This window comes from Kitasatospora albolonga (assembly GCA_002082585.1).
Taxonomy (GTDB): Bacteria; Actinomycetota; Actinomycetes; order Streptomycetales; family Streptomycetaceae; genus Streptomyces; species Streptomyces stephensoniae.
The window spans coordinates 6944849-7060191 of sequence record CP020563.1; the positions used below are offsets into that span (position 1 = coordinate 6944849).

The following is a 115343-nucleotide window of genomic DNA, read 5'->3' on the forward strand; positions in this document are numbered from 1 at the left end:
CGAGCACCTGCACATCCGGGCGGAGCTGGTGCCGGGGCTCAGCGCCCAGGAGCTGGAGAGCGGCGACCTGTACGAGCATCTGCGCACCCGGCACGGCGTCCATGTCCGCGAGGCCGTCCAGGCGATCGAGCCGACCGTCGTCACCCGCGCCGAGGCCGGGCTGCTCGACGTCCCCGAGCTCTCCCCGGCCCTGCTCTTCGAACGGCTGACCTCGGACACCGAGGGCCGCCCGGTGGAGTACGTCCACTCGCTCTACCGGGGCGACCGCTACCGGATCGTCTCCCGCCTCGCCCTCGGCCCGGCCGCCGAGGTCGCCCCGGACCGGGAGGGCCACCACCCCGGCATCCCGCCGGGCGATTTCGCGCACGGCGACGCGATCGCCTCCTCCACCAGGGGGGACTTCCGGACGGGCGGCTGACCTCCGTGCGCGGTTACAGTCGTGCCCCGGCCGCGCGCCCGCACCCGCGGCGAGGACATCAGGGAGGCACAGTGCGCTTGAGGGTGGAATTCACCACCGAGCCCTTCGATCTCGACGAGGCACCCGCCCACGCGGTGGTGGCCCGCGAGGTCATCCAGGGCGCCGAACTCGACGCCGTCGACGTAGGCCCGTTCGGGAACACGGCGGAAGGGGGCGCGGACGAGGTGCTCACCGCCGTGGACTCCCTGCTGCGCCGGGCCCTGGCCTCCGGTGCCACCCGGGTCTCGCTCCAGGTGAACGTGATCGGGGAGGGGGCCCGGTGACCGAATCCGCCGATCACCCTCCGCTCACCGCCGACCACCCCTTCGTAACGGCCGTGAAGCCGCTCGTCGACGCGATGGGCGCCGAGCTGCTCGGCCCCGAGCAGGCCCAGCCCGACGATGTCGTACTCGCCTGGGAGGGCCGGGACGTCATAGCCGTACGGCTGCCCCAGCTCTCCGACTCGCTGGACCACATCCTCGCCGCGCTGGAGAGACGGCACGGGATGCCGCTCGCCGACCTGGACCGGAAGGCCAAGCAGTCCGTCGTCCGGACCCTGGAGGCACGCGGTGCCTTCTCCGTACGACACGGGGTGGAGACCGTGGCCGGCGCCCTGGGCGTCTCCAGATTCACCGTGTACAACTACCTGAACCGGGAACATACGACCAAGAGTGAGTAGTTGGTCGAACACGCAGGAAAGCCGCTGTCCGCATGCCGGGACGGCGGCTTTCTCCGTTCGCGAGATTTCAACAAAGTGTTGACGTCGTGTTGCGGAGGGCGTTAGCTATCCGCAGCCCGAACAACGCACAGCGAAAAACAGCCACGGAGGCTCCCGTGACGTCGAGCTCCACACCGGGCCTCACCCGGTTCAACACCCTGGCGGACGGCGAGGCCACCCCCGCACTGCACGAGGTCTGTGCCAGTGCGGCCTGGGGAGAGACCGTCCTCGCCGGTCGTCCGTACGCCACCGAGGAAGCCCTGCTCTCCGCGAGCGACGCCGCCATGGCCGAGCTCACCGCAGAGGACCTGGCCGAGGCGATGGCGGGCCACCCGCCGATCGGGCGCCCGATCCCCGGCGACCCGACCTCCGCCCGCGAGCAGCGGGGGATGGCCGGGGCCTCCGAGGAGCTCAGGACCGAGATGCTCGAACTGAACCTGGCCTACCAGGAGCGGTTCGGACATGTCTTCCTGATCTGCGCCACCGGCGCCACCGGTGAGCAGATGCGCGACGCGGTGAAATCCCGGATCGGGAACTCGCCGGAGCAGGAGCGGGAGATCGTGCGCACCGAACTGGGCAAGATCAACCGCATCCGGCTGACCCGTCTCGTACGGGAGACCCTCGCAGAGGGAGCTCCCGCACAGGACTCTTGAGATCTAGGAGAGTGACGGTCTTGAGTACCGACACGACCGCATCGGTGTCCACGCACATCCTGGACACCAGCATCGGCCGCCCCGCCGCGTCCGTCACCGTCTCGCTCGCCGCCCGCAGCGGCAGCGGCTCGCCGTATGTGACGCTCGGAGCCTCCGCGACCGATGCGGACGGGCGCTGCAAGGACCTGCCGGCGCTGCCGGAAGGCACCACCCACGTACGTCTCGACTTCGACACCGAGACGTACTTTTCCAAGAAGCAAGCCGAGGCGCAGCAGGACGCCCCCCGCGTAAGGGACAGCGGCGCGTTCTTCCCGGAAGTGACGATCGCCTTCGCGGTCGTGCCGGGCGAGCACTATCACGTACCGCTGCTGCTCAACCCGTTCGGCTACTCCGTTTACCGAGGGAGCTAGCACCGACATGCCCACGATTCTCGGCCAGAACCAGTACGGCAAAGCAGAGAACCGCGTCGTAAAGATCACGCGGGACGGCGACACCCACCACATCAAGGACCTCAACGTCTCGGTCGCCCTCTCCGGCGACATGGACGACGTCCACTACTCCGGCTCCAACGCCAACGTCCTGCCGACCGACACCACCAAGAACACGGTGTTCGCGTTCGCCAAGGAGCACGGGATCGAGTCCGCCGAGCAGTTCGGCATCCACCTCGCCCGCCACTTCGTCTCCTCGCAGGAGCCGATCCACCGGGCGCGGATCAGGATCGAGGAGTACGCCTGGGAGCGCATCGCGACCTCCGACGGCAACTCCAAGTTCATCGGCGCCGACGAGGTCAAGCACTCCTTCGCCCGCAAGGGCATGGAGACCCGCGTCTCCCAGATCACCTACGACGGCGAGAGCTGGGAGGTCATCTCGGGCCTCAAGGACCTCACCGTGATGAACTCGACCAACTCCGAGTTCTGGGGCTACGTCAAGGACAAGTACACGACGCTGAAGGAGGCGTACGACCGCATCCTGGCGACCGACGTCTCCGCCCGCTGGCGGTACAACTGGACCAGCGACGAACAGCGCATGCCGAACTGGGAGAAGTCCTACGAGCAGGCGCGCAAGCACATGCTCCACGCCTTCGCCGAGACGTACTCCCTCTCGCTCCAGCAGACCCTGTACCAGATGGGTTCGCGGATCATCAACAGCCGCAGCGAGATCGACGAGATCCGCTTCTCGCTGCCGAACAACCACCACTTCCTGGTGGACCTCGAACCGTTCGGCCTCAAGAACGACAATGAGGTCTACTTCGCGGCGGACCGTCCCTACGGTCTGATCGAGGCCACCGTGCTCCGGGACGGCGTCGAGCCGAAGATCCCGGTCGACATGACCAACCTCTGACGCGGCACTGAACCGGTCCCCGCCCGCCCGCAGTCGGGCGGGGACCGGTCATCCCGGAGGAAACACCCATGGCACAGCCTGCAACGGGGCCGGCCGAAGCCCCGAAACCCCTTACCGCAACGGCAGTTCACCCGTGCGACGAGAAGCTCCCCGCCGCGCGGCTCGTCCCCGCGGCCCTCCAGCACATCGCCGCCATGTACGCGGGCGTCGTCACCCCTCCGCTGATCATCGGCCAGGCCGTCGGCCTGGACGCCGCCGGAATGACCCGGCTCATCGCCGCGAGCCTCCTGATCGCCGGACTCGCCACCATCGTGCAGACGGTGGGGATCGGCACCTTCGCCGGAAACCGGCTCCCCTTCGTGAACGCGGCGTCCTCCGCCGGGATCGCCCCGATGCTCGCCATCGCCGAGACCAGCGCGCCCGGACACCAACTCCCCGCGATCTACGGGGCGGTGCTCGTCGCCGGAGCCTTCTGTCTGACCGTCGGGCCGTTCTTCGGGCGGCTGCTGCGCTTCTTCCCGCCGCTCGTCACGGGCGTGGTCATCACCCTCATCGGCGTCACCCTCATGCCCGTGCCGGTCGCCTGGGCACAGGGCGGCGACGCCACCGCCGCCGACTTCGGCGCCATGAAGTACCTGGCGCTGGCCGCCTTCACGCTCGTCGTCATCCTGCTCGTCCAGCGCTTCGGCCGCGGCTTCCTCAAGCAAGTCGCCCTGCTGGTCGGCATGTTCGTCGGCACGCTGGCCGCGATCCCGTTCGGACTCGCCGACTTCTCCGCGCTGAAGTCCGCGCCGCTCGCCGCCCTGCCGACCCCCTTCGCCTTCGGCGCGCCGGAGTTCCACCCGGCAGCGATCCTCTCGCTCTGCATCGTCATGCTCGTCCTGATGACCGAGTCCTCGGCCGGGATGCTCGCCCTCGGCGAGATCTGCGAACGCCGCACCGACGGCCGTACGATCACCCGCGGTCTCCGTACGGACGGCATCGCCACCCTGCTCGGCCCGGTCTTCGGCGGATTCCCCACCAGCGCCTTCGCCCAGAACGTCGGCGTCGTCTCGCTGACCCGCGTACGCAGCCGGTACGTCGTCGCGGCTGCGGGCGGCGCCCTGCTGGTCCTGGGCGCCTTCCCGGTGCTCGGCGCGGTCGTCTCGCTCGTCCCGATGCCCGTCCTCGGCGGCGCCGGGATCGTCCTCTTCGGCTCCATCGCGGTCAGCGGCATCCGTACGCTCTCCGAGGCCGGGCTCGACGACAGCTCCAACATCATCCTGGTCTCCGTGGCGCTCGGCGCGGGCATCATTCCGCTCGCCGCGCCCGCCTTCTACGCCGGATTCCCGGCCTGGGCGCAGACCGTCCTCGGCTCCGGGATCAGTGCGGGAGCACTGGTCGCGGTCGTGCTCAACCTGTTCTTCCACCATCTCGGCACCCACAGCCGCACCGCTGTGGCACTCAAATCCTCCTAGGGTCCTGCCGTGCCCACATCGCCACAGAGAGAAGAAGGAAGCGCCATGGCAGCTTCGGCAGACCCTCAGCGCATCGTCATCGAGAACTGTTCGATCGCCACCGTCGACGCCCACGACACGGAGTACGCCTCCGGGTACATCGTCGTGGCGGACAACCGCATCGAGTCCGTCGGCGCCGGGAAGGCACCGGAGGGGCTGACCGGGGTCGTCCGGCGCATCGACGCCACCGGGCACCTCGCCACCCCCGGCCTGGTCAACACCCACCACCACTTCTACCAGTGGATCACCCGGGGCCTGGCCACCGACCACAACCTCTTCAACTGGCTGGTCGCCCTCTACCCGACCTGGGCGCGCATCGACGAGCCGATGGCCCGCGCCGCCGCGCAGGGCTCGCTCGCCATGATGGCCCGCGGCGGCGTCACCACCGCGATGGACCACCACTACGTCTTCCCGAAGGGCTCCGGCGACCTGTCCGGCGCCATCATCGGGGCCGCCCGCGAGATGGGCGTACGGTTCACCCTCGCCCGGGGCTCCATGGACCGCAGCGAGAAGGACGGCGGCCTGCCCCCGGACTTCGCCGTCGAGACCCTCGAAGGCGCGCTCGCCGCCACCGAGGCCACCATCGACGCCCACCACGACGCCTCCTTCGACGCGATGACCCAGGTCGCCGTCGCCCCCTGCTCCCCGTTCTCGGTCTCCACCGAACTGATGCGCCAGGGAGCGGAGCTGGCCCGGCGCAAGAACGTACGCCTGCACACCCACGGCTCGGAGACCGTCGAGGAGGAGCAGTTCTGCAAGGAGCTGTTCGGGATGGGCCCGACCGACTACTTCGAGTCCACCGGCTGGCTCGGCGGCGATGTGTGGATGGCGCACTGCGTCCACATGAACGACTCCGACATCGCCGCCTTCGCCCGTACGGGAACCGGCGTCGCCCACTGCCCCTCCTCCAACGCCCGCCTCGCGGCAGGGATCGCCCGGGTCCCCGACATGCTCGCCGCCGGAGTCCCGGTCGGCCTCGGCGTGGACGGCACCGCCTCCAACGAGTCCGGCGAACTCCACACCGAGCTGCGCAACGCGCTCCTCATCAACCGCCTCGGCGCCCACCGCGAGGCCGCCCTGAACGCCCGTCAGGCCCTGCGCCTCGGGACCTTCGGCGGGGCCCAGGTCCTGGGCCGCGCCGACCAGATCGGCTCCCTGGAGGCAGGCAAGCTCGCCGACCTCGTCCTGTGGAAGCTGGACACCCTGGCCCACTCCTCGATCGCCGACCCGGTGACCGCGCTCATCTTCGGCGCGGCGGCCCCGGTGACCCTCTCCCTCGTCGACGGCAAGCCGGTCGTCGAGAGCAGCCGGCTCACCACGGTGGACGAGGACGCCATCGCCCGCACCACCCGCGACGAGGCCCGCCGCCTCGCGCAGATCGCCGCCGGGGCCTGATCCCGGCGGTATCCCCGAACCGCCGGGCAGCCACCGGGCCCGGCGGAACCCGAACCGCCGGGCGGCACCGAACCCCGGCGGTATCCCCGACCGGCCGGTCGAGGGGGACGGCCCGAGACCGGCCGCCGCGGACCCGAGCGGGGTCCGTGGCAGCCGGTCCGGCGGACGCGCACCCGATGGTGGGCGCCGCCGGACCGGTGATGAACGCTGCCCGCACCCCCCACCGTGTGCGCCTCCGCACCCCCTCTGCCCGACCTGCTCGACCTGCACCACCTGCCCGACCCGTATCACCTGCACCACCTGCATCACCTGAGAGAGCCGCACCACCGCACCACTTACGCACCACCTCCCTGACACCCGCGTCGCCGACGACGTGTAACCGACCGGAGGAACCGCCGTGGCCGCCAACAAGCCCAGGTTTCGCAAAGACGCAGACGCAGCCGCCCCCGGAGCGACGGACGACACCGTCGCGGAAACAGCATCGGACGGCCGGAAACATCCGGTCGACGAGACCCTCCCGCCCCTGAAGATGTTCACCAGCGGCCTCCAGCACGTGGCCGCGATGTACGCCGGGGTGGTCGCACCACCCCTGATCGTGGGGCCCGCCGTCGGCCTCACCGCCAAGGAGACCGCCTTCCTGATGGGGGCGAGCCTCTTCACCGCGGGCATCGCCACCCTGCTCCAGACCATCGGCTTCTGGAAGGTCGGCGCCCGGCTGCCCTTCGTCAACGGCGTCTCGTTCGCCGGGGTCGCCCCGATGATCGCGATCGGCAAGGACCGGGGACACGACGGGATCGCCGTGATCTTCGGCGCGATCATCGTCGCGAGCCTGCTCGGCTTCGTCCTCGCCCCGTACTTCTGCAAACTCGTCCGCTTCTTCCCTCCGGTCGTCACCGGCACCGTCATCACCCTGATAGGCGTCTCGCTCCTGCCGGTCGCCTTCAACTGGTCGCAGGGCGGCAACGCGGCGGCGGACGACTACGGTTCGATGACCAACATCACCATGGCCGCCGTGACCCTGGTGATCGTGCTGGCCCTGCGCAAGCTGCTGCGCGGCTTCCTCCAGCAGATCGCGATCCTGCTCGGCCTGGTCGTCGGCACGCTGATCGCCATCCCGGCGGGCATCACCGACTTCAGCGCCATCAAGAACGCCGACGTGGTCGGCTTCCCGACGCCGTTCGCCTTCGGCGGCCCGCAGTTCGAGATCGCCGCCATCATCTCCATGTGCATCGTGATGCTCGTCTGCATGACCGAGTCCACCGCCGACATGCTGGCCCTCGGCAAGATCGTCGGCCGCCCGGCCGACGAGAAGATCATCGAGGGCGGGCTGCGCGCCGACACCCTCGGCAGCGCCATCAGCCCGATCTTCAACGGCTTCATGTGCAGCGCCTTCGCCCAGAACGTCGGCCTGGTCGCCATGACGAAGATCCGCAGCCGCTTCGTCGTCGCGGCGGGCGGCGGCATCCTCATCGTGCTCGGCCTGGTCCCCGTCGCCGCCTCCGTCATCGCCCTCGTACCGCTGCCGGTGCTCGGCGGCGCGGGCATCGTCCTCTTCGGTACGGTCGCGGCCAGCGGCATCCAGACCCTGGCCACCGCCGCCCTGGAGAAGGGCGAGAACGCGCTGATCGTCGCGGCGGCCCTCGGTATCGGCCTGATCCCGATCGCGGCGCCGCAGTTCTACCACGGCTTCCCGGAGAGCCTGCTGGTCGTCCTCGACTCGGGCATCTCGACCGGCTGTGTGGTGGCCATCGTGCTGAATCTCGCCTTCAACCACGTCGGCCGCAGGCCGGACGCGGAGGACGAGGAGCAGGCGAACGGCGAACACGTGGTGCCGGCGGCCGCCGGGGTGGGCGTGCACTGACCTCCGCTCCCGCTCCCTGACAGCGGCCCGGTGGGACCCCGCACGGTCCCGCCGGGCCGGCGCGCGTTTCGGGGGCGTTCGGGGCGTTCGGTGTGCTCGGGGCGTTCGGGTGGCGTCCGGGACGTCCGGTGGCGGGGCCGGATCGGGACGGGTGGGCCCGGGCAGGGCCGGGGCCTGTGGCGCGGGCGGCCGTCCGGCGGCTGTAGCGTCAGGGGTATGGAAGATCAGTCGGTTGTGGATGTCGGCGATGTGCGCCTCGCGTACCGGGCCTGGGGCGATGCGTTCGGCTCGCCCGTCGTGCTGCTGCACGGTCTCGGCGGTTCCGCCGGGGACTGGGAGGCGGCCGGCACCCTGCTGGGCCAGGAGTGGCGGGTCTACGCCCTGGACCTGCGCGGCCACGGCGAGAGCGACTGGCCCGACGCGTACGACCTGGAGCTGATGGCCGAGGACGTCGTCGGCTTCCTCGACGAACTGGAGCTGGACCGGGTGGGCCTGGTCGGCCACGGCATGGGCGGCGCCGTCGCCCGGCTGCTGGCCCAGGAGCACTCCGACCGGGTGGAGCGGCTGGTGCTGGTGGAGACCCCGGCCCCGTTCCCCGGTGACCCGGGCCCGGCCGGGCGGCCCGAGGGCCCGGTGGACTACGACGAGAACGCGGTACCCGCCGTACGCGACCAGCTCGCCGACCCGGGGCCGGAGGCGGCCGGGGGCCTCGGTGAGATCGTCGCCCCGACGCTGATCATCACCGGCGGCCCGGAGAGCGCGATGGAGCAGCACCGCCAGGCCGACATGGCGTCCCTGATCCCGGACTGCCGGCTGATCACGGTCCCGGGCGGCCACCGCCCGCACGAGACCCGGGCCGACCAGGTGGCGGGGCACATCACGGAGTTCTTCACCAGCTGAGGGGCGGCCCGGCGGGGAGGGGCCGGTGCGGCGGCGGGCCGGAGCGCACGGGGTGTGAGCGGTTGGTGCCGGGGCGGGCCGGGCTTCGGGGCAGGTCAGGGGCGTTGTCAGCACCGGGGCTTCGGGCCAGGTCAGGGGCGTTGTCAGTGGCGGCTGCCATGATCGGCACCATGAACTTCGACCGCGCCCGGTTCCTCGCCGACCTCGACGCCCGGCCCTGGGCCTCCCGCACCCACGCCTACGGTAGCGCCGAGGACGTGCCCGACTGTCTGCGTGCCCTCGCCGGGGACGACGACGCGGCGGCCGAGGAGGCGCGGAACGAGCTGTACGGGAGCATCCTGCACCAGGGCTCGGTGTACGAGGCGTCGGCGGAGGCGGTGCCGTTCCTGGCCCGGATCGCCGCGGCGGGCATCCGTACGGCGGACGTGCTCCTGCTGATCGGCGGAATAGCCGAGGGCGGCGCGGACCCGTCTCCGGAAGGGGCAGGCGTTCCTCCGGAGCGGGAGAGCGACGAGGTCGCCTGCCGCCGGGCCGTCGTCGCGCAACTGCCGCTGCTCCTGGCCTCGGTGGGGCACGAGGACCGTGCCGTACGCCAGTCCGCGGCCTGGGCGGCGGGGGTGACGGGAGCGGCCGGGGCCGACGCCGCCGTGCCGGTGCTCCGTGAGCGGGCGGCCGTCGAGACGGACGCCCTGGTCCGCGCCGAACTCCTTTCGGCTCTGGCCCTGCTGGACCCCGAGGGCACCGCACCGGCCGCGACCGGGGCGCTCGGCCCGGACAGCCCGCCGGAGCTGCGGATCGCGGCCGTGCTGGCCTGCGTGGACATCGGACTGCCCTGGACCCGGGCCCACCACGATGCGGTGCTGGCCCTGCTTCCTCTGGACCGCCTCGTCTCGGACCGGCTCGACCTCTCCCGCAGGGAACCCCTGCACCACATCACCGCCACCCTGCTCCTCCGGGACACCGGGGCGGACCGGGAAGCGGTGTTCGCGCTGCTCGATGCCGCGCTGCGCGGCGATGATCCAGATACCCGCACCGAGGCGGTGTGGGCGGCCAGGGAGGCGTGCGAGCTCTCCCGCAGCGCGCCCGCGCGGCTGGTTCCCGCGCTGATATCGGCGGTCGCGGCCGACGAGGCCACGGCCGACGGGGCGGGTGACGCGTCCGGTGCGCTGTCGGCGTTCGGAAAGCTCGGTCCGTGCGGGGGTCCGGCCGCCGCCGACGTGCTGGCGGTACGCGCGTCGGGCGACGGCGACAGGGCGGACCGTGCCCTCGAAGCGCTGGTCGCCGTCGCTCCCGAACGGGCCGCGCCCCTGCTCGCCCGGGACCTGGAGCGGCGTCCCCGGGCACTCGGAGCGGCCTGCGGCGGGCCCGCCGGTTCCCTGCCGGTCGTGCCGTACGACCCCGAGCTGCTGGCGGCGGTCCGGAAGCGGCTCGCCGCCGTGGAGCCCGACGGCCGCGCTCCCTTCCAGCTGGCGGCGCTGCTCACGGAATGGGGGACGGACGCGGCCGACGCCGTTCCCGAACTGCTCGCCGCGCTACCGGCGTTCCCCGGCCTGCTGCCCAGCGTGCTGGCAGCCGTCCGCCCGCCCGGGCTCCACCCCGAGGTGGCGGACGCGTTGCGGGCGCACACCCGGACCGGCCCGGCGGACGACCGGATCGCGGCGGCCCAGGCGCTCCACCGGCTGACCGGGGACCACGGCCCGTTGCTGCCCCTGCTCGCCGAGCGGCTCACCGCGTGCGCCGGGGGGAGCGGGGACGGGATACGCGAGGCGGCGACGGCCGCCGCCGCGGTCGGGCCCGCCGCCCTGCCGATCGTTCCCGCGCTCCGTGGCGCGCTCAACGCCCCCGGCCCCCGGCGCACCTTTCCGCAGATGGACGCGGATATCGCCATCGCCACGGCCCTGCACCGCATCACAGGCGACGCGGCGGAGGCGGTCCCGGTGCTGGCCGGGATTCTCGGCGCCGACGACCTGCGCTGGGGACGCTGGACCCTGATCCGCGCGGCCCGCGCCGCAGAGGGCCTCGGCCCGGCGGCGCGGCCACTCGTCCCCGTACTGAAGGCGCTGCTCACCGACCCCGAACAGGTACCGGTGGCGGTGCTCGCCCTCCACGCCGTCGCCCGGGAAGAGGTCGACACCGGCCGCCTGGCCGGGCTCCTGCTGGACGCGGCAGAGGCGGGCGCCGCCCCGTTCGAGGCCGTGGACGCCGTGGAGGCGCTCGGCGTGGACACGCTGTCCGAGGAGCACCGGGCACGGCTCACAGAGCTGGGGGAGCGGGATCTGAGAGTGGTGACGTCCGGGGTGGAGGGCACGGTCGAGGCCGCCGACGAACGGCTGCGCGCCCGGGTGCGCGCGGTGGTCGGGGCCGACTGACCCCGCGCACCGGTTCCGGCGGCCCGCGGGACGCACTCGACCTCTGCCCTGTCCGAGTGGCGGGCATGGGGGAACCGCCACGCCGTGCCCTCTCAGCTCCCCGGCCGCCAGTCCGGGCGCCGACCGCTGAGGCCGATCACCCGGTCCAGCAGCGGCGCGTCGTCCGGCACCGGGACGGCCGGCCCGAAGAGGCCCGCGCTGTCCGCGCCGCCAGTGCCGCTCGCGTTGCTCGTGTCGCCAGTGCCGCCGGTGTCGTCCCCGGCCGGGGCGAGCAGGGCCGCGCAGGAGCGCAGTTCGGCCTCCCCGGCCTCGTACGGCTGCCCGGTCGCCCGGGCCAGGTCCCAGCCGTGGACGACAAGTTCGTTGAGCGCGACGGCCCCCGCCACCTCACCGGGCAGCTCCACCCCGCCCGCCCGCGTCAGGCCCGTCCAGGCGGCGGGGGAGCGCCAGGCCGCCGCCACCTCCTCCAGCCGCCGGGGCAGCACCTCGCGCCAGTCGTCGCCGAGAACCGGCAGGGAGGCGTCCGGGGAGAGGGCCGTGCTCGCCCCGAGATCCTTGCGGGCCGCGTCGCGGAAGGCGGCGGCCAGCCCGGCGAGATGGCCGAGCAACTCCCGTACGGCGTAGTCGGGACAGGGCGTGGGGCCGCCCAGCCGGTCGTCGTCGATCGCAGCGAGCAGCCCCGCGACCCGCCGGGCGGCCGGCTCCAGATCGAGGGCGGGAGCGGGCGGGGAGGCGGATGCGCTGTTGGCGTTCATACAGGGCAGACCGTTCCGCCGCCGAGAACTCATCGGCCCGGGTCGAGCTGCCCGGTCCGCCCGGTGCGCGGCGCACACCACCACATAGCGGAAGGTTCCTCTCCGTCCTCTTGTCGGCAACCCCCACGCCATGTCATACAGGTCTGGACCATTGCTGTCCGGATGGAAGGCACCACCGTGCAACGCCCCCACATATCCACCGCGTTGGCCTGTTCCGCCGCCCTGCTCCTCGCCCCCCTCCTCACTGCCTGCGGCGGTACCGCCGAAGCCGACACGCAGCCCCCCAGCACCCCGAAAGGCGTGACCGCGCAGGCCAGCAGCTCCACCTCGGTGCATGTCATGTGGGAGGCAGCCTCCGACAACAAGGCGGTCGCCGGTTACGAGGTCTACCGGGGGAAGGCCAAGGTCAAGAGCGTTCCGGCGACCAAGAACATGATCGACGTCGACGGGCTGAAGGCTTCCACGGACTACACCTTCACCGTCCGGTCCAAGGACGCCGCCGGGAACCTCTCCGAACCCAGCAAGGCCGTCCCGGTCACCACCCAGGCCACCCCCGCCAAGGACGACGAGCCCCCCACCGCCCCGACGAAGCTGACCGGCACCGCCGACGGAAGCCGGGCCGCCACCCTCAGCTGGGGCACGTCCACGGACGACGTCGGCGTCACCTCGTACGACATCTACCAGGAGGACTCCCGTATCCACAGCGTGCCGGCCACGGAGACGACGGCGAAGCTCACGGGGCTGCGCCCGGGGACCGTCTACACGTTCACCGTCCGGGCCCGGGACGCCTCCGACAAGTCCTCCCCCGACAGCAACGCGCTCGACCTCACCACCGAGTCCGCCCCCGGCGCCCCCGAGAACACCGCCCCCACCGGCCTGCGCGCCGAGATCGGCAAGGAAGGCGCCGACTTCACGGTCGACCTGTCCTGGGACCAGCCCGAGACGGGCGGGGTCATCCCCGCCTACCAGCTCCACCTGAACGGCAAGCTGACCACCACCATCGTCTGGGGCGGCACACCGCCGAAGGGCCGGGCCAGCTACCGGCTGACCCTCGCCGACCCGCCCGGCACCCGCTACTCGGTGAAGCTCCGGGCCAAGCTCCCGGACGGCAAGTGGGGCGACTTCTCGGCCCAGCCCACGATCGTCCTGAAGGACTGACGCCCGCCGTCGCCTTCCCCCGGTTATCCGCCCGGGCCCGTGCGGCAGGCCCACGACCTCCTCGTGGGCCTGCCGCACGGCACGTCCGAGGCTGTCGGGGCCGCCCGCCCTCGTACAACCCGTCCGGGGTCCCGCTCGCCGCACTCCCCGGGCCGGCCCGGGTCAATGCCTGACTGCTGGGTTCCGGCCTTCCGAAGCTCCGTCCAGTGCCTCGGCGGAGACAGCGTGTTCCGCTGCCCGCTGTTCTCCTGAAATGAGCTCACGGAGCTTGTCCCGGGTCTGAGCGTCCGTCGAATAGATCACCGTGCCGATCATTCCGCGGGTCAGAAGCACCTTGTACGTGTTGCGGATCAGCAGGTCGACCTCCTCGTCCGGGGTGGACCTCTTGAAGACCGGGTCCTCCGACTGGGCCCGGTCCGTCTCCCATCGGCCGTTCCGCCAGACGAGGTCCGGCCCGATGATGACGCCGCTCCAGTCGTACTCGAAGCCTTGCGCCGTGTACACGCAGCCGACCTGACCGAACCCGGCCGGATCGGTGGCCCAGAGCGCGGAGGGCGGCGCCCCGGCGACGCTCCGGTCACCGAACACGTTCCACGGCCTTTCCCAGTCCCCGATGACCACGTCGGCGGGGAGCGCCTGACCGGGGGGCGTCTCCTTGGTCCACTTCCAGCAGTACCCCGCGGACATCCGGGCGCCATAGCCGAGTGCGCGTTTGCCGTCCAGGAAACTCTCCATCTCCGCGGGAGTCTCGGCCACCATGAGCTGCATCCGGTCGTCCGGCTGCCAGTCGACGGGCCCGCCCGGATCGAGGCCCAGCAGGCGCAGTACCCAGCGGAGGTAGGCATCGCTGCCGCCGCACCGGAACTGGCTGTCCAGATGGATGACGGTGCAGGCCAGCCCCTTGGCCTCGGCGGCCTGCCTGATCTGGCTCACATTGCCCATCTCTCCCGGCCGCACTATCTGGTGCTCGTCGAGGAGGAAGACGGGGACGCGTGCGGCGTCGATCAGTTCATCGACCTGGGGCCGGTCGCTGCGGTGCGCGGCGGGGGTGTAGCGGTTCGCGGAGGTCTTCCGCATGCGGTGGGCCTCGTCGCAGATGATGACATCGAGGGCGTTGCGTTCAGCGGTCATGAAGCTGTTGAAATACTTGAAGAGGTCTTGGACCTCTCTCTTCCGCGCGCCCGCGACTTTCCTCATCGTCTTGGTGAACGACTGGGACCCCGTAGCGTGCAGAGCGGTGCGGCCCTGCCGGTAGAGCTCGCCCAGCAGCGAGAGAGCGATGACGCTCTTTCCCGTTCCGGGCCCACCGGCCACAACGATCACTTCCTTGCGGTCCGCCTGGGCAGCCCGCCTGACGGCCCCCATGACGGATTCGTAGGCGACGCGCTGTTCATCCAGAAGCACGAACTGTTCCCGGTCGCGGACCTCGTCGGCGGCCACGGCCATGAGCTGCTTCGACGGTCCGACCTTTCCGGCCAGCAATTCGTCCGCGGCGGCTGCTCCGTTGACCGGAGCGAGCCGCTGTTCCAGGAAGCGGATGAACTCTCCGCGGCGCTCCTCGCTGAAAAGGGAGCCCCTTTCGCTCAGCCCCACCTCGGTCAGGCCGGCGATGCCGAACTCCGTCGCGTTGTGGAGGTAGGCCACGCCGGACACCCGTTGGGGGTGGTTCGCCAGTGCTCCGTTGAAAGCGACGAGGTAGTCACAGTAGCCGCGTACCTGCTCGATCGGATTGAGTACCGGATTGCTGTACGCATCGACCCGGCACAGCGAGGGCTCACCCTCCTCCGGCGTGGCTTGGCTCCATTGCTTGAGCTCGACGACCACATAGGACGGTTCACCGGTCTTGGGGTGCACCCCGGCCAGCACGACATCCGCTCGTTTGCTCGTCAGGGGCAGACCGTATTCGAGGAGAGCGGTGACTTCGCCGAGACCGGCCTCCAGCAGCACGTTCATGAGAGCCGGAAGGCTCCGTTCCCAGGAGCGGGCCTCGGATACGCTCGGCCGGTAACCGTGCTCCTGGACGAACCGGTCGGCAAGCCGCAGGAAAAGGCCGCCGCTCAGGGCCTGAGCGGCAACCGCGGAGACGGAGTCACGAATCAAGGCAGGCTCCCGGGCAGCACGGTATGAGGTGTGCGGGTGGGGGCGTGTCCTCGTGAGGAAGTCCGGCGGGCCGCGAAGTCGACGGGCAGAACACTATCTCTTTCGGCATGGGGCAATCCTTGGGGGAACCCGCGCGTGGGAACCGTCTCCCGGCACCGGCGCAGGGGCGACCTACTTGCGGCGGAGCGGGAAGGTGAACAGCGTGCGCAGCACCATCACGTACTGCTTGAGGATTTTGGGGCGATCCGCCGAACTGGTGTCGGCCAGAGCGCGTTTGGCGATGTAGCAGGCCGTGGCACACGCCACGATGAAGCAGGCCGTCAATGAGGTGGGCACCGAGATGGCCACGACGGACCCGACGGAAGAGAACAGCACGAAGACATCCTTAGGGAGAGGATGCCGGAATATCCGAAGGAGTAACGTTTCTCCTGATTCCGGCCACAGCGTGTGAGGTGTGACTGTGGCTGGTCAGATGAGCTGAGGGGTGCTGAGTTCCCTCGAGGGCGGCAAGGTCGCGCGAGAGGAAAGTAGATGAGGGGGCGGCGTCTGCGACAGAGGGCAGGCGGCACAGGCCATGGGCGCGATCACGCGTATTTCCTTACGGTTTGGAGGGCATGGTCAACATTCGACAGCCCGGTGGGTTCCGTAATAGCCCACAAACGATAGCACACATCGTTAGGCCCTGGCCAGAGCCTAACGATGTGCGGCGTGACGGGCCGGGTCCGCTTTCGCGAGTTCGGCAAATGTGCTCGGTGGAATGCCCCGGCCCCCGGTGCTGTGCGGTAACCGGGGGCCGGGCGGTGCTTCGTTCACATGGGTCAGCGCAGCTGCTCGTACGCGGGCAGCGTCAGGAAGTCCGCATAGTCCTGGTCCAGGGAGACCTGGAGCAGGAGGTCGTGGGCCTGCTGCCACTTGCCCGCGGTGAAGGTCTCCTCGCCGATCTCCGCGCGGATCGCGGCCAGTTCCTCGGCGGCGACCTTGCGGGCCAGCTCCGCGGTGGCGTGCTCGCCGTTCTCGAAGACCACGTCCGCGTTGATCCACTGCCAGATCTGGGAGCGGGAGATCTCGGCGGTGGCCGCGTCCTCCATCAGGTTGAAGATGGCGACCGCGCCCAGGCCCCGCAGCCAGGCTTCGATGTAGCGGATGCCGACCGCGACGGCGTTGCGCAGGCCCTCGTACGTGGGCTTGGCGTCCAGGGTGTCGATGGCGATCAGGTCGCCCGCCGCCACCGAGACGTCCTCGCGGAGGCGGTCCTTCTGGTTGGGCTTCTCGCCGAGGACCGCGTCGAAGGAGGCCAGGGCGATCGGGACCAGGTCGGGGTGGGCGACCCAGGAGCCGTCGAAGCCGTCGTTCGCCTCGCGGTCCTTGTCGGCCTTGACCTTCTCGAAGGCCACCTTGTTGACCTCGGCGTCGCGGCGCGAGGGGATGAAGGCCGCCATGCCGCCGATCGCGTGCGCGCCGCGCTTGTGGCAGGTGCGGACCAGGAGTTCGGTGTACGCCCGCATGAACGGGGCCGTCATCGTCACCGCGTTGCGGTCCGGCAGGACGAACTTGGCGCCGCCGTCACGGAAGTTCTTGACGATGGAGAACAGGTAGTCCCAGCGGCCGGCGTTCAGCCCGGAGGCGTGGTCGCGCAGCTCGTAGAGGATCTCCTCCATCTCGTACGCGGCGGTGATCGTCTCGATCAGGACCGTCGCGCGGACCGTGCCCTGCGGGATGCCGACGTAGTCCTGGGCGAAGACGAAGATGTCGTTCCAGAGGCGGGCCTCCAGGTGCGACTCCGTCTTCGGCAGGTAGAAGTAGGGGCCCTTGCCGAGGTCGATCAGACGCTGGGCGTTGTGGAAGAAGTAGAGGCCGAAGTCGACCAGCGCGCCGGGCACCGGGACGCCGTCCAGCTGGAGGTGGCGCTCGTCCAGGTGCCAGCCGCGCGGACGGGTGACGACGGTGGCGAGCTCGTCGGCGGGCTTCAGCGCGTACGACTTGCCCGACTTCGGGTCGGTGAAGTCGATGCGGCGCTCGTAGGCGTCGGTCAGGTTGAGCTGGCCGAGGATCACGTTCTCCCAGGTGGGAGCGGAGGCGTCCTCGAAGTCGGCGAGCCAGATGCGGGCGCCCGAGTTGAGCGCGTTGATCGTCATCTTGCGGTCGGTCGGACCGGTGATCTCCACCCGGCGGTCGTTCAGCGCGGCCGGGGCCGGGGCGACCTTCCAGGAGTCGTCCGCGCGGACCGCCGCCGTCTCGGGCAGGAAGTCCAGCGTGGAGGTACGGGCGATCTCGGCGCGGCGCTCGGTGCGCCGGGCGAGCAGCTCATTGCGGCGCGGCGTGAACTGCCGGTGCAGCTCGGCCACGAACGCGAGGGCCGCGTCGGTCAGGACCTCTTCCTGCCGGGGCAGGGGCTCGGCATCGACGATGGCCAGCGTGGACGGCGCTGGTGCGGACATGAGCTGTCACTCCTTCAGCGGGCGGCGGCGTCTCATGGCCGCCGGGTCGCCTGAGACGGCACGGCGTGCCATGGCTCCGAGATACGGCCGTGGGTGCCGTCTGAGGTTCAGAGGGCTTCTGACCAGTGGATAGTAGTTTCCTCATGGTGGAAGTTCAATGGTTTGTTGATGTCGAGATTCTCCGGGTCGACAGAAACGGGCCGATGGCGGCGCAGCGTGCCAGGGTGGCCACGGAGGGTTCGCGAAGGCTCGTGAGACCCCGCCGGGGCCACCCCGGCAGCCCGTCGAGGTCACTCCAGATGGCTCAGGTCCTGCGCCGTGTCGATGTCGTACGCCTCTGCCACATCCGAACACTCCACCAGCGTGATCGCATCGCGGTGCTCCCGCAGATACGCCCGCGCCCCCTGGTCGCCCACCGCCGTGGCCGCGATGCCCGCCCACCTGTCGGCCCCGAACAGCACCGGATGGCCGCGCTCCCCGTCGTACGAGGCCGCCACCAGGCTCGTCCGCGACCGGTACGCGCCCCGCACCCGCGCCACCGCCTCCGCGCCGATGCCCGGCTGGTCCACCAGCAGGACGAGCGCCGCGTCCGTGCCCGTACCGGTCAGGGCGGCCAGGCCCAGCCGGAGCGAGGAGCCCATGCCCTCCTCCCAGCCCGGATTGACGGTCACCGCCGAGCCCGCCAGATCGGCCCGGGCCCGCACCTCGTCGGCCGCCGCGCCCAGCACCACGTGGAGCGGGCCGCAGCCGCCGTTGCGCAGTGCCCGCAGCGCGTGTTCGACCAGGGGGCGGCCCCGGTGCTCCAGCAGGGCCTTGGGGCGACCGCCGAGCCGCCGGCCGCCGCCTGCGGCGAGCAGCACCCCCGCCACCTTGGGGTTCTTCGCTTGAGAAGCCATGAGCCCTGGATACCACCGAGCCGTTCGCACACGCGACATGCATGTCACTCTCAGGGGTCACCCTGATTTCTGTCCGTGGAGTGGCGCGTACTGCCTGTCATGGCGTTAACTTGCGGACGAACCCGGGTACTTGGCCACGGCCCGGAGTTCGGGGGGTCACACCGGCACAAGGACGTGCGAGGGGGAGTGCTGTGTTGCGAAGCGTGGGGCAGAAGCGGGTGACCGGCAGCGGCGAGGACCCGAGGGTGGCCGAGCTGCGCATAGCCGTCTCCCGGCTCCGCCGTGAACTGGCCTCGCTCTCCTACGAATTCTCCGACCGCCCCATCGCCGAGCAGGAGCTCGCGGCACTCGATGCCATGGCACGCGGCGGGGTCCCGGAGATCCCGCACATGCGCAGCTCCTTACTGCTGATCGCCGGGTCCGTCGGCTCGGTCAGCGCCCTCGCCGCCGCACTGCGCGACGTACGCAACGCGGTCGACCTCTTCGGGGAGCCGCCGCGCGGGTGAGTGCGCGCGGCGCCCGGTGGGCTCAGCGGCGGATCAGCCTGCGCGCCGTCGCCGCCGCGACCGCCGACGTACGGGAGTCCACGCCCAGCTTCGCGTAGATGTGCACCAGGTGGGACTTGACCGTGGCCTGGCTCAGGAACAGCCTCTTGCTGATCTGGAGGTTCGACAGGCCCTCGCCGACCAGTTGCAGCACCTCCAGCTCCCGCCGCGTCAGCGCCTCGGCCGGCGTACGCATCCGGTCCATCAGCCGGTGCGCCACCGAAGGGGCCAGCGCCGAGCGGCCCGCCGCCGCCGTACGCACCGCCGCCGCCAGCTCCTGCGGGGGTGCGTCCTTCAGCAGATAGCCGCTCGCGCCCGCCTCCACCGCCGCCAGGATGTCCGCGTCGGAGTCGTACGTGGTGAGGATCAGGACCCGGGGGCCGTCCGGTACGGCGGTGATCGCCGCCGTGGCCTCGGAGCCGTGCATCCCCGGGCCCGGGCCGAACTGGAGGTCCATCAGTACGACGTCGAAGCCTCCCGCCGCCGCCAGCGCCACGGCCTCCTCGGCGGTGGCCGCCTCGCCCGCGACCCGGAAGTCCGGCTCGGTGTCCAGGACCGCGCGCAGCCCCGCCCGGACGACCGGGTGGTCGTCGGCGAGCAGCAGCCGGATGGCGTTCTCCCCGTTCACGCGGCGCGCTCCCGCTCCTCGGCCGGGCCCGCCAGCGGCAGCGTGACCGCCAGCGCGGTGCCCTGGCCCGGCGCCGACTCCACGCTCAGCGTGCCGCCCAGCGTCGCCGCCCGCGACCGCATCGCGGGCAGCCCGAAACCGCCGTCGCCCCGCTCGTCCACCGGCGCCGCCGAGGGGACGAAGCCCCGGCCGTCGTCCACCACGTCCAGCGCCACGGAGGTGTCCATGAAGCTCAGCGTGATCTCCGCCCGGTCCGCCCCCGCGTGCCGCACCGTGTTGGCCAGCGCCGACTGGGCGGTCCGCAGCAGCGCCACCTCGTACGGGGTCGGCAGCTCCACCGGCGTACCGCTGACCGCGAACCGTACGGTGAGGTCCGGCCCGGTCGTCCGGGCGCAGAGCCGCTCCAGCGCCGCCGCCAGCGAACCGTGCTCCAGGTCCGGCGGGGTCAGGGCGCGTACGAAGGAACGGGCCTCGGCCAGATTGGTCTGGGCGGCCTCCCGGGCGGCGCGGACGTGCGCGGCGGCCGGGGCGTCCCCGGGCAGCGTGCGCTCGGCGGCGCGCAGCAGGAGCTGGATGCTGGACAGGCCCTGGGCGAGCGTGTCGTGGATCTCCCGGGCGAGGCGCTCGCGCTCGGCGAGGGTGCCCGCCGTACGTTCCGCCTCGGCCAGCTCCGCCCGGGTGGCCACCAGCTCCTCGATCAGCTCCCGGCGCCGCTCGCTCTCCCGGAACAGCGCGTCGTACCCGAGAACCGTGGCGATGGCGACGGCCGCGCCGAGCAGCGGGCCGATGAACGCGCCCGGGGCGATCTCCTGCCGGTGTACGACGAAGCCGGTGATCGCGGCCGCCGCGGTGACGACGACGGCCGGGATGCCCCAGCGGGCGGGCAGCAGGTGCAGCTGGAGGAAGTAGAGCGGGAAGGCCACCCACAGGGCGTCGGGGGAGAGGACGAGCAGCCCGAGCCAGAGGGCGCAGAGCCCGGCCAGCCAGATCGCCGCGGCCCTGGTCCCGGGCCGCACGGAGCCGCCAAGCGCCCGCACCCGGCTTCCGGGCTGCGCGGGGGTGGTGTGCGTCTCGGTCCCGGGGTCCGGCTGTACGGGGGTGGCGCGAGGCCCCGTCCCGCCTTCCCGCCGTACGGGCTCCGAGCGCGTCCCGGCCCGCACCCGTGCCCCCGGCCGTACGGAGGGGGCGCGAGTCCCCGCCACCGCCCCCGCCGCGTACACCCCCGCCGTCACCACCACGAGCGCCACCACCGCCCCCGCGTGCGGCGCGTCCTCGCTCAGCGCGCGGGCCGCCACCAGGGCCAGCAGGCCCGTCAGCAGCGCGTGCAGGCAGAGCCGCAGGGCAGCGGTGACGTGGGTGTGCGAACGCGAATCCATGGTGCCGCCAGCCTAGCGGCGGTCCCCGCCGAGCCGGTCAATCGAAAGGTTGATCTGCCAACCGCCCCCCGCGCGATGTTTCCCCTCCCCGGACCACCGACGATGGACCCATGTTCGTCGCATGGAGAGACCTTCGGTTCGCCAAGGGCCGGTTCGCGCTCATGGGGTCGGTCGTGGTCCTGATCACGCTGCTCGTGGGCCTGCTGTCCGGCCTGACCGCCGGGCTGGCCCGGGAGAACATCTCGGCCGTCACCGGGCTCGACGCCGACCACCTCGCGTTCGCCGCCCCGCGCGGGGACCAAGAGGTGTCCTTCACCAACTCGACCGTCCGCGAGGACGACTGGCGGGCCTGGGCCGAGCGCCCCGGGGTCGAGGCCGCGCAGCCGCTCGGCATCCGGACCCTGAACGCCACCGCCCCCGGCGACCGTACGGCCCCCGTCTCGGCCTTCGGCGTCGAGCCGGACGGCACCCTCGCACCGGCGGTACCGGAAGGCATCGGTCCGGGGCGCGTCGTGCTCTCCGAGAAGGCGGCCGAGGAGCTCGGTGCCGCCCCCGGGGACAAGATCGCGCTCGGCCGGGCGGAGCGCGAGGTCGCGGCTGTCGCCGGAGACGCCTCGTACAGCCACACGCCCGTCGTCTGGACCACGCTCGACGACTGGCAGCAGATCGGCCACGACGGCGCCGGACCCGCCGAACAGGCCACCGTGATCGCCCTGACCACCGGGCCCGGCGCCGATCTGGCGGCCGGGGACGAGGCGGCCGGGACCCGCACGCTCTCCCTCGACGACTCCCTCACCGCGATCGGCTCCTACCAGGCCGAGAACGGCTCCCTCCAACTGATGCGCGGCTTTCTCTTCGCCATCTCCGCCCTGGTCATCGGCGCCTTCTTCACCGTCTGGACCATCCAGCGCAGCGGTGACATCGCCGTACTGAAGGCGCTCGGCGCCTCGACCCCGTACCTCCTGCGCGACGCCCTCGGACAGGCTGTGGTGATGCTCGTCATCGGTACGGGGCTCGGCACCGCGCTCGCCGCCGGGGCCGGGATGCTGATCGGCGGGGGGCCGGTGCCGTTCGTGCTGGACGCGGCGACCGTCCTGGTGCCCGCGCTGATCATGATCGCCCTCGGCGCCCTCGGGGCTGCCCTGTCCATCCGGCGGATCACCGCCGTCGACCCGCTCACCGCACTCGGGAGTGCCCGATGACGCTCACCCTCACCGATGTGACCCTCACCTACCCGGACGGCGACGGGCGGCTCACCGCCCTGGACCGGGTCTCGCTGGAGGTCCCGGCGGGCACGCTCACCGCCGTCGTCGGGCCGTCGGGGTCGGGCAAGTCCAGCCTGCTCGCCGCCGCCGCGACCCTGGTCACCCCGGACTCCGGCGAGGTCGTCGTGGCCGGTACGCGGACGGGCCCGCTCACTCCGGCGGCGCGGGCGGCCCTGCGCCGGGAGCACATCGGGATCGTGTTCCAGCAGCCGAACCTGCTGCCCTCGCTCACCGCCGCCGAGCAGCTTCAGGTGATGGCCCACCTCGCGGGCGGGCGGAGCCGGGAGGCGCGTCGTCGGGCCCTGGAGCTGCTGGACGCGGTGGGGCTCGCGGAGAAGGCGGACCGGCGGCCGCACCAGCTGTCGGGCGGTCAGCGCCAGCGGATCAACATAGCCCGGGCCCTGATGAACGAGCCCGAGGTCCTGCTCGTCGACGAGCCGACCAGCGCGCTCGACCACGAGCGCGGCGCGGCCGTCCTGGACCTGCTGGTCACCCTGACCCGGGAGCGCGCCACCGCCACGGTGCTGGTCACACACGACCTGGCGCACCTGGACCGGATGGACCGCACGGTGACGATGGACGACGGGCGGCTGACCGTACCCGCCCGGATCTGAGCCGTCGGGCCCGCCTGGATCTGAGCCGCCAGACTCGCTCGGATCTGAGCCGTCAGCCGCCCGTCGGCCGTGTGGGAACGGCGGTCAGCTCGCCGTCCCGTTGCTCGCCAGCGCGTCCGACAGCTCCTTGGCCACCTGCTGGAGGATCGGCACGATCCGCTCCGTCGCGCTCTCCGTCACCCGGCCCGCCGGGCCCGAGATGGAGAGCGCGGCCGAGGTGGGGGAGTTGGGCACGGAGACCGCCAGGCAGCGGACCCCGATCTCCTGCTCGTTGTCGTCCACCGCGTACCCCGCCCGGCGCACCTGCTCCAGGGCGTCCAGGAACCCTTCCGGCGTGGTGATCGTCTTCTCGGTCGCGGCAGGCATGCCGGTCCGGGCGAGCAGTGCGCGGACCTCGTCGGCCGGGGTGTCGGCGAGGAGCGCCTTGCCCACGCCGGTCGAGTGCGGGAGGACCCGGCGGCCCACCTCGGTGAACATCCGCATCGAGTGCTTGGACGGCACCTGGGCCACGTACACGATCTCGTCGCCGTCCAGCAGCGCCATGTTCGCCGTCTCGCCGGTCTCCTCCACCAGCCGCTGGAGGTAGGGGCGGGCCCAGGTGCCGAGCAGCCGGGAGGCGGACTCGCCGAGGCGGATCAGGCGGGGGCCCAGTGCGTAGCGGCGGTTGGGCTGCTGGCGTACGTAACCGCAGACGACGAGCGTGCGCATCAGCCGGTGGATGGTCGGCAGGGGCAGACCGCTGCTCGCGGAGAGCTCGCTCAGCCCGACCTCGCCCCCGGCGTCGGCCATCCGCTCCAGCAGGTCGAAGGCGCGCTCGAGGGACTGCACCCCACCGCTGGAACCGGTGGGCTTGGAGTCGGCTGTGCTGGCGTGGGACGGCGGCACGTCAACGGTCCTTTCGAAGCGGAAGGCAAGGCAGCAGCCTACCGGGCGCTTCCCGATCGGCCCACAGCCGACCGGACGGCGTCCGTGCCGGTCAGGGGCTGTTTTGTCCGGGTGCCGACGGTGTGGCGGCGGTCGGTGCGGCGGCTCGGTGCCGCCTCTCCTGGCCCATGCTACGTTCCGCACTCCGAAATAGGTCTTCTACTTTGTGGAAACGTCCAGTCGGGTCCTCCGGGGTGGCCCGCCGGACCCCCTCGGAGCAAAGTGGGGTCTTGACGAGGGTGATTCCCGAGTGAAGACTCCAACGAAAGCTTCAACAGTTCGTTGAATTCCTGTCGTGGTCATGGTCGTGATCATCGCTGTCACGGCTGTTGTGATCATTCTTGGAGTGAAGGAGCACGGGTGTCCGGTCCGGACGTGAACCTGGTACTGCGCTCGACGCGCGTCGTCACCCCCGAGGGCACCCGCCCCGCGACGGTCGCCGTCGCGGGCGGCACCATCGACGCGGTCCTGCCGTACGACGCCGAGGTGCCCGCGGGCGCCCGCCTGGAGGACTTCGGCGACGACGTCCTCCTCCCCGGCCTCGTCGACACCCACGTCCATGTGAACGACCCCGGCCGCACCGAGTGGGAGGGCTTCTGGACCGCCACCCGCGCGGCGGCGGCCGGCGGGATCACCACGCTCCTGGACATGCCGCTCAACTCCCTCCCGCCGACCACCACCGTCGAGCACCTGCGGATCAAGCAGCAGGTCGCCGCCCCCAAGGCGCACGTCGACACGGGCTTCTGGGGCGGTGCGATCCCCTCCAACGTCAAGGATCTGCGCCCGCTGTACGAGGCCGGGGTCTTCGGCTTCAAGTGCTTCCTCTCGCCCTCCGGGGTGGAGGAGTTCCCCGAGCTGGACCAGGAGCAGCTGGCCCGGTCCATGGCGGAGATCGCCGGGTTCGGCGGGCTGCTCATCGTCCACGCCGAGGACCCGCACCACCTCGCCGAGGCCCCCCAGCGCTCCGGCCCCGCCTACGCCGACTTCCTCGCCTCCCGCCCGCGCGACGCCGAGAACACCGCGATCGAGGGGCTCATCGCCCACGCCAAGCGGCTGAACTCCCGCGTCCACGTGCTGCACCTTTCCTCCAGCGACGCCCTGCCGCTGATCGCCGCCGCCAAGCGCGAGGGCGTCCGCGTCACCGTCGAGTCCTGCCCGCACTTCCTCACCCTCACCGCCGAGGAGGTCCCGGACGGGGCAACCGAGTTCAAGTGCTGCCCGCCGATCCGCGAGGCCGCCAACCAGGACGCCCTGTGGGCCGGGCTCGCCGACGGCACGATCGACTGCATCGTCTCCGACCACTCCCCGTGCACCACGGACCTCAAGACCCCGGACTTCGCCTCGGCCTGGGGCGGGATCTCCTCCCTCCAGCTCGGCCTGCCCGCCATCTGGACCGAGGCCCGCAGGCGCGGCCACTCGCTGGACGACGTGGCCCGCTGGATGTCCGCCGCCCCCGCCGAGCTGGCCGGGCTGAACCGCAAGGGCGCCATCGAGGCCGGACGCGACGCCGACTTCGCCGTCCTCGCCCCCGAGGCCACCTTCACCGTCGACCCCGCCGAGCTGTTCCACCGCAACCAGGTCACCGCCTACGCCGGGAAGACCCTGCACGGCGTGGTCCGCTCCAGCTGGCTGCGCGGGGTCCGCATCGCCGCAGACGGCGTCCTCGCCGAGCCCGCCGGCCGCCTCCTGGAACGCGACCACTGACCGTGTCCGCGGGCCCCGTTTTCGTACGGGACCGCTGGCCGCGCCGATCGGCCACCACCGCCCACGCTGATCGGCCACCGGCCCGTACGGGACCACCGCCCGTGCCCGTACGAGACCGCTGACCGCCCCCGTACGAGACCACCGACCGTGCCCGAAAGGAACCCCTGACCATGACGGACGCCGCGATACCCCGCTTCACCGGTGACGCCCTCCCGTACGCGGGCGGCGACCCGTACGCCGACCACCGCACCGCCGACTTCCCCTTCACCCACCTCGTCGACCTGGCCGACCGCCGCCTCGGCGCCGGGGTCATCGCCGCCAACGACGAGTTCTTCGCCGAGCGCGAGAACCTGCTCAAGCCCGGGCCCGCCGTCTTCGACCCGGAGCACTTCGGCCACAAAGGCAAGATCATGGACGGCTGGGAGACCCGCCGCCGACGCGGGGTCAGCGCCGCCGAACCGCACCCCACGGCCGACGACCACGACTGGGCCCTCGTCCGCCTCGGCGCCCCCGGCGTCATCCGGGGCATCGTCCTGGACACCGCCCACTTCCGGGGCAACTACCCGCAGGCCGTCTCCGTCGAGGCGGTCTCCCTGCCCGGCTCCCCGTCCCCCGAGGAGCTGCTCGCCCCCGACGTGAAGTGGACGGTCCTCGTCCCGCGTACGGCGGTCGGCGGCCACGCGGCCAACGGCTTCGCCGTCGACGCCGAGCAGCGCTTCACCCACCTGCGGATCAACCAGCACCCGGACGGCGGGATCGCCCGGCTGCGCGTGTACGGAGAGGTCGCCCCGGACCCCGCGTGGCTCACCGCGCTCGGTACGTTCGACCTCGCCGCCCTGGAGAACGGCGGCCAGGTCGAGGACGCGTCCGACCGCTTCTACTCCCCGGCCACCAACACGATCCAGCCCGGTCGCTCGCGCAAGATGGACGACGGCTGGGAGACCCGCCGCCGACGTGACCGGGGCAACGACTGGATTCGCTACCGCCTCGCCGCCCGGTCCGAGATCCGGGCCGTCGAGATCGACACCGCCTACCTCAAGGGCAACTCGGCGGGCTGGGCAAGCCTCTCGGTACGGGACGGGGAGGACGGCGACTGGTCGGAGATCCTGCCCCGGACCCGGCTCCAGCCCGACACCGACCACCGCTTCGTCCTGGCCGGACCGGTGCGCGCCACCCACGTACGGATCGACATCTTCCCGGACGGCGGGATCTCACGGCTGAGGCTGTACGGGTCCCTCACCGAGGACGGCGCGGACGCCCTGGCGGCCCGCCACCGGGAGCTGGGCGGCTGACGGGGGACGGTCACCGGTGGGCCCGCCGCGATCGCTGGGGGATCGCGGCGGGCCCACCGGCCGTACGGCTGCCGCTCAGAACACGACCGGTCCGTACCGCTGCCGATCACAACACGACCGGCCCGTACGGCCGTCGCCCAGGTACACGACCGGTCCGTACGCCGCTCAGAACTCCTCGTGCGTGTCCGGGTCCCCGCCGAACCGCCGCTGCCGCCCCGACGCGATCGTGGTCAGCTCCTGGGCCGTCAGCTCGAACCCGAACAGGTCCAGGTTCTCCCGCTGCCGCCCCGGGTCCGCCGACTTCGGGATCGGCACCGCACCGACCTGCGTGTGCCACCGCAGCACCACCTGCCCCGGCGTCACCCCGTGGTCCTCGGCGATGGCCACCGTGGAGGGGTCCTCCAGCACCTCACGGCCCCGGGCCAGCGGGCTCCAGGACTCAGTGAGGACGCCCTTCGTCGCGTGCACCGCCCGCAGTTCCTCCTGGGGGAGCAGCGGATGCATCTCGATCTGGTTCACCGACGGCAGCACACCCGTCTCCCGCTCCAGCCGCTCCAGATGGGCGGCGGTGAAGTTGGAGACGCCGATGGAGCGGACGAGCCCGTCCTCGCGGAGCCGGATCATCGCCTTCCAGGTGTCGACGTACTTGTCGACGTGGGGGAGCGGCCAGTGGATCAGATACAGATCGACGTACTCGACGCCCAGGCGGGCCCGTGACTCCTCGAACGAGGCGAGCGTCTGCTCGTACCCCTGATGCCTGCCCGGCACCTTCGTGGTCAGCCGGATCTCCTCGCGCGGGATGCCGCTGCGGGCGATGGCCCGGCCGGTGCCGGTCTCGTTGCCGTAGTTGAGGGCCGTGTCGATGAGCCGGTAGCCGAGGTCCAGGGCGTCCGCGACGGCCTCCTCCGCCTCCGTGTCGTCCAGCGGGTAGGTGCCGAGGCCCACCGCAGGGAGTGTGGTGGAGTCGTTGAGCGTATGAACCGGTGTGTCGCCCATGGTCCGTGCTGTCCTTCCGGTCGGGCCTGCCTCGGTCACGTTTTTCCCCGGGGCATGCCTTCCCCCGGGTCGGTCACGTCTTCCCCCGGGCACGTCTGCCCCGCCCCGGCCAGCGTAGGCGCGCGGCCGGGACGGGGCAGTTCGGGCGGGGCCGGGGCTCCGGGTGCCGGAGGGCGGCTCAGGCCGCGTGGCCGCCGTCCATCACGATCTCCGTACCGGTGATGAAGCCCGCGTCCGCGCTCGCCAGGTACGCCACCAGGGAGGCCACCTCGTCAGCCGTACCGAAGCGGCCCAGCGCGGTGGCCGCCCGCTGCCCCTCCGCGAGCGGGCCGCCCGCCGGGTTGAGGTCGGTGTCCACCGGGCCGGGCTGGACCAGGTTGACCGTGATGCCGCGCGGCCCCAGCTCCCGGGCGAGGGGCTTGGTCAGGCCGACGAGGGCGGACTTGCTCATGCCGTAGAGCGTCGAGCCCGGCCCGCCCACGTACCGGCTCAGGGCGCTGCCGACCGAGATGACACGGCCACCGTCGGCCAGCCGGTCCGCCGCCGCCCGGCAGGCGAGGAAGACCGCCCGCACGTTCACCGCGAGGGTCCGCTCGACCTCGGAGTCCGGCAGCTCCGCGATCGGGCCGAGGACGCCGATGCCCGCGTTGTTGACCAGGATGTCGAGCCGGCCGAACGCGTCCGCCGCCTCGTGCACTGCCCGCCCCGCCGCCCCGGCGTCCGCCGCGTCGCCGCGCAGGGCGACCCCGCGCCGGCCCGTCCCCTCGATCTTCGCCACGACCGCGCGGGCCGCCTCCTCGTCCCGTACGTAGGTGATGGCGACGTCCGCCCCGGCCTCGGCGAGCCGCAGGGCGACGGCCGCGCCGATGCCACGGCTGCCTCCGGTGACCAGGGCGGCCCGGGGCGCGGGGGTGGTGATGGTGGTGGTGCTGGACATGGTTCGGTTCCTTGCCTTCGGGGGAGCGCCGCCGATCCGGCGACAGGAACCAGCAAAGTCGGCCGGGGGCCCGGGGACCGGCGGCAATCGGACACGTAGGCGACCGTCCCCTCGAGGGGAGAGGGCATTGCTGACCGAAGCCGCTACAGCACTGACCGAATCTGCTACGGCGCAGACCGGAGCCGCTACAGCACCGGCAGCCGTGCGCTCTCCGTCGCCGCCGCCCGCAGCCTGGCCAGGATCGCCCGTGCCGCCTTGCCGTACCCGAGGCTGTTGTTCTGGAGTACCGACTCCGCGTTGGCCAGCTCCAGGAAGGCGATCACCTCGAAGGCCAGCTGCCGTACGTCGGTGTCCCCGGCCAGTTCGCCCGCCGCCCGCGCCTCCTCGATCGTCTCCTCCACGAAGGTGACCCAGCCGGTCTGCGCGGAGGCCAGGGCGTCGTGCACCTTGCCGCCCCGGGCGTCGAACTCGGCGGTGGCGGCGTAGAAGAAGCAGCCGCCCCGGAAGACCCGGTCCCGGGAGTACGCGATCCACGCCTCGCACATCCGCCAGACCCGGCCGAGCCCGGGCGGGACCGCGCGGGCCGGGCGCAGCACATGGTCGACGTAGACCGCGACCGCCGCGCGCACCGTGGCGAGCTGGAGCTCCTCCTTCGATCCGAAGAGGGCGAACACCCCGCTCTTGCTGAGCTTCAGCTCGGCCGCCAGCCGCCCCAGGGAGAGCCCTTCCAGCCCCTCCACCGAGGCGATCTGCACCGCGCGCCCCAGGATCAGCTGCCGCGTCTGGTTGCCCCGCTCGACCCGCCCGTCCAGGCGTACTGCCGCCATGTGACCACTCCGTACCTCAGAGTTATCGAGGCGTCATTCTAGGGAGGGCCGAAGGCGCCGCCCGACCACCCGTCACCCGGCGCACCGGGCCGTGCCCGGGTGCGCCCCGCCCCTGACCACGGGCGATACCGGCTCACGGGCGGGGCGCGATCCGGCCCGTGAGACAGGTGTTCCTTTCCGCCGCGCCCGGCCAGTAGCGTGATCGTTCCGCGTGTGAGCCGGTGAGGTCTCCACCCCTCTTGTCCCGTCGTGGAGAACCAGGAGCAGCCAACAGGTGACCGCCGCCGTCGCGCCCGCGCCCGCCCTCGTACCGCAGTCCCGCAGGACCTGGCCGACCGATCTGCCCGTACTGGCGGTCGCCCTCGTCTGGGGCGCCAGCTATCTCGCCGCCAAGGGCATCACCACCACCCACACGGTCATCGCCGTCCTCGTCCTGCGCTTCGCGGTCGTGCTGCCCGTCCTGGTGGTCGCCGGATGGCGCAGGCTGCGGGCGCTCAACCGTGCGCAGTGGCGGGGCGCCGGGCTGCTGGGCCTGATGCTGAGCGGGATCTTCCTGCTGGAGACGTACGGGGTCGTCCACACCTCGGCCACCAACGCCGGTCTGATCATCAGCCTGACCATGATCTTCACGCCGCTCGCCGAAGCCGCCGTGACCCGTGTCCGGCCCCCGGCCTCCTTCGTCGCCGCGGCCGGGCTCTCCGTCACCGGGGTGGTCCTCCTGACCCAGGGCGGCGGGTTCACCACCCCCTCGACCGGTGACCTGCTGATGCTGCTCGCCGCCCTCGCCCGTACGGTCCACGTCCTGGCCATGGCCCGGATCAGGGCGGTGCGGTCGGCCGACCCGCTCTCCCTGACCACCGTCCAGCTCGGCAGCGCGGTCGCCGTCTTCGTGGTCCTCGCCGCGCTCCCGGGCACCGGCGCCTCACCCTGGAGCGCGGCGGCGGACTTCGGGCCCCGGGGGTGGGCGGGGCTGGTCTTCCTCTCCGTGTTCTGCACGCTGTTCGCGTTCTTCGTGCAGATGTGGGCCGTACGCCGTACCTCGCCGTCCCGGGTCAGCCTGCTGCTCGGTACGGAACCGCTGTGGGCCGCCGCCGTCGGCATCAGCCTGGGCGGCGAACGGCTCGGCGTCCTCGGGGTGGCCGGTGCCGTCCTCGTCCTGGCGGGCACCGCGTGGGGGCGGCGCAGCGCGGACCGGGGCGCCCGGTCCGGTGCGGTCAGGACCTCTTCCGGACCGCGTCCGGCGCGACCATGATCGCGAACCCCGTCACGATCAGCACGATGCTGACGAACAGCGCGCGGTCACCGAAGAAGTCGATGTGCCGGGCCAGCGTCCACAGCCGCAGCCATCCCGTCCACTCGTGGACCAGCCCTCCGATGCCCTGGAGCATGATGATGAGCCCGGCCGCCTCGATGAATTTCTTCATGTGCCGAGCCTGACGGCGGGCCCGCGCCCGCCGCGTCGGTCGCCCGGTCCGTTCGCCGCGACCAAAGTAGCGGGCCGGGCGACTTTGGTCGCTCCCTCGCCGCGTGGCACCCGCCCCGGCCGCCCGGCTGCGTAACTTTGTCGATATGACGCGTACCGAGTACCGCTGGCTGCTCCCCTCGGCGATGGCCGATCCCGAGCTGCCCGGCGACCGGGCCCGCAGACGGCGGACCGTACGCGACTGGGTCGTCGACATCACGGCCTTCCTCTGCGCGGCCTTCATCGGCATGATCGCCGTCTCCGTGATCGACGCCGACGAGTCCACGGCCGACGTGGTGGTGTTCGTGGACTCCGTGGCGGGTGCGGTGGCCTGCTGCGCGCTCTGGTTCCGGCGGCGCTGGCCCGTCGGGCTGGCCGTGGCCCTGACCGCCGTCGCCGTCGTGGAGCCCGTCGCCGTCGGCGCCCTGCTGGTCGCCCTGTTCAGCCTGGCCGTCCACCGCCCGCTCAAGCCGACGCTGATCGTCGGCGCGGCCGCGCTGGTCACGGTGCCCATCCAGCCGCTCGTGCGCCCCGACCCGCAGACCGGTTACGTGGCCTCCGTCCTCTTCGGGGTGCTGCTGGTGCTGCTGGTGCTGAGCTGGGGCCTGGGCGTACGGTCTCGGCGCCAGCTCGTCCTCTCGCTCCGCGAACGGGCCCGCCGTGCCGAGACCGAGGCCGGACTCCGCGCCGAACAGGCCCAGCGGCTGGCCCGCGAAGCCATCGCCCGCGAGATGCACGACGTCCTCGCCCACCGGCTCACCCTGCTCAGCGTCCACGCGGGCGCCCTCGAATTCCGGCCCGACGCCCCCACGGCCGAGATCGCCCGGGCCGCCGGGGTCATCCGGGACAGCGCCCACGAGGCGCTCCAGGACCTGCGGGAGATCATCGGCGTGCTGCGCGGCCCGGGCGAGACCGGCGAGGGCGAGCGGCCCCAGCCCACCCTCACCACCCTGGACGCGCTGATCGAGGAGTCCCGGCAGGCGGGCATGAAGGTCACCCTCGACCAGCGCGTCGCCGCCCCGGCCGACGCCCCCGCCGCGACCGGCCGCACGCTCTACCGCATCGCGCAGGAGGGCCTGACCAACGCCCGTAAACACGCACCCGGCACCGAGGTCACCGTCACCGTCACCGGCGGCCCCGGGGACGGGCTCACCGTCGAGGTGGCCAACCCGGCCCCCACCGAACCCTTCGAACGGGTACCCGGTTCCGGCCAGGGCCTCATCGGCCTCACCGAACGCGCCACGCTCGCCGGGGGCAGCCTGGAGCACGGCCCCACACCGGACGGCGGCTTCGTGGTCCGCGCCCGGCTGCCGTGGGCCTCGTGATGGGGTCCGCCCCGGTTGTTGGGGGTCGTGGGGTGGGGCGCGTTCCGGTTGTTGTGGTCGGTGGAGTGGGGCGCGCTCCGGGTGCCGGTGCCGGTGCCGGTGCCGGTGGAGTTGGGCGCGTTCCGGTTGTCGTGGCTGTGATCCGCCGTACGGGGCGGCGCGGTGTGAGGCGGTGCGCTATGCGGCGGTGCGTTCCGGTTGCCGTGGCCGTGATCCGCCGTACGAGGCGGCGCGCTACAGGGCGGTGCGTTCCGGTTGCCGTCGCCCCCGGCGTGAGGCAGGGGCGGCAGCCCGGCGGGGCCGACGCGGGGTGGTGTCGTACGGCGCCCGCCCCACGGGCACCCCGGGCCCGCTCGTTACGGTGGCCGTCATGAACACCCCGGCGCCCCCGCCCCCTCCGGAGCCCTCCGCCTCCCCGCCCCCGGCGGACCCGCCCGTCCGGCTGCTCGTCGTCGACGACGACCCGCTCGTGCGGGCCGGGCTCACCCTGATGCTCGGCGGAGCCGCGGGCATCGACATCGTGGGGGAGGGCGCGGACGGCGGTGAGGTCGCCGCCCTGGTCGAACGGCTGCGCCCCGACGTCGTCCTGATGGACATCCGGATGCCCGGCATGGACGGGCTCACCGCGACCGAGGAGCTGCGCCGCCGCCCCGGCGCGCCCGAAGTCGTCGTCCTCACCACCTTCCACGCCGACGAACAGGTCCTGCGGGCCATCCGCGCCGGGGCGGCCGGGTTCGTCCTGAAGGACACCCCGCCCGCCCTGATCGTGGACGCCGTCCGCCGGGTCGCCGCCGGGGACCCGGTGCTCTCGCCCGCCGTCACCCGGCAGCTCATGGCCCGTGCGGCGGGCGGGGCGCAGGACGAGCGCACGAGCCGGACCGCCCGGGCCCGCAGCCGGTTCGCGGAACTGGCGGAGCGGGAGAAGGAGGTGGCCGTGGCCGTCGGGCGCGGACACTCCAACGCGGAGATCGCGGGCTCGCTCTACCTCAGCGTCGCCACCGTCAAGACCCAGGTCTCACGGATTCTCGCCCGGCTCGGCCTCAACAACCGGGTCCAGATCGCCCTGTTGGTCCATGACGCCGGACTGCTCGACCCGGAAGGACCGGAAGGGGACGAGAACGGCGGCCTACGCTGAGGGAGCCGTCCGGCCTACGCTGAGTGGTCCGGACCGGAAGAGGGGGCTGACCACGATGGCTGTGCTCGATCTGCGGGATCTGCCGGATTTCACGGCGAACCCCTACCCGTACTACGCGAAGCTGCGCGCCGAGGGGCCGGTGCACATCGTGCGCACCGAGGAGATCGAGCGCATCTGGCTGATCGTCGGATACGAGGAGGCCCGCTCGGTCCTCGCCGACCAGCGGTTCGGCAAGGACTGGCGGACCACCGGGCGCTGGGCCGACGAGGTCAACCCGATCAGCTCCAACATGCTGGAGCTGGACGCCCCGCACCACACCAGGCTGCGCAGGCTCGTCGCCCGGGAGTTCACGCCCCGCCGCATCGAGGCGCTGCGCCCCCGGGTCGCCGAGATCACCGCGGAGCTCCTCGACGCGATGGTCCCGGCCGGCTCCGCCGATCTGGTGGACGCCCTCGCCTTCCCGCTGCCGATGACCGTCATCTGCGAGCTGCTCGGCGTCCCCGACATCGACCGGGACACCTTCCGTACGCTGTCGAACGGCATCGTCACCCCCACCCGGGCCCAGCGCGAGGCCGACCCGGTGGGCGCGATGAGCAGCTACCTCGTCCAACTCATCGAGAAAAAACGGAGTTCGCCCGGCGACGACCTGATGAGCGCCCTGATCAGGAGCCGCGACGAGGGCGGCGACGGGCTCTCCGGTGACGAACTGGTGGGCATGGCCTTCGTGTTGCTCGTCGCCGGACACGAGACCACCGTCAACCTGATCTCCAACGGGGTCCGGGCCCTCCTCGACCACCCGGACCAACTCGCCCTGCTGCGCGCCGACCCCGGGCTGCTGGACGGTGCCGTGGAGGAGATGCTGCGGTACGACGGACCGGTGGAGACCGCCACCTTCCGCTTCACCCGGGAGGAGGTCACCATCGGCCCCACCGTGATCCCGTACGACGAGCCGGTGCTCGTCGCCCTCGCCTCGGGCGACCGGGACCCGGAGCGGTTCGAGGACCCGGACACCTTCGACATCCGCCGTGGCCCCCAGGGCCATCTGGCCTTCGGTCACGGGGCGCACTACTGCCTGGGCGCCCCGCTCGCCCGCATGGAGGCCCGGATCGCGATCGGGGCCCTGCTGGAGCGCTGCCCGGAGCTCGCCCGCGACCCGGCGGGCGGTGACCCGGACTGGCTGCCCGGCCTGCTGATGCGCGGGGTGCGGCGACTGCCGGTGCGCTGGTGAGCCCGGGGTCCGCCTCGACACCTCCCCTGGCTCGACAACTCTCCCGGAAGGAATCCGCGTTGACCACCGAAGCGATCTCAGCGACCGACGGCACGGTCGATCTCGCCGCGCTCGGCGAGGAGTTCATCCGCGACCCGTATCCGGTCTACGCCGCGTTACGGGCCCGGGGCCCGGTCCACCGGGTCCGTATCCCCGAGGGCTCCCACGCCTGGCTCGTCGTCGGGTACGAGGCCGGGCGGGCGCTCCTCGCCGACCGGCGGCTCTCCAAACAGTGGGCCAACGCCTCACCGGCGCTCGGCGTCACCAAGGTCTCCGCGGGCACCTCGATGCTCACCAGCGACACCCCCGACCACACCCGGCTGCGCAAACTCGTCGCCCGGGAGTTCACCCCGCGCCGGATGGAGCAACTCGCCCCGCGCATCCAGGAGATGACCGACGAGCTGCTCGACCGGATGCTCGCCGCGCCGGACCGGCGGGCCGACCTCGTCGAGGCGCTCTCCTACCCGCTTCCCATGAACGTCATCTGCGAGCTGCTCGGCGTGCCGTTCCTGGACCGCACGGCTTTCCGCGAGTGGTCGGACCACGCGGTCTCCGCCGTGGACGTCTCGAAGCGGGCCTCCTCCACCGAGGCGATGGCCGCCTATCTGACCGGGCTGCTCCAGGACAAGCGGGCGCGGCCGGGCGACGACCTGATGAGCGCGCTCATCCACACCGCCGACGAGGACGGCGACCAGCTCTCCGCCGACGAACTCATGGGCATGGCCTGGCTGCTGCTCGTCGCCGGTCATGAGACCACCGTCAACCTCATCACCAACGGCGTGCACAACCTGCTCGCGCACCCCGAGCAACTGGCCCTGCTCCGCGCGGACTTCAGTCTCATCGACAGCGCGGTGGAGGAGATCCTCCGCTTCGAGGGGCCCGTCGAGACACCCACGTACCGCTTCACGACCGAACCGGTCGACATCGGCGGCACGGTGATCCCCGGCGGCGGCGAACTGGTCCTCGTCGCGATGTCGGACGCCAACCGGGACCCCGCCCGCTACCCCGAAGCGTCCCGCTTCGACATCACCCGGGACGCCCGGGGCCATATCGCCTTCGGCCACGGCATCCACTACTGCCTGGGCGCCCCACTGGCCCGCATCGAGGCGAGGATCGCCATCCGGTCGCTGCTGGAGCGCTGCCCGGAACTGCGGCTGACCGCCGACCCCGCCACGCTGCCCTGGCGCACCGGCATCCTGATGCGGGGGCCGCTGAGCCTGCCGGTGGGCTGGTAGGCGCTGACGGATCACGGCCGCTGCGACGGGCTGTGCCGGGCTGTACCGAGGTGGCCGGTCAGGCCAGTGGCAGCAAGGTGAGGGCCTGGATGCGCGACGCCGCGAAATCGCTACCGCAGCGGGGGCAGCCGTTGATCAGTCGGTGTGCTCCGATGTGCCGTCCGAAGACCGGGAGTCCGGTGTCGGGGCGGACGGCTCGAAAGCGTGCTGCGCAGGCGTCACAGGTCAGGGTGTGGATTTCCGCGAGGACGACTTCTTCCAGGGCATGCGGGTCCGGTGCGGCGTCCTCGGTGAGGTCGGGTGCCGGCCGGTTCGGGGGCCAGACCGCCACATAGGGAGCTTCCGGTCGCAGATGCGACCGGAGGAGTGCCGGGCGGAAGCGGTCCTCGAGATGTGCGAGGGCCTCGGTGGTGGGCCGCAGGGCCGCGGGGACGGGCTCAGCGGCGGCGAACACCTCGAGTTCGCCCCAGGGCAGTGCGAATCGCAGCATGGGTTGTCCTGCCTTCCGGGGCTGTCATTGTCGCCGAAGCCGTGGGCGGCGCCGGCCGCGGGGAGTCGTGGCGGTTCGCGCCGCCCGGAAGCGCCGCCCGGAACCCGTCTCGGAAGCACCGAAGGCCGGTCCCACAGCGGTTCGGTCAGCTCAGCCGCCTGGCCCCGGCTCAGCCACCCGCCGCCCCGGCCTCACCCGCCCGGGATCTCCGCCATCGCCACCGGGCGGCGTTCGCGGCGGGAGATCTCGCACGCCTCGGCGATCCGCAGCGCCTGGAGGGCCTCGCGCCCGTCGCACGGGTTGGCCAGCTCGCCCCGGGCGACCCGGAGGAAGGCGTCCAGCTCCGCCTCGTACGCCGGGGCGAACCGCTCCAAGAACCCGGGCCAGGGCTTCGGCGGGGCGCCTGGGCCCTCCGGTTCGGCCGAGGTCAGCGGCGTACGGTCGTCGAGGCCGACGGCGAGCTGGTCCAGCTCTCCGGCCAGCTCCATGCGGACGTCGTACCCGGCGCCGTTGCAGCGGGTCGCCGTGGCGGTGGCGAGGGTGCCGTCGTCCAGGGTGAGCAGGGCGGCGGCGGTGTCCACGTCGCCCGCCTCCCGGAACATCGGGGGCCCCGCGTCCGACCCGGTGGCGTACACCTCGCGCACCTCGTGGCCCGTCACCCACCGCAGGATGTCGAAGTCGTGGACCAGGCAGTCCCGGTAGAGCCCGCCGGAGAGCGGGAGGTAGTCGGCGGGCGGCGGGGCGGGGTCGGAGGTGACCGCCCGTACGGTGTGCAGCCGCCCGAGCCTGCCCTCCCGGACCGCCGCCCTGGCCTCGGCGTATCCGGCGTCGAAGCGCCGCATGAACCCCAGCTGGAGGACGCTGCCCGCCGCCTCGACCTCCGCGAGGGCGCCCAGTGTGCCGGGCAGATCCAGGGCGATCGGCTTCTCGCAGAACGCGGGCAGCCCGGCCCGGGCGGCGCGCGCGATGAGCGGGGCGTGGGAGGCGGTCGCCGAACAGATGACCAGCGCGTCGAGCGGACCACCGCCGTCGCCCGCCCGCCCGTCCGTGAACTCCGCGGACTCCTTGAACTCCTTGAGCTCCGTGAACATCGCGTCCACCGTCACGGCGGTCGCCCCGGCCCGGGCGGCGGCCACCGCGGCGCGCTCCGGATCGGCGTCCGCGACGAGCAGGGAGTCCACGGCGGGGTGACGGCTCAGCACCTCCGCGTGGAAAGTACCGATACGTCCCGTCCCGATCAGTCCGATGCGCATGGCCCCAAGGTGGCGTTCGCCCGGTCATCATGTCAAGCGTTTGTCCTGACAAATGGCGGACCGGGATGGCCGGGCGCAGGGCGGTGCAGCCGGTGCTCACGGCCCCGCCGCTCACCATGGTTTTGTCCGGACAATCGAACTAGGCTCGTCCCGTGACCGCACAAGGAGCCGACCAGCCCCTGCCGCTGAGCGTGGACCGCACCAGCCCGGTGCCGCTCTACTTCCAGCTGGCACAGCAGCTGGAGGCCGCCGTCGAACAGGGCCGGCTGGCCCCCGGCACCCTGCTCGGCAACGAGATCGAGCTCGCCCACCGCCTCGGCCTCTCCCGCCCCACCGTCCGCCAGGCCATCCAGTCGCTCGTCGACAAGGGGCTGATGGTCCGCCGCCGGGGCGTCGGCACCCAGGTCGTGCACAGCAAGGTCCGCCGCCCGCTGGAGCTCAGCTCGCTCTACGACGACCTGGAGGCGGCCGGGCAGCGCCCCGCCACCAGGGTCCTGCGCACCGCCACGGAACCGGCCACCCCCGAGATCGCAGCCGCGCTCGGTGTCGCCGAGGGCACCGAGGTCCACCTCGTCGAGCGGCTGCGCTACGCCCACGACGAGCCGATGGCCCTCCTGCGCAACCACCTCCCCCCGGACCTGCTGGACCTCCGGCCCGCGGAGCTGGAGTCCACCGGCCTCTACCGGACGATGCGTGCCTCGGGCATCACGCTGCACAGCGCCCGCCAGTCGGTCGGCGCACGGGCCGCCACGGCGGGGGAGGCCCGGGCCCTGGACGAGGAGCCGGGCGCGCCGCTGCTGACGATGGAGCGCACGACGTACGACGACACGGGGCGCGCGGTGGAGTTCGGCTCCCACGTCTACCGCGCCTCGCGGTACGCGTTCGAGTTCCAGCTCCTGTCCCGCTGATCCAGCCCGTCCGGCGTCCGAGGACGGAACCCTTGCGCCGGTGGGCCCGCAGGCAGATGATCCTGGGCACCGGGCTCCCCGGGCGAGCCCCTGCCGGGCGGCCGTCCGCCCCGCTCGGGGATACTGGGCAGTCGGCCCGGGGCCGTACACACCCGGCCCGGTCAAGCGGACAAGCGAGCAGCAGCAGAAGGGCACGGCGGTCGTGGCAAGGGTTCGGACAGGGGTACGCGCGCTGGGTGCCGTGCTGGCAGTGGTGCTGGCAGCCGCAGGATGCAGCAGCACCGGCGGCAAGCGGGCGGAAGAGCGCGCGGCCGAGGCCGCCGAGGGGCGGGCCGCGGTGAACACGCCCCGCTGGACCTTCGCCATGGTCACCCACTCGGGCGACGGCGACACCTTCTGGGACATCGTCCAGAAGGGCGCCGAGCAGGCGGCCGTCAAGGACAACATCAACTTCCTCTACTCGCACAACGACGAGGGCAACCAGCAGGCCCAGCTCGTCCAGACCGCGATCGACAAGAAGGTCGACGGGCTGATCGTCTCGCTGGCCAAGCCGGACGCCATGAAGGCCGTGGTCGCCAAGGCCGTCAAGGCGGGCATCCCGGTCGTCACGGTGAACTCCGGCTCCGCCGAGTCCAAGGAGTTCGGCGCCCTGACCCATATCGGCCAGGACGAGTCGATCGCCGGTGAGGCCGTCGGCGACGAGCTGAACGAACGCGGCCGAAAGAAGGCGCTCTGCGTCCTGCACGAGCAGGGCAACGTGGGCCACGAGCAGCGCTGCGCCGGAGCGAAGAAGACCTTCGACGGCACGATGCAGAACCTGTACGTCGACGGCACCAACATGCCCGACGTCACCGCGTCCATCGAGGCCAAGCTCCAGTCCGACAAGAGCATCGACGCGGTCGTCACCCTCGGCGCCCCCTTCGCCGACGCCGCCGTCCAGGCCAAGCAGACGGCGGGCAGCAAGGCCGAGATCAACACCTTCGACCTCAACGCCAAGGTCGCCACCGGCCTCCAGACCGAGAAGCTCGGCTTCGCCGTCGACCAGCAGCCCTACCTCCAGGGGTACCAGGCCGTCGACCTGCTCTGGCTCTACCGCTCCAACCTCAACGTCCTCGGCGGCGGCCAGCCCGTCCTGACCGGCCCGCAGATCATCACCGCCGACGACGCGGACGCCCTGGCCGACTACACCAAGCGGGGCACCCGATGAGCGGCTCCACCGCCGCACCCGACCGGCTCGACGAGCGCCTCGTCCCCACCTCGCCGCTGCGGAAGCTGCTCGGCCGCCCCGAGCTGGGCTCGGTCGTCGGCGCGGTGGCGGTCTTCCTCTTCTTCGCGTTCGTCGCCGACAGCTTCCTCCAGGCATCCAGCTTCGGAACGGTCCTGTACGCGGCCTCCGTCCTCGGGATCATGGCCGCCCCGGTCGCGCTCCTCATGATCGGCGGCGAGTTCGACCTCTCCGCCGGGGTGCTGGTGACCAGCTCCGCGCTGATCTCGTCCATGTTTAGCTACCAGATGACGGCCAACGTCTGGGTCGGCGTCCTCGTGTCGCTGCTGGTCACGCTCGCCATCGGCGCATTCAACGGGTTCATGCTGACCCGCACCAAACTGCCGAGCTTCATCATCACGCTCGGTACGTTCCTGATGCTGACCGGCCTCAACCTCGGCTTCACCAAGCTGATCAGCGGCACGGTCTCCACCAAGGCGATCGGAGACATGGAGGGCTTCGAGTCCGCCCGGGCCCTGTTCGCCTCGACGCTGACCCTCGGCGGCGTCGAGTTCAAGGTGACGATCCTGTGGTGGCTCGCGCTCGTCGCGCTCGCCACCTGGATTCTGCTCCGTACCCGCTTCGGCAACTGGATCTTCGCCGTCGGTGGCGAGGCCGACGCCGCCCGCGCGGTCGGCGTCCCCGTCGTCCGTACCAAGATCGGGCTCTACCTGGGCGTCGCCTTCGCCGCCTGGATCTCCGGACAGCACCTGCTCTTCAGCTACGACGTCGTCCAGTCCGGCGAGGGCGTCGGCAACGAGCTGACGTACATCATCGCGGCCGTCATCGGCGGCTGCCTGATCACCGGCGGCTACGGCTCCGCGATCGGCTCGGCGGTCGGTGCCTTCATCTTCGGCATGACCAGCAAGGGCATCGTGTACGCCGAGTGGAACCCGGACTGGTTCAAGTTCTTCCTGGGAGCGATGCTGCTCCTGGCCACCCTGCTCAACGCATGGGTGCGCAAGCGCGCGGAGGCGACGACATGACGGCCACGTCCGAGAAGCCCGCGGGCCCCCTGGTCGAGCTGGACGACGTGTCCAAGTTCTACGGCAACATCAAGGCCCTGGAACACGTCTCGCTGGAGGTCCACGCGGGCGGGATCACCTGCGTCCTCGGGGACAACGGCGCGGGCAAGTCCACCCTCATCAAGATCATCGCTGGGCTGCACCGGCACGACGCCGGACGCTTCCTGATCGACGGCGAGGAGACCACCCTCGCCAACCCGCGCGACGCCCTGGACCGGGGCATCGCCACCGTCTACCAGGACCTCGCCGTTGTCCCGCTCATGCCGGTCTGGCGGAACTTCTTCCTCGGCTCCGAGCCCACCACCGGCTTCGGCCCCTTCAAGCGCCTCGACGTCCGCAAGATGCGCGAGACGACCCGTACGGAACTGCTCCGCATGGGTATCGACCTGCGCGATGTCGACCAGCCCATCGGCACGCTCTCCGGCGGTGAGCGCCAGTGCGTGGCCATCGCCCGCGCCGTCTACTTCGGCGCCAAGGTCCTCGTGCTGGACGAGCCGACCGCCGCGCTCGGCGTCAAGCAGTCCGGCGTCGTCCTCAAGTACGTGGCCGCCGCCCGCGACGCCGGGCTCGGTGTCGTCCTCATCACCCACAACCCGCACCACGCCCACCTCGTCGGCGACCGGTTCGTCCTCCTCAAGCGCGGCGCGATGTCCGGCAGCCACACCAAGGACGACATCACGCTCGACGAGCTGACCCGGCAGATGGCGGGCGGCAGCGAGCTGGAGGAGCTCAGCCACGAGCTGGAGCGCACCCCGGCCCCCACTCTCCCGGGCACTTCGGCGGCGACCGAAGAAGGACGCTGACCGGCGACCCGCCCCGGCGCGGCCGACCCCGGGCGACGGTCCCCGGGGTCCGGCAGTGGCAGAATCGAGCCCGGCGGGCGCCGTCCGCCGCCGGGCGCGAGAGCCGGCCGGCCCCCCAGACCCCGCAGGGACGATGAGCACGTACCGCGACTTCGCCGACCGCGGCTCCGCCCGCGCCACCGTCCTCAAGACCGTCGGCACCAAGGAGCGCCGCTCGCACCTGACCGCCCCCCGCGTCCCCACCGTCGGGATCGACATCGGCGGTACGAAGGTGATGGCGGGCGTCGTCGACGCCGACGGCAACATCCTCGAGCAGCTGCGCACCGAGACGCCCGACAAGTCCAAGAGCCCCAAGGTGGTCGAGGACACCATCGTCGAACTGGTCCTGGACCTCTCCGACCGGCACGACGTCCACGCGGTCGGTATCGGCGCGGCGGGCTGGGTGGACGCCGACCGTTCCAAGGTCCTCTTCGCCCCGCACCTCGCCTGGCGCGACGAACCCCTGCGCGACGCCATCGCCTCCCGCCTCGTCGTCCCCGTCATGGTCGACAACGACGCCAACACGGCCGCCTGGGCGGAGTGGCGCTTCGGCGCGGGCCGGGGCGAGGACCACCTCGTCATGATCACGCTCGGTACGGGGATCGGCGGCGCGATCCTGGAGGACGGCCAGGTCAAGCGCGGCAAGTACGGGGTGGCCGGTGAGTTCGGCCACATGCAGGTCGTGCCCTCGGGCCACCGCTGCCCCTGCGGCAACCGGGGCTGCTGGGAGCAGTACAGCTCCGGCAACGCCCTGGTCCGCGAGGCCAAGGAGCTGGCTGCCGCCGACTCCCCGGTCGCGCACTACCTGCTGGACCGGGTCAAGGGGAACGTCTCCGACATCACCGGCCCCCTCATCACCGAACTCGCCCGCGAGGGCGACGCGATGTGCATCGAGCTGCTCCAGGACATCGGCCAGTGGCTCGGCGTCGGCATCGCCAACCTGGCCGCCGCGCTCGACCCCTCCTGCTTCGTCATCGGAGGCGGGGTCAGCGCCGCCGACGACCTCCTGATCAACCCGGCCCGGGACGCCTTCAAGCGCCACCTCACCGGCCGCGGCTACCGCCCCGAGGCGAAGATCGCCAAGGCTCAGCTGGGCCCCGAAGCCGGTATGGTCGGCGCCGCGGACCTCGCCCGGCTGGTCGCCCGCCGGTTCCGCCGGGCCAACCGTCGCCGGGTCGAGCGGTACGAGCGGTACGCGCAGATCTACGACCAGGCGGCGAGCACCATCCGCAACACCCGCTCGACCCGCACGGTCGACTGAACCGCGGCCGCCCGCCCGGCGTCTCCGTCTCCGTACCCCATCCGTACAGAACTCGTACGGAACCCGTACGGCAGGTCCGTACGGGAAACAGCCCCCGACCCCGCCCCCCCCCGCCCCGACCTCGCCCCTACCCCGCACCCGTACTCCGCTCCGCAGCACGAGGGACCTCCTGATCATGATCGCAGCCGACCATCCCGTGGTGCCGCCCCAGTCCGACGCGCCGGGCGACGGCGAGGGCAAGCCGCCCGAGGACCGCCGACGGGTCTTCAAACGGCGGTTCATCACCGCCACGATCATCGTGCTGCTGATCGGCATCCCCGCCGGCTACCTGCTGATCTCCGCGGGCCAGAGCCGCCGCTCGGGCAAGGACAAGGAGGCCGAGGCCGCCGCGCAGGGCCTCCGCGAGGGCTGGCCCTCCCGGATGCAGCGCCGGATCTTCGAGATCCCGATCCCCGGCAACGGCGTCGGCGTCCAGTACTACGAGACGAACAACTGGAAAGCCAGCCGGATGTACGCGAAGTTCCGGACTACCTCCGCCGGGCTCGACCGCTTCCTGACCGGCGTGGGCACCGGCCGCGCGGCCCTGGAACCCGGGGTCGTCAACATCAGCGCCCGGGACATCAAGATCACCGGCTGGTACTTCGGTCCGAACGAGAACTGGGCGAGCGTCACCCACACCAACGAGAAGCCGCGCCCCACGCAGACCATCACGGTCAACATGACCGACCCGGCCAGCCCGGTCGTCTACGTCGTATCGGCGGCGACCCCCTGACCGGAACGGGCTTCTCCGCTCCCGCCTGATCCCGGCCGCCGCCGATGCCGCTGCGGTTGCGGCTGCGGCTGCCGTTGCCGCCTGCTGACGCTGCCGCCGACACCCGTCAGCCCGCCACGACCGCGCCCTCCCGCTCCTGGCCCCGGCTGCCCGTCGCGATCCGGAGGGCCGCCACCAGGTCCCGGTACAGGCCGTCGGTGACGAGGAGTTCGTCGTGCGTGCCGGTGGCCCGGCGCAGACCGTCCTCCATGACGATGATCCGGTCGGCCTCCACCACCGTGGACAGGCGGTGGGCGATGGTGATCACGGCGCCCCGGGAGGCGACGCGCACGATCGCGTCGTGGATCGCGGCCTCGGTCACTCCGTCGAGCTGGGCGGTCGCCTCGTCGAGGAGCAGGATCTCGGGCTCGCCGACCAGGGCGCGCGCCAGCGCGATGCGCTGCCGCTCGCCACCGGAGATCACCGTGCCGTCGAGCGGGGTGTCGAGACCGTTCTCCAGGGCGCGGACGCGTTCGTCGAGGCGGACGTCCCGTAGGACCGCCCAGAGTGCCTCCTCGTCCACATGGGGGTGGGTGTAGAGGAGGTTCTGCCGCAGGGTGCCCGCGACGAGGGGGGTGTCCTGTTCGACGTAGACGACGCGCTCGCGCAGATCGGCGAGGGCGTACCGGTCCAGCGGTACGCCGTCGAGGGCGACGGTCCCGCTCTCCGGCTCCAGGAAGCGGAGCACCAGCGAGAACAGCGTGGTCTTCCCGGCGCCGGAGGGGCCGACGACGGCGGTGTGCCCGCGCCGGGCTATATCGAGGTCGACCCCGTTGAGCGCCCGGGGTGCGCCGGGCGCGTAACGGGCGTGGACATCGCGGAAGGTGAGCACCGGCGTACCGCTGCCGGTGACGGGGGCCGTGGCCGGTCCGGAGGCCGAGGCCGTACGGGTGTCCTCGGCCGGCAGCTCCTGGATCTCCCTGATCCGTGCGGCGGCGGCGAGCCCGGACTGGAGCAGCGAGACGGACTGGCCGAGCTGGGTCATCGGGTCGACGACGAGGAAGGCGTACAGCAGGAAGGCGACCAGGCCGGAGACGGTCAGCTCGCCGAGGCTCACCCGCCAGGCCCCGACCCCGAGGATGACCAGGACCGCGCCCTGGAAGCCGACACCGGTCAGCGTCCAGGAGAGCGCCTCGATCCGGACACCCCGCATGCTCTGGCGGAAGGACTCGCGGGCCTCGCCGAGGATGCGGTCGCTCTCCCAGGTCTCCGCCCGGCTGGCCTTGACCGTACGGATGGCGCGCAGGGCGCCCTCCAGTACGCCGCCGAGCCGTCCGATCGCGGCCTGCGCCTCCCGCTGGACCGCCGCGAGCGGGCGCATGACCAGGCCGATCGCACCGGCGATCACGACGATCGTGATGAGCATGACCAGCAGCAGGACCCAGTCCAGGGTGGCCATCAGCACCAGGGAGCCGGTGACCAGGACCATCGAGCTGAAGAACTCCAGCGCGGTGGAGGAGGCGGCCTCCCGCAGCAGCAGGGTGTCGGAGGTGACCCGGGTGACCAGCTCGCCGGGGGAGCGGCGGCCGAGGCCCCCGACGGGGACGTGCAGCAGCCGCTTCACCATGCCGACGCGGGCGTCGAGCACGACCTGCTCGGCCAGCCGGCCGAGCATGATCAGCCTGATCCAGCCCACCCCCGAGCCGATGACCAGCAGCCCGACCAGGAGCCAGATGGCCCTGGCGATCGGGGCGCCGTCGTCGAGCCCGTCCAGGATTCCCTTGGTGGCGACCGGGGTCGCCAGGGTGGTCGCGGTGGTGACGAGGGTCAGCACGAAGGCCGTCAGCAGGGTCCACCGGTGCGGATGGACGAAGGACCAGAGCACCCGCAGGTTCGCGAAGCGCCTCACCGGATTCCCGGGTGGCCCGGCCCCTACCGCAGCCGTGTCTTCCACGTTCACGTGTCGACCCTCTCCCTCGCCTCTTTCCCCGGACCGCCTGATCGGCACTCCGGGATTCAAAAATGGAACATTGCTGTTCCAAAATAGCAGGATGATTTCCCGTCCTGGGTGTTGATCTGCTAGCTTTGGCACATGAGTAGCGCATCTGTGGAGTCCGGAACGCGAAGTCGTACACGCCGCGCCATCCTCGGCGCGGCGGCCGAGGTGCTCGCCAGGGACCGGGCCGCCACGCTCGCCGACATCGCTGAAGCCGCCGAGGTGGGGCGGAGCACGCTGCACCGCTACTTCCCCGACCGGGATGTCCTGATCAAGGCGGCCGTGGCCGACGCCTACCTGGTGATCCAGCAGTCGATCCAGGACGCGGCCGTGGACGAGGGCCCTCCCCTGGAGGCCCTGCGCCGTCTGGTCGCGGCGATGGTGGACACGGGCGACCGGATGGTGTTCCTGTACGGCGACTCCAGGGTCCTCGAGGACTTCGACGCGGAGGACGAGGGCGACGAGGAGGCGGGCGACGGGCCGGATTCCGTGCCCCGGATGATGACCGGCCTGATCGAGCGCGGTCAGGCGGACGGGGTGTTCGACCCGGACCTGGCCGTGCAGTGGGTCCAGGACACGTTGTGGGCGCTGGTCTACGCGGGCTGCGATGCGGCGGGGCGCGGCGTCCTGCCGCGGCACGGAGTCGCCGCCGCGGTCATGCGCATGCTCGAGAACGGCATTCGAACGCAGAGCTGAGGGGACGTGGGGCGCAGTGACGATCTTGGTGACCGGTGCGACCGGGAGTGTGGGGCGGCATGTGATCGGGGAGCTGCTCAGGGCGGGTGAGGACGTACGGGCCCTGACCCGCAGGCCGGAGAGTGCGGGGCTGCCCGCCGGAGTACGGGTCCTCGCGGGCGACCTGGAGCGGACGGAAACGGTCCGGGAGGCCCTGGCCGGGGTCGAGAAGCTGTTCCTCTTCCCCGTGCCGGAGGCGGCCCAGGAGGTGGTCGACCTGGCCGTGGAGGCGGGGGTGCGCCGGATCGTCGTGCTCTCCTCCGCCGCCGTCACCGCGGGCTGGGACACCGACTTCCACCTGCCCGTCGAACGGGCCGTGGAGGCGTCCGGAGTGGAGTGGACCCATGTCCGGCCCGGCGAGTTCGCCGTCAACTCCCTGCATATGTGGGGGCCTTCGGTCCGGGCTCGCCGTACGGTCGTCGATCCGTACCCCGACAGCGCCGGAACCCCGGTCCATGAGTGGGACATCGCCGACGTGGTGGCCGCCGCGCTCGTCGAGGACCGGCACACGGGCATCGCCTACACCCTGTCGGGGCCGCAGGAGGTGACCAACCGGGAGAAGGTGGCCGCGATCGCCGAGGCCATCGGTGAGGAGATCCGCATCGAGACGGTGACCGCGGCCGAGGCCCGCGCCTTCTACCACGCGCAGGGCGGCTGGGCCGCGGCCAACGCCGACTTCCTCTTCGGTTACGAGGACTACTCCGGCGCCGAGTTGGGCCCTGGTGCCGAGTGGGAACCGGGTGCCGCGTCGGGTCCTGGTGCCGGGTCGGACTCCGTTGCCGGGTCGGGCCCCGGCGGCTCCGGCGAGTCCGGCGACGAGGGCGACGAGGGCGACAAGGCTCAGGAGGAGCAGGCGGAACCCGGGGCGACCCCGGGGGCGGTGACCGCCGACACGGTGACCGGCCGGCCCGCGCGCCCGTACACCGCGTGGGCGCGCGACCACGCCGCCGACTTCCGCTGACTGCTGCTTCGGCGCAGGGGGCGTCGGAGGGTGCCCCGGCCCTCGTCCGGCCGGGGCCCGGGGTAAGGGGCCTGGGGCCGCGATCCCGGTGGGTACGGGGCCTGGGATACGGGTCCCGGGACCGCGATCCGTGCCGGGCGTTCGGGCCGTGTCGAGCGTTCGGGGCAGGATCGCGGCCGTGTCGAGCGCTCGGGCCGGACCGCGGCCCCGGGTCGTCCCCCGGCCGTCCCCGGGACGGCCGCTCTTCGGACGCGTGGGCGGCCTCCCCGGCGACCCCCTGCCCGGGGAGCGGGCGGGCCGCTCACTACCCTGGAGCGAGTGAGTGAGTTGAGCGAGACGACCCCGCAGCCCGCCCGGCCCCCGCGCACGGCCGATCCCGAACCCCCGCAGGACGAGGTGATCCCGCCTCTGACCCCGGCTCCCGTGCCCGGGCAGCCGTACACGCAGGCCCCGGGGCCTGCGGCCGGTCACCCTCCCCGGTCGGCCACCCCGCCCCCGCAGCCGGTCGCCCCGGCTCCGCAGCGGATACCCGCCGAGCCCGGACAGCCGACCCTCGGCCCGCAGTACGCCCAGCCCGAGCCGGGCCCGCAGTTCTCCGAGCCGCAGGCCGTACCGGGCCCTCATACGCAGCCCGCCCCCGGCCCCCGGTTCGCCGAGCCTCGGCCCGCGCCGGGACCGCAGGCCCAGCCCGAGCCCGGCCCGCACGCGCAGCTCGCACCGGGCCCGCAGTTCTCCGAGCCGCAGGCCGTACCTGGCCCGCATACGCAGCCCGCACCGGGTCCCCGGTTCTCCGAGCCCCCGTCCGCACCGGACCCGCACCGGCAGCCCGAGCCCGGCCCGCAGGCCGTACCGGGACCGCATGCCCACCCCGCGCCGGACGCGCAGTTCTCCGGCCCCCCGTCCGTACCGGACCCGCACGCCCGCCCCGCCCCCGGACTGCAGTTCGACGAGCCCCACCTCACCCCCGGCCCTCAGTTCGCCGACGTACAGGTTCCGCAAACGGCCCCCGGCCTGCCGCACGTGCCGACGGGGCCCGGACCGCAGCACGTCCCGTCGCAGGCTCCGCAGCAGCCCCACGGCGTCGGCGGTGTACAGCCGGGCGGTGCGGCGGGTCAGGGGGCGCAGCCCGGGCCCGGGGCGGCGCAGGGGCCTCAGGGTGGCGCGCTCCTCCAGTACCGGTTCGACGGTCCCGAGGACGCCCCCGTCCTGGTGATCGGGCCCTCCCTCGGGACGACCTGGCATATGTGGGACCGTCAGATACCCGAGCTGTCCCAGCACTGGCGGGTCTTCCGCTACGACCTGCCCGGCCACGGCGGCGCCCCCGCCCACGCGGCCCACTCCGTCGTCGAGCTGGCGGACCGGCTGCTCGCGACGCTCGACGGGCTCGGGGTCCAGCGGTTCGGCTATGTGGGCTGCTCGATCGGCGGGGCGGTCGGCGCCGACCTGGCCCTGCGCCACCCGCACCGGATCGCCTCGCTGGCGCTCGTCGCCTCCTCGCCCCGGTTCGGCACCGCCGACGAGTTCCGTCAGCGCGGGGTGATCGTCCGCACCAACGGCCTGGAGCCGATGGCCCGCACCGCGCCGGAGCGCTGGTTCACCCCCGGCTTCGCCGCCGCGCAGCCCGCCATCGTGGAGTGGGCCGTACAGATGGTCCGCACCACCGACCCCGGCTGCTACATCGCGGCCTGCGAGGCGCTGGCGGCCTTCGACATCCGCGACCACCTGGGCCGGATCGGTGTCCCGACGCTGGTCCTGGTCGGCGCGGAGGACCAGGTCACCGGGCCCGCCGAGGCGCGCACGCTGGTCGCCGGGATACCGGACGCCCGCCTCGCGCTCGTCCCCGGCGCCTCCCATCTGGCCCCGGTCGAGCAGCCCGCGGCCGTCTGCGACCTGCTGCTGACGCACTTCTCCGCCGCCTGGCAGGACGCGCCCACCGCCCTCACGGTGGCGCCCCCGGTCCCCGGGCCCGCGACCCCCGCCACCCCGTTCGCACCTCTCGCCGAGATCGCCCCGGCGCCCGGCGCGCCCGAGGCCGCGGGGCCGGAGCGGGGCGACCGGTACGAGCGGGGCACGAAGGTGCGCCGCGAGGTGCTGGGGGACGCCCATGTCGACGCGGTGAACGCCTCGGCCGACGCGTTCACCGAGGACTTCCAGGAGCTGGTCACCCGGTACGCCTGGGGTGAGGTCTGGAGCCGGGACGGGCTCGACCGCCGCACCCGCAGCTGCGTCACCCTCACCGCGCTCGTCGCCTCCGGCCACCTGGAGGGGCTGGCCGCGCACACCCGCGCGGCTCTGCGCAACGGCCTGACGCCCGCCGAGATCAAGGAGGTTCTGCTCCAGAGCGCCGTCTACTGCGGCATCCCGGCCGCCGGAGCCGCCTTCACGATCGCGCAGTCCGTGATCCAGGAGGAAACCACCCCGCCCGCATAGCAGGATGGACCCATGAACGCATCTCCCGAGGGACTCACGCTCACCAAGAAGACCCACTCCTGCGTGCGGATCGAGAAGGAGGGGCGCGTCCTGGTCATCGACCCGGGCGGCTTCTCCGAGGACGACGCGGCCCTGGGCGCCGACGTACTCCTGGTCACGCACGAGCACCCGGACCACTTCAACGAGGCGCGGCTGCGGGCGGGGCTCGAGGCCAATCCGGCGGCGGAGGTCTGGACGCTGCGGAGCGTGGCGGACCAGCTCTCGGCCGCCTTCCCGGGGCGCGTGCACACGGTGGGCGACGGCGACGCGTTCTCGGCGGCCGGGTTCGACGTCACCGTGCACGGGGAGCTGCACGCGGTGATCCACCCGGACATCCCGAGGATCACCAACGTCGGCTTCCTGGTGGACGGTTCGGTCTTCCACCCCGGCGACGCGCTCACCGTCCCCGACCGCCCCGTGGACACCCTGCTGCTGCCGGTGATGGCCCCCTGGAACAAGATCTCCGAGGTCATCGACTACGTACGCGAGGTGAAGCCGCGCCGTGCGATCGATGTCCACGACGCCCTGCTCACGGACCTCGCGAGGCCGATCTACGACAACCAGATCGGTGCCCTGGGCGGCGCCGACCACGGCCGGCTGGCCCCGGGAGGCGTCACGGAACTGTGAGCCCGGCGGCCGCTGTCAGTGGGAGCCGCTAGGTTGGCTGCCATGCGCATCGCGACCTATAACGTCAATTCGATCACCGCCCGGCTGCCGAGGCTCCTGGCCTGGCTGGAGAGCAGCGGCACCGATGTGCTGTGCGTCCAGGAGACCAAGTGCACGGCCGAGCAGTTCCCCGCCGAAGCCCTCCGCGAGCTGGGGTACGAGTCCGCCGTCAACGCCACGGGCCGGTGGAACGGGGTCGCGCTGCTCTCCCGGGTCGGCCTCGCCGACGTCGTCACCGGGCTGCCCGGCGGCCCGGAGTACGACGGGGCGCAGGAGCCCCGCGCGATCTCCGCGACCTGCGGCCCGGTGCGGCTCTGGTCGGTCTACGTCCCCAACGGCCGGGAGGTCGAGCACCCGCACTACGCGTACAAGCTGGCCTGGCTGGAGGCCCTGCGGAAGGCCGTGGCGGCGGACGCGGCGGGGGCGACGCCGTTCGCGGTCCTGGGCGACTTCAATGTGGCCCCGACCGACGAGGACGTCTGGGACCCGGCGCTCTTCGAGGGCGCCACGCACGTCACGCCCGCCGAGCGCGCCGCCCTCTCGGCCCTGGAGGGGGAGGGGCTGGGCGAGGTCGTCCCCCGCCCGCTCAAGTACGACCGCGCGTACACCTTCTGGGACTACCGGGAGCTCCGCTTCCCCAAGAACAAGGGCATGCGGATCGACCTGACCTTCGGCAACCCCGCGTTCACCGCCGCCGTCAAGGACAGTTACGTCGACCGCGAGGAGCGCAAGGGCAAGGGCGCCTCCGACCACGCCCCCGTGGTGGTGGACCTCGACCTCTGAGCCCGAGCCGCGAGGGCCGGCCGCTGAGCCCGAGCCGCTGCGGGGTGGTCCGGGGAGGCTCCGAGCCGCTGCGGGCGGCCCGGGAGGGCCCGGACCGCCGAGGGGCGGCGGTCCGGGGAGGGCGGTGGCGGGCTCAGTGCACCGAGAACCCGCCGTCCACCTCAGTGCACCGAGAACCCGCCGTCCACAAAGACCGACTGCCCGGTGACGTACGCGGAGGACCGCCCCGCCAGGAACACCGCCGCCCCCGCGAAGTCGTCCACCAGCCCGTTGCGGCCGACCAGCGTGCGGGCGGCGAGCGCGGCGACCTTCTCCGGGTCGGCGGAGAGCTGGGTGTTGAGCGGCGTCGGAACGAACCCCGGCACCAGGGTGTTCACGGTGACGCCGTACGGTGACCACGCCTCGGCCTGGGAGCGGGCCAGCGACTCCAGGGCGCCCTTGGACACCCCGTACGCCCCGCTGTTCACAAAGGCCCGGTGCGCCTGCTGCGAGGTGATGTGGATGATCCGCCCGTACCCCCGCTCGGCCATCCCGGGGCCGAACCGCTGTCCCAGCAGGAACGGCGCCTTGAGGTTCACCGTCATCGTGGTGTCCCAGACGTCCTCGCCGAGCTCACCGAACGGCGGACGCAGGTTGATCCCGGCGCAGTTGACGAGGATGTCCGGCTCCCCGAAGGCTTCGACTGCCCCCTCGGCCGCCGTACGCACCCCCTCGGCGGTCCCCAGATCGGCGCTCACCCAGGCGGCCCGGCACCCCTCGGCCTCCAGCTCCCCGACGGTCGCCTTCAGCTCGGCCTCCCGCCGGGCCACGACGACCACGCTCGCCCCGGCCCGGGCGAGGGCGTCGGTGATGCCCCGCCCGATCCCGGAGCTGCCTCCGGTCACCACGGCGACCCGTCCGGCCAGCGAGAACAGCTCCGACAGATACGTATGCGTACTCATGTTCGTACCTTAGTGGTCCCGTGGAGCCGTGACCGGGACCGGGGGAGTTCAGCGGTGTCTGCCCGGGGTGTGGCCGTACGCCCGGCGGAAGACGTCGATGAAGGCACTGGCGGACGCCCAGCCGCAGCGGTGCGCCACGGTGGTGACCGGGGTGTCCTCCGCCAGCAGGACCAGGGCCTCGTAGAGGCGCAGCTGGGTGCGCCACTGGGGGAACGTCATGCCCAGTTCGGAGGCGAAGAGCCGGGACAGCGTGCGGGCACTCGCACCGGCCTCCCGGCTCAGGGCGTCCAGGGTGCGCCGGTCCGCCGGGTCGGCGCGCAGGATGTCGCAGATCCGGGCGAGGCGGGTGTCGGTGGGGGCGGGCAGCTGGACCGGCTGCTGCGGTGAGGCCGCCAACTGGTCCAGCAGCACGGCCCGCAGGCGCCGGCGCTCCGGACCGCCGTCGTCGGGGGTGTCGGTGCAGGCCCGGATCAGCTCCCGCAGCAGGGGGTTCACGGTCAGTACGGCCGGTGCGTCCAGCCCCAGCGGGTTCTCCGCCGGGGGCAGTCCGAGCAGCCGCAGTTCCAGCGTCCCGTGGGCGCGGTGGGCGTGCACGGTTCCGGCCGGTATCCAGATGGCCCGGTTCGCCGGTGCGATCCAGGTCCCCGCCCCGGTGGTGACGGCCAGGACACCCCGCGCGGCATAGACGATCTGGTGGTCCTCGTGGCGGTGGGGATCGATGTCCGATCCCGCCGCGAGCCACTGGGTCCGGGTCGGCGCGACCGGCTGATGGCGGATCTCGGTCATGGCTTGTCTTTATATCGGAAGTCCGACAGCCGGGGGCGTGGCGACGATGGCCGCGTGGCGAAAAACAGAGCGATAACCCTGCTGTCCATCGGGCATGCCTGCGTCGACGTCTACCAGGGCGCGGTCGCCGCGCTCGTCCCGTACTTCGTCGCGGAACGCGCCTACACCTACGCCGCGGCCTCCGGCATCGTGCTGGCCGCGTCGCTGCTGTCCTCCGTGGTGCAGCCCCTCTTCGGGATGGCGGCCGACCGCCGGACCATGCCCTGGCTGCTCCCCGTGAGCACCCTCGTCGCGGGCTCGGGGATCGCCGTCAGCGGGCTCACCGGCTCCTACGGGCCGACCCTGCTGTTCGTGGGCATCGGCGGGATCGGCGTGGCCGCGTACCACCCGGAGTCCGCCCGTGTCGCCCGGATCGCGAGCAGGGGCAGCCATACGGCGATGGGGTGGTTCTCGCTGGGCGGCAACCTCGGCTTCGCCCTCGCGCCCGTCCTCGTGGCCGCGGCCGTCGGTGCGGGCGGCCTGGGACTGACCCCGCTGCTCGTGCTCCCCGCCCTCGTCGGCAGCCTGCTTACCCTGCCGGTGCTGCGGGGTCTGGAGCGCGTCGGGTCCGGGGCCCCGGGACCGGGCGGGGCACCCCGGGGCCCCGACGACATCGCCTCGTTCGTGAGGCTCGCCCTGGCCGTGGTCTGCCGGTCGGTCGTCTTCGTCGGCCTGAGCACCTTCATCGCGTTCTACGCGCGCGAGCGCACGGGCGGCGGCGCGACGGCCGGGACCGCCGCCCTGGTCGTGCTCTACCTCGGCGGCGCGGTCGGCACGGTCCTGGGCGGAGCTCTCGCCGAACGCCGGGACCGCGTCACCGTGGTGCGCGGGTCCTATCTGCTCGCCGTGGCCGCCGTGGCGGGGCTGGTCCTGGTGCCGGGCCCGGCCTTCTACGGGTTCGTCGCCCTGACCTCGGCAGGGCTGTACATCCCGTTCTCGCTCCAGGTGACCCTGGCGCAGGACTATCTGCCCAGCCGTGTCGGTACGGCCGCCGGTGTCACCCTGGGGCTGACGATCAGCGTCGGCGGCCTGTTCAGCCCCCTGATCGGACGCCTGGCCGACATCACCTCCCTGCGGACCGCCCTGATGCCGCTCATCGCGATGCCCGCCCTGGCCTGGCTCCTCCTCCGCACCCTCACGGAACCGGCCGTACCGGACGCCCCGCACGGAGCCGCCCGGGGCCGGGCATGAGCGCGGACAGCGCGTCGGCCGGTGGTTGGGCCCCACACCCCCGGTGGGGCCCAACCACCGGCCGACGCGGCACCGGTGAGGGGTTCAGCTCACGCGTTGGCCACCACGGCGCCGAGGATCATGCCGCCGACCAGGCCCACCGCACTGACCACGATGGCGATCGTCGCGAGCCGCTCGTGCCGGACGGTCTTGGCGACGATGGCGAGTATCACGCCGACCACACCGAAGACGATCGGCAGAAAGATCAGCGAGATGACGCCCAGCACCATCGCGATGATGCTCAGCACATTGCCCGTCGAGGCGGGCTGCGGCGCACCGCCGTGGGGCTGCTGGCCGGACTGCTGGTTGCCGTACTGCGTCGTCATCTGCCGCTCCTTCGGGACAATCACCCTGAGACCTGATCGCGAGTCGGACCGGCCCAACCCCCGGGTACCCCCAACTTCTCAGCTGACACAGCGACTTCGCCCCGGACGGCGGTGAGTTCCGTCGCTCCTCCCGGAGGGGATTCCCCGGGGAAGGTCCTGGGTGAGAGGCACTGGGTGGAGCCCTGGCTGAGGGGCCCTGGGAGGCGGGCCCCTTCACCGGGTCGCGGCCGGTTCGACCGGCAGCTCCTTCGGCCCGGCGCCGCGCGCCCTGTGGTGCGCAACCGGGCAGGGATGGGACCCTAGTGGTATGAACATCCCTTTCTTGGACAACTGGCGTAAGCGTCAGGAGGGTACGCGGCGGCGGACGCTCGCGGCCGCCGTCGAGGCGGACCCCGACGGTGCGGCCGAGCTGCTCGCCGAATGCGAGCTGCTGCGTGTCCGGGCGGGGCAGCAAGGACTCGAACTGGACGACACCCCCGCCTCGTTGGCCGCCCTGGACCAGCTGCCGCCCCGCTGGCGCGACGACCCCGAGGAGCTGCCCTGGCTGGGCAACGACGCCGGTCTCTATCTGGGCACCGTCCTCGTGCGGACCGTTCCGGGGGCCACGTGGGACATCTGGCCGAGCGGGCAGCCCGTGGTGCGGCTGGAGTCCGGGCGGGAGATCGACGTCGTCACCGCCGGGCTGGACTGGGCGATGTCGGGCAGCCCCGAACTCTCCCAGGTCTACGCGGAGTCGGCCGAGAACTAGGAATTACGCCTCGGTGGCCGGGAGCCGGAACCGAGCCCTGGTGGCCGGGGACCGGAGACCGGACGCCGGAACCAGGCGCCGGAGCCAGCCTCCAGAATCGGGCCTCTATGGAGATAAACAGCCTTTTGCGCCATTTACGCGTGTCGGGTGCGAAGTCCCTTTTCGCGATGGATAGTTTGCGCTGACCTCGACACAGCGACAAGTGGGTAGGGCAGCGCATGGCCGTCGATCCGTTGATCGAACTGAGGGACGTCAACAAACACTTCGGAGAGTTGCACGTACTTCAGGACATCAATCTCACCGTCGGCCGCGGGGAGGTGGTGGTGGTCATCGGCCCCTCCGGCTCCGGGAAATCCACCCTCTGCCGGGCGGTCAACCGGCTGGAGACGATCGAGTCCGGCTCCATCCTGATCGACGGCAGACCCCTCCCCGAGGAGGGCAAGGGCCTGGCCCAGCTCCGCGCCGAAGTCGGCATGGTCTTCCAGTCGTTCAACCTCTTCGCCCACAAGACCGTGCTGGCCAATGTGTCCCTGGCCCAGATCAAGGTCCGCAAGCGCAAGAAGGAGGAGGCCGACCGGCGCTCCCGGGAACTGCTGGAGCGGGTCGGCCTCGCCGCCCACGCCGACAAGTTCCCCGCCCAGCTCTCCGGCGGCCAGCAGCAGCGCGTGGCCATCGCCCGCGCCCTGGCCATGGACCCCAAGGCGCTGCTCTTCGACGAGCCCACCTCCGCGCTCGACCCCGAGATGATCAACGAGGTGCTGGAGGTCATGCAGCAGCTCGCCCGGGACGGCATGACCATGGTCGTGGTCACCCATGAGATGGGCTTCGCCCGGTCCGCCGCCAACCGTGTGGTCTTCATGTCCGACGGCTGTGTCATCGAGGACCGCGCCCCGGAGGACTTCTTCACCTCCCCGGAGAGCGACCGCGCCAAGGACTTCCTGTCCAAGATCCTCAAGCACTGACGGGAGGCCCCCATGTTGCGTACCCCCAGCGACCGTACGTACGACCGCACGCAGGGCCGCACCCGCGACCGTGTCCGCGACCGAGCACAGGGCCGCCCGCGCGCCCGCCGCCGCGGCACGGCCCTCGCGCTCGGCCTCCTGCTCACCGTGCTCGCCGCCGCCTGCGGCAAGGACGGCAGCCCGCCGGTCAAGGGCCCGGCGCCCGAGGCGCTGCCCGTCTACCAGGTGAACCAGGGCTTCGACCTGCCCGCGTCGCCCACCTGGCGGAAGGCGGAGCGGCGCGGCTATCTGGTCGTCGGTGCCAAGGAGGACCAGCCCTATCTGGGCGAGAAGGACCCGGCCGGCGGCGTCTACTCCGGCTTCGACATCGAGATCGCCCGGATGCTGGCGGCCTCGCTCGGCTTCGAACCGGACACCATCCGCTTCCGGACCATCGCCTCCGCCAACCGTGAGACCGCCCTCCAGAACGGTCAGATCGACTACTACGTCGGCACCTACACCATCAACGACATGCGCAAGAAGCTCGTCGGCTTCGCCGGGCCCTACTACATGGCCGGTCAGGGACTCCTGGTCCGCACCGACGAGGACGACATCAAGGGCCCCCAGGACCTGGACGGCAGGACGGTCTGCTCGGCGGCCGGGTCGACGCCCTACCAGCGGATCGCCGAGGACTACCCCAAGGCGGTGCTCGTCGCCTACGACACGTACTCGATCTGCGTCGACAACCTGCTGACGTACCAGGTCGACGCCGTCACCACCGACGACGCGATCCTGCTGGGCTTCGCGGCCAAGGCGCCCGACGAGATGAAGGTGGTCGGCAAGCCCTTCTCCGAGGAGCCGTACGGCATCGGCGTCCCCCGCAACGACAACGCGCTGCGGGCCGCGCTCAACGACGCGCTGGAGGCCAACGAGAAGAACGGCAACTGGAAGAAGGCGTTCGAAGCGACGCTGGGGCGCTCCGGCGTGCCCGCGCCGACCCCGCCGCCCATCGACCGCTACCCGGCGAACTGAGGGGACGGCCCCACCCATGGATGTACTGACCGACAACTTCTCCCTCTACGGAGAGGGCTTCCTCGGCACCGTCGAGCTGACCGTCTACTCCTCGGCCCTGGCCCTCGCCCTCGGCTTCGTCATGGCCTCCTTCCGGGTCGCCCCCGTCGGCTCCCTGCGGGTGCTGGGCACCGTCTGGGTGACCGTGCTCCGCAACACCCCGCTGACGCTGCTGTTCTTCGCGGTCCTCCTCGGACTGCCCCGCTTCGGCCTCGTCCTGCCCTTCCAGCTCTTCGCCGTCCTGGCGCTCGGCTGCTACACCTCCGCGTTCATCTGCGAGGTGCTGCGCTCCGGCATCAACACCGTGCCCACCGGGCAGGGCGAGGCCGCCCGCACGCTCGGGATGAGCTTCGGCCAGACCCTGGGCAACGTCGTCCTGCCACAGGCGTTCCGCTCGGTGATCCCGCCCATCGGCTCGACCCTGATCGCGCTGGCCAAGAACTCCGCGATCGCCGGGGCGTTCAGCGTCACCGAACTGCTCGGCACCTACCGGACGCTCAACGAGCTGGGCTACAGCATCATCTGGACGTTCATCTGGATCGCCGTCGGCTACCTGATCATCACCCTCACCATCAGCGCGCTCTTCCATGTGATGGAGAAGCGCTGGGGAGTCGCACGATGACCCACTCCGCCCCCACGCCCACCGCGCTCTACGACATCCCCGGCCCGCAGGCCCGCAAACGGCATCTCGTCTACGGGATCGTCTCGACGGCCCTGATCCTCGCCCTCGTCGGCTGGATCGTCTATCTCCTCTTCGACACCGACCAGTTCACCGCCGAGAAGTGGCGCCCCTTCCAGTACAAGGGCATCCAGGAACTGCTGCTGCGCGGACTCGGCAACACGCTCAAGGCGTTCGCGTACGCCGCCGTCCTCTCCCTCGCGCTCGGCGCGGTCCTCGCGGTCGGCCGGCTCTCCGTGCACCGCCCGGTCCGCTGGGTCTCCACCCTGCTGGTCGAGTTCTTCCGGGCCATGCCGGTGCTGGTGATGATCTTCTTCATCTTCGTGGCGCTGAAGGTCCAGGCGCTGCCCGCCCTGGTCGCCGGACTGACCCTCTACAACGGCTCGGTCCTCGCGGAGGTCTTCCGGACCGGGATCAACTCCGTCGACCGGGGCCAGCGGGAGGCCGCGTACGCGCTCGGGATGCGCAAGACGCAGGTCACGACGTTCGTCCTGGCCCCGCAGGCGGTACGCGCGATGCTGCCGACCATCATCAGTCAGCTGGTGGTCGCGCTCAAGGACACCTCACTGGGTTACCTGATCACCTACGAGGAATTCCTCCACGCCGGGAAGCTGATCGCGTCGAATCTCGACTACGGTCTTCCCTTCATCCCCGTCGTGATGGTGATCTCTCCGATCTATATCGGTCTGTGCATGCTGCTCTCGTGGTTTGCCACCTGGGTGGCGCGGCGGCAGCGGCGCAGTCCGAAGACGGAGGCGGTGGGGGTGGCCCCGGCCGAGCCGGGGAAGCTGCTGCCGGGAGGTCAGTAGCCGAGCATGTCCCGCCCGGCAGCAGTCGGTGATCACTTCTCGCGCAGCGGGACCGAGAGATGACTCGGGTCCGAGGCGGGCGAGGAGAAGGTCAGCTGCGCGCCGGCCGGGTTGTGCTCGATGTACAGCGGATCGACGGTGTCGATCACCAGGGCGAGCCGGTGACCGGCCGGAACGTCGTAGGCCGTGGAGAACAGCTCCAGGTCGACGGCGAACGGCCGGCCCGGCGTCTGCCCGTGGAACGTGTACGGGGCGTTGCTGACGAGCTTCCCGATCCCGAGCGGCCCCACGTCGTAGAGGTAGGCGACGAAGGTGCCGCTCGACTTCGTGCTGGTGACCGTGGTGTGCAGCTCGGCCGTGCCCCGGACGCGCTGCACCGAGCCGTACCTCTCCGACTGCCACACGCTCGCGAAGGTGCGCGGCAGCAGGGGGACGGAGACGGTCGGCGGCAGCTTCAGGAACTGGTCCAGCGCGTTGGAGAGCAGCGTGATCCCGCCGTTGGCGCCGGAGTCGACGTTCGCCCACACCTTCTTCGTACCGCCGAGCGCGATACGGTTCTTCGCCGCGCCGACCGACTTCCAGTCGGCGTACCCCTCGTACCCCTTGTCCGTACGGGACTTGAGCTGGACGGGCAGCTCGGTGTCGATGCCGTTGCGCTCGCCCTTGAGGTAACGGTCGAACCAACGGCGGGTGTTGGTCCAGGTGTCGTTGGGCAGCCCGAACAGGCCGGTCAGTTCGGCGGTGGCGTGGTCGCCGGGGCGGAACTCCAGCCGCTTGGGGCCGGTCAGCTTCTCGTAGAACGAGGCGTACTGGTTGGGCGGGAAGATCGTGTCGCCCCAGGCGTTGCCCATGAGGACGGCCGCGCCGTTGGCGTTGATTTTGTCCAGGTGGGTGGCGGGGGAGCGCTTGGCGCCCCAGGCGATCATCTCCGGCTCCTTGTCCAGCTTGGAGCCGAGGAAGTCCCTGAGCGTCTGGGAGAGTTCGTCGCTGGGGCGGCCGGTGAGCACGCCCGCCCCGCCGAGCAGGGCGGCGGCCTGGAGGTGCTGGGTCCGGCCGCTGTAGATCGACTCGATCAGGTCGGCCCAGCCGCTGAGCGCGGCGACCGCCTTGATCCGGGGGTCGTGCCCGGCCGCCAGCAGGCTGATGCCCGCCCCGTAACTCACCCCGCCCATGCCGATCCGCTCCGGGTCGGCCGAGGTGTTCGCCAGCGCCCAGTCGATGACGGCGGAGGCGTCCGCGATGTCCGGCGGACCGGCCACCTCGATCTTCCCGCCGGAGAGCCAGAAGCCGCGCGAGGTGTAACTCACCACCACATAACCGGAGTCGGCGAGCTTCTGGGCCTGCGCCAGGTACTCGATCTGCGGCATGGCCCAGCTGGTCGGGAAGACGATCAGCGGATGCTTCGCCCCCGCCGGGCTGCCGGACGGTCTGAACACATTGCCCTTGAGCGTGATGCCGCCGGAGCCGGGGATGTCGTGGAACGTCAGGGCCGGCGCGGAGGCGCTCGCCGGGGCGGGCGCGGCCGCTGCCGCCGGAGCCGCGCCGAGGGCGGCTCCGGTCAACAGGACGGCGGCGGTGGTGATCGAAGCGGTGGTGCGCAGAGCGGGTTTCGGACGTACCACGGGTCACTCCTCACGCGTGTCAGTGCAAAGTGACCCGACGGTAACCCCGGTTGTTTACCGCTGGTAACTACCGGGTGTGTTGCGTGAAGGTAACGATTGTTGGACGCCGCGTCAGTAATGGCTCACATGGCTCACTTCAGTGCGCTCTTCGCCTGCCAGTCGGCCCAGGACACGTTCCACGCGCCGTACCCGTTGCCCTCGGCGACCGTGCCCTTGGCGTCCGCGCCGGTCATCTCGAACGGGTCGCCCACCCGCACCTGCCCGTAGAGCGCGGAGGCGTCGGCGTCACTCATTCCGAGACAGCCCGAGCTGCGGTTGGCGTTGCCGAAGTGGCGCGCGTTCCACGGCGCGGCGTGCGCGTACATCCCCGACCAGGTCAGCCGCATCGAGTAGTCGACCATCTTGTCGTAGGCGTCGCCGAGGCCCACCGTCTCGGAGCGCATGTTGATCGTGCCCTCCTTGGACATCAGCACGGCCGTGCCCCGCCAGGACGCCTTCTTGCCGCCCGGCGTACCGGCCGACATCGGGATGTCCATGACCTGCTTGCCGTCGCGGTGCAGGGAGAGCCGGTGCCCGTCGAGGTCGACCTTGACCACCTGGGCGGCGCCGATGGTGAACGTGGTCGCGTAGTCACGGACGAACCAGCCGCCGTCGGCGCCCGTGTCGATGCCGTTCAGATCGGCCTTCAGCGTGACCTTCGTGCCGGACTTCCAGTACTCCTTCGGCCGCCAGTCGACGCGGTCCTTGCCCGAGTGGTCCTGGAGCCAGCCCCAGGAGCCCTCGGTGCCGTTCGAGGTCGACACCTTCAGGCCCTTCTCCACCGCCGCCTTGTTCTTCACCGGGTGGTCGAAGACGATGGACAGCGGCTGGGCGATGCCGACCGTGGTGTCCTTGCCCGGCGCGAGCGTCAGCTTGTTGACCTTCTCCGCCTCGGCGGTCGTGAACGTGGCCTTGTCGCTGCCGCCGTGCGTGTCCTTCGCCTCGACGGTGTACGCGGTCCCCGGCGCGGCGACCCGCTCGGATATCCAGGTCCGGCCGTCGGTGGATATCTTCCCGGCCAGCGCACCGCCCTCGCCCGCCGTGACCGCCACCGACTTGAGCTTCCCCTCCGCCAGTGTGACCTTCACGGGTTCGCCCGGGGCCGCCGCCCCGCCCTGGAGGTTCACCGAGATGCTGGTCTCGGGCGCCTTGTCGTCCCCGCCCTGCTGAGCGGCGGAACCGGCCGCGCCACCGCCGCCCGAGCAGGCCGTGAGCGCGGCGGCGAGCAGTGCCGCGGGGACGGCGGTCAGGGTGGTACGACGGCGGATGCGCGGGCGTGCGGAACTCAACGGAAAAACCTCCAGGGCGGCGGGACTCGACAGGTGAGAGGCGTTTTCCCCCGGGCCGGGTTCCGTCCGGCACCTGTGAATTCCGCGTTCGGCAAGGCGCGGAGTACGCTCCACCGTCGATCAGGACGTCGGAGTACGGGAGAGAGCCAGTGGGCAGCAGCGTCGGAAGCGTGCCGAGCCGGATACCCCGGACCCGCCGATGACGGCCGCCGACCCGGTCACGGAGGAGCCGGGGGAGACGGCCGGGAGGCCCGAGGGGGCACGAGGGCCCGAAGAATCCGGGAAACCCGAAGAATCCGGGAAACCCGAAGGTGCCGGAGAGCCCCAGGAGCCCGGGAAGCCCGCCGGGGCCCCGGCCCGGTCCGGGTCGGTCCTGCGCAGCGGGGCCGTGATGGCGGCGGGCTCCGTCGTCTCCCGCGCCACCGGCTTCGTCCGCTCGGCGGTCGTCGTCGCCGCGCTCGGCACCAGCCTGACCGCCGACGGCTACACGGTCGCCAACACCGTCCCCAACATCCTGTACATCCTCCTCATCGGCGGCGCCCTCAACGCCGTCTTCGTCCCCGAACTGGTCCGGGCCGCCAAGGAGCACGCCGACGGGGGAGCGGCCTACACCGACCGCCTGCTCACCCTCTGCACCGTCGGCCTCCTCGTGCTCACCGCGCTCGCCGTGGCGGCGGCGCCGCTCATCGTCGGCCTCTACACCGACTACGACGGCCGCCAGGCCGAACTGACCGTCGCGCTGGCCCGCTACTGCCTGCCGCAGATCCTCTTCTACGGACTCTTCACCCTGCTCGGCCAAGTACTTAACGCCCGGGGCCGGTTCGGTGCGATGATGTGGACCCCGGTCCTCAACAACGTCGTGATCATCGGGGTGTTCGGCCTGTACATCGCCGTCGCCGCCAGCTCCGACGGCACCCTCTCCGACCTGGACGCCCAGCTCCTCGGCTGGGGCACCACCGCCGGGATCGCCGTGCAGACCCTCGCCCTGATCCCCGCGCTGCGCGCCGCGAAGTTCCGCTGGCGGCCCCGGTTCGACTGGCGCGGCAGCGGACTGACCCGGCCGATGCGCTCGGCCGGCTGGCTCGTGCTGCTCGTCCTCACCAACCAACTGGCGTACTGGGTCGTCACCCTGCTCTCCACCACGACCCAGCAGCTCGCGGACGAGCAGAACGTGACGGGCGGCGCGGGCTACACCGCGTACAGCTACGCCTACCAGCTCTGGGTTGTCCCGCAGGGCATCATCACCGTCTCCCTCGTCACCGCGCTGATGCCCCGGATGAGCCGGGCGGCGGCCGACGGCGATCTCGCCGGGGTGCGGCGCGATGTCGCGTACGCCCTGCGGACCAGCGCCGCCGTCATCGTGCCCGCCGCCACCGCGTTCCTGGTGCTCGCGCCCTGGGTGATCGGCTCCGTCTTCGGGTACGGGCGCACCAGCGACGCCGACATCATGTCGATGGCCGGAATGATGATGGCCTTCGCCCCCGGGCTGATCGCCTTCTCCGGGCAGTACGTCCTCTCCCGGGGCTTCTACGCGATGAGCGACACCCGCACCCCCTTCCTGCTCAACCTGGTGGTCGCCGCCGTCAACGCGGGCCTCTCGGCCGCCGCGTTCTGGCTGCTGCCCGTCCGCTGGGCGGTGACCGGGATGGCCGGGGCGAGCACGGTGGCCTTCTGCGTCGGCTTCGCCGTCACCGGGTACGTCTTCTCCCGGCGGGCCCCGGCCACGGAGACCGGCACCGGCTCCTTGCTGCGCTCGCCCACCCTCGGCGCGCACGTCCGGCTGATCGCCGCCTGCGTGCCCGCAGGGGCGCTCGCCTACGGGGCGGCCCGCGCCGCCGGGAGGGCGGGCGACGTGGCGGCCGCCGGAGCCGGGACGCTCGTGCTGCTGCTCACCGTGGCGCTGCTGGCCCGGCCGCTCGGGCTCACCGAGATCAGCGCGATGGTCACGGCGGGCCGCTCACGGCTGCGCCGCTGAACGCCGGGCCCGCTCAGCCGCCCTCGCCCTCGCCGTCCGGGGCGGGGACGGGAGCGGGGGCGGGGTCCGCCGGTACGGGAGCCTGGGCCGCCCGCGTCACATCGCCGACCAGCTCCACCACATCGGGGCCGTACGCCTCAGAGTTGACCACCTTCAGCAGCAGGCAGAACGACTTGTTCCCGTGCTTGCGCAGCAGCTTCTCGTGGTGGCGCACCACATAACGGGCCGCCGCCTGGTTGGTGATGGCCCGCTGTCCGCAGAACAGGAAGACCGGGCGCGCCTCCTGATTGCCCGTCAGCCGCGCCAGCAGGACGTACTCCGCCGTGCCCCGCTCCATCCGGTAGCGCTCCGGCCCGATCCGGTAGGCGACCCGGTCCGGGCCGGACCCCCCGACGGTGACCTGCACGCCGGGGAGCAGGGTCCGCAGGTGCGCCGCCATCCGCTGGTTGGTCGTCGGGCCGCCGACGCAGAACTCCGTACGGTCCCCGAACCCCTGCTGCGCCACGTCGTGCGTCACGATCTGTGTCTTCGCCCCGCAGTCCTTGATCAGGGCGGAGAGCTCGAGCAGCGCGAAGACGTCATGGCGGTGGACGGAGCCCTCGGCGCCCGCGTACCGGTTGACGACGAGCAGGCACTCGGAGTGGGTCGGCAGCCCGAAGAACGCCTGCTTGCGGCGGAGCCTGCGCCGCAGGAGGTAGGTCCGGGCCAGCCAGCCCAGCGAGGCGCTGATCCCGGCGGCTATCACACCCAGCACGATGTTCCGCACGTCGTCCGTCATGGGCGCGCATGTTATCGGTCATTCGGGTTTTCGTACGAGGCGGTCCTGACGATCCGGGTGCTCCGGGGCTAGCCTGCGCGGAGATCCGTTGACTGGAGGTTCGCATGCGCCGTTCCGTCGGCCGGAACACGTCCATAGTGGCCGCCCTGGCCGTGGTCGCCTCGCTCGGGGCCGCCGCCCCGGCGGGCTCCGCGGAGACCGCCCACCGGCATCCCGTACCGCCCAAGTCCCCGGTGGCGGTGGGCTACGGGGGAGCGGTGGCCAGCGTCGACCGGGACGCTTCGGCGGCCGGGATCGAGGTGCTGCGCAAGGGCGGCAACGCGGTGGACGCGGCCGTGGCGACCGCCGCCGCGCTCGGCGTCACCGAGCCGTACTCGGCGGGCATCGGGGGCGGCGGCTACTTCGTCCACTACGACGCGAAGAAGCGCACCGTCAGGACCATCGACGGCCGCGAGACCGCACCCCGCAGCGCGGACGCCGCCCTCTTCCTGGAGAACGGCAAACCCATCCCGTTCGAGGAGGGCGTCACCAGCGGCCTGGCCGTCGGCACCCCCGGCACCCCGGCCACCTGGGAGCGCGCGCTCGACGCCTGGGGCACCAAGTCCCTCCGTACGCTGCTGAAACCGGCCGAACGCCTGGCCCGGGACGGCTTCGTGGTGGACGAGACCTTCCGCTCGCAGACCGCCGCCAACCAGGCCCGGTTCGCCGACTTCCCGGCCTCCGCGAAGCTGTTCCTGCCGGGCGGCCGACTCCCGGCGGTCGGCTCGGTGTTCAAGAACCCGGACCTGGCCCGTACGTACGAGAAGCTCGGCCGCAAGGGCGTGGGCGAGCTGTACCGGGGCGAGTTGGCCGACGACATCGTCCGTACGGTCCGCACACCCCCCGTCGACCCGCGGTCCACCCGTGTCGTGCGCCCCGGTGATCTGACGCGCAAGGACCTGTCCTCGTACCGCACGCTCCAGCAGAAACCCACGAAGGCCGGATACCGGGGCCTGGACGTGTACGGCATGGCCCCCTCCTCCTCCGGCGGTACGACCGTGGGCCAGGCCCTCCACATGCTGGAGCCCACCGACCTCTCCCGGGCGAGCCAGTCCCGCTACCTCCACCGGCTCATCGAGGCGAGCCGCATCGCCTTCGCCGACCGGGGGCGCTGGGTGGGCGACCCGGCCTTCGAGAACGTGCCCACCAAGGAGCTGCTGAGCAAGCGGTACGCCGCCTCGCGCGCCTGCCTGATCAGGGACGGCGCGGTGCTGACCAGCCCGGTCGCGCCCGGGGACCCGCGCAACCCGGTCCGGTGCGGGAGCGGGGGTACGGCGGCGCCGACGACGTACGAGGGGGAGAGCACCACCCACCTGACGACGGCCGACAAGTGGGGCAACGTCGTCTCCTACACCCTGACCATCGAGCAGACCGGCGGCAGCGGCATCACCGTCCCCGGGCGAGGCTTCCTCCTCAACAACGAGCTGACCGACTTCTCCTTCGCCCCGGCCAGCCCGGCGGTCCACGACCCCAACCTGCCGGGTCCCGGCAAGCGGCCCCGCTCGTCCATGTCCCCGACCATCGTGCTCAAGGACGGCAAGCCCCTCCTCGCCCTCGGCTCCCCGGGCGGCGCCACGATCATCACCACCGTGCTCCAGTCCCTCACCGGCCACCTCGACCGCGGGCTGCCGCTGGTCGAGGCGTTCGCCGCGCCGCGCGCCAGCCAGCGCAACGCGGCCACCACCGAGATCGAGCCGGGGCTCTGGAACAGCCCGGTCCGCGCGGAGCTCGAAGCGCTCGGCCACGCCTTCCGGCAGAACCCGGAGATCGGCGCCGCCACCGGCGTACAGCGGCTGCCCGACGGGCGCTGGCTCGCGGCGGCGGAAAAGGTGCGGCGGGGCGGTGGCTCGGCCATGGTGGTGCAGCCGGGCGGCAGGGGCTGAAACCGGGCCCGGAAGAAGGACGCAGCAACGAGAGGGGGGCAGGGAGGGGCCCGGACGGGTCCCTCCGGTCTACTGGAAGGGCCGTCCCGCACGATGCGCACCCGAACGTTCGCTCTGACCGCCGCCACCTCCGCCGCCTGCGCCGCCGCCCTCCTGGGGCCCGCGGCGCTGCCCGCCACCGCGACCGTCCCCGTACCGGACACCTGGCCGGAGTCCCGGCTGAGCCATCCTCGGGCCGCTCCGGCGGCCGACGGTACCGATGATCCGGCGGCCGGGGCGGCGGAGGTCCCGGCGGACGCCCCGGGGGCCGATGCCGGTACCGATGCCGTGGACGCCCCCGTGAGCGCGGACGAACTGCTTGCCGAGGTCCGCTCGTGCCGACGGATCTCCCAGGGCAAGTACCGTACGGACGCCAACCGTTCGAAGGCGACCGTCCCCGTCTGCGCCACCGGGGACGCCGTGTTCTGGAAGGCGGACATGGACATCGACTGCGACGGCCGCAGGACGAAGGCGTGCAACGAGAAGACCGACCCCTACTTCCAGCCGCAGACCGCCTTCCAGACCTCCCGGGGCAAGCCACTGGACTCGGCCGCGCTGCCGTACGTGGTGGTGCCCGCGCCGGGCCGGATCTGGGACTACCGGAAGTCCGGGCTGACCGGCGGCAGTGTCGTCGCCGTGGTGTACGAGAACCAGGTGCGGTACGCCGTCATCGGTGACACCGGGCCCGCCGGCATCATCGGGGAGGGGTCGTACGCGCTGGCGGAGGAGCTCGGTATCGACCCCCACCCGACGACCGGCGGGACCGCGTCCGGCGTCACGTACATCGCGTTCAAGGACTCCCGTGTCGCGCCGCTGGAGAGCCGCGCCAAGGCGGAGCGCCGGGGCGAGGAGCTGGCGAGGGCGTTCGTCGGGCGCTGACCGGGGCTGCTTCGACGCTTACCGGGTGCTGCTTCGGCGCCGGGGCCGAGGCTTTCAGAGCGTCGTGAGCACGCGCGGGCCGTCCTCCGTGATGGCCACCGTGTGCTCGGCGTGCGCCGCCCGGCTGCCGTCGGTCGTCCGCAGCGTCCAGCCGTCCGGGTCGTGGCGGAACTCGTCGAGGCCGCCGCCGAGCAGCATGGGCTCGATCGCGAGGACCATCCCGTGGCGCAGCGGCATACCGCGCCCGGGGCGCCCCTCGTTGGGCACGGACGGGTCCTCGTGCATCGCCCGGCCGATGCCGTGCCCGCCGTACCCGTCGAGGATGCCGTACCCCGCCGCCCGGCAGACCGTGCCGATCGCGTGGGCGATGTCCCCGATCCGGTTGCCCACGACCGCCGCGCCGATGCCCGCCTCCAGCGCCGCTTCGGCCGTGGAGATCAGCCGGGTGTCGGCGGGGCGGGCCTTGCCGACGCTGAAGCTGACCGCCGCGTCGCCCGCCCAGCCGCCGAGGAGGGCGCCCGCGTCCACGCTGACCAGGTCCCCGTCGCGCAGCGGTTCGGCGGAGGGGATGCCGTGGACGACCGCGTCGTTGACGGAGACGCAGATGACGGCCGGGAAGGGGGTGGGCGCGAAGTGCGGCCTGTAGTTCAGGAACGGCGAGGAGGCCCCGGCCTCGCGCAGCACCTCGCGGGCCGCCTCGTCCAGCTCGCGGGGCGTCACCCCGACCGCCGCCACCTCCCGGGCGCGGGTCAGGATCTGCGCGACCACCCGTCCGGCCTCACGCATCGCTTCGATGGATGTGTCTGTCTTGAGTTGCACCATGCCCATTACTATACCGGTCGAAGCGGTATAGTAATGACGGTATAAGAATGGTGGTCCGTAGTAGAGTGGGCCCATGGTCCGCACTCCTCTCACCCCCGAAGAGCGCCTCCGCGGCGAACGGCTCGGCCGTCTCCTCCGTGAGGCACGCGGGGAGCGCAGCATGGTCGCCGTCGCGGCGAGCGCCGGAATCTCCGCCGAGACGCTCCGCAAGATCGAGACCGGCCGCGCCCCCACGCCCGCCTTCTTCACGGTCGCCGCGCTGGCCGGGGCCCTGGGCCTCTCCCTGGACGAACTGCTCGGCCGCTGCGCCCCCGAACCCGCCGCCGTACCTCTGATCGCGTGACGGCCACGCGGTGCGTAGGGTCGCGTCCGTGACTCTCCAGGACTTCGCGCGCAGCGAATACGTCAGCCTGACCACCTACCGCAAGGACGGCACCCCCGTCGCCACGCCCGTCTGGGCGGCGGCCGAGGGCGAGGTGCTGTACGTCTGGACCCGCTCCGACTCGTGGAAGGTCAAGCGGCTCCGGAACAACACCGCCGTCACCGTCACCGTCTGCGACGTACGCGGCCGGATCGCCGAGGGCGCCCCGAGCGCCGAGGGCACCGGGCGGCTCCTCGATGCGGACGGGACCCGCAAGGTGCGCAAGCTGCTCGCCCGCAAGTACACCTGGAAGTTCTGGCTCGTCGACTGGCCTGCCACCGTCGCCCGCCTCGGCAAGCGCCCGCACACCGGGATCGCCGTCACCTTCTGAGCCCGCCGCCTTCCTCGCCGCCGCGGGTGGGGGCGCGCGGCGGCGGTGCCGTGCGCCCGGCGCAGCACGGACGAAAGCTGTGCGTAGCCGCCCCGTAACACGCCTGCGGTCGAATGCCTGCGGACTGGAACGTTCCAGTCGACAGTCGGCGAGGGCGACGATGACGGTGCATCAGCATGCTTACGACGTAGGCGCGTTCGCGCGGTACCTACGGGAACTGGCGGCACGGCTCGACCCCGGACGCGGGTGGTACGGGGTCTTCACCCGGCGCGACCCGGAAGGGATGCGGTCCTGCCTCGACGGGGCGGAGATTCCGCCCTGGGACGTGGTGGAGTCGCTGCTCGCCGATCTGGCCGCGCTCCACGGCAGCGGGTTCGCCGAGCAGGTCTCGGTACGGGCCGCCGCGCTGTACTCCGCCGCCGCCGTCGCCCACGACCGGCGGCCCGGCGGACGCCAGGAGCTCGTGCACCGGCTGGAGTTGATGGTCCGCGAGCAGACCCGGGCGGCCGAGCGGCTGCGTACGGCCGCGGCGGCGGGCGCGGACCCGGCCGACCCGGAGGCGTCGTCCTGGGCCCAGGACGACCTCCGCCGCGCCTCGGCCCGCTGTACGGAGCTGCGCAGACGGCTGGCGGCGGTGACGGTGCCGCAGGGGTGGTTCCGGGAGGACGGCGGGGCGGAGGCTCCGGAGGGGGCGGGGGTTTCGGCGGGGGAGGGGGATCACCGGATTCCGCGCCCGCGATCCGGCGAGCCCCCGGCTGCCCATGCCCCTGCCCCTGTCTCCGCCCCCGCCGCACCCGCGCCTTCCCGCCGCAGGAAGCCGCGCGGGGCCCGGTTCGCCGGTCTCGACGTGGACGACGGTGAGGGGACCGGATACGCCCCCTCGCCGGTACCCGTCCTGCCCGCGCCCCCGCCCGGGGGCGGCTCCGCCCTGCGCGGTGCCCGCTTCGGCGGCGGCCCCGCCGGGCCGGAGGAGGCACCCGCCCCGGCCGCCCTGCCGGACCCGGAGGCGGGCCCGGCCGTGGCCGCCGCCGTCGAGCGGCTGGTCCGGCTCCGTACGGAGGGGCGCGGCGGCGAGGCCCATGTGGTGCTCTGCGAGGTGGCGGCCTGGCCCGCGCCCCGGCTGCCGGTGCTCGCGGTCGCCCTGCACCGGGCCGGTCTGGCCGCCGACTGGACGACCCTGCTCTGGGAGGCGTCCTCGCTGCCGCCCGCCGGGTTCGCCGCCGCCGCGGGCGCGCTGGCGGCGGCGGGGCGGGCCGAGGACTGCGGGCTGCTGCTGCGCCAGGGGGTGGCCCGGCCCACCGCCGAGGTCGCCGAGGCGGCCCTCGCCCTGGACGGCGCGGGCCGGGCGGCGGAGGCGCGGGCGCTGCTGGGTGCCTTCGTCCGCGTACGTACGCCACAGGAGGCGGCCCGGATCGCGTACGGCGGCGGGGGCGGCGGGGACCGCATCCTGCCGCAACTCCTGGCGGCGGCCCGGGAGGTGTCGGCGGAGCGGGAATGGGACCTGGTCCACGCGCTGCGGGTGGCGGGCGTGCCGGGGGTGTAGGGCGCTGGGGCCTGAAGAGGGCCGGGGGCCGGGGTGCAGGGAGGCGGAGGGACCTGAGGAGGGCAGGGGGGGCGGGGATGCAAGGAGGCGCAAGGTTGCGAAGAGGGCCGGGGCTCCGGGGCACAGGGAGGCGGAGGGACCTGAGGAGGGCAGGGAGTCCAGGGCGCAGGGAGGCGCAAGGACCTGACGAGGGCCCGGGGGCCCGGGCGCGCAAGGAGGCGCAGGGTTGCGAAGGGGCCCGGGCGCGCAAGGAGGCGCAGGGTTGCGAAGAGGCCCGGGGCCCCGGGGGCAAGGAGGCGCCGGGATCTCCGAGGGGCGGGGCCCTTGCCGGGCATGCCGGGCCTGCGTGCCCCGGTGTCGTGCTCCGGCCAGGAGGAGAGGTGTCGCGGCGGTCCGTGACCGAGGCCGGGCGCCCTCCGTCCGTTGTGGACCGCTCGGGTGCGAAACATGATCGACTCGGCCGGTTCGCGGCGATGGTCTTGCCCCGCCGGACCACGGGGCTTACGTTCTCCATCCATGCACGGATCTACCTGCGTAGAACGTGTAGACGCTCTCTGACGCCGCGTCGAAGGAGCAGCTCATGTCCCACGTCGTACGCGCCGCACTCGTCCAGGCGACCTGGACCGGCGACACCGAATCCATGATCGCCAAGCATGAGGAGCATGCGCGCGAGGCCGCCCGGCAGGGGGCGAAGGTCATCGGGTTCCAGGAGGTGTTCAACGCCCCCTACTTCTGCCAGGTCCAGGAGCCCGAGCACTACCGCTGGGCCGAACCGGTCCCGGACGGGCCGACCGTCCGCCGGATGCAGGACCTCGCCCGGGAGACCGGGATGGTCATCGTGGTCCCGGTCTTCGAGATCGAGCAGTCCGGCTTCTACTACAACACCGCCGCCGTGATCGACGCCGACGGCTCGTACCTCGGCAAGTACCGCAAGCACCACATCCCGCAGGTCAAGGGGTTCTGGGAGAAGTACTACTTCAAGCCCGGCAACGCCGGCTGGCCGGTCTTCGACACCGCCGTCGGCAAGGTCGGCGTCTACATCTGCTACGACCGGCACTTCCCCGAGGGGTGGCGTCAACTCGGGATCAACGGCGCCCAGTTGGTCTACAACCCGTCCGCCACCTCACGCGGCCTCTCCGCCCACCTCTGGCAGCTGGAACAGCCCGCGTCCGCCGTCGCCAACGAGTACTTCGTCGCCGCGATCAACCGCGTCGGCCAGGAGGAGTACGGCGACAACGACTTCTACGGCACCAGCTACTTCGTCGACCCGCGCGGCCAGTTCGTCGGCGAGGTCGCCAGCGACAAGGAAGAGCAACTCCTCGTCCGCGACCTGGACTTCGGCCTGATCGAAGAGGTCCGCAAGCAGTGGGCCTTCTACCGGGACCGACGGCCCGACGCCTACGAGGGGCTGGTGCGGCCGTGAGCGGACTGTACGAACGCCACCTCGCCGTCAGCCCCGAGTGGCTGGCCCTCTACTACCGCCACCCCATCGAACTCACCCACGGCGAGGGCCGGTACGTCTGGGACGCCGACGGCAACCGCTACCTCGACTTCTTCGGCGGCATCCTCACCACCATGACCGCCCACGCCCTGCCCGAGGTCACCAAGGCGGTCTCCGAGCAGGCCGGGCGGATCATCCACTCCTCCACGCTCTACCTCAACCGCCCGATGGTGGAGCTGGCCGAACGGATCGCCACCCTCTCCGGCATCCCCGACGCCCGGGTCTTCTTCACCACATCGGGCACCGAGGCGAACGACACCGCGCTGCTGCTCGCCACCGCGTACCGCCGGTCCAACCAGATCCTCGCGATGCGCAACAGCTACCACGGCCGCTCCTTCTCGGCCGTCTCCGTCACCGGCAACCAGTCCTGGTCGCCCACGAGCCTCTCCCCGCTCCAGACGCTGTACGTCCACGGGGGCGTCCGCACCCGGGGCCCGTACGCGGAGCTGAGCGACGCGCAGTTCATCCGGGCCTGCGTGGCCGATCTGGAGGACCTCCTCGGGCACACCCGGGAGGCCGCCGCGCTCATCGCCGAACCGATCCAGGGCGTCGGCGGGTTCACCTCGCCGCCCGACGGGCTGTTCGCCGCGTTCCGCGAAGTCCTGGACCGGCACGGCGTGTTGTGGATCTCCGACGAGGTGCAGACCGGCTGGGGCCGGACCGGCGAACACTTCTGGGGCTGGCAGGCACACGCGGAGAACGGGCCGCCGGACATCCTCACCTTCGCCAAGGGCATCGGCAACGGCATGTCCATCGGCGGGGTCGTCGCCCGCGCGGAGGTGATGAACTGCCTGGACGCCAACTCCATCTCCACGTTCGGCGGTTCACCCGTCACCATGGCGGCCGGCCTCGCCAACCTCTCGTACGCCCTGGAACACGACCTCCAGGGCAACGCGCGGCGCGTCGGCGGGCTCCTCGTCGAGCGGCTGCGGTCGATCGCCGCCGCGTCCGACGCCGTACGCGAAGTGCGCGGCCGGGGCCTGATGCTCGGCATCGAACTGGTCAGGCCCGGTACGGACGAGGCGAACCCGGAGGCGGCCGCGGCCGTCCTCGAAGCGGCGCGGGCGGGCGGGCTGCTCATCGGCAAGGGCGGCGGCCACAGCACCAGCGTGCTGCGGATCGCCCCACCGCTGACCCTGACCGTCGCCGAGGCCGAGGAGGGCGCGGCGATCCTCGCGGACGCCCTGCAGGCGGCGGGCTGACCACCGTACGAACGTCAGTGTGAAGGGAAGGCTGGGACATGGTTCGTACGCTGATTACCGGTGGTCTGGTGATCACGGCCGCGGACGAGGTGCACGCGGACGTGCTGATCGAGCACGGCCGGGTGGTGGCACTGGCGGCGCCGGGGACGCAGAACTGGACGGCGGACCGGGTGATCGACGCGTCGCGGAAGTACGTGATCCCGGGCGGGGTCGACGCCCATACGCACATGGAGCTGCCGTTCGGCGGCACGTTCGCCTCGGACACGTTCGAGACGGGCACCCGGGCGGCGGCGTGGGGCGGGACGACGACCATCGTCGACTTCGCGGTGCAGTCGAGGGGACAGGCGCTCCGGGCCGGTCTGGACGCCTGGATGGAGAAGGCCGACGGGAACTGCGCGATCGACTACGCGTTCCACATGATCATGTCGGACGTCAACGAGGCGACGCTGCGGGAGATGCCGAAGCTGGTCGAGGCCGGTGTCTCCTCGTTCAAGCTCTTCATGGCGTACCCGGGGGTCTTCTACTCGGACGACGGCCAGATCCTGCGGGCGATGCAGGTGGCCGGTGACACCGGCGGGCTGATCATGATGCACGCGGAGAACGGCATCGCGATCGACGTCCTCGTCGAACAGGCGCTCGCCCGGGGCGAGACCGATCCCCGCTACCACGGAGAGGTCCGCAAGGCCCTCCTGGAGGCGGAGGCCACGCACCGGGCGATCCAGCTCGCACGGGTCGCGGGCAGTCCGCTGTACGTCGTCCACGTGTCGGCCGAGGAGGCGGTGGCGCAGCTGGCGGCGGCGCGGGACATGGACCTGCCGGTCTTCGGCGAGACCTGCCCGCAGTACCTGTTCCTGTCCACGGACAACCTGGCGGAGCCGGACTTCGAGGGCGCCAAGTACGTGTGCTCGACGCCGCTGCGGCCGAAGGAGCACCAGGCGGCGCTCTGGCGGGGGCTGCGCACGAACGACCTCCAGGTGGTGTCGACGGACCACTGCCCCTTCTGCTTCTCGGGGCAGAAGGAGCTGGGCCGGGGCGACTTCTCGAAGATCCCCAATGGCCTGCCGGGGGTGGAGAACCGCATGGACCTTCTCCACCAGGCCGTGGTCGACGGGCACATCTCCCGGCGCCGCTGGATCGAGATCGCCTGCGCGACCCCGGCCCGGATGTTCGGCCTCTCCCCGCGCAAGGGCACGATCGCCCCCGGCTCGGACGCCGACGTCGTCATCTACGACCCGCATGCCACGCAGGTGCTGTCGGCCGAGACGCACCACATGAACGTCGACTACTCGGCGTACGAGGGGAAGACGGTGACCGGCCGGGTCGAGACCGTCCTCTCGCGGGGTGAGGTGGTGGTGGACCGGCGGGAGTACGTGGGCCGGGCGGGGCACGGGGCGTTCCTGCCGCGCGGCCTCTGCCAGTACCTGGGCTGAGCGGGCCCCCGCGCCTCACATCCGGGAGCGCAGTACGTCGACCTCGCAGCCCGGAGCGAACGGGTCGAAGCCGTGCTCGATCAGCCAGCGAACCGCCAGCAGGCTCCGCAACGACCACCACGCGCGGATCACTTCGCGGTCGACGTCCCCGCCGTAACCGGTGAGGACGTCGTCGAGATGCTCCTCGTGTCCGAGCGTGAAGGCGGCGAGGTCGTACAGGGCGTCACCCCGGCCCGCCTCGGACCAGTCGATGATGCCCGTGACCTCGTCGCCGTCGACGAAGACGTGCGCGATCTGCAGGTCGCCGTGGGTGAACGCCGGAGTCCACGGCCGGAGCGCGGCCTCGGCGACCCGGCGGTTGCGGGTGACCAGGCCGGCGGGCAGGTGGCCGTCCGTCACGAGCGCCGCGCACGCGCCGTCGAGCTCCGCCGCCAGCGCCACGGAGCTCCGTCCGGCCCGGCCGGGCCGGGGCGGCAGCGGCGCGTCGTGCAGCTTCCGGATGGCGGCGCCCGCCGAGGCCCACGCCGCCGCCGACCCGGTCGACGGCCCGCCGAGGCGCCCGAGCGTCGTCCCCGGGAGCGCGGCGAGCGCGAGCACGGGCGGCTCGCGCCACAGGATCTCCGGGGTCGGGACCGGCGCGAGGGACATCGCCTCGACCTCGGCGTCGGCGCGCGCCTGATCGGCGTCCACCTTCAGGAACACATCACCGACGCGCAGAGTCGCGCGCTCGGGGTGGGCGACGACGACTTCGACCTCATCCATGGGTGACCAGTGTTCCGGGGACGGACTGCCCGCGTCACCAGGTTTTGCCGCGTGCGCCGCCACGGCTCCGGCGCCGGCTTTTCGTTGCCTTGCGCCCTTGACACCGTGTGTGACACCGCGTGCCGAGGCGCTGCGGATGTCCGAAACGAGACGCACGACTTTCCGCCGTTCGGGGCGGGGCGCGCTCACTTCCCGCCACGCGCGGTGGCGCGGGCCGCCGCCCCCTTCCCTGATTCGCACGCGTGTTCCCGGTGCCTCACCTGCGCGGTAACGCCTCGGCCACGGGCTTTCCCGTGGACCGTGCCCACGTCGTGTGACAGGTGAAGATTCAGTCCTTCGCCGAGACGCTGTTGAAACCCGTATCCCTCACCGGTCACACTGAAGACTGTGGCCGCAGTGGGCACAGGAAATATCCGGCTCGTCGGCTCCAGGGCCGGTTACGCGCCGGAATTCGTCATTTCTTCCCCTGTCCGTTCGGGGCGTTGCACGTGTGCCGTTCTTCTGGAAAGACATGAGTTGACCCCGAGGCCATGGCCGGTTTTCCGTGGGAACCGGCCATGCGGATATCTCCCCGGGCCGTAGTGACGGCTTCGGCGGTTCCTCGAAAGGTCCGTGCCGATGAGCGATGGAGAGGCCGACGCATGAGGAGCGGGACGGCGTGGGGGCCGGGGGCGCACCGCCGGACATGCCCACCGGGGCACGCGGGCCCGGCATGATCCGGACGAGAGGGCCCAGGGGTGAAGGGCGGTTCTTCCGATGTCCCACGGTACGGGCGCGGCTCTGACCGGGTACGTTCCCCGGCTGCCCTGAATCCTTCGGTGTGCCCGGCGGGCGGCCCTCGCCTCGATGTGCCGACGCTCCCCGGCCTGCGGACTTCCGCTCTCACCGCATATGCGTCAGGGCGGTTTCCGCGCGTTCCCTGTATCTCCCCCTCCCATTTCCCTCTTCCCCTCTTTCTCTCTCCCCCTTTTTTCTGCTCCCGTGTCCCTCGCATTCCTCTGTATTCCTTGGTGAAAGGAAACCGGCGTCATGACTGTGGGAATCCACCATTTACGCACGTACCTCATGGCGATCGACGAAGGCAGTATCTCGAAGGCCGCGGCCCGTCTGCACATGGCCCAGTCCGCCGTGTCCCGCAGACTCGCGGAGCTGGAACGCCATGTGAAACAGCCCCTGCTGGAACGGTCGGCCGAGGGGGTGCAGCCGACGGTGGCGGGGAAGATGTTCTGTGCCAAGGCCGACGCCGCCGTCACCGCGTTCGACGACGCCATGCGCTCGGACCTGCACCGGGTGCGCGCCCTGCGCGTGGGGCACGCCTGGTCGGCGATCGGTGTGTACACCAGCGAGATACTGCGGCGGTGGCAGGAGGCGAACCCGGAGGTGCTGGTACGCCTGAAGCGGGTCGACGATCCGGCGGGCGGGCTCACCAGCGGTCTGTCGGACGTGGCCATCATGCGTACGAGGATCGGGCGGCGCAGTCTGCACGAGGAGCTCCTCGTCATGGAGCCCCGGGTCGTCGCGGTCCCCTCGGGCTGCCCGCTCATCTCGGCGGGCGAGGTCCTGCTGCGGGACCTGGTCGACTATCCGCTGGTGATCAACTCCTTCTCCGGCACCACCAGCCTCGACCTGTGGGACGAGGGCGGGCAGCCCGCCGTGGCGGTGGAGGTGGACACCATCGACGACTGGCAGAGCTATATCGCCGCCGGTGTCGGCATCGGCGTGACCCCGGCCTCCACCGCCTGGATGCATCCGCATGCCGAGATCAGCTACCTTCCTCTCCGCGACGCGCCCGCCGTGCCGGTGTACCTGGTCTGGGCGTCCAACAACCGGCACCCGGCGCTGCACTGCTTCATCCAGCTGGCACGGAACGTGGTGGCGGAGGGCATCGAGTGACCCGGGGCCGGGGCTCGGTGTCCGCGCCGCACCGGCACCCCCGGGTGTACGGGGGCGACGGTGCGGGTCCGGCCGGGCCGGTGCCTCGACCCCGGCCGCGTCAGACCTTCGACTCCGCCGGTTCCGCCGGGGCCTCCTCACCGGCCTCCGGCTCCTCCCCGCCGATGACACCGACGTGCCGCAGCACGACGGCGGACAGGAACGCGAGCACCACGGTGCACGCCGCCGCCACGGCCATCGCCGTGTTCAGCCCGGAGGTGGCGGCCTCCTTGGCGAGGTCGAGCCAGCCCGCGGGCATCTGCTGTGCCGAGGAGACCGCCCCGGCGAGGCTGTCGCCCGCCGTGTCGGCCACCTGCGACGGGGTCCCGGCCGGGATCTCGTCGGCGATCCGGGTGCGGTAGACCGCCGTGGCCAGGCTGCCCAGGATCGCCACGCCCAGGGCGAGCCCCAGCTCCTGCACGGTCTCCGACATCGCCGACGCCGAACCGGCCTTCTCCGCCGGGGCGGCCCCCACCACCAGGTCCGTGCCCAGGGCCGCGATCGCCCCGAGGCCGAGGTAGACCAGGCCGAAACCGATCACCATCAGGGTGATGCCGCCCGAGGAGCCCACCAGGGCGAGCAGCACATACCCGACCGTGGACAGGGCCAGGGTGGCCGCCACCACCAGCCCCGGCGGTACCCGGCGCGCGACCAGGGGCGACCCGATCGCCGCCAGGAACATCAGCAGGGCCGGAGGCCCCATCCACAGCCCCGCCTCGACGGGCGGCAGCCCCTCCACGAACTGGAGCTGCTGGGTGATCAGCAGCATCGAACCGCCGACGCCGACCAGGCCGATGAGCAGCACGCTCAGCGCGGCGCTGAACGTCCTGTTGGTGAACAGGCGCACGTCCAGCAAGGGGCTCTCCAGCCTGCCCTGGCGGCGGACGAACAGCACCGCGAAGACCACGCCGATCAGCGCGGCGGCGACCGTGGGCAGGTCGAGGCCGTCCTTGGCGAACCGCTTCACCGCGTAGACCACCGGCAGGATCGCGACCAGCGACAGCGTGACGCTGACCAGGTCGAACCTGCCGCTCTGCGGCGCCCGGTACTCCGGGATCAGGACCGGTGCCGCCACCAGCAGCACGACGGCGACCGGGATGGCGAGGAGGAACACCGAACCCCACCAGAAGTGGTTCAGCATCACTCCGCCGACCACCGGCCCGAGCGCCATGCCGAGCGCGAAGCTCGTCGCCCAGACCCCGATGGCCAGGGAGCGCTGGCGCTGGTCGGCGAACATGTTGCTGATCAGGGCCAGCGTGGACGGCATCAGCGTGGCACCGGCGATCCCGAGGGCCGCCCGCGCCACGATGAGCATCTCGGCGCTGGTCGCGTAGGCCGCCAGCACCGAGACGACCCCGAAGGCCGCGGCGCCGATCATCAGCAGCCTGCGACGGCCGATCCGGTCACCCAGGGTGCCCATGGTGAGCAGGAAGCCCGCGATCAGGAAACCGTAGGCGTCCATGATCCACAGCTCTTGCGTACCGGACGGCTGAAGGTCCTCGGCCAGTGAGGGAAGGGCCAGGTACAGCACGGTGACGTCCAGGCCCAGCAGCACGGTGGGCAACGACAGGACGGCCAGCCCTCCCCACTCCCGGGGGCCCGCCCTGCGTACGGTCGTTGTGCTCATGGCACTCCCATGCTTTCTCGAGTCTCGGCAAGGTGCGAACGCCACTGTGCCGACCCTCACGCACGGTTTCCTGATGGTCGTTCGGCGATAGACTGCGGCCATGCGTTACGGGGTGCTCGGTCCGCTGGCCGTCTGGGACGCCGAGGGGCGGCCGGTCAGGGTTCCCGAAGCCAAGGTGCGTGCCCTGCTGGCGAATCTCCTCGTCCACGGCGGCGGACCGGTTCCGGCGGACCGCCTGATCGAGGACCTGTGGGCGGACAACCCGCCGGGCGGGTCCGCCAACACCTTGCAGACCAAGGTCTCCCAGCTCCGCCGTGTGCTGGGCCGGGACCAGGTGGTCCGGGAGCCCGCCGGTTACCGGCTGCTGCTCGCGGACGACGTGCTCGACGCGCTGAGGTTCCAGGAGCTGGCCGACCGCGCCCGCGCCCACCGGGAACCGGCGGTGAAGGCGGACCTGTTCGCCGACGCGCTCGCGCTCTGGCGGGGCCCGGCCTACGCGGACGTGGCCGAGGCCCTGTTCGCCCGCGGCGAGATCGCCCGGCTGGAGGAGCTGCGCCTCGACGTCGTCGAGGACCACGCCGAGGTGCGGCTGACCCTGGGCGAGCACACGGCGCTGGCGGCGGAGCTGGGGACGCTGGTGGCCCGGCACCCGCTGCGCGAGCGGCTGCGCATGGCCCATATGCGCGCCCTGTACCGGGCCGGGCGGCAGGGTGACGCGTTGCAGAGCTTCCAGGAGCTGCGGCGGGAGCTGGCCGAGGAGCTCGGGGTGTCACCCGGCCCCGAGGTCTCCGCGCTCCACGAGGCGATCCTGCGCCAGGAACCGCGGCTGGCCACCCCCGCGGTCGGCTCGCTGTCGTGCCGTACGAACCTGCCCGCCCCGCTGACCCCGCTGATCGGCCGGCGCGAGGCGGCCGAACAGGTGCTGGCCCGGCTGGACCCCGGCGCGAACACCCGCCTTCTCACCCTCACCGGTCTCGGCGGTGTGGGCAAGACCCGGCTGGCGATCGCCGCCGCCCGTGAGGTGGCCGGGCAGTTCACCGACGGGGTGTGGCTGGTCGAACTGGCCGGTCTGGGCGCCGCGTCAACCCCGGACGACATCGCCGAACGCGTCATCACGACGCTGGGCCTGTGCGACACCGCGGTGACCGAACCGGACCTGGAAGACCTGGTGGGCTGGCTGTGCCGGGCGGTGGCCGACAAGCAGCTGCTGATCCTGCTGGACAACTGCGAGCACCTCATCGAGCCGGTCGCCGTGCTCGCCAACGCCGTCCTGTCGGCCGTCCCCGCCGCGCACCTCCTCCTCACCAGCCAGGAAGCCCTGGACATCCCCGGCGAGGTGGTGCACCCCGTACCGCCGCTGGCGCTGCCGAAGGACACCGACCCGCAGACGGCCGCCCGCTCCAGCGCCGTCGAACTGTTCGTGGAGCGGGCCGCCGCCGCAGCGCCCGGCTTCGTCCTCGACGCGGAGAACGCGGCGGCCGTCTCCGCCGTCTGCCGCCGCCTCGACGGCATCCCGCTCGCCCTGGAAATCGTGGCGTCCCGGCTGCGGACGCTGAGCCCGCACGAGCTCGCCGCCCGCCTGGACGACCGGTTCGCCCGGCCCGACGCCCGGGTGCGCGGACTGCCGGACCGCCAGCGGACGCTGCGGGGCATGCTCGACTGGAGCTGGCAGCTGCTGAGCGAGGACGAGCGCACCGTGCTGCGCCGCCTCGTCGTCCACGCCGACGGCTGGGCCATGCCCTCCGCCCAGGCGGTCTGCGCCGACGACGGCCTCCCCGCCGGACGCGTCCCCGACCTGCTGTCCCGGCTGGTGGACCGCTCACTGGTGGTCCGCGAGGGCAACCGGTTCCGGCTGCTCGAATCGGTGGCCGCCCACGGCGCCGAGCGACTGGCGGAGGCGGGCGAGGAGAGCGCCGTACGCGAGCGGTACGTACGCCACTGCACCGAGCTGGCCGAACGGGAGGACGAGCTGCTGCGCGGCCCGGACCAGCGGCGCTCCCTGGAGCGCCTCAACGCCGAGACCGTCAACCTGCGCCGCGCCCTGGACCTCGCGGTCACCCACGGCGCCGCCGAGTACGCGGTACGGCTCGTGAACGCGCTGGCCTGGTACTGGTTCCTGCGCGGGCGGTTCACCGAGGCCCGCAGGTCGCTCCGGGCGGCGCTGGCGGCCGGTGAGGGGGCCACGCCGGACGCCCGCCTGACGGCGCGGATCTGGCTGACCGGGATGGAGCTGCGCACCTCGCAGACCGGCGCGGTGCCCGGCCCGGCGGACGAGGACCTCGGCGCCGGGGTCGGGGACCCGGTGCTGCGCGCCCGGCTGCGGTGGTTCGTCGGCACCGGGCTGACCGGCAGCGGCCGGCACCGCGAGGGGCGCCGCCTGGTGGAGGCGAGCCTGACCGGTGCACGGGCCGCCGGGGACCGCTGGGGCGAGGCCGCCGCCCTGGTCGAGCTCGCGAGCCACGCCCCGGCCCGGGACGGATCGGCGGAGCTGGGCGCCGCGCTGTTCCGCGAGGCAGGCGACCGCTGGGGCCAGCTCCGGGCCACCCGGGCCCTGGCGCTCGCGGCGGAGGACGAGGGCGACCGCGTACGGACGGAACGCCTGCACCGCGAAGGTCTCCTGATGGCCGAGGAACTGGGCCTGTGGACCGAGGCCGTCGAGACGCTGACCCGGCTCGGCGAGACCGCCCTCGCCGACGGCCGTACCGAGCGGGCGACGGAGCTGTACGAGCGCGCGCGCTCCGTGTCGGCCGAACGCGCCTACACCCGGGGCGAGATCCGGGCCGAGATCGGCCTGGGGCACGCCGCACGGCTCCGCGGCGACCGGGACGCCGCCACGGACCACCTGAACCGGGCGCTGGCCAAGAGCCGTGCGTCGGGCCACGGCGTCCATGCCGATGCCGCGCTGGCGGAACTGAATCTCGTCCCCCGGCCCTGAACCTCGTCCCCCGGCTCTGACCGGTCCGTGCGCCGCCCCCTCGGCGAGGGGGGCTCCGGCATACCCCGCCGGACCGGCGGGGGCGACTGCGTATTCGTTCGCGCCCCTACTCGATCACGCAGTAGCCGCACCATTCCCGTTCACCCTAGCCTGAGCCGAGCCGTTATTTATTCGCGTACGAATGGCAGGCGAAGGAGTGGCATTCAGTGGGGATGGCAGCTGAATTCAAGGCCCTCGAATTAACCGGCTTCCAGCGCGACATCTGGGCGGCCGAGGCGCGAACACCGGGGAACTGCCAATTCAACGTACTGGTCCACGAACGGCTGGAGGGTGCCGTCGACCGGGAGCTGCTCGGCGCCTGTCTGGCCCGTGCGGTGCGCGCGCACGACGCCTTCCGGCTGCGGTTCGGCGAGGACGGCGACGGCGTTCCCCGGGTCCGGCGCATCCCCGAGGCGCCGGACGCCCCGCCGCTGTCCTGGGATCACCTCGACCTCTCCGGTGAGCCCGACCCCTCCGGCGCGGTACGGGCCCGGTGCGAGCAGGAGCTGAGCCGGCCGCTGGATCTGCGGAACGGGCCGTTGTTCCGGGCCGCCGTGCTCACCGAAGGGCCGGACGCCGTCCACCTCGTCCTGACCGCGCACCACATCGTGACCGATGCCTGGGCGCTGAACGCACTGACCTTGCGGATACTTTCCGACTACCGCATCCGCGCGTCCCGAAATGCCCTTCCGGCCTCCGGGGAAAAGGACGCCGATCCGGCCGACCGGGACGATTCACCTTCGTACTGGGATTCCATCCGGGAATTCGGATACCGGGCCGACGATGCCGACCGCGATACCGGCCGTGAGAACGACCGCGCGTTCTACCGGAATTATCTGGCGGGTACCGAGCCCGCTCTCTTCACCCGGTCCGGCGCCACGCGGCCCGGACGCGGGCGGCACTCCTTCGCCGTCGGCGAGGAGCTGGTCGGGCGCATCCTCGACGCCGGGGCGTCCCCCTTCCCGTACCTGCTCTCGGCGCTCGCCGTATGCCTCGCACGCGTCCACCAGGCGGACGAGGTCGTCATCGGCGTGCCCTTCCTGAACCGGCGGACCGAGGACGAGCGCGCGACCGTCGGCCAGTTCGCCAACAACCTGCCCCTGCGGATCGCGGTGGCGGAGGATCTGCCCCTGGTCGACCTCGCCGACCACGTACGCAAGCGGATCGACGAGCTGAGGGAGCACGAGCGGCTGCCCTTCGGCGACATCCTCCGCGAGGCGCCCACGCAGGAGGCCCACGGCCGTCGGCTGTTCGATGTCACCGCCTCCTACCTGCGGTTTCCCCGACCGCCGGAGATCCCGGGCGTGCACCGGACCACCACGATCATGGCCCCGGTCCACGCCACCGACGCGCTCTCCCTCATGATCCAGGCGTTCGAGGACGAGCCGGGGCTGCGCGTCGACCTGGACTACGCCGACGACGTGTTCGACGGGCACCTCACGGCCGAGGCGCTGGCCGGGCACATCGGTGAACTCCTCCGCCACGGACTGGACTTACGGGAGCTGCCGGTCTCGGCGCTGCCCATGCTGACCGAGGACGAGTACGAGGACGTCGTACGCCGCCGTCAGGGCGCCCCCGTGCCCTACCCCCGGGAGAAGACACTGCACCAGCTCTTCACCGAGCAGGCGGCGCGCACCCCCGGACTGACCGCCGTGGTCGACGGCTCCTCGGGCGCCACGCTGACCTTCGCCGAGCTCGACCGGCTCTCCAACCAGGTGGCGCGGGCGCTGCGCGAGCGGGGCGCCGGACCCGGCGAACGGGTCGCGATCCTCGCGGAGCGCGGCCCGGAGCTGCTGCCCGGGCTCCTCGGCATCCTCAAGGCGGGCGCCGCCTACGTACCCGTCGATCCCGGCTACCCGCCCGCGCGCATCCGGCTGCTCCTGGAGGACTGCGGGGCGAAGCTGGTCCTGCGCGGCGCGCAGGAGGTCCCGGAGCTGCCCACCGGAGCCCCGGTGCTCCGGATCTCCGAGCTGACCCAGGGCTCCGACCGGCCGCTCGGCCCCACCGCGTACGCGGACGACCTCGCCTACACCATCTACACCTCCGGTTCGACCGGCCGCCCCAAGGGCGTGATGGTCGAGCACCATGCGGTGGGGAACCGGCTGATGTGGATGCAGCGCCGCTATCCCATAGGCCCGGGCGACACACTTCTTCAGAAGACGCCCATCTCGTTCGACGTCTCGGTGTGGGAACTGCTGTGGTGGGCCGTCCAGGGCGCCCGGGTGGTGCTGCTGCCGCCGGGCGCGGAGAAGGACCCGGCGCAGATCGCGCGCACGGTACGCGAGCACCGGGTGAGCGTGATCCACTTCGTGCCCTCGATGCTCGGCCCGTTCCTCGACCTGCTGGAGGACGACCCGGAGAAGGCCGAGGGAGTCCGCTCGCTGCGCTCTGTTTTTTGCAGCGGTGAAGCTCTGCCGCCGGAGCGGGCCACGCAGTTCAACCGGGTCTTCGGTGGCGGTGACGCGCCCCGCCTGGTCAACCTCTACGGCCCCACCGAAGCCGCGGTCGACGTGACCTATTTCGACTGCCCGCCCGCCTCCGAAGGGCCCGTCACCCGGGTGCCCATCGGGCGCCCCGTGGAGAACACCACGCTCTACGTGCTCGACCGGCACGGCCGCCCCCAGCCCGTCGGCGTCCCCGGCGAACTGCACATCGGCGGTGTCCAGGTCGCCCGCGGCTATCTGAACCGGCCTGAACTCACCGCCGAACGCTTCGTCAAGGACCCCTTCGCCCCCGGCGGCCGCCTCTACCGGACCGGGGACCTGGCCCGGCTGCTGAACGACGGCACCGTCGAATACCTCGGCCGGAACGACGACCAGGTGAAGATCCGCGGCAACCGGGTCGAACTGGGCGAGGTGCAGAACGCCCTCGTCGCCCTGGACGCCATCCGGGACGCCGTGGTCGTCGACCACCTGCCCGGCGGCGGCCGGGGGCCGGTCCTCGTCGCGTACTGCACGGCCGACCGCGAACTCGACCCGGCCCGGCTGCGCTCGGCCCTCGGCGAGGCGCTGCCCGCCTATATGATCCCGGCGCACTTCGAACGCCTCGACGCCCTTCCCCTCACACCCAACGGCAAGGTCGACCGCGCGGCGCTGCCCGCCCCGGACACCGGCGCGTCCGACGACCCGGACAGCGGGCCGCGCACCACCCGGGAGGCCGTGCTCGCCGGTATCTGGGCGCAGGTGCTCGGCGTCGACCGGGTCGGCGTCCACACCGACTACTTCGTGATCGGGGGCGACTCGATCAGCATGCTCCGGGTGCGGGCGCTCGCGGAGAAGGCGGGCCTCCGGTTCTCGACCGACGACTTCGTCCGCAACCCGACCGTGGCGGCCCTCGCCGAGTGCGCCGAGGCCACGGCCGACACCGACACCGACACCGACACCGGCACCGGCACCGGGCCCGGCGCTACGGACGGCTCCGCGGCCCCGGCCCCCTTCGCCCTGGTCACCTCGGTGGACCGCGCCCGTCTGGAGACGTACGAGGACGCCTACCCGCTCACCCGCCTCCAGCTCGGCCTGCTCTTCCACAGCCGTGAGAAGCAGGACTCCGCGACGTACAAGGACGTCTTCCGCTACAGCCTGGCCATGCCGTGGCGGGAGCCGGAGTTCCGGGCGGCCTTCGACCGGCTCGTCCGGCGCCATCCGGTGCTGCGGTCCTCCTTCGCCCTCGGCGGCCACACCGAGCCGCTCCAGATCGTCCAGCCGTCCGTCGAGGGCGGGCTGAGCGTCGAGGATCTGCGGGACGCCACGGCGGGGGAGGCCGAGGCCGCCATCGAGGAGCACATCGCGAGCCGACGCCGGTACGACTACCGGTTCGACCGCGCGCCGCTCCACCACTTCCGGGCCTTCGTCCTGCCCGGCACCGTCGAACTGGTCCTCAGCTTCCACCACGCCATCCTCGACGGCGGCAGCGTCGCCAACCTCGTCTCCGAACTCCTCCGGGACTACGGCCATCTGCTCCGGATGGACCTGGAGCCGGTGCCGGACACCGCGCCGCCCCCGGCCGCGCTGCACGTCGCCCAGGAGCGCGCCGCCATCGACGCCAAGGAGGGCCGCGCCTACTGGCAGAACCTGCTCTCCGGCGCGCCCCAGCTCCACCTGGAGAGCTTCCGCCCCCATGAGGCGCCGGGGAGCGACGAGCGGGTGGAGTGCGACCTGCACCTGCCCGCCGAGCTCGTCGGTGCCGTACGCGCCACCGCCCGCGACCGGCGGGTCCCGGTGAAGTCGGTCCTGTTCGCCGCGCACGTCCTGCTGCTGCGTGCCCTGTCCGGCGAGCGGGACGTGACCACCGGTCTCGTGGCCCACACCAGGCCGGACACCGAGGGCGCGGAGCGCACCTGCGGACTCTTCCTCAACACCCTGCCCGTCCGGGTGGACGCGGAGCAGGCCACCTGGTTCGACGTGGTGGGGCACGTCCTGGACCGGGAGCGGGAGGCCCATCCGTACCGGCGCGTGCCCCTGGCGGTCATCCAGGAGGACCTGGGCCGCTCCACCCTGGTCGACACCCTGTTCAACTACATCCACTTCCGCCAGCTCGGCGAGGTCTTCCGGACCCCCGGCATCACCAGCCGCGGCTTCGCGGTCCGGGAGGAGACGAACTTCTCCCTCGTCGTCAACGCCATGGTCGACCCGGTGGACGAGGGCATCCGGCTCCGGCTCGACTTCTCCGGACAGTCCTTCACCCCGGCGCAGGCGCGGCTCTACACCGACACGTACGTACGGATTCTCCGCCGCCTCGCCGAAGACCCCGACGGCGCGGTCGAGTTCGGCTTCCTCGCACCGGCCTCGCCGCCCGTGCGGACCGGGCGCCCGCCGGTCAACGTGGTCCGCGCCTTCGAGGACCGCGCACGCCGGACGCCCGAGGCGCAGGCGGTGGTCGCCGACGGGCTGACGTGGAGCTACGCGGAGCTGGACCGGCTCGCCACGCGGATCGCCACGGGGCTGCTGGACTCGGGGGTGCGCCCCGGCGAACGCGTCGGCATCGCCATGGGCCGTACGCCCGCGACCGTCGCCGCCATCCTGGGCACCGCGAAGGCCGGGTGCTCGGCCATGCCGCTGGACACCGCCTATCCGGTGGACCGGCTGCGGGCCATGATCGAACAGGGCCGCCCCGCCCGCGTCGTCGTCGACGAGGAGCACCAGGACCTCCTGGAGCCCACGGTCCCCCTTCTCCCGTACGGGGCACTGGCGGCGACCGACCGCACCGCCGACCTCCCGGAGATCTCCGAGGACGACGAGGTGTACCTCCTGTTCACCTCGGGCTCGACGGGCCGGCCGAAGGGGGTGTCGGCACCGCACCGCTCCCTGTCCAACCTGGTGGCCTGGCAGAACGGGATCGCCAGCACCGCCGAGGGCGCCCGTACGGTGCAGTACGCGCCGCTCAGCTTCGACGTCTCCTTCCAGGAGCTGTACGCCACCCTGTGCGGCGGCGGCACGCTGGTCGTCGTCACGGAGGAGCTGCGGCGGGACATGCCCGGCCTGCTGCGGCTGCTGGACCGGGAGCGCGTCGAGCGCATGCACCTGCCCTATGTCGCCCTCCAGCAACTGGCGGAGGCATCGGTCACCCTCGGCCTGGTGCCCCGGAGCCTGCGCGTGCTGTGCTCCTCGGGCGAGCAGTTCCGGACCACGGACGAGATCCGCCGCTTCTGCGCCTCCCTCGGCGACGCCGTGATCGACAACCACTACGGCCCCACCGAGACCCACGCCGCCGCCTTCCACGAGATGACCGGCGAGCCCGGCGCGTTCCCCGCGCTGCCCCCGGTGGGGCAGCCCATCCACGGCGCCCGGCTGCTGGTCCTGGACGCCCGGACGCGCCCGGTCCCGACCGGGGCCCGGGGCGAGATATACATCGGCGGAGCCGGTCTGGCCGACGGCTACGCGGGCCGCCCCGACCTGACCCAGGAACGGTTCGTACCCGCCCCGGACGGCGACGGGCTGCTCTACCGCACCGGCGACGTCGGCATGGTCCTGCCCGACGGGAACGTGGTCTGCCTCGGCCGCGCCGACCGGCAGGTCAAGATCCGCGGCTACCGGGTCGAACCGGCGGAGATCGAACTGGTTGCCGCCGGGGCCCCGGTGGGCGGCCCCGACGTGATCACCGACATCGCCGTCACCGCCCGGCGCGACGCGGCGGGCGACACCTCCCTCATCGCCTTCCTGGTCGGCGACGCCGAGCGCGCGGACCTGGACGGCCTGCGGCGCCACCTGCGCGCGAAGCTGCCGGACTACATGGTGCCCGCCCACTTCGTCTGGCTGCCCGCCATCCCGCTCACCCCCAACGGCAAGCGCGACGAGGCCGCGCTGCGGCGGATACAGCCGGAGCGCGCGGAGCCAGCCGGGCGCGTCGCCCCCCGGGACACCCACGAACGGGTCCTGGCCGAGATGCTGGCCGATCTGCTCCACGTACCCGAAGTGGGGGCGCACGACAACCTGTTCGACCTCGGCGCCACCTCGATCACGGCGATGCGCCTGGTCGTCCTCCTGGAGGAGCGGTTCGGCACCGCGATCCCGCTGTCGGACTTCATCGTCGCGCCGACCGTGGCCGAACTGGCCGGGCGGCTCCGCTCGGCGGGCACCACGGCCACCGGGTTCGACCCGCTGGTCGCGATCCGGCCCGAGGGCACCCGGCCGCCGCTGTTCTTCGCGCACCCCATGGGCGGCAATGTGCTCTGCTACGTACCCTTCGCCAAGCGTCTCCCGCCGGACCAGCCCTTCTACACCTTCCAGGCGGCCGGGGCTGACGTCGGCACCGAGCCGGTGCGCGGCCTCGAACAGCTCGCCGCCGACTACATCGAGGCGATGCGCCGCGTCCGGCCGACCGGGCCCTACCACCTCGGCGGCTGGTCCTTCGGCGGGTTCGTCGCCTTCGAGATGGCCCGTCAGCTCCACGCCGCCGGGGAGCGCGTCGGCTCGCTGATCCTGCTGGACACGACGGCGCTCAACCCGGGACGACGGCCGTGGACCGACGACGAGGCCCTGCTCGGCTGGTTCTTCTGGGAACTGCTCTGGCTCCAGCACGGCAGCGCCACGGCCGGTGACCTCCTGCCGCCCGGTCTGGACACGCTGGAGGAGAAGTTCGCGTTCATGACCCGGCTGGCCATCGACGAGGGCGTCCTGCCAGCGGGCAGCGGCGACGCCGTCGTCCGCCGCCTGTTCCGGGTGTACGAGGCCAACTGGCGCTCGGCCTTCGACTACCGGCCCGGTGTCGTGGACTACGACGTCCTGCTCGTCCGGGCCCGCGATCCGCTGCCGGGCGTCCTGCTGGAGATGCACACCGCGATCGACAGCATGCACGCCGACGAGACCAACGGCTGGCGGGAGCGCACCCGCGGCCGCCTCTCGGTGGTCGACGCCGAGGGCGACCACCTCACGATCATGGAGGAACCGCGCGTGTCCGACATCGTCGGCACGGTGCTCAGGGCCATGGACATCCGGACGAGCGAGAGCGGGCAGAGCTGACATGGGAAAGACACGAAGCGCCATCGTCGTCGGCGCGGGCATCGGCGGACTGACCACGGCCATCGCGCTGCGGCGCACCGGCTTCGACGTGGAGGTGTTCGAACGGGCCCCGGAGCTGCGGGCCGCCGGATTCGGCCTCTCCGTGATGAGCAACGCCACCGCCGCGCTCGCCACCCTGGACATCGACCTCGGCCTGGAGAAGCGCGGCCGGGTGATGGAGACGTACCACGTCAAGGACCGCAAGGGCAGGCTGATCCGGGAGTTCCCCTTCCCCGAGATCACCCGGCGCATCGGCGTCCCGTGCGTGTGCATCAGCCGGGCCGATCTGCTCGCCGCGCTTCTCGATCAGATCGGGGACGTACCCATCAGGCTGAACGCCGCCGCCGAAGGGTTCGAGGTGGCGGGCGACCGGGCCCGGGTGCTGCTCGCCGACGGCTCATCGGCCGAAGCCGATCTCCTGGTCGGCGCCGACGGGTTCAACTCGGCCGTCCGGCGGCAGCTCGCCGGGCCGGACGAACCCGCCCACGACAGCGGCTACATCGCTTGGCTCGGCATCACCGAATACCGCCACCCCCGGTTCGCCCCCGGCTCCGTGGTCCATCTGTGGGGCGACGGGATGCGGTTCGGCCTGGTCGACATCGGCGGGGGCCGCCTCTACTGGTGGGGCACGAAGAACATGCCGTACGAGCGGTCCAGCACCTGGGACGGGGGCAAGGCGGGGGTGCTCGACGCCTACTCCGGCTGGCCGGACGAGGTCCGGGAGGCGATCCGGGTCACCCCGCCCGCCGACCTGCTCACCCTGAACACCCGGGACCGCTCGTTCCTCCGGCCCTGGGGCACGGGCCCGGTGACCCTCCTCGGGGACGCCGCCCACCCGATGCTCACCAGCCTCGGCCAGGGCTCGGCCATGGCCATGGAGGACGCCGCCGTCCTCGCCCGGCACCTGCGCCACGCCCCGGACGTGCCACGGGGGCTGCGCGGCTACGAGGCGGCCCGGTACGACCGCACCCGGACGATGGTGGAGGCCACCCGCTCCATCAGCGAGTTCGAACAGTCGCAGGGGCCCGTACGCCGCCGGGTCCGCGACGCCTACTTCCGGTGGATGCCCCACCGGAAGCTGGTCGGCAAGCTCGAACCCGCGCTGACCTTTCCGGGCGACGGCATCCTTCCCGGGACGTACGGGAGCGAGACCTACGGGAGTGGCACCTACGGGAGCGGGACCTACGAGAGGACGGACCGATGAACGCCACCGCACCGCACGGACCGCGCGGCAGGCGCCTGCCGCCCCACGGAGCGGTCGTCGTCACGGGCGCCTCGTCGGGGCTGGGCCGCGAATGCGCCCTGGAGCTGGAGAGCCGCGGATTCCAGGTGCTCGCGGGGGTCCGGCGCGAGGAGGACGGGGAGAAACTGCTCACCGAGGCGCGGTACGGCAGGCTCCACCACACCCTCATCGACATCACCGACGAGGCGTCGGTACGGGCCTCCGCCGAACTCGTCGCCGACCGGTACGGCGGGCTGCGCGGCCTGGTGAACAACGCCGGGATCTGTGTCCCCGGCCCGCTGGAGTGCATCGACGGCGACCAGCTCCGCCACCAGCTCGACGTCAACCTGGTCGGGCACCTGTCGATGATCCGCGCGCACCTGCCGCTGCTGCGCCGGTCGAACGGACGGATCGTCAACGTCACCTCCGGCCTCGGCAAGACCGCCGTGCCGTTCCTCGGCGCCTACTCCGTCGCCCAGTTCGCCAAGGAGGCGCTGAGCGACGCCCTGCGGCGCGAGCTGGCGCCCAGCGGTGTCCGCGTCTCGATCGTGGCACCGGGCGCCATCCTCACACCGATCTGGAGCAAGGTCTCCCAGGCGGGCGAACGCGCGCTGGGCGACGCCCCGCCTGCGGTCGCCGACCTCTACCGGTCCGCCCTCCAGGCGTTCCTGGAAGGCAACGCCCAACTGGCGATGGCGAGCCGGACCACCCCCGAGGACTTCGCCCGGACGGTCCTCCGCGCCCTGACCGACGTACGCCCCCGGGCGCGCTACTGGGCCGGTGCGGACGCCCGCCGGGCGGCCCTCCTGGCGCGGCTCCTTCCCGACCCGCTGCTGGACCGCCGGTTCCGGGGGATCACCGCCTTGGTGGGCGCGCCCGGCCCGGTGGGGAAGACCCCGGTTCCGTAGGGGAGCGCCCGGCCGCAGGAGAGCGCCGGCTCCGAACGAAAGCGCCCCGGCCGCAGGAAAGTGCCTGGCTCCGAACGAAAGTGCCCGGCTCGTTCACGTTCTGGGAGAAGGAATGGTTACGGAGCGAGATTTCAAGGACCTCATGGCCGACGTCTGCACTCCGGTGGCGGTGGTCACGGTGATGGCCGACGGCCTGCCCCACGGCACGACGGTCGGTTCGCTCACCTCGCTGTCCCTGCGCCCGCCCATGGTGACCGTCGCGCTGGCACACCGCTCCCGCCTGCTGCCGAAGATCCTGCGGGCCGAGCGGTTCGGCGTGAACCTGCTGGGCGCCGGGCAGGCGGGCGTCGCCGCCGCGTTCGCCTCCCCGGCCGCCGACCGGTTCGACACGGTCGACTGGTGCCTGGACGACGGGCTCCCGCGTCTGCGGGAGGCACCGGGCTGGCTCGCGTGCGGGCTCCAGCGGTACGTCACCGGCGGGGACCACCTCCTGCTGCTCGGCCTGGTGGTCCAGGTCTCCGGCACCCGGGACACCGCCCCGCTGGTCTACGGCCGCCGGACGTTCGGCACGCACTCCGCGTTCGCGCGGGAAACCCCCCGACCCATCACCGACCACATCACGGCATTCGCCCACTGAGACGGAGACCCTTCATGACCGACCCCCGGACCGGGACGGCCCGCCCTTCCCCCGAACCCTCCGAACTCCTCCGTACCGCCCGCGAACTCGTCCCCCACCTCGCCCGCAACGCCGAACAGGGGGAACGCGACCGGCGGCTCACCGACGAAACCGTCAAACTCCTCACCGACGCGGGCATGTTCAGGCTGGCCGTGCCCCAGCGGTACGGCGGTCACGAAGTGTCCCTGCGCACCCTGGTCGACGTGTCCGCGGTCCTCGCCGAGGGCGACGGCAGCAGCGCGTGGGTGGTCGCGGTCGGCAGCTCGCTGGCGTGGGCCGTCAGCCTCTTCCCCGAACAGGCCCAGGACGAGGTGTTCGGCGCCGACCCCGACACCAGGGTGTCCGGCGTGCTCACCCCGAGCGCCACCGCCCGGCGGACCGAGGGCGGATACCGGGTGTCGGGCCGCTGGCACTACGCCTCCGGCTCCTGGCACGCCGACTGGTCCGTGATCGGCTTCCCGGTGCCGGACGCCACGGGGCGGATCGTCGACCAGGGCATGGCCCTGATACCCGCCGCCGACTACACGGTGGAGGACACCTGGTTCGTCGCCGGTATGCGGGCCACCGGCAGCAACGCCCTGGTGGCCGAGGACATCTTCGTACCGGACCACCGGGTGGTGTCGGTGCCGAAGGCGATGGCGGGCGACTACCCGGTGCAGCGGTCCGGCGGCCGGCAGCCCCGTTCGGCCTTCGAGCAGTTCCTCACCGCCGCCCCTCTGGTCGCCACCCAACTCGGCCTCGGCCGCGCGGCTTTGGAGCTGATAAAGGAGAAGTCAGCGGAAAAAGCGATCACGTTCACCTTCTTCGAGAAGCAACGCGATTCCACGGCCTTCCAGTTGCGGATCGCGGAGGCGGCCCAGAAGATCGACACCGCCCACCTGCACGTCCACCGCGCCGCCGCCGACATCGACGGGGCGGCGGAGCGCGGCGAGCCCCTGGACGCCCTCGGGCGCATCCAGGCCCGGGCGGACCTCAGCGGAGCCGTCGGACACATCACCGAGGCGATCGACATCCTGCTGACCGCGCACGGAGCGGCCAGCTTCGCCGACAGCAACCCGCTCCAGCGGATCTGGCGGGACTCGGCCGTGAGCGCCCGGCACGCCATCCTCCAGCCCGCGATGATCAAGGAAATGTACGGCAAGACCCTGCTGGGCATCGACGAGCCCATCTCCCCGCTGGTCTGACGCGGACACTCGTGAAGGAGTAGAGACATGGCCGCACGCGCGTACGGCACCAAGCAGGCGAACTGGCAGCAGTTCGCCGACACCCGGATCTACATCGGCGACCTGGCCGACGACGGGGTCCCGAAGTCGATGGGCGCGGGGTTCGCCAGCCTGCACCCCGGGGACGTCATGGAATGGGTGCCCAGCTACGACGAGTTCATCGTCGTCCTGTCCGGACGGTTCGCCGTGGACTTCGACGGCGGTTCGGTGACCGCGGGCCCCCACGAGCTGGTGTGGGTGGAACAGGGCGACCCCGTCACCTTCCGGGCCGACGGCGAGGAGGTTCTGCTCGCCTTCGGCACCAACCCGCCCTGGCAGACCACCCCGGAGACCCTGGCGAGCGCGGCCATGTTCCGGCCGCTCGCCGCCTCCCCGGTCGACTGACCGGGGGAGGAGAGACATGTCCACGACCACCGGGGCCCTCCGGACCCTCCAGCGGGAACTGAGCCCGCTGGAGCGCTGGTACTGGATAGCCGACCAGATCTCACCGCTGAACGTCGTCGGACGGGTCCGCCTGCACGGGCCCGTCCCCCGCGCCTCGCTGCGCTCCGCCCTGACCGCACTCCAGGACCGCCACCCGTCGCTGCGGGTGGCGATCGAGGCCGATACGACGGGACGGCACCCGCGCTTCGTCCCGGCCGACGGCCGCCCCGTCCCGCTCGACCACCGCACCCTCGAATCGCCGGAAGCCGTCCGCGACGGCTGGGCGCACGTCATCGACGAGGAGCTGGTCAACGGCCGCATCGACCCGCTGACCGGACCGCTCGCCACGGCCGTCGTGCTCAGCGGCCCCGGGCCCGCCGGAGAGGTGCACGACCTGATCCTGAGCGTGCCGCACGTCATCGCGGACGGGACCACCGTCATCTCCCTGCTGCGGCAGTGGGCGGAACTCGCCGCGGGCGGCCCCGCCGGACCGCGTGCGGCGCTGCCCCCGGCCGAGGACCTCTTCCCGGCCGAACACCGGGGCACGGCGGGGCAGGTACGGGCGAAGGCCAAGGCCGACCGGGACGAGGCCGACCTCGAACGCCTGCGCCCGCATCGGGTGGACGCCGACCGGTCCGTACCCTTCGAACAGCGCCGCACCCGCTTCCTCCACCGGTCGCTGGACGCCCCGGCCCTGGACCGGCTCGCCCGGGCCTGCCGGGCGCGCGGGGTCACGATCCACGGTGTGCTCGCCGCCGCGATGGTGCGCGCGCTCGCCACGGACGCCGGGGCCGCCGACGGCTCCTGGTACTCGATCGGTTCCCCGGTCGACTTCCGGGGCGACCTCGAACCGCCGGTGGACCCCGACGACGTGGGCAGCTACGTGGCGACGATCCCCACCCTTGTCGAGCATCTGGCGGACCGTCCGCTATGGGACACCGCCGAGGAGATCAGCGCCGACCTCAGGAGGCGCAAGGCCCTGGGCGAGCAGTTCTCCATGATCAACCAGATCGGCTCCTCCGGCCCGCAGAATCTGGCCGAGAGCCTGCCCTTCGTACGGCACCTGGACGAGAAGGGGCCGATCAACTTCTGCCTCTCCAATATCGGCCGGTTCCCGTTCCCGGACACGGTCGGCCCCTGGCGGGCGACCGGCGCGCAGTTCGTCGCCTCGCTGTCGGTGGTGGGCGCGTTCGTCGCCACCGTCAACTCCAGCCACCACCAGCTCGCCTGGAACTTCACCTACGCCCAGGGGCTGGTCCGGGACGAACGCGCGGCGCGGATCGCCGACAGCTGCGTGGAACGCGTCCTCGCCCTCGTACGAGCAGCCGACTGACCACCCAGCCACCGAACAGCAGGGGAGCACCTCCGATGGCATCACCGCCCCGCACACCCGCCGGGTCCCCGGCCTTCCTGTCCGCCGCCGAACTGCGCGACCTGATCCGGAACAAGGAACTGTCCGCCCTCGATGTCACCGAAGCCGTCCTCGACCACCTGGAAGCGGTGAACCCCCAGCTGAACGCGGTGGTCGCCGTACGGGCGGAGGGCGCGCTCGCGGACGCGCGGGCGGCGGACGCGCTGCCGCCCGCCGAGCGCGGCCCGCTGCACGGCATCCCGTTCACCGCCAAGGACGCCAACGAGTCGGCGGACCTGCCGGCCGCCTACGGCTCGCTGCCCTTCGCCGGTTACCGGCCCGGCTTCGACAGCGAGGTGGTCGCCCGGCTCCGGCGGGCGGGCGGCATCCTCGTCGGCACCACCGCCATGCCGGAGTTCGGGCTGCGGATCACGACCGACAACCGGGTGTCCCCGCCCACCCGCAACCCGTGGAACACCGCACACGGCCCGGCGGGCTCCAGCGGCGGCGCGGCGGCCGCCGTGGCGGCCGGTATCGGCCCGCTCGCCCTGGCGGCCGACGGCGCGGGCTCCGTACGGGCGCCCGCCTCCGCCTGCGGGATCGTCGGGCTCAAACCCACCCGGGGGCGCACCCCGTGGGCACCGGCCGCCCAGGAGCAGTGGGCGGGTTACGTCGTCAACGGGCCGATGGCCCGCACGGTCGGCGACGCCGCCCTGATGCTCGACACGATGGCGGGCCCGGTCGTCGGAGAACCGTACGGACTGCCCCCGCACCCCGGCCCCTTCCTCGCCGCCGACCGGCCGCGCCGCCGCCTGCGCGTGGCGTACACCCGTACCCCGCCGCACGGCACCGTCGTCCCCGAGGTGCGGGAGGTGTTCGAGCGGGCGGTGGCGGCCTTCGGCGAGCTGGACGTCGAACTGACCGAGGACACGCCCGACCTCGGCGGGCTCCTGGACCCCCTGCTGACCGTCATCGCCGCCAACGTGGCCACCATGGTCCGGGGGGTACCGCCGGAGCACCTGGCCGAACTGGAGCCGACGACCCTCGATGTCGCCCTGCGCGGGGAGCGGCTCGGCGCGGCCGACTACTGTGCCGCCGTGGCCACCGCCCAGACGCGGGCGGCCGGTGTCATCCGCTTCTGGACCCGGTACGACGTCCTGCTCACCCCCACCCTCACCGTGCTCCCGCCGCCGCTCGGCACGAGTGTCGAGGGCCCGGGGTTCGAGGAGCGGTGGCGCGAGTACGCCGACTGGCTGGCCTTCACCTACCCCTTCAACATCACCGGCCAGCCCGCGGTCTCGCTGCCCGCCGGGCGGACCGCCGCCGACCTGCCGGTCGGCGTCCAGCTGGTCGGCGCGCCCGGTGCCGAGGCCCTGCTCCTAGGTCTGGCCGCCGACTTCGAACGCGCCCGGCCGTGGGCGCACGAGCGGCCCCGGACCGGGTGACACGCGCGGCCCCGGCCCGGGCGGTCCGTCGGACGGTTCGCTCCAGCCGGTCTCCCGCAGCAGGGCGATGCGGGAGTTCACCCCGGCCTTCTGGAACAGCTTCCTCAAGTGGTAGTTGACGGTGTGCGGGGAGATCCCCAGCCGCCGGGCCATCTGCTTGTTGGTCAGCCCCTCGGCGACCAGCTGCACGATCAGGTTCTCCTGGCCGTTGAGGTCCGGCGGCCCGGCCGCCGGACCCGTCGGCTCCGCCGTCCGCGCCGTCCGCTCAGTCCGTCGGCCGTCGGCCACCTGCCGACGCAGCGCCTGCCGCAGCGGGACCGGCACCGAGTCCACGACGAGCCGCCACAGCAGCTCGTTGGGGAAGCGGACCCGGGTGCTGCCGACGGCCAGCATCCCGGTGGCGGCCGCCCGGTCCAGGGTGAGCAGCAGCGCGGACGGCGGCACCTGGAGGATCGGCAGAAGATCGCCGACCGTGCTCTCCCGGCCGAGGACGGCCGCCACCCGCAGCAACTGGCGGCACTCGTCCGGGTACTCCAGCAGCATCGACTGAAGGAGCTCCCGCAGCCGTTGCGGGATGCGCTCCTCGACCAGCTCCGCCTCATGGGGGCCCACCCGTAGCAGACGCTCCTCGCGCATGCCCGCCACCAGCTCCACCAGCAGCTTCGGGTGCCCGCCCGCGCTCCGCACCACCCGGGCCAGCGGGGCGGCGGGCGGCACCCCCAGCAGATCGGCGGCCACCTGGAGCGAGGCCGGGGCGCGGAGCGGGCCGAGGTTGATCCGCTCGGTGTGCCCGGCGGACCAGTCGGCCGGTGCGCCGGGAGCCCCCCGGCGGTGCGCCACCAGCCGGACCAGCGCCCGGCCGCCGTACGGGGCGTGGGGCCGGGTGAGCGGCGCCTCACCCGGCTCCACCGCCAGGAAGTGCGCGTCGTCCAGGACGGTCAGCCGGGGGGTGCCGGGGGCCCCGTCCCCCGGCGGGGACCCCGGGCCGGAGCGCTCCGGCCGGTGGCCCGTCACAAAACCGAGCCGCCGCGCCACGGCCGCGCACTCCGCCAGGAACCTGGTCCTGCCGGAGCCCGGCGGGCCCTCGACCGTCACCAGGGCGCAGCCGCCGTCGAGGCCGAACTCCAGGGCCCGCCGTACGCGGGCCAGTTCGTCCTCGCGACCGCGCAGCGGCAGCCGGGCCGGGGCGGGCGCGGCGGGCGCGTACACGAGCTGTCCGGTGGTGGTCCCGGTCATCGGGCCGCGTCCTTTCCGGCCTGCTCCACCGGCCGCCGTACGGGCGCCGGGACCGGCTCGGCATCGATCGGGAACCGGGACAGCAGAGGCCCGGTCATCAGCGTGGTGACCAGGGCCATCACGACCATCGCGGTGAACAGCCGGGAATCCAGGGCGCCCAGGCTCAGGCCCACGTTGAGGACGACCAGCTCGGTCAGCCCGCGGGCGTTCAGCAGGATGCCGAGGACCGTGGACTCCCGCGCGGTGGACCCGGTCAGCCGCGCCGCGCCCATCGCGCCGACGAACTTGCCGACGCACGCCACCGCGACGCACGCCAGCACCATCACGAACCCCTGGGGGCCGAGCCCGGCGAGGTCCACCGAGAGCCCGGTCACCATGAAGAACACCGGAAGCAGGAGCAGACTGGTCTGGTCGATGCGCTCCGGCACCTCGGGGGCGGTCGCGTCGATGAGGTGGCGGGGCGCGACGGCGCCGAACATGAACGCGCCGAACACCGCGTGCAGCCCGATCTCGTGGGTGACCCACGCACTGGCCAGCAGCCCGGAGCAGAGCACGACATGGACGGCCGGGCCGTTGCCCGCCCAGCGCCGTCGCGGGTCCAGCAGCCAGGCCAGGGCCGGCCGCACCAGGAGGACCAGGACGAGGCCGAAGGCCACCGCGCCGCCGACGGTCCGCCCGAACGACCACAGGCCGCTCACGCTCACCACGGTGACGACGGCTGCCAGCACGGTCCACGCGATCACATCCTGGATCGCGGCGCTGACCAGGGCGACCGCACCCACCCGGTGCTTCTGGAGACCCCGTTCGATGATGATCCGGGCGAGCACGGGAAAGGCCGTGATGGACATCGCCACACCGAGGAACAGCGCCGGGCCGAGCACCCCTTGTGTTCTCAGCTCGGACCGGTCGAGCCACGGGTACAGCAGTACGGCGAGCGCGGCGCCCAGCGCGAACGGCAGCGCCACCGAACCGAACGACACCAGCGCGATGCGCCTCCCGACGCCGCGCACATGCGAAAGGCTAAGCTGGTAGCCGACTCCGAACATGAAGAGCACCAGCCCCAGTTGGGCGAGCACTTCCAGATAGGGGCGGGCCTCCGGGGGGAACAGCAGCCCGGGCAGATCGCCGGGCAGCAGACCCAGCAGGCTCGGCCCCAGGGCTATCCCGGCGACGATCTCACCCATCACCGCGGGTTGCCGGACCCGCTTGGCGGCGGCGGAGAACACGAAGGCGGCGACCAGCACCAGGGCCACGCCCACCAGGACGATCCCGGTGACACCACCGCCCTCGCCCGCGCCGAGGGCCGGACCATACGTCGACATGCTTGTCCTACTCCTTTTCCGTCCAGGAGGAACGGGCCGTGGTCACAGGCCCCGGGCCAGCGTCCTGCGGTCGACCTTGCCGCTGGAGGTGAGCGGCAGCGCGGGAAGGGGACGTACCGACGAAGGGATCATGTGGCCGGGCAGCCGCGCCGACAGGCTCCGCCGGATCGCGGACGCCACCACCTCGGCACCGCGCGCCGGGACGCAGAACGCCACCAGCTGTCTGATGCCGCCCGCGCCCTCCCGTACGACCACGGCCGCGTCGGCGATCTCCGGCAGGGTCCGCAGATGTGCCTCGACCTCGCCGGTCTCCACCCGGTGGCCCCGGATCTTCACCTGGTCGTCCAGCCGCCCGAGGAACTGGAAAGTGCCGTCCGGCCGGAGTTCGACCAGATCGCCCGTACGGTAGATCCGCCCGCCCCCGGCCAGCCCGGGTACGGTCCGGAACCGCGCGGCGGTCGCCTCGGGCAGGCCCAGGTAGCCCTGCGCGAGCACCGGCCCGCCGATGCACAACTCGCCCGCCTCGCCCGGCTGCCGGGGACGCAGCTGCTCGTCGAGGACGTACGCCTCCACGTTGGCGATGGGCCGGCCGATGCTGGGCTGGTCCGGCCACTCCCGGGGATCGCCGCGCAGTTCGAGCGAGGTCACCACATGGGTCTCCGACGGGCCGTACTGGTTCACCAGCACCGCCCCCTCCAGGTGCTGGAACAGGGCGCGCACCGCGGGGGTCACCTGGAGCTGCTCACCGGCCGTGACGACCTCACGGAGGGAGGACGGCCACACGCCCACGGAACCGGCGTGCGCCGCGATCGCCTGAAGGGCGACGAACGGCAGGAACATCCGCCGGACCGAGGCGCGGTCCAGCAGCTCGATCAGGGCCTGCCAGCTCCGGCGGGTCGCGTCGTCGGCCACCACCAGGGTCCCGCCGGACGCCCAGGTGCTGAACAACTCCTGGAAGGAGACGTCGAAGCTGAGCGCGGAGAACTGGAGGGTCCGGTCCCCGGTGCCGCAGGACGAGTGCGCGCACTGCCAGTCGATCAGGTTGGCCAGCGGACCGTGCGGCATGGCCACGCCCTTGGGCACCCCGCTGGACCCGGAGGTGTAGATGACGTACGCGAGGGTGTCCGGTCCGACCTCCGGCGGCACCGGCCGGGGCGCGTCCCCGACGGCGGACAGGGCGTCCTCCAGCACGAGGGCGCGGGTTCCGTCCGGCAGGGGAGCGCGGTCGAGCAGCGCCTTCTCGGTCAGCAGGACCGGGGCGCCGCTGTCGCCCACCATGGCCGCGAGCCGCTCGTCGGGGTAGGCCGGGTCGAGCGGCACATAGGCGCAGCCCGCCTTGAGCACGCCGAGCACCGCGACGGGGATGGCGAACCCCCGCTCGAAGAAGACCCCGACCGGCTGCCCGGTGACGCCCTCCCGCCGCAACGCGTGGGCGAGCCGGTCGGCGTCCCGCCCCAGCTCCTCGTAGGTGAGAGACCTCTCGCCCACGATCACGGCGGGCAGCTCGGGATGCGACACGCGCCGCGCCTCGAACAGCTCGTGCGCGAACGGGGTCCTTCCGATGGAACGCACTGCCTCGTTCAATGGTTGCTCCCAGGCCGGATCAGGTTCGGGACCGTGCTGGTTCGCTCAGGTTCGGGACTGCGCCGGTTCGCTCATGACCGAAGCGATCGCCGCCGCGAGCGGTTCGGCCCCGGCGGTCTCCAGATAGAGGTGGCCGCCGGGAAACGTGAGGGTGGTGAGCGGCTGGACGCTGCGCCACTGCCACGGGTCGGTGTGCTCGTCGCCGAAGGCGTCCTGCTGCCCCCGGCAGACGACGACGCGGCTCTCGGTCACGGTCCGGGACAGGGTGCGGACGAACGAGTCGCAGATGTCGAAGTCGGACCGCAGCAGCGCCACCGCCCGGTCGGCGATGTGCGGATGGCCGAGCAGCCGGGCGTCCAGCGCCTCGTACCGCGCGGCGCACGTCAGTACTTCCTCGTCGGACGCCTTCGCGGTGCCGTCGGCGAACAGCGGCGTGGCGAGCTGCGGGGCCAGGTTGGCGGAGGCGAAGAGGACCTGGCAGCGCGGCCCGCCGCGCCGCTCCAGGGCCGCTGCCACCGCGAGCCCCAGGTAGGCGCCCATGCTGTGGCCGAAGATGGAGAGTTCCTCGTCGGTGCCGACCTCGGCGGCCAGCAGATCGGTCAGATCCCGGACGGCCTCCTCCGCGGTGCGGAGGGCGGGCTCACGCCAGCGGCGGCCCCGGCCGGGAAGCTCGGCCACCACGGGCCTGATGTCGTCGGGCAGGAGCCGCGTCAGCCGCCGGAACACGGCCGCCGACCCTCCGGCGTGGTGGAACAGGGCGAGCACGGTCATCGGTGCGCCTTCCTGGAAGGTGGCGCGCGGCGCCGGGAAAGCCGCCGCGCGCCCGGCCGTCCCGGGGAACGTCAGCTGCTGAAGGACTCCCGGAAGTCCCACGGGGTGAACTGGTGGCCCCGGCGGTTCCGGTCGGTCAGCTTGTTGATCCCGTACTCGTCCTTGCCGGAGACGAGCACCGACGCGTAGTCGTCCAGCGGGATCGTGCCGCCGTACTCGGACACGTCACCGAGGTCCGGGTAGACCTCGACCTGGGTCGGCACGTACCGGGTGGCGAACCCCATGCGGTAGTCCTTCGGGCCGCCGGTGTGCGGCAGCGAACCGTGCATCAGGGTCGACCAGAAGATCACGCACTCGCCGGGCTGCATGACGAGGGAGAACGCCTTCGACTCGTCGGGGCGCCAGTCGGGGTCCTTCTGGAGCTCCCGGTAGTCGTAGCCGAAGAAACCGCGCCGGACGCTGTCCTTCTCCCGCTTGTTGATCGTGTCCGGGTTGTAGGACATGCCGAGGGACTCGTCGTAGTTCATCACCCGGTGCGTGCCCGGCATGAGCTGGAGGCAGCCGTTCTCCTTGGTGGAGTGGGTGAACGCGGTCCACGCGGTGATCGTGCCGCCGAAGGCGGGCGCGTCGTTCTCCGCGGGCCACCTGATCTGGGGGCGGCCGCTGGAGTGGGCGAACGTCGCCGCCTGGTGCCAGTCCGTCCCCTCGTCCCCCTGGTACTTCGGGAAGAACTCGGTGCGCCAGCAGAGCAGGTCCGGGCCGAGGATGGAGGCGACCCGCTCGACGATGGCCCGCTGCATGATGTGCTCGCTGAGCAGATCGATGTCGAGGTGCCGGTCGTAGTTGGAGAGGTTGGTCACCGCGCCCAGCGCGTCCTCCGGGTAGATCGCCCGCGACCGGTCCGGAATGGCCCGGCGTATCTGGTTCCAGCGCCTCTCCATCTCCTCCGGTTCATATACCTTGATCGGCCCGATGAATCCCTGCTCCTCGAACGTGGCGAGCTCTTCGGGGGTCAGTCGGAAATCGGAAATGCGGTCATTCACGGCTACTCCATCCTCTGGTTCTCGATGCGGGGTGAACGGATTACGCGGTCGGCTCTCCGGCGATCCGCGCATGCAGTTCCGCGATCGCGCTCCCGAGCGACTCCTCGAACAGGACTTTCACATCCAGTTCATGACCGAAGTGCTGCTGGACGCGGGTGTTGAGGTTCATGGCGAGGAGCGAGTGACCGCCGAGGTCAAGGAAGTTGTCCGCCGGGGAAACATCGGGCTCCTCGATGAATTCACTCACCCAGTCGACAATCAGCTTCTCCAGCTCGTGCACGCCCTCAGGAAGGGAAACGGACATGCCGCCGTACTCCTCTCGTAGGATTTCGTGCGGGTCTCCGGGCTTACTCTAGGACCGTGGGGGCGAACGCGGTAATGCCGGATACTTGGGGGGTATGCCCCGCGAACATACGCCGGGAAAATGCGCCACGGACGTGGTGCGGTTTTCTGCCCGCGGGCTCGCGGGCCTGCCGGACTTTTGTGACGGCCCGTCGGTTTCTCACGGGTCGGCGCGGTGCAGCCGTCCTCCAGCGAGGATGCAGCGGCCGGCGGGAAGGTGGTGGCGGTACTGCCGTCGCCGTGGCGGCAGCGCGTCACGGGAGGGAGTCACTGTGTCCCAGTCGGTCCAGACGGCCCAGGCGGCCCAGGAAACGTACAGCCAGGTCGGTGGAGACCTCTATGCCGAGGTCCAGACGTTCTACGCGTGGCAGATGCGCCGGGTGGACAGCCTGGACATCGAGGGGTTCGCGGACACCTTCACCGAGGACGGTGAGGTGGTGCACTCCGGCGGACAGCGCCAGAGCGGCCGGGAGGAGATGGTCGCCGGTATGCGGGCGAGCCTGCCGCGCTACCGGGACATCGCGGTCCGCCACTGGTTCGGGCACCCGCTGATCGAGGTCGACGCGGTGGACCCCGACACCCTCCGCGTCTCCTACTACACGCTGGTCACCCTGACCGACCGGGAGGGGAAGGTCTCCTTCCAGCCCACGTTCACGGTCGAGGACGTCCTCGTCCGCCGGGGCGGCCGGCTGCTGACCAGGTCGCGGGTCATCCACCGGGACACCCCGGTGGAGCCCGCGTCCTGACCGTACGGTCTCCTGACCACGGTCTTCCGGCTGTACGGTACGGTCGCGTCGCCGCTCCGGGGGACCGTCGTGCATGTCGTACACAGGGAGAAGGGCCCTCCGGCCGGAGGGCCCTTCTCCTCGCCCCGCGCACGGCGGCCCGGGGCCGTTCAGTCGATGCCGCGGCAGATGTGCGGCTCGCTGCCGTCGTCCTCGGGTTCCCCCGCGAGCAGCAGTACCGGTACGCGTACGGGGGTGTCGTGCTCCTTGGGCTCGGACGGCTCGCGTTCACCGATCGTCACCATGGCGGACTCCTTTGTCTCGGCCCTTCTCCGTCTGTTCCTCGTCGGCCGCGCGGTCCTCCCCTCGGGTCCGTCGTCGTCCGCGGCGCCACGTCCCGCCGGGGCGCCGCGGGACCGGTCAGGCGTGGCAGGCGGGCAGCCCGCCGTGGAAGGCGACCATCTCCTGGAACGACCGGGCGACATCGATGCGCGCCCCCGGGGGAAGGCCCTCGGCCTCCGCGTACGCCCGGTGCAGGTTCCCGGCCAGGCGCTCGGCGTCCACGAGCCCGGCGAAGGCGCCGAGGTCCGTCCGGCGGGCGGTCTCCAGCGGGGTCAGCCCGTCGCGTACGCCGTCCTCGGCGACCCCGCGCAGGAAGCGCAGGTACTCCTCGGTGAAGTCGAACAACTCGGGCCCGCCGACCGGCCCGTGGCCCGGGACGACCGTACGGGCCCCCAGCGCGCGCATCCGGTCCAGGGCCCGCAGCGAGCCGCTGACCGAGCCGAACAGGACGAACGGCGTGACCCGGGACCACACCACGTCCCCGGTGAAGAGCACGGACCGTTCGGGTATCCAGGCCACCACGTCGTGCGCGGTGTGCGCGGGGCCGACGTGCAGCAGCTCGACCCGCAGCCCGCCCAGCCGCAGGGTCAGCGACCCGTCGAAGGTCACATCGGGCAGCACCAGGGGAGTGCTGCCCCACTCCACGTCCGGCCACAGACCGCGCAGACCGAGGCCCGCCTCCGCCGAATCGGCCCGGGTCCCCTCGTGGGCGACGATCGCGGCGCGGGGCGCGAACTGCCCGTTGCCGAAGGTGTGGTCACCGTGGAAGTGGGTGTTCACCACATAGTCGGGGCCTGCCGGAACGATCCGCCCGGTCTCCGCCCGCAGCCGGCGGGTGCGCGCCTCCGTCGCCGCGGTGTCGACCAGGACGGAGCGCTCCGAGCCGACGACGAGCCCCGCGTTGTTGAGGCACCAGCCGCCGTCCGGCTGCACATAGGCGTACACCCCGTCAGCGACCTTCCGGAGCGCGGGTGGTGGCGCCTCGCCCGCTGCGTCCGCCGTCACCGGAGCCCGTACCGCCGTGGCCGTGTCCGTGTCGGTGGCCGGGCTCACCGTCTCCGCCGCCGTCCCGCTCATGCCGCGCTCCGTCGCTCGTGGGCGGGTTCGGGACCGGTCAGGCCGGTGAAGCCGCCCCGGTGGAAGAGCAGAGGGTCCGGGGCGCGGTCGCGGGTGGCGACCAGGACCGCCCGGCCGATGAGCAGGGTGTGGTCACCGGCCTCGTGCTCGTTCTCCAGAACGCATTCCACGTACGCCTCGGCGGACGGGATCACCGCGTTGCCGGTGACGCCCGGCACGGCCTCCATCCGCCGCATCGCCGTATGGCCCTCGCTCCGGTCGGGGCGGCAGAACTCCAGGGCCAGGTCCTGCTGCCCCCGGCCGAGGACGTTCACCGCGAAGCTCCCGGCCGCACCGACCCGGGGGCGGATGCGGCCGGCCGATTTGACCGACACCAGCAGCAGGAGCGGGTCCAGTGAGACGGAGATCAGGCTGTTGAGCGTGATCACCACGGTGTCCTCGCCGCTGCCCTGGGTGAGCAGGGTGACACCGGTCGGGAAACGGCCCATCGCGGACCGGAAGCCCGCCGTGTCGGGGCCTGCTGTGTCCGGGACCGCCGTGATCGTCCCGGGCCCGGCGGCCGTGCCGGGGCCCGCCGGGCTCGCGGCCCTGCCGGGCGCCGCCGTGTCGGGTGGTGCTGTGGTCGTCATGGGTCGGGCTCCGTCTCTGCGCGCGGCGCCGGGCCGCGCTGCGTGGGGGATCAGTAGGCGCCGAGGCCGCCGCAGACGTTGAGGGCCTGGGCGGTGATCGAGGCGGCCGGGTCGGAGACCAGATAGCCGACCAGGCCCGCGACCTCGTCGGCCGTGGAGTAACGGCCCAGCGGGATCTTGGAGTTGAACTTCTCCTGGATGTCCTGTTCGCTCACGCCGTAGTGGGCCGCGTACCCCTGGCGTACGCGCTGGGCCATCGGCGTCTCCACATACCCCGGGCAGACGGCGTTGACCGTGATCCCGCTCTGGGCCAGCTCCTTGCCGACGGCCTTGGTGAAGCCGATGACCCCGCTCTTGGAGGCCGAGTACGGGGCGGCCAGCTCCACGCCCTGCTTGCCGCCGGTGGAGGCGATGTTGATGATCCGGCCCCAGTCGCCCTCCCGCATCAGCCCGGTGCTGAGCACCTCGCGGGTGACCCGGAAGGTCGCGTTGAGGTTCGTCTCGATGACGTCGTCCCACAGGGCGTCGTCGATCTCGGCGGTCACCCCGCCGCCGCCCCGGCCCGCGTTGTTCACCAGGACGTCGATCCGCCCGTACTCCGCGACCGCCGCCGCCACCGCGGCCCTGATCTGCTCGACCGAGGTCACGTCGCACTCGGCGCCCGCCACCTCGAGGCCGTCCTCCCGCAACCGCTTGACCAGGGTGCGGACGCTCTCCGCGCCGCGTGCCACCCCGAAGACGGCGAAGCCCTGACGGGCCAGGAGTTCGGTGACCGCGAGGCCGATCCCGCTGGTCGCCCCGGTGACGAAGGCGACCCGCCGGTGCTGCCCGGTCGTCGGTTCCGTGTTGCTCATGGTCTCTCCCCTTGGTCGTCGGACGGTCCGGTTCATGACGAGTAGCCAGGACCGTCGCCGCGCGGGCTAGGGCGCGGCTCGACCCGTCCCGGAGCCCCGGTCGGCCGGTGCGGGGGAGGGGCCGGGGGCTGCTCAAGTGCGGCTCGACAGGCGGCCTAGCGCCCCGCCCGACGGTCGTCGTGTCAACGGCCGGATCGCGCCACCGCCGCGCGAGGGATCAAGGAGGGCACGTGCCCCAGCAGACGATTGCGGACGTACGCAAATGGGTGACCGTCGCGGCCACGCCGGAGGAGGCGTTCAAGGTCTTCACCGAGCGCCCCGCCGACTGGTGGCCGCCCAGCCATGTCCTGCTCAAGAAGGAGCGGGCGGGCCTGGCCTTCGAGCCGGGGGAGGGCGGCCGCTACTACGAGTGGGACGTGGACGGCAACCAGATCGACTGGGGCCGCATCCTCGAGTGGGTCCCGGGCCGACGGATCGTCATGACCTGGCGCATCAACGCTCGTTGGGAGTCACTGCCGACCGACGACGGGGCCAGCGAGATCGAGGTCGACTTCGAGCCCGTCGAGGGCGGTACGAAGGTGACCCTCGCCCACGTGAAGCTGCACCAGCACGGCGAGGGCGCCGACCGCATCTTCCAGGCCCTGGACGGACCGGCGCCCGGCGAGACGCTGGAGCGCTTCGAGCACGCCGTACGACTGTCGCTGTAGGCCCGTTCGAGGCGACGGCCCCAGGCTTCGCGCCCTCATCGCACCGCACGTCCCGTCACCGGGCACGCCATCGGAGACCGAGCACACCACCGGAGGAGGAGCACCAGGATGCCTGCCGACATTCTTCAGGAAACCGGACTGGGCCAGGGCGCGGAGAAGGTACGCATACGCGCCGCCCAGCACGCCCCGGACGCCGACCGCGACCGCGCCCTGCACCCCGAGGTGGTGGAGGCGGTGCTCCACGCGGGCTTCGCCCGCCACTTCGTCGCCGCCGGACTCGGCGGAACGGAGGGCTCGTTCACCGAGCTGGCCGGGGCCGTCATCGCCATCGGGGAGGAGTGCCCGGCCACCGCGTGGACCGCCTCGCTCGCCGCCAACTCGGCCCGGCTGGCCGCCCATCTGCCCGCCGAGGGGCAGCGGGCGGTCTGGGCCGAGGGCCCCGACGCCCTGATCGCCGCCGGTCTCATCCCCTCCGGACGCGCCACGCCCACGGAGGGCGGCTGGCTGGTCAGCGGGCGCTGGAACTACGTGAGTTCGGTCGAATTCGCCGACTGGACGCTCCTGTGCGCGGCCGTCCCCGCCCCCGGCGCCCCGCCGCAGCTCCGGTTCCTCGCCCTGCCCCGGGGCGCCTACCGGACGCTCCCCACGTGGGACGCCATCGGCATGACAGCGACCGGCAGCCACACGGTGGTGGCCGACGAGGTCTTCGTACCCGGACACCTCAGCTTCGAGCGGGCCGAACTGCTCACCGGCCGCAACACCTCCTCGCAGGCGGACGTGCACCGGGTGCCGTTCGCCGCGGTCGCCGGTCTCACCTTCGTGGCGCCCGCCGTGGGGGCCGCGCTCGGTGCGCTGCGCGCGGCGGGCACCACACTGACCGGCAACCGCCGCACTCCCGACCGGGAGGCCGCCCTCACCCGCGCCGCCGCCCTCATCGACGCGGCGCGCCACCTGGTCGAGCAGAACGCCCGCACCATCGACGAGCGGGACTTCACGCCGCGGACCCTCGCCCGCTCCGAGCGCAACGCGGCCTCGGCCGCCGAACTCGCCGCGGACGCGGTCTGGGCGCTGATCCGCACCTCCGGCACCAGCGGCCTGTCCACCGGCCACCCGCTCCAGCGCTTCTGGCGCGACGTGGTGACGGCGACCAGCCACAAGGCCCTCCAGTTCGAGACCTCCGCCGGGCGCAGCTACGCGGCGGCCCTCCTCGGCCCGCAGGACGCCGCGGACTGAACCGCCGGCCCCGTACGGCCTGAACCGCCGTTCTCCACCGACTGAACCACCGCCCCGCACCCCCCTGTACCAGGCCCGCACCCCCTGTACCAGGCCCGCCCCGCCCGGGGCGGGCCCGGGCGGGGGCCGCACATTCCCGTTCCCCCGGCGCCCCCCCCACGACCCGGGAGACACACCCCAGGACAGACCTGCCGACCCTTCCCGGAACCAAGGAGCGCACCGTGCCAGCAGCAGCCCCACCCGACGCCCCGGGCGTCCGCTCGACCCTGCCCTCGCTCACGGGGCTGCGTTTCGTCGCGGCCTTCATCGTCCTCATCTCGCACACCGGCTACCTGTTCTTCATGGGCGCCCGTCCCGAGGACAACTACGCGGACTACCTGTTCGTGGTCGGATCGCTGGGGCTGACGTTCTTCTTCGTCCTCAGCGGATTCATCCTCACCTGGGTCGCCCGGGAGGACGACACCCGCCGCCTCTTCTGGCGCCGGCGGCTGGTGAAGATCTTCCCCAACCACCTCGTCACCCTCGCCGCCACCGTCGTCCTGATGATCATCAGCGGTGTCGCCGTCACCGTCGAGAACACCCTGCCGTCGGTCTTCCTGCTCCAGAGCTTCTTCCCGATGCAGGAGGTGATCCAGGGCCACGGCATCAACTCGCCCGCCTGGTCCCTCACGTGTGAGCTGCTGTTCTACCTCTGCTTCCCGCTGCTGCTGCCCCTGATCCGCCGCATCCGCGACAACCGCCTGTGGCTGTGGGCGGGCGGCTTCACCCTCGCCGTCCTCGCTATGCCCTTCGTCGCCCAGCTCCTGCCCGACCAGCCCGTCATGTGGTGGGGCGGGGACATGTCGTGGTGGCAGTACTGGTTCGTCTACCACTTCCCGGTCACCCGCATGCTGGAGTTCGTCCTCGGCATCCTGATGGCGCAGATCGTCCTGCGCGGCCGCTGGATCGGCCTGCCGCTCGGCTGGGCCGCCCTCCTGGCCGTCGCCGCCTACGGTGTGACGACCCAGCTCCCCGACGTGTTCGCCTGGATGTCGCTGAGCGCGCTGCCGCTCGCCCTGGTGATCGCCGCCGCGGCCACCGCCGACGTACGGGGCCGGCGCACCGGCTTCGGCGGCCGGACGATGGTGTGGCTCGGCGAGATCTCCTTCGCGCTGTACATCGTCCACTACCTCGTCCTCTACTACGGGCCCGTGCGCGCCGTCGACCCGATGCACGGGATGGAGACCTGGAGCTTCGTCGAGGCGGTGGGCGACGTCGCCCTGACCATCGGGATCAGCCTGGTCCTCGCCTGGCTCCTGTACACCTTCGTGGAGCGTCCGGCGATGCGCCGCTGGAGCCGCCCCGCCGCCGACACCGCCGTACGGTCCGGGCAGCGCCCGCCCGGCGGCCCCGCTCCCGCCCCCGTCCCGGCCGCCGCCCCCACCCCCACCCCCACCCCCGCTCCCGTCCCGGCCGAGAAGCCGGAGCCCGTACAGCGCAAGGAACCCACCCTGCTCCAGTGACCCACCCGCCCGGCAGCCCACCGCCCGCCCGGCCCGCCGGGCGCCGCACCCACGCACACACCCGCCACGCCGCAGGGGCACCGACCCGCCCCTGCGGCGTGGCGCGACGACTCACCGAGGAGCACCCATGACGCCCCCCATCACCCCGTTCCGCGTCGGAGTGACGGACGCGCAGCTGGACGACCTCAGGGCCCGGCTCGCCCACACCCGCTGGCCGGAACGCGAAACGGTCGACGACTGGTCCCAGGGGCTGCCCCTGGCGTACGCCCAGGAGCTGTGCGCGTACTGGAGGGACCACTACGACTGGCGGGCCACCGAGGCCCGGCTCAACCTGATCCCCCAGTTCCGTACGGAGATCGACGGACTCGGCATCCACTTCCTGCACGCCAGGTCCCCGCACCCGCAGGCCGTGCCGCTGCTGCTCACCCACGGCTGGCCGGGCTCCGTGGTGGAGTTCCTCGACCTGATCCGCCCCCTCACCGAACCCGACGACCCGGCGGACGCCTTCCACGTGGTCTGCCCCTCGCTGCCCGGCTTCGGCTTCAGCGACCGGCCGGCCGCCCACGGCTGGACGGCGGAGCGGACTGCCACTGCCTGGCACACCCTCATGGAACGTCTGGGATACGGGAGTTACGCGGCGCACGGCGTCGACTGGGGCTCCTTCATCACCACGATCATGGGCGAGCAGGACCGGGGCGCGCTGCTCGGCATCCATGTCGCGATGCCCTTCGCCCGCCCGCCCCAGGAGCAGGTTGAACTCGACGAGCGCGATCTCGCGGGCCTGGCACGGATGAAGCAGTTCAAGGAGCAGGAGGGCGGCTACTCCGTCATCCAGACCACCCGCCCCCAGACCCTCGGCTACGGTCTGACCGACTCGCCCGCAGGCCAACTGGCCTGGATGACGGAGAAGTACTGGGCCTGGAGCGACCACGACGGCGATCTGGAGAAGGCGATCCCCCGGGACCGGCTCCTCGACGCGGTCAGCGTCGCCTGGTTCGCCGGGACCGCCGCCTCGTCCGCCCGGATCTACTGGGAGAGCCAGAACCGGATGGCGCTCGGCGAGGTCCCCGTACCGGCCGCCGTCGCCAACTACCCCAAGGACGGCCGGATGCCGCGCCCCTGGATCGAGGGGCGGTTCACCGATCTGCGCAGCTGGGCGGAGTACGACAGGGGCGGGCACTTCCCCGCGCTGGAGGACCCCGAACGGCTCGTCGGTGACCTGCGGGACTTCTTCCGGGACCTGCGCCCGTAGCGGGCAACGTACGGGCGGACCACGGCTGTTCGAGCGGTTCGAGCGGGAGTCCAGCGGGCCGCCCTACGCTGCTGATATGGGCGAATCACACACCATCAGGATCGTCGGCGCACGCGAGCACAACCTCAAGGACGTCTCCCTGGAGATCCCGAAGAACACCCTCACGGTGTTCACCGGCGTCTCGGGATCGGGCAAGTCGTCCCTCGTCTTCGACACCGTCGCCGTGGAGGCGCAGCGGCAGCTTAACGCCACCTACAGCTGGTTCGTACGCAACCAGCTGCCGAAGTACGAGAGGCCGCACGCCGACGTCATCGAGAACCTCTCCGCCCCCGTCGTCGTGGACCAGAAGCCGGTGGGCGGCAACAGCCGTTCGACGGTGGGCACGATGACGGACATCTACTCGGTGATCCGGGCGCTGTTCGCACGCCACGGCACACCGTCGAGCGGCCTCGTCTCCCTGTACTCCTTCAACGACCCCAAGGGCATGTGCCCCGAGTGCGAGGGGCTGGGCAAGGTCCAGCGCATCGACCCCGACCGGGTGGTGGACCGGACGAGGTCCCTGGACGAGGGCGCCATCCTGGTGCCCTGGTACCGGGTGGGCAGCCCCGAATGGCAGCTGTACGCGACCTCGGGGCGGCTCGACCCGGCAAAGACGCTCGCCGACTACACGCCCGAGGAGTGGCACACCCTCCTGCACGGCAGCGGCGGCCCGAAGGTGAAGCTGACGACGAAGAACAGCTCCCTCGACGTGAACTACGAGGGGCTGGTCGACCGCGTCACCCGCCTCAACCTCAAGCGTGACGTCAGCACGATGAGCGAGAAGAACCGCGAGGCCATCTCCGCGTTCATCACCGAGCAGCGGTGCCCGGCCTGCGACGGCGCCCGGCTCGGCCCGGCGGCGCTCGCCACCCGTATCGACGGGCTCTCCATCGCCGACTGGTGCCGGATGGAGATCGGCGACCTCATCGGCGTCATCTCCCGTATCGACGACCCGGTCGCCGCACCGATCGCCGCCGCCGCCCGCGCGGCCCTGGAACGCGTCGCGGAGATCGGCCTCGGCTACCTCAGCCTGGACCGGGCCACCCCCACGCTCTCCGGGGGCGAGGGACAGCGGCTCAAACTGGTCCGCCACCTGGGCAGCACCCTCACCGGTATGACGTACCTCTTCGACGAGCCCAGCACCGGACTGCACCCCCGGGACGTCGGCCGGCTCGGCGACCTGCTGCGGGCCCTGCGCGACCAGGGCAACACGGTCCTCGTTGTCGAGCACGACCCCGACGTGATCGCGATGGCCGACCACATCGTCGATGTGGGCCCGCGCGCCGGGGTGCACGGCGGCGAGATCGTCTTCCAGGGCTCCTACGAGGAGCTGCGCACCGCCGACACTCTCACGGGGCGCGGGCTGCGCGCCGCGGCGCAGCCGCGCACCCGGTTCCGCGAGCCCCGGGGCAAGCTGGCCGTCGAGAACGCCACCGTGCACAACCTCAAGAACGTCTCGGTCACCGTTCCGACGGGTGTCCTCACCGTCGTCACCGGCGTCGCGGGCTCAGGAAAGAGCTCCCTGATCTCCGAGGCGTTCATGAGCGCCCACCCCGAGTCGATCTACGTCGACCAGTCACCGATCGCCGCCTCCTCCCGCTCCACCCCCGCGACGTACCTCGGGGTGATGGACCCGCTGCGGAAGCTGTTCGCCAAGACGAACAACGTGGCCCCCGGCCTGTTCAGCGCCAACTCCGCCGGGGCGTGCGAGGACTGCCAGGGGCGGGGGGCGGTCATCACTGAGATCGCGTACATGGACCCGGTCACCGCACACTGCGAGACGTGCGACGGCCGCCGCTTCAAGGACGAGGTGCTCGCCCACACGGTGCGCGGCAAATCCATCGCGGACGTGCTGGAGATGTCGGCGGAGGACGCCGTCGCCTTCTTCGAGGAGAAGACCCTCAGGGACAAGACCCGGGCCCTTGTCGAGGTCGGTCTCGGCTACCTCACCATCGGCCAGCCGCTCAGCACCCTCTCCGGCGGCGAGCGCCAACGCATCAAGCTGGCAGTGCAGTTGAACCGCTCGGGCAGCGTCTACGTACTCGACGAGCCCACGACGGGCCTGCACATGTCGGACGTGGCCACGCTGGTACGGCTCCTGGACACCCTGGTCGACCAGGGCAACACCGTGGTGGTCGTGGAACACAACCTCGACGTCGTCAAGGAGGCCGACTGGATCATCGACCTGGGCCCCGAGGGCGGCAAGGGCGGCGGCGAGATCGTCTTCACCGGGACGCCGGAGGAGCTCCTGTCCGCGACGGGTTCCGGCTCCCTGACCGGCGAGCACCTGCGGCGCTATCTGGGCGCCGCCGGGGTGTAGGAGTCCCTGGAGATGGTGAGGGGCCGGTGCTCAGGCACCGGCCCCTCACTGTTCCGCCAAGTGGTCTGGTTTCAGCGGGCGTTGAAGTACTTGGCTTCGGGGTGGTGGATGACGAGGGCGTCGGTGGACTGTTCGGGGTGGAGCTGGAATTCCTCGGAGAGTTCGACGCCGATGCGCTCCGGCTGGAGGAGGTCGGCGATCTTGGCGCGGTCTTCGAGGTCGGGGCAGGCGCCGTAGCCGAGGGAGAAGCGTGCACCGCGGTATTTGAGGGCGAACATGTCCTCGACGTCGGTGGGGTCTTCGGCGGCGAAGCCGAGTTCGCTGCGGACGCGGGCGTGCCAGTACTCGGCGAGGGCTTCGGCGAGCTGGACGGAGAGGCCGTGGAGTTCGAGGTAGTCGCGGTAGGAGTTGGCGGCGAAGAGTTCGGCGGTGGCTTCGCCGATGCGGGAGCCGACGGTGACGACCTGGAGGCCGATGACGTCGGTTTCGCCGGATTCTTCGGGGCGGAAGAAGTCGGCGAGGCAGAGGCGGCGGCCGCGGCGTTGGCGGGGGAAGGTGAAGCGGGTGCGTTCGGAGCCGTCCTCGTGGAGGAGGATGAGGTCTTCGCCCTTGGAGACGCAGGGGAAGTAGCCGTAGACGACGGCGGCTTCGAGGAGGTTGTTGGACTGGAGGTGGTCGAGCCAGCCGCGCAGGTGGGGGCGGCCCTCGGTCTCGACCAGTTCTTCGTAGGTGGGTCCGTCGCCGGTCCTGGCCTGCTTCAGGCCCCACTGGCCCTTGAACAGGGCGCCCTCGTCCAGCCAGGAGGCGTACTCCTTCAGCGGGATGCCCTTGATCACCCGAGTACCCCAGAACGGCGGCTCGGGAACCGGGTTGGTCGTGGAGACGTCGGAGCGGCCGGCAGGGTCCTCGGGTTCGGTCAGGTGGAGGAGCGGGTCGGTAGTGCGTTGCGGGACGCGCCGCTGTTTGAGTGCGGGGAGAGTGGCGCCGGGGACACCGCGTTTGACCGCTATCAGGGCGTCCATGAGGCGCAGGCCCTCGAACGCGTCGCGGGCGTAGCGGACTTCACCGTCGTAGATCTCGTGGAGGTCCTGCTCGACGTAGGCCCGGGTGAGGGCGGCGCCGCCGAGGATGACGGGGTAGTCGGCGGCCATCTTGCGCTGGTTGAGCTCCTGGAGGTTCTCCTTCATGATCACGGTGGATTTGACGAGGAGGCCGGACATGCCGATGACGTCGGCGCGGTGTTCCTCTGCGGCTTCGAGGATCGCGGAGACGGGCTGCTTGATCCCGAGGTTGACGACGTTGTAGCCGTTGTTGGACAGGATGATGTCGACGAGGTTCTTGCCGATGTCGTGGACGTCGCCGCGGACGGTGGCGAGCACGATGGTGCCCTTGCCCTCGTCGTCGGACTTCTCCATGTGCGGCTCCAGATGGGCCACCGCACTCTTCATCACCTCCGCCGACTGAAGGACGAAGGGCAGCTGCATCTGGCC

The 115343-nt window shown here is 72.2% G+C and carries 97 protein-coding genes and 1 pseudogene (2 of these 98 running past the window's edge); 64 read left to right on the forward strand and 34 right to left on the reverse strand.

Annotated features, from left to right (window positions below; genetic code table 11):
- From B7C62_30565 to B7C62_30615, 11 genes are all read left to right on the forward strand, one after another.
- On the forward strand, positions 1–418 hold the 3' portion of the coding sequence (locus B7C62_30565; GenBank protein ARF76134.1) for a GntR family transcriptional regulator. 422 nt of this gene lie to the left of the window's left edge; only the last 418 of its 840 coding nucleotides appear in the window; the start codon falls outside the window, past its left edge; its stop codon occupies positions 416–418.
- A 71-nt stretch (positions 419–489) separates the two neighbouring features.
- Positions 490–741 (forward strand): hypothetical protein, encoded by a 252-nt coding sequence (locus B7C62_30570; GenBank protein ID ARF76135.1) that lies wholly within the window; start codon positions 490–492, stop codon positions 739–741.
- Positions 738–1136 (forward strand): transcriptional regulator, encoded by a 399-nt coding sequence (locus B7C62_30575; GenBank protein ID ARF76136.1) that lies wholly within the window; start codon positions 738–740, stop codon positions 1134–1136. The genes B7C62_30570 and B7C62_30575 overlap by 4 nt, the downstream gene beginning before the upstream one ends.
- A gap of 155 nt (positions 1137–1291) precedes the next feature.
- Positions 1292–1828, forward strand: a complete 537-nt coding sequence (locus tag B7C62_30580) for an OHCU decarboxylase (GenBank protein ARF76137.1) — start codon at positions 1292–1294, stop codon at positions 1826–1828.
- 20 nt (positions 1829–1848) lie between these two features.
- Positions 1849–2238: a hydroxyisourate hydrolase gene (locus B7C62_30585; protein ID ARF77442.1), complete on the forward strand. Its 390-nt coding sequence runs from the start codon at positions 1849–1851 to the stop codon at positions 2236–2238.
- 7 nt (positions 2239–2245) lie between these two features.
- Positions 2246–3169 (forward strand): urate oxidase, encoded by a 924-nt coding sequence (locus B7C62_30590; protein ID ARF76138.1) that lies wholly within the window; start codon positions 2246–2248, stop codon positions 3167–3169.
- A gap of 68 nt (positions 3170–3237) precedes the next feature.
- On the forward strand, positions 3238–4626 hold the full coding sequence (locus tag B7C62_30595) for a uracil permease (GenBank protein ID ARF76139.1): 1389 nt from the start codon (positions 3238–3240) through the stop codon (positions 4624–4626).
- A gap of 45 nt (positions 4627–4671) precedes the next feature.
- Positions 4672–6060, forward strand: coding sequence for an 8-oxoguanine deaminase (locus B7C62_30600; GenBank protein ARF76140.1), 1389 nt, complete (start codon positions 4672–4674; stop codon positions 6058–6060).
- A 529-nt stretch (positions 6061–6589) separates the two neighbouring features.
- Positions 6590–7921 carry a uracil permease gene (locus B7C62_30605; protein ID ARF77443.1) on the forward strand — a complete coding sequence of 444 codons (1332 nt, stop codon included), beginning with the start codon at positions 6590–6592 and terminating at the stop codon, positions 7919–7921.
- 216 nt (positions 7922–8137) lie between these two features.
- Positions 8138–8821, forward strand: coding sequence for an alpha/beta hydrolase (locus tag B7C62_30610; protein ARF76141.1), 684 nt, complete (start codon positions 8138–8140; stop codon positions 8819–8821).
- Positions 8822–8979: 158 nt separating this feature from the next.
- Positions 8980–11190: a hypothetical protein gene (locus tag B7C62_30615; protein ID ARF76142.1), complete on the forward strand. Its 2211-nt coding sequence runs from the start codon at positions 8980–8982 to the stop codon at positions 11188–11190.
- A gap of 92 nt (positions 11191–11282) precedes the next feature.
- Here B7C62_30615 and B7C62_30620 read toward each other — a convergent pair whose 3' ends face one another.
- On the reverse strand, positions 11283–11945 hold the full coding sequence (locus tag B7C62_30620; protein ARF76143.1) for a TIGR03086 family protein: 663 nt from the start codon (positions 11943–11945) through the stop codon (positions 11283–11285).
- A 162-nt stretch (positions 11946–12107) separates the two neighbouring features.
- Between B7C62_30620 and B7C62_30625 the strand changes: the two genes are divergently transcribed.
- Positions 12108–13103: a hydrolase gene (locus B7C62_30625; protein ID ARF76144.1), complete on the forward strand. Its 996-nt coding sequence runs from the start codon at positions 12108–12110 to the stop codon at positions 13101–13103.
- 162 nt (positions 13104–13265) lie between these two features.
- Here the strand turns inward: B7C62_30625 and B7C62_30630 are convergent, their stop codons facing one another.
- The 4 genes from B7C62_30630 to B7C62_30645 all read right to left on the reverse strand — a co-directional run bounded on the left by B7C62_30630 (position 13266) and on the right by B7C62_30645 (position 18537).
- Complete coding sequence (locus B7C62_30630) at positions 13266–15203, reverse strand: ATP-binding protein (GenBank protein ID ARF76145.1); 1938 nt, start codon at positions 15201–15203, stop codon at positions 13266–13268.
- Positions 15204–15374: 171 nt separating this feature from the next.
- A complete protein-coding gene (locus B7C62_30635; GenBank protein ID ARF76146.1) occupies positions 15375–15578 on the reverse strand; it encodes a hypothetical protein in 204 nt (67 codons plus the stop codon).
- Between the two features lie 443 nt (positions 15579–16021).
- Positions 16022–17641, reverse strand: coding sequence for a malate synthase A (locus tag B7C62_30640; GenBank protein ID ARF76147.1), 1620 nt, complete (start codon positions 17639–17641; stop codon positions 16022–16024).
- A 290-nt stretch (positions 17642–17931) separates the two neighbouring features.
- Positions 17932–18537 (reverse strand): 4-diphosphocytidyl-2C-methyl-D-erythritol synthase, encoded by a 606-nt coding sequence (locus B7C62_30645; protein ID ARF76148.1) that lies wholly within the window; start codon positions 18535–18537, stop codon positions 17932–17934.
- A 191-nt stretch (positions 18538–18728) separates the two neighbouring features.
- Between B7C62_30645 and B7C62_30650 the strand changes: the two genes are divergently transcribed.
- On the forward strand, positions 18729–19043 hold the full coding sequence (locus tag B7C62_30650) for a hypothetical protein (GenBank protein ID ARF76149.1): 315 nt from the start codon (positions 18729–18731) through the stop codon (positions 19041–19043).
- Positions 19044–19065: 22 nt separating this feature from the next.
- Here B7C62_30650 and B7C62_30655 read toward each other — a convergent pair whose 3' ends face one another.
- Together B7C62_30655 and B7C62_30660 are read right to left on the reverse strand one after the other, a co-directional pair.
- Positions 19066–19710 carry a DNA-binding response regulator gene (locus B7C62_30655; GenBank protein ID ARF76150.1) on the reverse strand — a complete coding sequence of 215 codons (645 nt, stop codon included), beginning with the start codon at positions 19708–19710 and terminating at the stop codon, positions 19066–19068.
- On the reverse strand, positions 19707–21086 hold the full coding sequence (locus B7C62_30660) for a two-component sensor histidine kinase (protein ID ARF76151.1): 1380 nt from the start codon (positions 21084–21086) through the stop codon (positions 19707–19709). The genes B7C62_30655 and B7C62_30660 overlap by 4 nt, the downstream gene beginning before the upstream one ends.
- A gap of 110 nt (positions 21087–21196) precedes the next feature.
- On the opposite strand from B7C62_30660, the gene B7C62_30665 reads away from it, so the two are divergent.
- Positions 21197–22288: an ABC transporter substrate-binding protein gene (locus B7C62_30665; GenBank protein ARF76152.1), complete on the forward strand. Its 1092-nt coding sequence runs from the start codon at positions 21197–21199 to the stop codon at positions 22286–22288.
- On the forward strand, positions 22285–22965 hold the full coding sequence (locus B7C62_30670) for an ABC transporter ATP-binding protein (protein ID ARF76153.1): 681 nt from the start codon (positions 22285–22287) through the stop codon (positions 22963–22965). The genes B7C62_30665 and B7C62_30670 overlap by 4 nt, the downstream gene beginning before the upstream one ends.
- An 84-nt stretch (positions 22966–23049) precedes the next feature.
- Here B7C62_30670 and B7C62_30675 read toward each other — a convergent pair whose 3' ends face one another.
- Entirely contained in the window at positions 23050–23850 is an 801-nt protein-coding gene (locus B7C62_30675; protein ID ARF76154.1) for an IclR family transcriptional regulator, read from the reverse strand.
- Positions 23851–24249: 399 nt separating this feature from the next.
- Between B7C62_30675 and B7C62_30680 the strand changes: the two genes are divergently transcribed.
- Both B7C62_30680 and B7C62_30685 read left to right on the forward strand, forming a co-directional pair.
- Positions 24250–25593: an allantoinase gene (locus B7C62_30680; protein ARF76155.1), complete on the forward strand. Its 1344-nt coding sequence runs from the start codon at positions 24250–24252 to the stop codon at positions 25591–25593.
- A 170-nt stretch (positions 25594–25763) separates the two neighbouring features.
- Complete coding sequence (locus tag B7C62_30685; protein ARF76156.1) at positions 25764–26885, forward strand: allantoicase; 1122 nt, start codon at positions 25764–25766, stop codon at positions 26883–26885.
- A 165-nt stretch (positions 26886–27050) separates the two neighbouring features.
- Here B7C62_30685 and B7C62_30690 read toward each other — a convergent pair whose 3' ends face one another.
- The 3 genes from B7C62_30690 to B7C62_30700 form a co-directional block, all read right to left on the reverse strand.
- The gene (locus B7C62_30690) at positions 27051–27881 is read right to left on the reverse strand and encodes an aldo/keto reductase (GenBank protein ARF76157.1); all 831 of its coding nucleotides are present in this window, start codon (positions 27879–27881) and stop codon (positions 27051–27053) included.
- Positions 27882–28059: 178 nt separating this feature from the next.
- Complete coding sequence (locus B7C62_30695; GenBank protein ID ARF76158.1) at positions 28060–28818, reverse strand: oxidoreductase; 759 nt, start codon at positions 28816–28818, stop codon at positions 28060–28062.
- A gap of 185 nt (positions 28819–29003) precedes the next feature.
- On the reverse strand, positions 29004–29645 hold the full coding sequence (locus B7C62_30700; protein ARF76159.1) for a TetR family transcriptional regulator: 642 nt from the start codon (positions 29643–29645) through the stop codon (positions 29004–29006).
- A gap of 274 nt (positions 29646–29919) precedes the next feature.
- On the opposite strand from B7C62_30700, the gene B7C62_30705 reads away from it, so the two are divergent.
- Positions 29920–30897, forward strand: a complete 978-nt coding sequence (locus tag B7C62_30705) for an EamA family transporter (protein ARF76160.1) — start codon at positions 29920–29922, stop codon at positions 30895–30897.
- Here B7C62_30705 and B7C62_30710 read toward each other — a convergent pair.
- A complete protein-coding gene (locus tag B7C62_30710; protein ID ARF76161.1) occupies positions 30860–31069 on the reverse strand; it encodes a hypothetical protein in 210 nt (69 codons plus the stop codon). The two genes, B7C62_30705 and B7C62_30710, sit on opposite strands and share 38 nt — an antisense overlap.
- Before the next feature lie 145 nt (positions 31070–31214).
- Here B7C62_30710 and B7C62_30715 point away from each other — a divergent pair, with 145 nt between their 5' ends.
- The 4 genes from B7C62_30715 (at position 31215) to B7C62_30730 (ending at position 36069) form a co-directional block, all read left to right on the forward strand.
- Positions 31215–32432 (forward strand): sensor histidine kinase, encoded by a 1218-nt coding sequence (locus B7C62_30715; GenBank protein ID ARF76162.1) that lies wholly within the window; start codon positions 31215–31217, stop codon positions 32430–32432.
- Between the two features lie 370 nt (positions 32433–32802).
- Entirely contained in the window at positions 32803–33567 is a 765-nt protein-coding gene (locus tag B7C62_30720; GenBank protein ARF77444.1) for a DNA-binding response regulator, read from the forward strand.
- A gap of 55 nt (positions 33568–33622) precedes the next feature.
- Positions 33623–34795, forward strand: a complete 1173-nt coding sequence (locus B7C62_30725) for a cytochrome (GenBank protein ARF76163.1) — start codon at positions 33623–33625, stop codon at positions 34793–34795.
- A 59-nt stretch (positions 34796–34854) separates the two neighbouring features.
- Complete coding sequence (locus tag B7C62_30730) at positions 34855–36069, forward strand: cytochrome (protein ID ARF76164.1); 1215 nt, start codon at positions 34855–34857, stop codon at positions 36067–36069.
- A 58-nt stretch (positions 36070–36127) separates the two neighbouring features.
- Here B7C62_30730 and B7C62_30735 read toward each other — a convergent pair whose 3' ends face one another.
- Positions 36128–36559, reverse strand: a complete 432-nt coding sequence (locus B7C62_30735) for a hypothetical protein (GenBank protein ID ARF76165.1) — start codon at positions 36557–36559, stop codon at positions 36128–36130.
- Positions 36560–36750: 191 nt separating this feature from the next.
- Positions 36751–37812, reverse strand: coding sequence for a dehydrogenase (locus tag B7C62_30740; GenBank protein ID ARF76166.1), 1062 nt, complete (start codon positions 37810–37812; stop codon positions 36751–36753).
- 152 nt (positions 37813–37964) lie between these two features.
- Here B7C62_30740 and B7C62_30745 point away from each other — a divergent pair, with 152 nt between their 5' ends.
- The 6 genes from B7C62_30745 to B7C62_30770 all read left to right on the forward strand — a co-directional run bounded on the left by B7C62_30745 (position 37965) and on the right by B7C62_30770 (position 43884).
- Positions 37965–38720, forward strand: a complete 756-nt coding sequence (locus B7C62_30745) for a GntR family transcriptional regulator (GenBank protein ARF76167.1) — start codon at positions 37965–37967, stop codon at positions 38718–38720.
- 232 nt (positions 38721–38952) lie between these two features.
- Positions 38953–39927: a sugar ABC transporter substrate-binding protein gene (locus tag B7C62_30750; GenBank protein ARF77445.1), complete on the forward strand. Its 975-nt coding sequence runs from the start codon at positions 38953–38955 to the stop codon at positions 39925–39927.
- The gene (locus tag B7C62_30755; protein ID ARF76168.1) at positions 39924–40970 is read left to right on the forward strand and encodes a ribose ABC transporter permease; all 1047 of its coding nucleotides are present in this window, start codon (positions 39924–39926) and stop codon (positions 40968–40970) included. The genes B7C62_30750 and B7C62_30755 overlap by 4 nt, the downstream gene beginning before the upstream one ends.
- Entirely contained in the window at positions 40967–41812 is an 846-nt protein-coding gene (locus B7C62_30760; GenBank protein ID ARF76169.1) for a sugar ABC transporter ATP-binding protein, read from the forward strand. The genes B7C62_30755 and B7C62_30760 overlap by 4 nt, the downstream gene beginning before the upstream one ends.
- Before the next feature lie 133 nt (positions 41813–41945).
- The gene (locus tag B7C62_30765; GenBank protein ARF76170.1) at positions 41946–43112 is read left to right on the forward strand and encodes a glucokinase; all 1167 of its coding nucleotides are present in this window, start codon (positions 41946–41948) and stop codon (positions 43110–43112) included.
- Between the two features lie 175 nt (positions 43113–43287).
- Positions 43288–43884, forward strand: a complete 597-nt coding sequence (locus B7C62_30770; GenBank protein ARF76171.1) for a hypothetical protein — start codon at positions 43288–43290, stop codon at positions 43882–43884.
- A 106-nt stretch (positions 43885–43990) separates the two neighbouring features.
- Here B7C62_30770 and B7C62_30775 read toward each other — a convergent pair whose 3' ends face one another.
- A complete protein-coding gene (locus B7C62_30775) occupies positions 43991–45772 on the reverse strand; it encodes an ABC transporter permease (protein ID ARF76172.1) in 1782 nt (593 codons plus the stop codon).
- Positions 45773–45955: 183 nt separating this feature from the next.
- Here B7C62_30775 and B7C62_30780 point away from each other — a divergent pair, with 183 nt between their 5' ends.
- From B7C62_30780 to B7C62_30800, 5 genes are all read left to right on the forward strand, one after another.
- Positions 45956–46555: a TetR family transcriptional regulator gene (locus tag B7C62_30780; GenBank protein ID ARF76173.1), complete on the forward strand. Its 600-nt coding sequence runs from the start codon at positions 45956–45958 to the stop codon at positions 46553–46555.
- A gap of 16 nt (positions 46556–46571) precedes the next feature.
- Positions 46572–47555: an NmrA family transcriptional regulator gene (locus tag B7C62_30785; GenBank protein ARF76174.1), complete on the forward strand. Its 984-nt coding sequence runs from the start codon at positions 46572–46574 to the stop codon at positions 47553–47555.
- A gap of 1206 nt (positions 47556–48761) precedes the next feature.
- The gene (locus tag B7C62_30790; GenBank protein ID ARF77446.1) at positions 48762–49985 is read left to right on the forward strand and encodes a 3-oxoadipate enol-lactonase; all 1224 of its coding nucleotides are present in this window, start codon (positions 48762–48764) and stop codon (positions 49983–49985) included.
- 12 nt (positions 49986–49997) lie between these two features.
- On the forward strand, positions 49998–50651 hold the full coding sequence (locus B7C62_30795) for an MBL fold metallo-hydrolase (protein ID ARF76175.1): 654 nt from the start codon (positions 49998–50000) through the stop codon (positions 50649–50651).
- Between the two features lie 42 nt (positions 50652–50693).
- Positions 50694–51473 carry an exodeoxyribonuclease III gene (locus B7C62_30800; protein ID ARF76176.1) on the forward strand — a complete coding sequence of 260 codons (780 nt, stop codon included), beginning with the start codon at positions 50694–50696 and terminating at the stop codon, positions 51471–51473.
- Positions 51474–51634: 161 nt separating this feature from the next.
- Here B7C62_30800 and B7C62_30805 read toward each other — a convergent pair whose 3' ends face one another.
- Together B7C62_30805 and B7C62_30810 are read right to left on the reverse strand one after the other, a co-directional pair.
- Positions 51635–52414, reverse strand: a complete 780-nt coding sequence (locus B7C62_30805) for a dehydrogenase (GenBank protein ARF76177.1) — start codon at positions 52412–52414, stop codon at positions 51635–51637.
- A 48-nt stretch (positions 52415–52462) separates the two neighbouring features.
- Positions 52463–53200: an AraC family transcriptional regulator gene (locus B7C62_30810; protein ID ARF76178.1), complete on the reverse strand. Its 738-nt coding sequence runs from the start codon at positions 53198–53200 to the stop codon at positions 52463–52465.
- Positions 53201–53254: 54 nt separating this feature from the next.
- Here B7C62_30810 and B7C62_30815 point away from each other — a divergent pair, with 54 nt between their 5' ends.
- Positions 53255–54430, forward strand: coding sequence for an MFS transporter (locus tag B7C62_30815; GenBank protein ID ARF76179.1), 1176 nt, complete (start codon positions 53255–53257; stop codon positions 54428–54430).
- 89 nt (positions 54431–54519) lie between these two features.
- Here B7C62_30815 and B7C62_30820 read toward each other — a convergent pair whose 3' ends face one another.
- Positions 54520–54795 (reverse strand): hypothetical protein, encoded by a 276-nt coding sequence (locus B7C62_30820; GenBank protein ARF76180.1) that lies wholly within the window; start codon positions 54793–54795, stop codon positions 54520–54522.
- Positions 54796–55102: 307 nt separating this feature from the next.
- Here B7C62_30820 and B7C62_30825 point away from each other — a divergent pair, with 307 nt between their 5' ends.
- The 5 genes from B7C62_30825 (at position 55103) to B7C62_30845 (ending at position 59043) form a co-directional block, all read left to right on the forward strand.
- On the forward strand, positions 55103–55543 hold the full coding sequence (locus B7C62_30825; protein ID ARF76181.1) for a hypothetical protein: 441 nt from the start codon (positions 55103–55105) through the stop codon (positions 55541–55543).
- A 218-nt stretch (positions 55544–55761) separates the two neighbouring features.
- Positions 55762–56505, forward strand: a complete 744-nt coding sequence (locus B7C62_30830; GenBank protein ID ARF76182.1) for a glutamate ABC transporter ATP-binding protein — start codon at positions 55762–55764, stop codon at positions 56503–56505.
- A 138-nt stretch (positions 56506–56643) separates the two neighbouring features.
- Positions 56644–57516 (forward strand): ABC transporter substrate-binding protein, encoded by an 873-nt coding sequence (locus tag B7C62_30835; GenBank protein ARF77447.1) that lies wholly within the window; start codon positions 56644–56646, stop codon positions 57514–57516.
- 16 nt (positions 57517–57532) lie between these two features.
- On the forward strand, positions 57533–58177 hold the full coding sequence (locus B7C62_30840; protein ID ARF76183.1) for an amino acid ABC transporter permease: 645 nt from the start codon (positions 57533–57535) through the stop codon (positions 58175–58177).
- Positions 58174–59043, forward strand: coding sequence for an amino acid ABC transporter permease (locus tag B7C62_30845; protein ARF76184.1), 870 nt, complete (start codon positions 58174–58176; stop codon positions 59041–59043). Before B7C62_30840 ends, B7C62_30845 begins: the two co-directional genes overlap by 4 nt.
- Positions 59044–59075: 32 nt before the next feature.
- Here B7C62_30845 and B7C62_30850 read toward each other — a convergent pair whose 3' ends face one another.
- Positions 59076–60665: an acyl esterase gene (locus B7C62_30850; GenBank protein ARF76185.1), complete on the reverse strand. Its 1590-nt coding sequence runs from the start codon at positions 60663–60665 to the stop codon at positions 59076–59078.
- Between the two features lie 131 nt (positions 60666–60796).
- Entirely contained in the window at positions 60797–61993 is a 1197-nt protein-coding gene (locus tag B7C62_30855; GenBank protein ARF76186.1) for a hypothetical protein, read from the reverse strand.
- A gap of 373 nt (positions 61994–62366) precedes the next feature.
- Here B7C62_30855 and B7C62_30860 point away from each other — a divergent pair, with 373 nt between their 5' ends.
- Entirely contained in the window at positions 62367–63968 is a 1602-nt protein-coding gene (locus B7C62_30860; GenBank protein ARF77448.1) for a murein biosynthesis integral membrane protein MurJ, read from the forward strand.
- A 13-nt stretch (positions 63969–63981) separates the two neighbouring features.
- On the opposite strand, the gene B7C62_30865 is transcribed toward B7C62_30860, so the two are convergent.
- Positions 63982–64746: a hypothetical protein gene (locus B7C62_30865; GenBank protein ID ARF76187.1), complete on the reverse strand. Its 765-nt coding sequence runs from the start codon at positions 64744–64746 to the stop codon at positions 63982–63984.
- 104 nt (positions 64747–64850) lie between these two features.
- On the opposite strand from B7C62_30865, the gene B7C62_30870 reads away from it, so the two are divergent.
- Positions 64851–66668 (forward strand): gamma-glutamyltransferase, encoded by a 1818-nt coding sequence (locus B7C62_30870; GenBank protein ARF76188.1) that lies wholly within the window; start codon positions 64851–64853, stop codon positions 66666–66668.
- A gap of 93 nt (positions 66669–66761) precedes the next feature.
- Positions 66762–67586 (forward strand): hypothetical protein, encoded by an 825-nt coding sequence (locus B7C62_30875; protein ARF76189.1) that lies wholly within the window; start codon positions 66762–66764, stop codon positions 67584–67586.
- 54 nt (positions 67587–67640) lie between these two features.
- On the opposite strand, the gene B7C62_30880 is transcribed toward B7C62_30875, so the two are convergent.
- On the reverse strand, positions 67641–68408 hold the full coding sequence (locus tag B7C62_30880) for a type I methionyl aminopeptidase (GenBank protein ID ARF77449.1): 768 nt from the start codon (positions 68406–68408) through the stop codon (positions 67641–67643).
- Positions 68409–68481: 73 nt separating this feature from the next.
- Here B7C62_30880 and B7C62_30885 point away from each other — a divergent pair, with 73 nt between their 5' ends.
- From B7C62_30885 to B7C62_30910, 6 genes are all read left to right on the forward strand, one after another.
- Positions 68482–68751, forward strand: coding sequence for a transcriptional regulator (locus B7C62_30885; protein ARF76190.1), 270 nt, complete (start codon positions 68482–68484; stop codon positions 68749–68751).
- Positions 68752–68779: 28 nt separating this feature from the next.
- Positions 68780–69160, forward strand: a complete 381-nt coding sequence (locus B7C62_30890; protein ARF76191.1) for a PPOX class F420-dependent enzyme — start codon at positions 68780–68782, stop codon at positions 69158–69160.
- A 160-nt stretch (positions 69161–69320) separates the two neighbouring features.
- Positions 69321–70703: a hypothetical protein gene (locus B7C62_30895; GenBank protein ARF76192.1), complete on the forward strand. Its 1383-nt coding sequence runs from the start codon at positions 69321–69323 to the stop codon at positions 70701–70703.
- A 580-nt stretch (positions 70704–71283) separates the two neighbouring features.
- Entirely contained in the window at positions 71284–72126 is an 843-nt protein-coding gene (locus B7C62_30900) for an acyltransferase (protein ARF76193.1), read from the forward strand.
- On the forward strand, positions 72123–73406 hold the full coding sequence (locus B7C62_30905; protein ARF76194.1) for an aspartate aminotransferase family protein: 1284 nt from the start codon (positions 72123–72125) through the stop codon (positions 73404–73406). Before B7C62_30900 ends, B7C62_30905 begins: the two co-directional genes overlap by 4 nt.
- A gap of 38 nt (positions 73407–73444) precedes the next feature.
- Positions 73445–74836, forward strand: a complete 1392-nt coding sequence (locus B7C62_30910) for a dihydropyrimidinase (protein ID ARF76195.1) — start codon at positions 73445–73447, stop codon at positions 74834–74836.
- Positions 74837–74851: 15 nt separating this feature from the next.
- On the opposite strand, the gene B7C62_30915 is transcribed toward B7C62_30910, so the two are convergent.
- Complete coding sequence (locus B7C62_30915; protein ARF76196.1) at positions 74852–75598, reverse strand: aminoglycoside phosphotransferase; 747 nt, start codon at positions 75596–75598, stop codon at positions 74852–74854.
- A gap of 1029 nt (positions 75599–76627) precedes the next feature.
- Between B7C62_30915 and B7C62_30920 the strand changes: the two genes are divergently transcribed.
- Positions 76628–77491, forward strand: a complete 864-nt coding sequence (locus tag B7C62_30920; protein ARF76197.1) for a hypothetical protein — start codon at positions 76628–76630, stop codon at positions 77489–77491.
- A 100-nt stretch (positions 77492–77591) separates the two neighbouring features.
- On the opposite strand, the gene B7C62_30925 is transcribed toward B7C62_30920, so the two are convergent.
- Positions 77592–79157, reverse strand: a complete 1566-nt coding sequence (locus B7C62_30925; GenBank protein ID ARF76198.1) for an MFS transporter — start codon at positions 79155–79157, stop codon at positions 77592–77594.
- A 100-nt stretch (positions 79158–79257) separates the two neighbouring features.
- On the opposite strand from B7C62_30925, the gene B7C62_30930 reads away from it, so the two are divergent.
- The 9 genes and pseudogenes from B7C62_30930 to B7C62_30970 all read left to right on the forward strand — a co-directional run bounded on the left by B7C62_30930 (position 79258) and on the right by B7C62_30970 (position 96875).
- On the forward strand, positions 79258–82092 hold the full coding sequence (locus B7C62_30930; protein ID ARF76199.1) for an AfsR family transcriptional regulator: 2835 nt from the start codon (positions 79258–79260) through the stop codon (positions 82090–82092).
- A gap of 212 nt (positions 82093–82304) precedes the next feature.
- Entirely contained in the window at positions 82305–89588 is a 7284-nt protein-coding gene (locus B7C62_30935) for a non-ribosomal peptide synthetase (protein ID ARF76200.1), read from the forward strand.
- Between the two features lies 1 nt (position 89589).
- Positions 89590–90759: pseudogene (locus B7C62_30940) on the forward strand (FAD-dependent monooxygenase).
- A gap of 68 nt (positions 90760–90827) precedes the next feature.
- Positions 90828–91757 carry a short-chain dehydrogenase gene (locus B7C62_30945; protein ID ARF76201.1) on the forward strand — a complete coding sequence of 310 codons (930 nt, stop codon included), beginning with the start codon at positions 90828–90830 and terminating at the stop codon, positions 91755–91757.
- A 142-nt stretch (positions 91758–91899) separates the two neighbouring features.
- Positions 91900–92394 carry a flavin reductase gene (locus B7C62_30950; GenBank protein ID ARF76202.1) on the forward strand — a complete coding sequence of 165 codons (495 nt, stop codon included), beginning with the start codon at positions 91900–91902 and terminating at the stop codon, positions 92392–92394.
- 14 nt (positions 92395–92408) lie between these two features.
- Positions 92409–93617 carry an oxidoreductase gene (locus B7C62_30955; GenBank protein ARF76203.1) on the forward strand — a complete coding sequence of 403 codons (1209 nt, stop codon included), beginning with the start codon at positions 92409–92411 and terminating at the stop codon, positions 93615–93617.
- 27 nt (positions 93618–93644) lie between these two features.
- A complete protein-coding gene (locus tag B7C62_30960) occupies positions 93645–94040 on the forward strand; it encodes a hypothetical protein (protein ID ARF76204.1) in 396 nt (131 codons plus the stop codon).
- 16 nt (positions 94041–94056) lie between these two features.
- Positions 94057–95412 (forward strand): hypothetical protein, encoded by a 1356-nt coding sequence (locus tag B7C62_30965; GenBank protein ID ARF76205.1) that lies wholly within the window; start codon positions 94057–94059, stop codon positions 95410–95412.
- A 35-nt stretch (positions 95413–95447) separates the two neighbouring features.
- Positions 95448–96875, forward strand: a complete 1428-nt coding sequence (locus tag B7C62_30970; GenBank protein ARF76206.1) for an amidase — start codon at positions 95448–95450, stop codon at positions 96873–96875.
- Here B7C62_30970 and B7C62_30975 read toward each other — a convergent pair.
- The 6 genes from B7C62_30975 to B7C62_31000 all read right to left on the reverse strand — a co-directional run bounded on the left by B7C62_30975 (position 96810) and on the right by B7C62_31000 (position 103111).
- On the reverse strand, positions 96810–98111 hold the full coding sequence (locus B7C62_30975; protein ARF76207.1) for a hypothetical protein: 1302 nt from the start codon (positions 98109–98111) through the stop codon (positions 96810–96812). The genes B7C62_30970 and B7C62_30975 overlap by 66 nt on opposite strands.
- Entirely contained in the window at positions 98108–99433 is a 1326-nt protein-coding gene (locus B7C62_30980; protein ARF76208.1) for a cation/H(+) antiporter, read from the reverse strand. The genes B7C62_30975 and B7C62_30980 overlap by 4 nt, the downstream gene beginning before the upstream one ends.
- A 42-nt stretch (positions 99434–99475) precedes the next feature.
- Positions 99476–101017: a hypothetical protein gene (locus B7C62_30985; protein ARF76209.1), complete on the reverse strand. Its 1542-nt coding sequence runs from the start codon at positions 101015–101017 to the stop codon at positions 99476–99478.
- Between the two features lie 45 nt (positions 101018–101062).
- Positions 101063–101788: a hypothetical protein gene (locus tag B7C62_30990; protein ARF76210.1), complete on the reverse strand. Its 726-nt coding sequence runs from the start codon at positions 101786–101788 to the stop codon at positions 101063–101065.
- 71 nt (positions 101789–101859) lie between these two features.
- The gene (locus B7C62_30995) at positions 101860–102831 is read right to left on the reverse strand and encodes a chemotaxis protein CheX (protein ID ARF76211.1); all 972 of its coding nucleotides are present in this window, start codon (positions 102829–102831) and stop codon (positions 101860–101862) included.
- Between the two features lie 40 nt (positions 102832–102871).
- Positions 102872–103111: a phosphopantetheine attachment site gene (locus B7C62_31000; protein ARF77450.1), complete on the reverse strand. Its 240-nt coding sequence runs from the start codon at positions 103109–103111 to the stop codon at positions 102872–102874.
- A gap of 334 nt (positions 103112–103445) precedes the next feature.
- Here B7C62_31000 and B7C62_31005 point away from each other — a divergent pair, with 334 nt between their 5' ends.
- On the forward strand, positions 103446–103919 hold the full coding sequence (locus tag B7C62_31005; protein ID ARF76212.1) for a DUF4440 domain-containing protein: 474 nt from the start codon (positions 103446–103448) through the stop codon (positions 103917–103919).
- A gap of 399 nt (positions 103920–104318) precedes the next feature.
- Here B7C62_31005 and B7C62_31010 read toward each other — a convergent pair whose 3' ends face one another.
- The 3 genes from B7C62_31010 to B7C62_31020 are packed head-to-tail and all read right to left on the reverse strand — an operon-like array spanning position 104319 to position 106800.
- Positions 104319–105317, reverse strand: a complete 999-nt coding sequence (locus B7C62_31010) for an MBL fold metallo-hydrolase (protein ID ARF76213.1) — start codon at positions 105315–105317, stop codon at positions 104319–104321.
- Positions 105314–105946: a hypothetical protein gene (locus B7C62_31015; GenBank protein ARF76214.1), complete on the reverse strand. Its 633-nt coding sequence runs from the start codon at positions 105944–105946 to the stop codon at positions 105314–105316. Before B7C62_31015 ends, B7C62_31010 begins: the two co-directional genes overlap by 4 nt.
- A gap of 50 nt (positions 105947–105996) precedes the next feature.
- Positions 105997–106800, reverse strand: a complete 804-nt coding sequence (locus B7C62_31020) for a ketoacyl reductase (GenBank protein ARF76215.1) — start codon at positions 106798–106800, stop codon at positions 105997–105999.
- 107 nt (positions 106801–106907) lie between these two features.
- Here B7C62_31020 and B7C62_31025 point away from each other — a divergent pair, with 107 nt between their 5' ends.
- The 5 genes from B7C62_31025 to B7C62_31045 all read left to right on the forward strand — a co-directional run bounded on the left by B7C62_31025 (position 106908) and on the right by B7C62_31045 (position 113853).
- Positions 106908–107507: a hypothetical protein gene (locus B7C62_31025; protein ID ARF76216.1), complete on the forward strand. Its 600-nt coding sequence runs from the start codon at positions 106908–106910 to the stop codon at positions 107505–107507.
- Positions 107508–107615: 108 nt separating this feature from the next.
- Complete coding sequence (locus B7C62_31030) at positions 107616–108740, forward strand: hypothetical protein (protein ARF76217.1); 1125 nt, start codon at positions 107616–107618, stop codon at positions 108738–108740.
- Between the two features lie 221 nt (positions 108741–108961).
- The gene (locus B7C62_31035) at positions 108962–110242 is read left to right on the forward strand and encodes a hypothetical protein (protein ARF76218.1); all 1281 of its coding nucleotides are present in this window, start codon (positions 108962–108964) and stop codon (positions 110240–110242) included.
- 127 nt (positions 110243–110369) lie between these two features.
- Positions 110370–111494 carry an epoxide hydrolase gene (locus tag B7C62_31040; GenBank protein ARF76219.1) on the forward strand — a complete coding sequence of 375 codons (1125 nt, stop codon included), beginning with the start codon at positions 110370–110372 and terminating at the stop codon, positions 111492–111494.
- A 76-nt stretch (positions 111495–111570) separates the two neighbouring features.
- Positions 111571–113853, forward strand: coding sequence for a daunorubicin resistance protein DrrC (locus B7C62_31045; protein ID ARF76220.1), 2283 nt, complete (start codon positions 111571–111573; stop codon positions 113851–113853).
- A gap of 71 nt (positions 113854–113924) precedes the next feature.
- Here B7C62_31045 and B7C62_31050 read toward each other — a convergent pair whose 3' ends face one another.
- Positions 113925–115343: the 3' portion of a methionine synthase gene (locus B7C62_31050; protein ID ARF76221.1), read on the reverse strand. 2064 nt of this gene lie beyond the right edge of the window; the window shows 1419 of its 3483 coding nt (coding positions 2065–3483); its start codon lies beyond the right edge, outside the window; it ends in the stop codon at positions 113925–113927.

Bases quoted from the DNA above. Each gene is read 5' to 3' on its own strand.
- B7C62_30840 (ARF76183.1), top strand. From the start codon at position 57,533: ATGGATGTACTGACCGACAACTTCTCCCTCTACGGAGAGGGCTTCCTC.
- B7C62_31020 (ARF76215.1), bottom strand. From the start codon at position 106,800: ATGAGCAACACGGAACCGACGACCGGGCAGCACCGGCGGGTCGCCTTC.
- B7C62_30700 (ARF76159.1), bottom strand. From the start codon at position 29,645: ATGGCGGCAGTACGCCTGGACGGGCGGGTCGAGCGGGGCAACCAGACG.
- B7C62_30870 (ARF76188.1), top strand. From the start codon at position 64,851: ATGCGCCGTTCCGTCGGCCGGAACACGTCCATAGTGGCCGCCCTGGCC.
- B7C62_30825 (ARF76181.1), top strand. From the start codon at position 55,103: ATGAACATCCCTTTCTTGGACAACTGGCGTAAGCGTCAGGAGGGTACG.
- B7C62_31030 (ARF76217.1), top strand. From the start codon at position 107,616: ATGCCTGCCGACATTCTTCAGGAAACCGGACTGGGCCAGGGCGCGGAG.
- B7C62_30625 (ARF76144.1), top strand. From the start codon at position 12,108: ATGGAAGGCACCACCGTGCAACGCCCCCACATATCCACCGCGTTGGCC.
- B7C62_30920 (ARF76197.1), top strand. From the start codon at position 76,628: ATGACTGTGGGAATCCACCATTTACGCACGTACCTCATGGCGATCGAC.
- B7C62_30610 (ARF76141.1), top strand. From the start codon at position 8,138: ATGGAAGATCAGTCGGTTGTGGATGTCGGCGATGTGCGCCTCGCGTAC.
- B7C62_30755 (ARF76168.1), top strand. From the start codon at position 39,924: ATGAGCGGCTCCACCGCCGCACCCGACCGGCTCGACGAGCGCCTCGTC.
- B7C62_30685 (ARF76156.1), top strand. From the start codon at position 25,764: ATGACGGACGCCGCGATACCCCGCTTCACCGGTGACGCCCTCCCGTAC.
- B7C62_30645 (ARF76148.1), bottom strand. From the start codon at position 18,537: ATGGCTTCTCAAGCGAAGAACCCCAAGGTGGCGGGGGTGCTGCTCGCC.
- B7C62_31015 (ARF76214.1), bottom strand. From the start codon at position 105,946: ATGACGACCACAGCACCACCCGACACGGCGGCGCCCGGCAGGGCCGCG.
- B7C62_30770 (ARF76171.1), top strand. From the start codon at position 43,288: ATGATCGCAGCCGACCATCCCGTGGTGCCGCCCCAGTCCGACGCGCCG.
- B7C62_30965 (ARF76205.1), top strand. From the start codon at position 94,057: ATGTCCACGACCACCGGGGCCCTCCGGACCCTCCAGCGGGAACTGAGC.
- B7C62_30950 (ARF76202.1), top strand. From the start codon at position 91,900: ATGGCCGACGTCTGCACTCCGGTGGCGGTGGTCACGGTGATGGCCGAC.
- B7C62_30740 (ARF76166.1), bottom strand. From the start codon at position 37,812: ATGCGCATCGGACTGATCGGGACGGGACGTATCGGTACTTTCCACGCG.
- B7C62_30980 (ARF76208.1), bottom strand. From the start codon at position 99,433: ATGTCGACGTATGGTCCGGCCCTCGGCGCGGGCGAGGGCGGTGGTGTC.
- B7C62_30810 (ARF76178.1), bottom strand. From the start codon at position 53,200: ATGACCGAGATCCGCCATCAGCCGGTCGCGCCGACCCGGACCCAGTGG.
- B7C62_30760 (ARF76169.1), top strand. From the start codon at position 40,967: ATGACGGCCACGTCCGAGAAGCCCGCGGGCCCCCTGGTCGAGCTGGAC.
- B7C62_30715 (ARF76162.1), top strand. From the start codon at position 31,215: ATGACGCGTACCGAGTACCGCTGGCTGCTCCCCTCGGCGATGGCCGAT.
- B7C62_30695 (ARF76158.1), bottom strand. From the start codon at position 28,818: ATGTCCAGCACCACCACCATCACCACCCCCGCGCCCCGGGCCGCCCTG.
- B7C62_30960 (ARF76204.1), top strand. From the start codon at position 93,645: ATGGCCGCACGCGCGTACGGCACCAAGCAGGCGAACTGGCAGCAGTTC.
- B7C62_30930 (ARF76199.1), top strand. From the start codon at position 79,258: ATGCGTTACGGGGTGCTCGGTCCGCTGGCCGTCTGGGACGCCGAGGGG.
- B7C62_30990 (ARF76210.1), bottom strand. From the start codon at position 101,788: ATGACCGTGCTCGCCCTGTTCCACCACGCCGGAGGGTCGGCGGCCGTG.
- B7C62_30735 (ARF76165.1), bottom strand. From the start codon at position 36,559: ATGCTGCGATTCGCACTGCCCTGGGGCGAACTCGAGGTGTTCGCCGCC.
- B7C62_30845 (ARF76184.1), top strand. From the start codon at position 58,174: ATGACCCACTCCGCCCCCACGCCCACCGCGCTCTACGACATCCCCGGC.
- B7C62_30975 (ARF76207.1), bottom strand. From the start codon at position 98,111: ATGACCGGGACCACCACCGGACAGCTCGTGTACGCGCCCGCCGCGCCC.
- B7C62_30880 (ARF77449.1), bottom strand. From the start codon at position 68,408: ATGGTGCAACTCAAGACAGACACATCCATCGAAGCGATGCGTGAGGCC.
- B7C62_30620 (ARF76143.1), bottom strand. From the start codon at position 11,945: ATGAACGCCAACAGCGCATCCGCCTCCCCGCCCGCTCCCGCCCTCGAT.
- B7C62_30830 (ARF76182.1), top strand. From the start codon at position 55,762: ATGGCCGTCGATCCGTTGATCGAACTGAGGGACGTCAACAAACACTTC.
- B7C62_30605 (ARF77443.1), top strand. From the start codon at position 6,590: ATGTTCACCAGCGGCCTCCAGCACGTGGCCGCGATGTACGCCGGGGTG.
- B7C62_30865 (ARF76187.1), bottom strand. From the start codon at position 64,746: ATGACGGACGACGTGCGGAACATCGTGCTGGGTGTGATAGCCGCCGGG.
- B7C62_30765 (ARF76170.1), top strand. From the start codon at position 41,946: ATGAGCACGTACCGCGACTTCGCCGACCGCGGCTCCGCCCGCGCCACC.
- B7C62_30670 (ARF76153.1), top strand. From the start codon at position 22,285: ATGACGCTCACCCTCACCGATGTGACCCTCACCTACCCGGACGGCGAC.
- B7C62_30595 (ARF76139.1), top strand. From the start codon at position 3,238: ATGGCACAGCCTGCAACGGGGCCGGCCGAAGCCCCGAAACCCCTTACC.
- B7C62_30800 (ARF76176.1), top strand. From the start codon at position 50,694: ATGCGCATCGCGACCTATAACGTCAATTCGATCACCGCCCGGCTGCCG.
- B7C62_30710 (ARF76161.1), bottom strand. From the start codon at position 31,069: ATGAAGAAATTCATCGAGGCGGCCGGGCTCATCATCATGCTCCAGGGC.
- B7C62_30805 (ARF76177.1), bottom strand. From the start codon at position 52,414: ATGAGTACGCATACGTATCTGTCGGAGCTGTTCTCGCTGGCCGGACGG.
- B7C62_30720 (ARF77444.1), top strand. From the start codon at position 32,803: ATGAACACCCCGGCGCCCCCGCCCCCTCCGGAGCCCTCCGCCTCCCCG.
- B7C62_30925 (ARF76198.1), bottom strand. From the start codon at position 79,157: ATGAGCACAACGACCGTACGCAGGGCGGGCCCCCGGGAGTGGGGAGGG.
- B7C62_30970 (ARF76206.1), top strand. From the start codon at position 95,448: ATGGCATCACCGCCCCGCACACCCGCCGGGTCCCCGGCCTTCCTGTCC.
- B7C62_30900 (ARF76193.1), top strand. From the start codon at position 71,284: ATGTCCCACGTCGTACGCGCCGCACTCGTCCAGGCGACCTGGACCGGC.
- B7C62_30665 (ARF76152.1), top strand. From the start codon at position 21,197: ATGTTCGTCGCATGGAGAGACCTTCGGTTCGCCAAGGGCCGGTTCGCG.
- B7C62_30820 (ARF76180.1), bottom strand. From the start codon at position 54,795: ATGACGACGCAGTACGGCAACCAGCAGTCCGGCCAGCAGCCCCACGGC.
- B7C62_30895 (ARF76192.1), top strand. From the start codon at position 69,321: ATGACGGTGCATCAGCATGCTTACGACGTAGGCGCGTTCGCGCGGTAC.
- B7C62_30910 (ARF76195.1), top strand. From the start codon at position 73,445: ATGGTTCGTACGCTGATTACCGGTGGTCTGGTGATCACGGCCGCGGAC.
- B7C62_30945 (ARF76201.1), top strand. From the start codon at position 90,828: ATGAACGCCACCGCACCGCACGGACCGCGCGGCAGGCGCCTGCCGCCC.
- B7C62_31010 (ARF76213.1), bottom strand. From the start codon at position 105,317: ATGAGCGGGACGGCGGCGGAGACGGTGAGCCCGGCCACCGACACGGAC.
- B7C62_30780 (ARF76173.1), top strand. From the start codon at position 45,956: ATGAGTAGCGCATCTGTGGAGTCCGGAACGCGAAGTCGTACACGCCGC.
- B7C62_31040 (ARF76219.1), top strand. From the start codon at position 110,370: ATGACGCCCCCCATCACCCCGTTCCGCGTCGGAGTGACGGACGCGCAG.
- B7C62_30640 (ARF76147.1), bottom strand. From the start codon at position 17,641: ATGTCCGCACCAGCGCCGTCCACGCTGGCCATCGTCGATGCCGAGCCC.
- B7C62_30725 (ARF76163.1), top strand. From the start codon at position 33,623: ATGGCTGTGCTCGATCTGCGGGATCTGCCGGATTTCACGGCGAACCCC.
- B7C62_30690 (ARF76157.1), bottom strand. From the start codon at position 27,881: ATGGGCGACACACCGGTTCATACGCTCAACGACTCCACCACACTCCCT.
- B7C62_30885 (ARF76190.1), top strand. From the start codon at position 68,482: ATGGTCCGCACTCCTCTCACCCCCGAAGAGCGCCTCCGCGGCGAACGG.
- B7C62_30600 (ARF76140.1), top strand. From the start codon at position 4,672: ATGGCAGCTTCGGCAGACCCTCAGCGCATCGTCATCGAGAACTGTTCG.
- B7C62_30615 (ARF76142.1), top strand. From the start codon at position 8,980: ATGATCGGCACCATGAACTTCGACCGCGCCCGGTTCCTCGCCGACCTC.
- B7C62_30935 (ARF76200.1), top strand. From the start codon at position 82,305: ATGGCAGCTGAATTCAAGGCCCTCGAATTAACCGGCTTCCAGCGCGAC.
- B7C62_30590 (ARF76138.1), top strand. From the start codon at position 2,246: ATGCCCACGATTCTCGGCCAGAACCAGTACGGCAAAGCAGAGAACCGC.
- B7C62_30795 (ARF76175.1), top strand. From the start codon at position 49,998: ATGAACGCATCTCCCGAGGGACTCACGCTCACCAAGAAGACCCACTCC.
- B7C62_30875 (ARF76189.1), top strand. From the start codon at position 66,762: ATGCGCACCCGAACGTTCGCTCTGACCGCCGCCACCTCCGCCGCCTGC.
- B7C62_30955 (ARF76203.1), top strand. From the start codon at position 92,409: ATGACCGACCCCCGGACCGGGACGGCCCGCCCTTCCCCCGAACCCTCC.
- B7C62_30915 (ARF76196.1), bottom strand. From the start codon at position 75,598: ATGGATGAGGTCGAAGTCGTCGTCGCCCACCCCGAGCGCGCGACTCTG.
- B7C62_30660 (ARF76151.1), bottom strand. From the start codon at position 21,086: ATGGATTCGCGTTCGCACACCCACGTCACCGCTGCCCTGCGGCTCTGC.
- B7C62_31045 (ARF76220.1), top strand. From the start codon at position 111,571: ATGGGCGAATCACACACCATCAGGATCGTCGGCGCACGCGAGCACAAC.